The organism is Nonomuraea sp. NPDC003754 (assembly GCF_053605785.1).
This window is the reverse complement of sequence record NZ_JBSGJX010000004.1, coordinates 1-110105: the sequence shown is the minus strand read 5'-3', so window position 1 is coordinate 110105 and position 110105 is coordinate 1. Positions and strand designations below refer to the sequence as shown.

The 110105-nt window shown below is 71.0% G+C and carries 108 protein-coding genes, 2 tRNA genes and 1 pseudogene (1 of these 111 running past the window's edge); 63 read left to right on the top strand and 48 right to left on the bottom strand.

The annotated features are described in order from the left end of the window. A protein-coding gene (locus ACWEVS_RS06845) for a PadR family transcriptional regulator (RefSeq protein ID WP_452550336.1) crosses the window boundary here: on the bottom strand, nt 1-74 show its beginning. The gene continues 274 nt to the left of window position 1, outside the view; 74 of the gene's 348 nt are visible here — the first part of the coding sequence; it begins with the start codon at nt 72-74; the stop codon falls past the left edge of the window. 138 nt (nt 75-212) lie between these two features. Between ACWEVS_RS06845 and ACWEVS_RS06840 the strand changes: the two genes are divergently transcribed. From ACWEVS_RS06840 to ACWEVS_RS06830, 3 genes are all read left to right on the top strand, one after another. Beyond that, nucleotides 213-968, top strand: a complete 756-nt coding sequence (locus tag ACWEVS_RS06840) for a phosphotransferase family protein (protein ID WP_452550335.1) — start codon at nt 213-215, stop codon at nt 966-968. A gap of 72 nt (nt 969-1040) precedes the next feature. Continuing rightward, nucleotides 1041-1901 (top strand): hypothetical protein, encoded by an 861-nt coding sequence (locus ACWEVS_RS06835; RefSeq protein ID WP_452416412.1) that lies wholly within the window; start codon nt 1041-1043, stop codon nt 1899-1901. A 105-nt stretch (nt 1902-2006) separates the two neighbouring features. Further along, nucleotides 2007-2399 carry a hypothetical protein gene (locus tag ACWEVS_RS06830; RefSeq protein ID WP_449915069.1) on the top strand — a complete coding sequence of 131 codons (393 nt, stop codon included), beginning with the start codon at nt 2007-2009 and terminating at the stop codon, nt 2397-2399. On the opposite strand, the gene ACWEVS_RS06825 is transcribed toward ACWEVS_RS06830, so the two are convergent. The 3 genes from ACWEVS_RS06825 to ACWEVS_RS06815 form a co-directional block, all read right to left on the bottom strand. Beyond that, nucleotides 2386-2712 (bottom strand): DUF742 domain-containing protein, encoded by a 327-nt coding sequence (locus tag ACWEVS_RS06825; RefSeq protein WP_449915066.1) that lies wholly within the window; start codon nt 2710-2712, stop codon nt 2386-2388. The two genes, ACWEVS_RS06830 and ACWEVS_RS06825, sit on opposite strands and share 14 nt — an antisense overlap. Nucleotides 2713-2799: 87 nt before the next feature. After that, the gene (locus ACWEVS_RS06820; RefSeq protein WP_452550333.1) at nt 2800-3102 is read right to left on the bottom strand and encodes a barstar family protein; all 303 of its coding nucleotides are present in this window, start codon (nt 3100-3102) and stop codon (nt 2800-2802) included. Next, the gene (locus tag ACWEVS_RS06815) at nt 3099-3476 is read right to left on the bottom strand and encodes a ribonuclease domain-containing protein (protein WP_452416413.1); all 378 of its coding nucleotides are present in this window, start codon (nt 3474-3476) and stop codon (nt 3099-3101) included. The genes ACWEVS_RS06820 and ACWEVS_RS06815 overlap by 4 nt, the downstream gene beginning before the upstream one ends. A gap of 51 nt (nt 3477-3527) precedes the next feature. Here ACWEVS_RS06815 and ACWEVS_RS06810 point away from each other — a divergent pair, with 51 nt between their 5' ends. The 7 genes from ACWEVS_RS06810 (at nt 3528) to rfbD (ending at nt 9868) form a co-directional block, all read left to right on the top strand. After that, on the top strand, nt 3528-4409 hold the full coding sequence (locus tag ACWEVS_RS06810; RefSeq protein WP_452550331.1) for a DMT family transporter: 882 nt from the start codon (nt 3528-3530) through the stop codon (nt 4407-4409). Continuing rightward, nucleotides 4372-4986, top strand: a complete 615-nt coding sequence (locus ACWEVS_RS06805; RefSeq protein ID WP_354907673.1) for a GntR family transcriptional regulator — start codon at nt 4372-4374, stop codon at nt 4984-4986. The genes ACWEVS_RS06810 and ACWEVS_RS06805 overlap by 38 nt, the downstream gene beginning before the upstream one ends. Before the next feature lie 28 nt (nt 4987-5014). Beyond that, nucleotides 5015-5356, top strand: a complete 342-nt coding sequence (locus ACWEVS_RS06800; RefSeq protein ID WP_354907672.1) for a hypothetical protein — start codon at nt 5015-5017, stop codon at nt 5354-5356. A gap of 219 nt (nt 5357-5575) precedes the next feature. After that, on the top strand, nt 5576-7030 hold the full coding sequence (locus ACWEVS_RS06795; RefSeq protein WP_449915056.1) for a sugar transferase: 1455 nt from the start codon (nt 5576-5578) through the stop codon (nt 7028-7030). Between the two features lie 2 nt (nt 7031-7032). Beyond that, nucleotides 7033-8097: a glucose-1-phosphate thymidylyltransferase gene (locus tag ACWEVS_RS06790; protein WP_449915054.1), complete on the top strand. Its 1065-nt coding sequence runs from the start codon at nt 7033-7035 to the stop codon at nt 8095-8097. Next, a complete protein-coding gene (rfbB, locus tag ACWEVS_RS06785; protein ID WP_452416419.1) occupies nt 8094-9020 on the top strand; it encodes a dTDP-glucose 4,6-dehydratase in 927 nt (308 codons plus the stop codon). Before ACWEVS_RS06790 ends, rfbB begins: the two co-directional genes overlap by 4 nt. Then, nucleotides 9017-9868: a dTDP-4-dehydrorhamnose reductase gene (rfbD, locus tag ACWEVS_RS06780; RefSeq protein ID WP_452550329.1), complete on the top strand. Its 852-nt coding sequence runs from the start codon at nt 9017-9019 to the stop codon at nt 9866-9868. Before rfbB ends, rfbD begins: the two co-directional genes overlap by 4 nt. Here rfbD and ACWEVS_RS06775 read toward each other — a convergent pair. Further along, entirely contained in the window at nt 9850-10419 is a 570-nt protein-coding gene (locus ACWEVS_RS06775) for a dTDP-4-dehydrorhamnose 3,5-epimerase family protein (protein ID WP_452550327.1), read from the bottom strand. The genes rfbD and ACWEVS_RS06775 overlap by 19 nt on opposite strands. A 66-nt stretch (nt 10420-10485) precedes the next feature. On the opposite strand from ACWEVS_RS06775, the gene ACWEVS_RS06770 reads away from it, so the two are divergent. Genes ACWEVS_RS06770 through ACWEVS_RS06740 form a run of 7 tightly spaced genes read left to right on the top strand, consistent with a single transcriptional unit; the run spans nt 10486 to nt 17803 of the window. Next, on the top strand, nt 10486-11688 hold the full coding sequence (locus ACWEVS_RS06770; RefSeq protein ID WP_354907663.1) for a class I SAM-dependent methyltransferase: 1203 nt from the start codon (nt 10486-10488) through the stop codon (nt 11686-11688). Then, nucleotides 11685-12494 (top strand): sugar phosphate nucleotidyltransferase, encoded by an 810-nt coding sequence (locus ACWEVS_RS06765; protein WP_452550326.1) that lies wholly within the window; start codon nt 11685-11687, stop codon nt 12492-12494. The genes ACWEVS_RS06770 and ACWEVS_RS06765 overlap by 4 nt, the downstream gene beginning before the upstream one ends. Next, nucleotides 12466-13110: a PIG-L deacetylase family protein gene (locus ACWEVS_RS06760; RefSeq protein ID WP_452550324.1), complete on the top strand. Its 645-nt coding sequence runs from the start codon at nt 12466-12468 to the stop codon at nt 13108-13110. The genes ACWEVS_RS06765 and ACWEVS_RS06760 overlap by 29 nt, the downstream gene beginning before the upstream one ends. A 16-nt stretch (nt 13111-13126) precedes the next feature. After that, complete coding sequence (locus tag ACWEVS_RS06755; protein ID WP_452550322.1) at nt 13127-14146, top strand: NAD-dependent epimerase/dehydratase family protein; 1020 nt, start codon at nt 13127-13129, stop codon at nt 14144-14146. After that, the gene (locus tag ACWEVS_RS06750; protein WP_452550320.1) at nt 14143-15411 is read left to right on the top strand and encodes a DUF4910 domain-containing protein; all 1269 of its coding nucleotides are present in this window, start codon (nt 14143-14145) and stop codon (nt 15409-15411) included. The genes ACWEVS_RS06755 and ACWEVS_RS06750 overlap by 4 nt, the downstream gene beginning before the upstream one ends. Further along, nucleotides 15380-16339, top strand: a complete 960-nt coding sequence (locus ACWEVS_RS06745; RefSeq protein ID WP_452550319.1) for a hypothetical protein — start codon at nt 15380-15382, stop codon at nt 16337-16339. Before ACWEVS_RS06750 ends, ACWEVS_RS06745 begins: the two co-directional genes overlap by 32 nt. Before the next feature lie 15 nt (nt 16340-16354). Continuing rightward, nucleotides 16355-17803, top strand: a complete 1449-nt coding sequence (locus ACWEVS_RS06740) for an oligosaccharide flippase family protein (protein WP_452550317.1) — start codon at nt 16355-16357, stop codon at nt 17801-17803. Nucleotide 17804: 1 nt separating this feature from the next. On the opposite strand, the gene ACWEVS_RS06735 is transcribed toward ACWEVS_RS06740, so the two are convergent. Then, the gene (locus ACWEVS_RS06735) at nt 17805-18725 is read right to left on the bottom strand and encodes a glycosyltransferase (protein ID WP_449915024.1); all 921 of its coding nucleotides are present in this window, start codon (nt 18723-18725) and stop codon (nt 17805-17807) included. Nucleotides 18726-18940: 215 nt separating this feature from the next. On the opposite strand from ACWEVS_RS06735, the gene ACWEVS_RS06730 reads away from it, so the two are divergent. From ACWEVS_RS06730 to ACWEVS_RS06700, 7 genes are read left to right on the top strand one after another with little or no spacing between them, the layout of a single operon-like run. Beyond that, complete coding sequence (locus ACWEVS_RS06730) at nt 18941-19726, top strand: hypothetical protein (protein WP_449915021.1); 786 nt, start codon at nt 18941-18943, stop codon at nt 19724-19726. A gap of 34 nt (nt 19727-19760) precedes the next feature. Further along, on the top strand, nt 19761-20471 hold the full coding sequence (locus ACWEVS_RS06725) for a hypothetical protein (RefSeq protein WP_354907649.1): 711 nt from the start codon (nt 19761-19763) through the stop codon (nt 20469-20471). Then, nucleotides 20468-21877, top strand: coding sequence for an O-antigen ligase family protein (locus tag ACWEVS_RS06720; protein ID WP_449915015.1), 1410 nt, complete (start codon nt 20468-20470; stop codon nt 21875-21877). The genes ACWEVS_RS06725 and ACWEVS_RS06720 overlap by 4 nt, the downstream gene beginning before the upstream one ends. A 44-nt stretch (nt 21878-21921) precedes the next feature. Beyond that, the gene (locus ACWEVS_RS06715) at nt 21922-22656 is read left to right on the top strand and encodes a WecB/TagA/CpsF family glycosyltransferase (protein ID WP_452550314.1); all 735 of its coding nucleotides are present in this window, start codon (nt 21922-21924) and stop codon (nt 22654-22656) included. Nucleotides 22657-22677: 21 nt separating this feature from the next. Continuing rightward, nucleotides 22678-24795 carry a glycosyltransferase gene (locus ACWEVS_RS06710; protein ID WP_452550312.1) on the top strand — a complete coding sequence of 706 codons (2118 nt, stop codon included), beginning with the start codon at nt 22678-22680 and terminating at the stop codon, nt 24793-24795. Then, the gene (locus ACWEVS_RS06705) at nt 24792-26078 is read left to right on the top strand and encodes a hypothetical protein (protein ID WP_452550310.1); all 1287 of its coding nucleotides are present in this window, start codon (nt 24792-24794) and stop codon (nt 26076-26078) included. Before ACWEVS_RS06710 ends, ACWEVS_RS06705 begins: the two co-directional genes overlap by 4 nt. Continuing rightward, a complete protein-coding gene (locus ACWEVS_RS06700) occupies nt 26075-27391 on the top strand; it encodes a hypothetical protein (protein WP_452550308.1) in 1317 nt (438 codons plus the stop codon). The genes ACWEVS_RS06705 and ACWEVS_RS06700 overlap by 4 nt, the downstream gene beginning before the upstream one ends. On the opposite strand, the gene ACWEVS_RS06695 is transcribed toward ACWEVS_RS06700, so the two are convergent. From ACWEVS_RS06695 to ACWEVS_RS06680, 4 genes are all read right to left on the bottom strand, one after another. Next, nucleotides 27375-28028: a hypothetical protein gene (locus tag ACWEVS_RS06695; RefSeq protein WP_452550307.1), complete on the bottom strand. Its 654-nt coding sequence runs from the start codon at nt 28026-28028 to the stop codon at nt 27375-27377. The genes ACWEVS_RS06700 and ACWEVS_RS06695 overlap by 17 nt on opposite strands. Before the next feature lie 95 nt (nt 28029-28123). Then, nucleotides 28124-29167 (bottom strand): 2-oxoacid:ferredoxin oxidoreductase subunit beta, encoded by a 1044-nt coding sequence (locus ACWEVS_RS06690; protein ID WP_449914999.1) that lies wholly within the window; start codon nt 29165-29167, stop codon nt 28124-28126. Next, the gene (locus tag ACWEVS_RS06685; protein WP_354907638.1) at nt 29160-30995 is read right to left on the bottom strand and encodes a 2-oxoacid:acceptor oxidoreductase subunit alpha; all 1836 of its coding nucleotides are present in this window, start codon (nt 30993-30995) and stop codon (nt 29160-29162) included. The genes ACWEVS_RS06690 and ACWEVS_RS06685 overlap by 8 nt, the downstream gene beginning before the upstream one ends. Nucleotides 30996-31230: 235 nt before the next feature. Then, the gene (locus ACWEVS_RS06680) at nt 31231-32670 is read right to left on the bottom strand and encodes a polysaccharide deacetylase family protein (RefSeq protein ID WP_452550305.1); all 1440 of its coding nucleotides are present in this window, start codon (nt 32668-32670) and stop codon (nt 31231-31233) included. A gap of 87 nt (nt 32671-32757) precedes the next feature. On the opposite strand from ACWEVS_RS06680, the gene ACWEVS_RS06675 reads away from it, so the two are divergent. From ACWEVS_RS06675 to ACWEVS_RS06650, 6 genes are all read left to right on the top strand, one after another. Further along, nucleotides 32758-33129: an NADH-quinone oxidoreductase subunit A gene (locus ACWEVS_RS06675; RefSeq protein WP_452550304.1), complete on the top strand. Its 372-nt coding sequence runs from the start codon at nt 32758-32760 to the stop codon at nt 33127-33129. A gap of 302 nt (nt 33130-33431) precedes the next feature. Then, nucleotides 33432-33956: an NADH-quinone oxidoreductase subunit B gene (locus ACWEVS_RS06670; RefSeq protein ID WP_449914990.1), complete on the top strand. Its 525-nt coding sequence runs from the start codon at nt 33432-33434 to the stop codon at nt 33954-33956. Further along, complete coding sequence (locus tag ACWEVS_RS06665) at nt 33953-34549, top strand: NADH-quinone oxidoreductase subunit C (protein WP_452550302.1); 597 nt, start codon at nt 33953-33955, stop codon at nt 34547-34549. The genes ACWEVS_RS06670 and ACWEVS_RS06665 overlap by 4 nt, the downstream gene beginning before the upstream one ends. Next, the gene (nuoH, locus tag ACWEVS_RS06660; protein ID WP_354907632.1) at nt 34542-35495 is read left to right on the top strand and encodes an NADH-quinone oxidoreductase subunit NuoH; all 954 of its coding nucleotides are present in this window, start codon (nt 34542-34544) and stop codon (nt 35493-35495) included. The genes ACWEVS_RS06665 and nuoH overlap by 8 nt, the downstream gene beginning before the upstream one ends. Beyond that, a complete protein-coding gene (locus tag ACWEVS_RS06655; protein ID WP_449914985.1) occupies nt 35492-35638 on the top strand; it encodes a hypothetical protein in 147 nt (48 codons plus the stop codon). The genes nuoH and ACWEVS_RS06655 overlap by 4 nt, the downstream gene beginning before the upstream one ends. Nucleotides 35639-35813: 175 nt before the next feature. Beyond that, nucleotides 35814-36260 carry a DUF4407 domain-containing protein gene (locus tag ACWEVS_RS06650; RefSeq protein ID WP_452550491.1) on the top strand — a complete coding sequence of 149 codons (447 nt, stop codon included), beginning with the start codon at nt 35814-35816 and terminating at the stop codon, nt 36258-36260. Here the strand turns inward: ACWEVS_RS06650 and ACWEVS_RS06645 are convergent. Continuing rightward, nucleotides 36238-37509, bottom strand: a complete 1272-nt coding sequence (locus ACWEVS_RS06645) for a serine/threonine-protein kinase (protein WP_452550300.1) — start codon at nt 37507-37509, stop codon at nt 36238-36240. The genes ACWEVS_RS06650 and ACWEVS_RS06645 overlap by 23 nt on opposite strands. A 211-nt stretch (nt 37510-37720) precedes the next feature. Here ACWEVS_RS06645 and ACWEVS_RS06640 point away from each other — a divergent pair, with 211 nt between their 5' ends. The 7 genes and pseudogenes from ACWEVS_RS06640 (at nt 37721) to htpX (ending at nt 47282) form a co-directional block, all read left to right on the top strand. Further along, nucleotides 37721-39283, top strand: a complete 1563-nt coding sequence (locus ACWEVS_RS06640; RefSeq protein ID WP_452550299.1) for a 4Fe-4S binding protein — start codon at nt 37721-37723, stop codon at nt 39281-39283. Then, a complete protein-coding gene (locus ACWEVS_RS06635; RefSeq protein WP_449914977.1) occupies nt 39283-39852 on the top strand; it encodes an NADH-quinone oxidoreductase subunit J family protein in 570 nt (189 codons plus the stop codon). Before ACWEVS_RS06640 ends, ACWEVS_RS06635 begins: the two co-directional genes overlap by 1 nt. After that, nucleotides 39852-40133, top strand: a pseudogene (nuoK, locus tag ACWEVS_RS06630) (NADH-quinone oxidoreductase subunit NuoK); the annotation flags it as partial. The gene ACWEVS_RS06635 and the pseudogene nuoK, both read left to right, overlap by 1 nt. Nucleotides 40134-40717: 584 nt before the next feature. After that, nucleotides 40718-42718 carry an NADH-quinone oxidoreductase subunit 5 family protein gene (locus ACWEVS_RS06625; RefSeq protein ID WP_452550296.1) on the top strand — a complete coding sequence of 667 codons (2001 nt, stop codon included), beginning with the start codon at nt 40718-40720 and terminating at the stop codon, nt 42716-42718. Next, nucleotides 42715-44442 (top strand): complex I subunit 4 family protein, encoded by a 1728-nt coding sequence (locus ACWEVS_RS06620; RefSeq protein ID WP_452550294.1) that lies wholly within the window; start codon nt 42715-42717, stop codon nt 44440-44442. Before ACWEVS_RS06625 ends, ACWEVS_RS06620 begins: the two co-directional genes overlap by 4 nt. 124 nt (nt 44443-44566) lie before the next feature. Beyond that, nucleotides 44567-46336: an NADH-quinone oxidoreductase subunit N gene (locus ACWEVS_RS06615; RefSeq protein ID WP_452550292.1), complete on the top strand. Its 1770-nt coding sequence runs from the start codon at nt 44567-44569 to the stop codon at nt 46334-46336. Between the two features lie 94 nt (nt 46337-46430). Then, a complete protein-coding gene (gene htpX, locus ACWEVS_RS06610) occupies nt 46431-47282 on the top strand; it encodes a zinc metalloprotease HtpX (RefSeq protein ID WP_452550290.1) in 852 nt (283 codons plus the stop codon). Between the two features lie 26 nt (nt 47283-47308). Here the strand turns inward: htpX and ACWEVS_RS06605 are convergent, their stop codons facing one another. The 3 genes from ACWEVS_RS06605 to ACWEVS_RS06595 all read right to left on the bottom strand — a co-directional run bounded on the left by ACWEVS_RS06605 (nt 47309) and on the right by ACWEVS_RS06595 (nt 50123). After that, a complete protein-coding gene (locus ACWEVS_RS06605; RefSeq protein ID WP_452550289.1) occupies nt 47309-48334 on the bottom strand; it encodes a hypothetical protein in 1026 nt (341 codons plus the stop codon). A 196-nt stretch (nt 48335-48530) separates the two neighbouring features. Then, a complete protein-coding gene (locus ACWEVS_RS06600) occupies nt 48531-49106 on the bottom strand; it encodes a pyridoxamine 5'-phosphate oxidase family protein (RefSeq protein WP_449914962.1) in 576 nt (191 codons plus the stop codon). An 18-nt stretch (nt 49107-49124) separates the two neighbouring features. After that, a complete protein-coding gene (locus ACWEVS_RS06595) occupies nt 49125-50123 on the bottom strand; it encodes a TolB family protein (RefSeq protein ID WP_452550287.1) in 999 nt (332 codons plus the stop codon). A 64-nt stretch (nt 50124-50187) separates the two neighbouring features. Between ACWEVS_RS06595 and ACWEVS_RS06590 the strand changes: the two genes are divergently transcribed. Further along, complete coding sequence (locus ACWEVS_RS06590; protein ID WP_452550285.1) at nt 50188-51675, top strand: hypothetical protein; 1488 nt, start codon at nt 50188-50190, stop codon at nt 51673-51675. 162 nt (nt 51676-51837) lie between these two features. Here ACWEVS_RS06590 and ACWEVS_RS06585 read toward each other — a convergent pair whose 3' ends face one another. The 8 genes from ACWEVS_RS06585 to ACWEVS_RS06550 form a co-directional block, all read right to left on the bottom strand. Then, complete coding sequence (locus ACWEVS_RS06585; RefSeq protein ID WP_354907605.1) at nt 51838-52266, bottom strand: MaoC family dehydratase; 429 nt, start codon at nt 52264-52266, stop codon at nt 51838-51840. 1 nt (nt 52267) lies between these two features. After that, on the bottom strand, nt 52268-52717 hold the full coding sequence (locus tag ACWEVS_RS06580; RefSeq protein ID WP_354907604.1) for a MaoC family dehydratase N-terminal domain-containing protein: 450 nt from the start codon (nt 52715-52717) through the stop codon (nt 52268-52270). A 647-nt stretch (nt 52718-53364) separates the two neighbouring features. Beyond that, a complete protein-coding gene (rpmG, locus tag ACWEVS_RS06575; protein WP_181616146.1) occupies nt 53365-53529 on the bottom strand; it encodes a 50S ribosomal protein L33 in 165 nt (54 codons plus the stop codon). 70 nt (nt 53530-53599) lie between these two features. Continuing rightward, a tRNA-Met gene (locus tag ACWEVS_RS06570) sits at nt 53600-53673 on the bottom strand. Between the two features lie 179 nt (nt 53674-53852). Then, nucleotides 53853-53925, bottom strand: a tRNA-Thr gene (locus ACWEVS_RS06565). Between the two features lie 52 nt (nt 53926-53977). Beyond that, a complete protein-coding gene (locus ACWEVS_RS06560; RefSeq protein WP_449914948.1) occupies nt 53978-54178 on the bottom strand; it encodes a transposase in 201 nt (66 codons plus the stop codon). 111 nt (nt 54179-54289) lie between these two features. After that, nucleotides 54290-54733 (bottom strand): C40 family peptidase, encoded by a 444-nt coding sequence (locus tag ACWEVS_RS06555; RefSeq protein ID WP_449914946.1) that lies wholly within the window; start codon nt 54731-54733, stop codon nt 54290-54292. Nucleotides 54734-54762: 29 nt separating this feature from the next. Beyond that, nucleotides 54763-55776, bottom strand: a complete 1014-nt coding sequence (locus tag ACWEVS_RS06550; RefSeq protein WP_452416466.1) for a GH25 family lysozyme — start codon at nt 55774-55776, stop codon at nt 54763-54765. Between the two features lie 165 nt (nt 55777-55941). On the opposite strand from ACWEVS_RS06550, the gene ACWEVS_RS06545 reads away from it, so the two are divergent. The 4 genes from ACWEVS_RS06545 (at nt 55942) to ACWEVS_RS06530 (ending at nt 61307) form a co-directional block, all read left to right on the top strand. Beyond that, nucleotides 55942-56466 carry a GNAT family N-acetyltransferase gene (locus ACWEVS_RS06545; RefSeq protein ID WP_449914941.1) on the top strand — a complete coding sequence of 175 codons (525 nt, stop codon included), beginning with the start codon at nt 55942-55944 and terminating at the stop codon, nt 56464-56466. A 66-nt stretch (nt 56467-56532) separates the two neighbouring features. Further along, nucleotides 56533-57171 (top strand): maleylpyruvate isomerase family mycothiol-dependent enzyme, encoded by a 639-nt coding sequence (locus tag ACWEVS_RS06540; protein ID WP_452550489.1) that lies wholly within the window; start codon nt 56533-56535, stop codon nt 57169-57171. Between the two features lie 574 nt (nt 57172-57745). Then, nucleotides 57746-59005, top strand: a complete 1260-nt coding sequence (locus ACWEVS_RS06535; protein ID WP_449914935.1) for a glycosyltransferase — start codon at nt 57746-57748, stop codon at nt 59003-59005. A gap of 28 nt (nt 59006-59033) precedes the next feature. Continuing rightward, complete coding sequence (locus tag ACWEVS_RS06530; protein ID WP_452550284.1) at nt 59034-61307, top strand: hypothetical protein; 2274 nt, start codon at nt 59034-59036, stop codon at nt 61305-61307. Between the two features lie 94 nt (nt 61308-61401). Here ACWEVS_RS06530 and ACWEVS_RS06525 read toward each other — a convergent pair whose 3' ends face one another. The 5 genes from ACWEVS_RS06525 to ACWEVS_RS06505 form a co-directional block, all read right to left on the bottom strand. After that, the gene (locus ACWEVS_RS06525) at nt 61402-61830 is read right to left on the bottom strand and encodes a protein-tyrosine phosphatase family protein (protein ID WP_449914929.1); all 429 of its coding nucleotides are present in this window, start codon (nt 61828-61830) and stop codon (nt 61402-61404) included. A gap of 49 nt (nt 61831-61879) precedes the next feature. Next, complete coding sequence (locus tag ACWEVS_RS06520; RefSeq protein ID WP_452550282.1) at nt 61880-62938, bottom strand: hypothetical protein; 1059 nt, start codon at nt 62936-62938, stop codon at nt 61880-61882. After that, a complete protein-coding gene (locus tag ACWEVS_RS06515; protein WP_452416471.1) occupies nt 62935-64548 on the bottom strand; it encodes a hypothetical protein in 1614 nt (537 codons plus the stop codon). The genes ACWEVS_RS06520 and ACWEVS_RS06515 overlap by 4 nt, the downstream gene beginning before the upstream one ends. A gap of 303 nt (nt 64549-64851) precedes the next feature. Then, entirely contained in the window at nt 64852-65541 is a 690-nt protein-coding gene (locus tag ACWEVS_RS06510) for an ABC transporter ATP-binding protein (RefSeq protein WP_449914921.1), read from the bottom strand. Then, a complete protein-coding gene (locus ACWEVS_RS06505; RefSeq protein WP_452550280.1) occupies nt 65538-66557 on the bottom strand; it encodes an FtsX-like permease family protein in 1020 nt (339 codons plus the stop codon). The genes ACWEVS_RS06510 and ACWEVS_RS06505 overlap by 4 nt, the downstream gene beginning before the upstream one ends. 223 nt (nt 66558-66780) lie before the next feature. Between ACWEVS_RS06505 and ACWEVS_RS06500 the strand changes: the two genes are divergently transcribed. Next, entirely contained in the window at nt 66781-67995 is a 1215-nt protein-coding gene (locus ACWEVS_RS06500; protein WP_452550279.1) for a sensor histidine kinase, read from the top strand. Beyond that, the gene (locus tag ACWEVS_RS06495; protein ID WP_354907582.1) at nt 67992-68624 is read left to right on the top strand and encodes a response regulator transcription factor; all 633 of its coding nucleotides are present in this window, start codon (nt 67992-67994) and stop codon (nt 68622-68624) included. The genes ACWEVS_RS06500 and ACWEVS_RS06495 overlap by 4 nt, the downstream gene beginning before the upstream one ends. Nucleotides 68625-68698: 74 nt before the next feature. On the opposite strand, the gene ACWEVS_RS06490 is transcribed toward ACWEVS_RS06495, so the two are convergent. Continuing rightward, the gene (locus tag ACWEVS_RS06490) at nt 68699-69055 is read right to left on the bottom strand and encodes an ArsR/SmtB family transcription factor (RefSeq protein ID WP_449914912.1); all 357 of its coding nucleotides are present in this window, start codon (nt 69053-69055) and stop codon (nt 68699-68701) included. 48 nt (nt 69056-69103) lie between these two features. On the opposite strand from ACWEVS_RS06490, the gene ACWEVS_RS06485 reads away from it, so the two are divergent. Then, nucleotides 69104-70195, top strand: a complete 1092-nt coding sequence (locus ACWEVS_RS06485; protein ID WP_452550277.1) for a cation diffusion facilitator family transporter — start codon at nt 69104-69106, stop codon at nt 70193-70195. Between the two features lie 181 nt (nt 70196-70376). On the opposite strand, the gene ACWEVS_RS06480 is transcribed toward ACWEVS_RS06485, so the two are convergent. Beyond that, the gene (locus ACWEVS_RS06480) at nt 70377-71189 is read right to left on the bottom strand and encodes an NmrA family transcriptional regulator (protein WP_452550275.1); all 813 of its coding nucleotides are present in this window, start codon (nt 71187-71189) and stop codon (nt 70377-70379) included. A gap of 232 nt (nt 71190-71421) precedes the next feature. Here ACWEVS_RS06480 and ACWEVS_RS06475 point away from each other — a divergent pair, with 232 nt between their 5' ends. From ACWEVS_RS06475 to ACWEVS_RS06455, 5 genes are all read left to right on the top strand, one after another. Further along, nucleotides 71422-71886: a MarR family winged helix-turn-helix transcriptional regulator gene (locus ACWEVS_RS06475; RefSeq protein WP_449914880.1), complete on the top strand. Its 465-nt coding sequence runs from the start codon at nt 71422-71424 to the stop codon at nt 71884-71886. Between the two features lie 86 nt (nt 71887-71972). Beyond that, the gene (locus ACWEVS_RS06470; protein ID WP_452550274.1) at nt 71973-73064 is read left to right on the top strand and encodes an NAD(P)/FAD-dependent oxidoreductase; all 1092 of its coding nucleotides are present in this window, start codon (nt 71973-71975) and stop codon (nt 73062-73064) included. A gap of 1 nt (nt 73065) precedes the next feature. Further along, complete coding sequence (locus ACWEVS_RS06465) at nt 73066-74046, top strand: aldo/keto reductase (protein WP_452550272.1); 981 nt, start codon at nt 73066-73068, stop codon at nt 74044-74046. Nucleotides 74047-74075: 29 nt separating this feature from the next. Continuing rightward, a complete protein-coding gene (locus ACWEVS_RS06460; protein ID WP_452550270.1) occupies nt 74076-74981 on the top strand; it encodes an LLM class flavin-dependent oxidoreductase in 906 nt (301 codons plus the stop codon). Nucleotides 74982-75118: 137 nt separating this feature from the next. Then, on the top strand, nt 75119-75565 hold the full coding sequence (locus ACWEVS_RS06455) for a hypothetical protein (RefSeq protein ID WP_452416487.1): 447 nt from the start codon (nt 75119-75121) through the stop codon (nt 75563-75565). A gap of 47 nt (nt 75566-75612) precedes the next feature. On the opposite strand, the gene ACWEVS_RS06450 is transcribed toward ACWEVS_RS06455, so the two are convergent. After that, entirely contained in the window at nt 75613-76569 is a 957-nt protein-coding gene (locus ACWEVS_RS06450) for a TIGR03620 family F420-dependent LLM class oxidoreductase (protein ID WP_452416489.1), read from the bottom strand. A gap of 123 nt (nt 76570-76692) precedes the next feature. On the opposite strand from ACWEVS_RS06450, the gene ACWEVS_RS06445 reads away from it, so the two are divergent. Beyond that, the gene (locus ACWEVS_RS06445) at nt 76693-77244 is read left to right on the top strand and encodes a TetR/AcrR family transcriptional regulator (protein ID WP_449914867.1); all 552 of its coding nucleotides are present in this window, start codon (nt 76693-76695) and stop codon (nt 77242-77244) included. 172 nt (nt 77245-77416) lie between these two features. Next, nucleotides 77417-78001: a hypothetical protein gene (locus tag ACWEVS_RS06440; RefSeq protein WP_452550268.1), complete on the top strand. Its 585-nt coding sequence runs from the start codon at nt 77417-77419 to the stop codon at nt 77999-78001. Nucleotides 78002-78064: 63 nt separating this feature from the next. Here ACWEVS_RS06440 and ACWEVS_RS06435 read toward each other — a convergent pair whose 3' ends face one another. Beyond that, nucleotides 78065-78613 (bottom strand): YceI family protein, encoded by a 549-nt coding sequence (locus tag ACWEVS_RS06435; protein WP_452550266.1) that lies wholly within the window; start codon nt 78611-78613, stop codon nt 78065-78067. Nucleotides 78614-78877: 264 nt separating this feature from the next. Between ACWEVS_RS06435 and sigJ the strand changes: the two genes are divergently transcribed. Further along, entirely contained in the window at nt 78878-79813 is a 936-nt protein-coding gene (gene sigJ, locus ACWEVS_RS06430) for an RNA polymerase sigma factor SigJ (RefSeq protein WP_452550265.1), read from the top strand. An 87-nt stretch (nt 79814-79900) separates the two neighbouring features. Here sigJ and ACWEVS_RS06425 read toward each other — a convergent pair whose 3' ends face one another. After that, nucleotides 79901-80932, bottom strand: coding sequence for a helix-turn-helix transcriptional regulator (locus tag ACWEVS_RS06425; protein WP_452550264.1), 1032 nt, complete (start codon nt 80930-80932; stop codon nt 79901-79903). Between the two features lie 101 nt (nt 80933-81033). Between ACWEVS_RS06425 and ACWEVS_RS06420 the strand changes: the two genes are divergently transcribed. Continuing rightward, entirely contained in the window at nt 81034-81612 is a 579-nt protein-coding gene (locus tag ACWEVS_RS06420) for a DinB family protein (protein ID WP_449914859.1), read from the top strand. A gap of 60 nt (nt 81613-81672) precedes the next feature. On the opposite strand, the gene ACWEVS_RS06415 is transcribed toward ACWEVS_RS06420, so the two are convergent. The 4 genes from ACWEVS_RS06415 to ACWEVS_RS06400 all read right to left on the bottom strand — a co-directional run bounded on the left by ACWEVS_RS06415 (nt 81673) and on the right by ACWEVS_RS06400 (nt 85996). Next, complete coding sequence (locus tag ACWEVS_RS06415; RefSeq protein WP_452550263.1) at nt 81673-82608, bottom strand: aminoglycoside phosphotransferase family protein; 936 nt, start codon at nt 82606-82608, stop codon at nt 81673-81675. 243 nt (nt 82609-82851) lie between these two features. Further along, nucleotides 82852-84312, bottom strand: coding sequence for a multicopper oxidase family protein (locus tag ACWEVS_RS06410; protein ID WP_452550261.1), 1461 nt, complete (start codon nt 84310-84312; stop codon nt 82852-82854). Continuing rightward, complete coding sequence (locus ACWEVS_RS06405) at nt 84309-84656, bottom strand: hypothetical protein (RefSeq protein ID WP_354907540.1); 348 nt, start codon at nt 84654-84656, stop codon at nt 84309-84311. Before ACWEVS_RS06405 ends, ACWEVS_RS06410 begins: the two co-directional genes overlap by 4 nt. A gap of 353 nt (nt 84657-85009) precedes the next feature. Next, complete coding sequence (locus ACWEVS_RS06400) at nt 85010-85996, bottom strand: alpha/beta hydrolase (protein WP_452550259.1); 987 nt, start codon at nt 85994-85996, stop codon at nt 85010-85012. A 75-nt stretch (nt 85997-86071) separates the two neighbouring features. Between ACWEVS_RS06400 and ACWEVS_RS06395 the strand changes: the two genes are divergently transcribed. Next, nucleotides 86072-86644 (top strand): TetR/AcrR family transcriptional regulator, encoded by a 573-nt coding sequence (locus ACWEVS_RS06395; RefSeq protein WP_452550257.1) that lies wholly within the window; start codon nt 86072-86074, stop codon nt 86642-86644. 35 nt (nt 86645-86679) lie between these two features. On the opposite strand, the gene ACWEVS_RS06390 is transcribed toward ACWEVS_RS06395, so the two are convergent. Continuing rightward, complete coding sequence (locus ACWEVS_RS06390) at nt 86680-87240, bottom strand: hypothetical protein (RefSeq protein WP_452550255.1); 561 nt, start codon at nt 87238-87240, stop codon at nt 86680-86682. A gap of 113 nt (nt 87241-87353) precedes the next feature. Between ACWEVS_RS06390 and ACWEVS_RS06385 the strand changes: the two genes are divergently transcribed. Further along, nucleotides 87354-89993, top strand: a complete 2640-nt coding sequence (locus tag ACWEVS_RS06385) for an ATP-binding protein (protein WP_452550253.1) — start codon at nt 87354-87356, stop codon at nt 89991-89993. On the opposite strand, the gene ACWEVS_RS06380 is transcribed toward ACWEVS_RS06385, so the two are convergent. Next, a complete protein-coding gene (locus ACWEVS_RS06380) occupies nt 89980-91146 on the bottom strand; it encodes an MFS transporter (RefSeq protein ID WP_452550251.1) in 1167 nt (388 codons plus the stop codon). The two genes, ACWEVS_RS06385 and ACWEVS_RS06380, sit on opposite strands and share 14 nt — an antisense overlap. A gap of 2 nt (nt 91147-91148) precedes the next feature. Beyond that, nucleotides 91149-92423 (bottom strand): FAD-dependent oxidoreductase, encoded by a 1275-nt coding sequence (locus ACWEVS_RS06375; RefSeq protein ID WP_452550249.1) that lies wholly within the window; start codon nt 92421-92423, stop codon nt 91149-91151. Between the two features lie 193 nt (nt 92424-92616). Between ACWEVS_RS06375 and ACWEVS_RS06370 the strand changes: the two genes are divergently transcribed. Together ACWEVS_RS06370 and ACWEVS_RS06365 are read left to right on the top strand one after the other, a co-directional pair. Then, the gene (locus ACWEVS_RS06370; RefSeq protein ID WP_449914837.1) at nt 92617-92973 is read left to right on the top strand and encodes a BlaI/MecI/CopY family transcriptional regulator; all 357 of its coding nucleotides are present in this window, start codon (nt 92617-92619) and stop codon (nt 92971-92973) included. Then, nucleotides 92970-93911, top strand: a complete 942-nt coding sequence (locus ACWEVS_RS06365; RefSeq protein WP_452550247.1) for a M56 family metallopeptidase — start codon at nt 92970-92972, stop codon at nt 93909-93911. Before ACWEVS_RS06370 ends, ACWEVS_RS06365 begins: the two co-directional genes overlap by 4 nt. A gap of 48 nt (nt 93912-93959) precedes the next feature. On the opposite strand, the gene ACWEVS_RS06360 is transcribed toward ACWEVS_RS06365, so the two are convergent. From ACWEVS_RS06360 to ACWEVS_RS06345, 4 genes are all read right to left on the bottom strand, one after another. Next, a complete protein-coding gene (locus ACWEVS_RS06360) occupies nt 93960-94583 on the bottom strand; it encodes a vitamin K epoxide reductase family protein (RefSeq protein WP_452550246.1) in 624 nt (207 codons plus the stop codon). Further along, the gene (locus ACWEVS_RS06355) at nt 94564-95244 is read right to left on the bottom strand and encodes a DsbA family protein (RefSeq protein ID WP_452550244.1); all 681 of its coding nucleotides are present in this window, start codon (nt 95242-95244) and stop codon (nt 94564-94566) included. The genes ACWEVS_RS06360 and ACWEVS_RS06355 overlap by 20 nt, the downstream gene beginning before the upstream one ends. 267 nt (nt 95245-95511) lie before the next feature. Further along, nucleotides 95512-96759, bottom strand: a complete 1248-nt coding sequence (locus ACWEVS_RS06350) for an MFS transporter (RefSeq protein WP_452550242.1) — start codon at nt 96757-96759, stop codon at nt 95512-95514. Beyond that, entirely contained in the window at nt 96756-97823 is a 1068-nt protein-coding gene (locus tag ACWEVS_RS06345) for a PLP-dependent cysteine synthase family protein (RefSeq protein WP_452550240.1), read from the bottom strand. The genes ACWEVS_RS06350 and ACWEVS_RS06345 overlap by 4 nt, the downstream gene beginning before the upstream one ends. Nucleotides 97824-98540: 717 nt before the next feature. Here ACWEVS_RS06345 and ACWEVS_RS06340 point away from each other — a divergent pair. Then, the gene (locus ACWEVS_RS06340; protein WP_452416511.1) at nt 98541-99830 is read left to right on the top strand and encodes an aminotransferase class V-fold PLP-dependent enzyme; all 1290 of its coding nucleotides are present in this window, start codon (nt 98541-98543) and stop codon (nt 99828-99830) included. Nucleotides 99831-99841: 11 nt separating this feature from the next. Here the strand turns inward: ACWEVS_RS06340 and ACWEVS_RS06335 are convergent, their stop codons facing one another. From ACWEVS_RS06335 to ACWEVS_RS06325, 3 genes are all read right to left on the bottom strand, one after another. Further along, nucleotides 99842-100672, bottom strand: coding sequence for a MerR family transcriptional regulator (locus tag ACWEVS_RS06335; RefSeq protein WP_452550238.1), 831 nt, complete (start codon nt 100670-100672; stop codon nt 99842-99844). A gap of 32 nt (nt 100673-100704) precedes the next feature. Next, the gene (locus tag ACWEVS_RS06330) at nt 100705-102129 is read right to left on the bottom strand and encodes a serine hydrolase domain-containing protein (protein ID WP_452550236.1); all 1425 of its coding nucleotides are present in this window, start codon (nt 102127-102129) and stop codon (nt 100705-100707) included. A 96-nt stretch (nt 102130-102225) separates the two neighbouring features. Continuing rightward, complete coding sequence (locus tag ACWEVS_RS06325; RefSeq protein ID WP_452550234.1) at nt 102226-102654, bottom strand: hypothetical protein; 429 nt, start codon at nt 102652-102654, stop codon at nt 102226-102228. Nucleotides 102655-102897: 243 nt separating this feature from the next. Here ACWEVS_RS06325 and ACWEVS_RS06320 point away from each other — a divergent pair, with 243 nt between their 5' ends. From ACWEVS_RS06320 to ACWEVS_RS06305, 4 genes are all read left to right on the top strand, one after another. Further along, on the top strand, nt 102898-104058 hold the full coding sequence (locus ACWEVS_RS06320) for a serine hydrolase domain-containing protein (protein ID WP_452550232.1): 1161 nt from the start codon (nt 102898-102900) through the stop codon (nt 104056-104058). 596 nt (nt 104059-104654) lie between these two features. Next, on the top strand, nt 104655-107417 hold the full coding sequence (locus ACWEVS_RS06315) for a DNRLRE domain-containing protein (RefSeq protein WP_452550230.1): 2763 nt from the start codon (nt 104655-104657) through the stop codon (nt 107415-107417). Nucleotides 107418-107984: 567 nt separating this feature from the next. Then, a complete protein-coding gene (locus ACWEVS_RS06310) occupies nt 107985-108161 on the top strand; it encodes a hypothetical protein (protein ID WP_449914811.1) in 177 nt (58 codons plus the stop codon). Nucleotides 108162-108308: 147 nt separating this feature from the next. After that, entirely contained in the window at nt 108309-108641 is a 333-nt protein-coding gene (locus ACWEVS_RS06305) for a YnfA family protein (RefSeq protein WP_452550228.1), read from the top strand. 360 nt (nt 108642-109001) lie between these two features. Here the strand turns inward: ACWEVS_RS06305 and ACWEVS_RS06300 are convergent, their stop codons facing one another. Next, nucleotides 109002-109391, bottom strand: a complete 390-nt coding sequence (locus ACWEVS_RS06300) for a DUF6223 family protein (protein ID WP_452550226.1) — start codon at nt 109389-109391, stop codon at nt 109002-109004. 265 nt (nt 109392-109656) lie between these two features. Further along, nucleotides 109657-109797 (bottom strand): hypothetical protein, encoded by a 141-nt coding sequence (locus ACWEVS_RS06295; protein ID WP_452550224.1) that lies wholly within the window; start codon nt 109795-109797, stop codon nt 109657-109659. Nucleotides 109798-110105: the final 308 nt, after the last annotated feature.

The following is a 110105-nucleotide window of genomic DNA, read 5'->3' as shown; positions in this document are numbered from 1 at the left end:
GCGAGCAGGGCCAGCACGGCGAGGTCGAGCACCCCGCGCAGCCACTGCGTCCGCCTGGACGTCACGTCCGCCATGAAAGGACGGTAACACCAACTAGTAGGCGTCGCCTAGTAGTAGGCGTGACAGACTCAGGCGCGGCGGGACGGCCGGCGTCGGCGGGGCAGGGGGCGGGCGTGCGAGCGATCGGCGAGATCATGGTTTACTTCGCCCCCGTGAACGTGACTCAGGGGTGGGACAGCGTGGCGACGCTGGTCGACGGCCGATGGATCGAACGGCGCCCGCGCCGGCCCGAGGTGGCCGGGCTGCTGATGATGGAGACCACGGTGATGCCATGGCTGGCGCCCCAGCTACCGATGCGGGTCCCCGTGCCGCACGTGGCCGGCGACGACCCGCTGGTCGTCCGGCATGAGGCCGTTCCGGGCGACCCGGTGCGGGAGCTGACGGCCGCCCACGGCCGCCAGGTCGGCGCCTTCCTCGGGGCGCTCCACCGGGCGGACGTCGGGGAGGCGGTAGCGCGGGGCCTGCCCGACGACGCCGTGAAGGAACGCGAAGCCCTCGTCGAACGGCTGCGTGACGTGGTCGTGCCGCTGCTGCCCGACCCGCGTCCCGCGCATGCGCTGCTCGACAGGGTCGCGGGATTGCCCGCCGACACGGTCGTCCACGCGGACCTCGGCCCCGAGCACCTGCTGTCCGAGGGCGGCGAGCTGACCGGCGTGATCGACTTCTCCGACGCCCATGTGGGCGACCGGGCGCTGGATCTGTCCTGGATCCTGTACGGCACGTCGCGCCCCTTCGCCGACGCCGTGGCCGCCGAGTACGGCGTGAGCGAGCAGGAGCGGGACCGCGCCCTGGTCTGGCACCGCCTGGGCCCCTGGCACGAGGTCCTGCACGGGCTCGACACCGATGACCCGTCCAGCGTCGAGTCCGGCCTGGCCGGGGTCGTGACGCGCCTCGACACCGAGGGCTGAAGGGGAGAAGCCGCGGGCTGAAGGGGAGAAATCGGAATGCCCCCGCCGCGGCGGGGCCGCTAGCCTCGCGTCGTGACGGTTGCTCACGACGAGGTCTTCGCACGGTTCGGCATCCCACCCCAGGAGTCGATCTACCCTTACGCGCCGGTCTTCAGGGGCGAGGTCGACGGCCGTCCCGTGGCGGTGAAGCGCACCCATGACGCCGAGGCGATGGGCCGGTGGGTGCGCGGGCTCGCGGAGCTGGGCCTGCCCGTGGTGACGCCGGTCGCGGGGCCGTACGACATCGGCGGCGAGACATGGGTCGCCTATCCGTGGGTGGAGGGCCGCGGCTACGCCGGGACGCCGGCGGACCTGGTGGCGGCCGGCGACCTGCTGGGCAGGCTGCACGCGGCGGGCACCGAGGAGGGGCTGAAGGACTTCACGTGGCCCGACCACGACGCCGCCTCGGTCCAGGAGGACATCGACGGGCTCGCACCGTACTCGGGCCGGTTCGAGCAGGGCCTGCGCGACTTCATGACGTCGACGCTGCCGGCGATCCGCGACGCGGGCCTGCCGGTGGCCGAGGTCAGCATGGACTTCAAGGCGGTCAACCTCGTCTACACCGGTGCGGGCCCGGTGCTGGTCGACCCGGACAACGGGGAGCGGGCGCCGCGGCTGCTCGACCTGGCGCTGGCGGCGCTGCTGTTCCACAACGACCTGGACGGCGAGCCCGCCCGGCTGTTCACGGGGGAGGAGTGGGCGGCCTTCCGCGACGCCTACCTGGCCAGGGTCGAGCTCACCGAGCGGGAGCGCGCGCTGTGGCCGACGGCGCTGCTGTACATGATGCTGGAATGGGGTGTCTGGACGGCCGTCAACGGCGAGTGGCACGTCGACAGGCACGCGCGGTTCCTCACCGACCTGCTGGCCGCCGACCTGGAGAGGTTCGCGCTGTGAGCCTGCGCGCGTGGACGGCCGAGCTCGTCCACGACGGGGTTCGGTGCGCCCTCGAACGGCACGCGCGGCTGGTCACCGACTGATCCGCTCCTCTACCCTCGGGCTGTGGACAGCGAGAGCCGGGCGGCGGCCGGCCTGCTGACGGCCATGAGCCGGGCGGCGGCCGCGTTCGACGAGCTGCGCCATCCGTACGCCAGGCGCGAGCCGCTGACCTACTTCCAGCCGGACGGGTGGACGACCGGGGTGCTGTTCACCCTACCCGACGGGCGGCTGGTGCGCTTCTCGGTGTCCTTGACCCACACCAGGACGGCCTTCCGCGTCAGCGGCGCGGCGCTGGTGGAGGAGCGGGCGCTGATCGAGCCGGTGGACCGGAGTTCCGGGAGCGTCCACGAGGTGGTGTCGATCCTGGAGGACGCCGTGGGGGAGGTCGTCTCGCCCGCGAGGTGGCTGCTCGACCGGCTGGTGGAGGAGATCGCGGAAGAGGTCACAGAGATCTGAGGCCCTGCAGCACCTCGCGCAGCACGCCCACGTCCTCGGCGGCGTGCCGTACGGTGACCAGCTGGCGTTCGCGCAGGTCGCCCAGCAGCACGCGGACCACGCCGATCGACAGCCCGGTGGTGGAGGCGACCTCGGCGACGGAGACGGGGTGGCGGCAGGCGGCGAGCACCTTGAGGTACTCGGGGGTGAGCCCGGCGGTGGGCGACGGCACGCCGGTGGCGGCCACGATGGCGATGAGGTCGAAGTCATCGCCGGTCGGGCGGGTGCGGCCGCGCGTCATCATGTACGGCCGGACTAACCAGTCTTCACTCATTCCTCGCCTCCGGGAAGCGGCCACGCACTGGCACCCGCGGCCCCGTCGGTGACAGTATCCGCGGGGCCCTTGCGGCGACAAGGAAGGCTAGTCGGGCCGCAGCAGGACCGAGAGGGCGGCCGCACCGCCGGTGCCGTCGGCGACGGCGTCGGCCAGCACGCTGGTGATGGCGTCGTAGGCGTCGGGGTCGACCGCGCGCAACGCGCCCGGGTTCGACCAGACGAGCAGGTGCTCGCCGGGTGGCAGCCACGACAGGTCGGTGAGGCTGTCGTAGAGCGCGTCGAGGTTGTGCCCGAAGTAGCAGGGGAACCTCAGCGTGGCCGCGATCGCGGTCATCACGCCGTCGGGCGTGTGGAGCGCGGCTCCGTGGATGTGGTGCTCGAATCTCATCGTTTCACGTCTACCGCGACGAAGGACCGGTAGTGGTCTCCGGTGTAGTAGAGCTCCCCGGTCCGCTCTCCGGTCACGAGCCGTCGCGGGCCCCTGTCGCGTGCGCCTGGGGTGGGCACGGTGTACTCGTGGTAGTACCCGCGTTTGCGCTGTGGCAGGAGGCGTTCGCGGTTCTGGAAGACGACGCCGTCGCGCCGGTAGGGGAAGGGCCCGCCGTCCTGGATGAGGTGCCAGGTCGCCGCCGCCTCGGGCGGAAGCGTGGACAGCTCGCGTACCGGCAGGTCGGGTGGGGCGGCGGCTCCGGCGCTCCCGATGAAGGTTCCGATGGCCAGCGGGATCGCCGCGACGCCCCTGAGATTCACCTCACGTGACATACCCGGGCAAATGTGTAGACGAACGTTGTCTAGTTGTCAGACAATGTGCCCATGAAGAACGTCCTCGCCGCCGCGGTCCTCTGGGGTACGGCGGGCACGGCAGGCTTGCTGATCACCGCCGACCCCGTCTCCGTCGCGGCCGCCCGCCTCGTCATCGGCGGCCTCGCGCTCGCCTTCATGGCCAGAGGGGTGCGGATCACGCCCGCCCTGCTGCTGGGCGCGGTCGCCGTGGCCGCCTACCAGCTGTGCTTCTTCGCCGCGGTCAGCCGTACCGGGGTGGCCATCGGCACCGTCGTCGCCATCGGCAGCGGTCCGGTCTTCACCGGGCTGCTCTCCCGGCAGTTCTCGCCGCGCTGGGCCGCGGCGACCGCGGCGGCCATCGCGGGCTGCGCGGCGCTGACCGCCGGCGGCGAGGCCCAGGCGGGCGACCGGGTCCTCGAAGGGGTGCTCCTGGCCCTGCTCGGCGGCCTCATCTACGCCTTCTACGCGGTCACGGCGGCCCGCGCCATCAACGCGGGCGCGCCGTCCGACGGCGTGATGGGCGTCATGTTCGGCGGCGCCGCCGCCATCATGCTGCCGGTCCTGATCGCGACAGGCCCCGGCTGGCTCGCCGAGCCGCGCGGCCTGCCGGCCGCCCTCTACCTCGGCCTCGGCACCACCGCCCTGGCCTACTTCCTGTACGGCAGGGGCCTGCGCACCACCCCGGTCGCCACGGCGGCCACCCTCGCCCTCGCCGAACCGGCGGTGGCGGCGTTGCTCGGCGTCGTGGTGCTGCACGAGACTCTGAGCCCGGTCTCATGGGGCGGGCTGGTGCTGCTGGGCGCTAGCCTCGTGGCGGTGGCCGTCCCCGGAAGGGCCCGGGGGCGAGGGCCGATCCCAGAAAGGGAGTCGATCAGTGCTGAGACCGGTGTCGACGGTCAGCGCGCTGGCTGACGCGCTGCGGCAGCGGGTGCTGTCGGGTGAGATCGATCCGGGCACGTCGCTGCCCGAGCAGGAGCTCGCCGCGCTCTACGGCGTCGCCCGCCCCACGGTCAGGGAGGCGCTGGCCGTACTCGTGCACGAGGGGCTGCTCAGGCGCGAGCGCAACCGCAGCGCCTACGTCCCCGAGGTGACGATCGAGGATCTCGACGACCTGATGTTCGTGCGCAGGCCGCTGGAGGACCTGATGGCCCGCTCGCTGGCGGGCCGCCGGGTCGCCGAGGCCGACGCGGCGCTGGAACGGATGGCGGCGCTGCCGGACGAGGCGCCCTGGTCGGACGTGGTGGCCGAGCACATGGCGCTGCACCAGGCGCTGGTCGACGCCGTGGGCAGCCCGCGGCTGGTCAGGCTGTACGGCGTGCTGGCCGCCGAGACCCGGCTGGGCCTCGTCCGGCTGCGCCGGGTGTACGAGGACCGCGATCGGCTGGTGTCCGAACACCGCGCGCTTCTTGACGCGATCGCTCACGGCGACGCACAAGCGGCTGTCAAGGAACATCTCAGTCATTCCTGGGGCTCCGATCCCTTGCGGTAACCGGGCAGAAGTCGCAAGAATCGCGGCCATGCACGTGCCGGACTCCTACGTGTATGTCACCGAGGAGGGCGTGACCCGTCACTACGCTGACGGCAGCGTCGAGGCCCTCGCCTGGGAAGATGTCGTCGAGGTCCGAGTCGCGGCCGAGACGGAAGCCGAGATCCTCTACATCCTCCTCGACCGTGACGGGGAGGGCTGCGTCGTACCGAAGTCGGCCACCGACGCCACGTTCCTCGCCCGGTTGCGCTACCTGCCCGACTTCGATCTCGACCGGTTGCACCTGGCGGCGCAGACCGCCCGGGACAAGGTGATCGTCGTGTGGCGCAGCCCGGAGCCGCCTTCCTCGCTCCCGGACCTCGAGTACGACTGATCACCCTGGGTGATCGATTGTGCACCTGGCATCATTGGACCGTTCCCGTCAAGCGCGACGCGCGTCCGATGTTGGTCATCTGCTGTTATTTCCGGATTCCGCATTGATCTTTAGTCTTTAGTGGGAATTGCCGCCCCTGGTGACGAAGCGAAAGGCGTTATCAATGGGGCGGAATGGGGCGTCTTGCGGTGTCGTAGCAGATTTCCAGGGTGGGGTGCTATGAGCGTGGGAGCGGGGGAGCCCGGTGTCGTGTTCCTTCAGGCGGCGCCACAACGGGCGCCGAGCATCTGGACTCGGAAGTATGTCCGCTTTCTCCGGGCGGGTGATGTCGCGTGCGCTTTTGCCGCCTGCATGGTGGTTCTCGGGACGAAACTGCTGTTCGGGGCGTACATCCCGGTCGAGGATGTCGTGGCCGGTGTCGCCCTGATGGCGTCCTGGCCCGTCACCATGCAGCTGAGCGCGGCCTACCGGGAGAGAGGGCACGGCGAGGGAAGTGAGGAATTTCGGGCGGTATTTAATGGCGGCGTGGGATTGATGGCAACCGTGGCAATTGGCGCATATGCCACGCAAACCAGCATCGCGCGCAGTCTGGTGATGGCCGCCCTTCCCCTCGCGCTCGTCCTGACGCTGGCATTCCGGTTTCGGGTCCGCAAAAAACTGCATTTAGCCAGGGCCCACGGAAAGTACATGCGTCATGTCATCGCCGTGGGCCATCGCGCCGCCGTCCTCGATCTGATCATGCAGTTCCGCAGGGAGCCGCATCACGGGATGCGGGTCGTGGGGGTGTGCCTGCCCCGGACGCAGGGCGACCTCGACGTGGACGGCCTGCCGGTGCTCGGCGGGCTGCAGGACGTGGCCGCGGCCGTGTCCCTGACCCAGGCCGACGCCGTCGCCGTCGCGGCCTGCCCCGAGCTCGACGGCGACACGCTGCGCAGGCTCGCCTGGAGCCTGGAGGAGCAGCGCACCGACCTGTTCGTGGCGCCCGCGCTCATGGACGTGGCGGGTCCGCGCATCAGCATCCGCCCGGTCGCCGGGATGCCGCTGCTGCACGTGGACCACCCCGAGTTCGACGGGGCCAAGCAGATCGTCAAGAACGTCTTCGACCGCGTGCTGGCCGGCATCGCGATCGTCGTCCTGCTGCCGGCGTTCGCGTTGATCGTCATGCTGATCCGGCTCACCAGCCCGGGGCCGGCGTTCTTCCGGCAGGTCAGGGTGGGCAAGGGCGGCGAAGAGTTCACGGTGTGGAAGTTCAGGACCATGATCGTGGACGCCGAGCGGCTCAAGCGCGCGCTGGAGCACGCCAACGACGGTGACGGCGTGCTGTTCAAGATTCGGAACGATCCAAGGATCACCAGGATCGGCGGATTCCTGCGCCGCTACTCCCTGGACGAGATCCCGCAGCTCTTCAACGTCATCAGCGGCCGGATGTCCCTGGTGGGCCCCCGGCCGCCGCTGCCGGAGGAAGTCGCCAAGTACGGCGCGGACGTACGGCGCAGGCTCGTCGTCAAGCCGGGCATGACCGGCCTGTGGCAGGTCAGCGGCCGGTCCGATCTCAGCTGGGAGGAGTCGGTCAGGCTCGACCTGCGTTACGTGGAGCGGTGGTCGCTCATCCTCGACCTCCAGATCCTGTGGAAGACCTGGAAGGCCGTGACCCGTGGAGAAGGGGCTTACTAGCGGTGAAAGCACTCGTGCTGGCGGGAGGCTCGGGCACCAGGCTACGGCCGATCACCCACACCTCCGCCAAGCAGCTCGTGCCCGTGGCCAACAAGCCCGTGCTCTTCTACGGCCTGGAGTCGATCGCGGCGGCGGGCGTCACCGAGATCGGCATGGTGGTGGGCGACACCCACGCCGAGATCGAGGCCGCGGTCGGCGACGGCTCCGCCTTCGGCACGCAGGTCACCTACCTGCGCCAGACCGCTCCGCTCGGCCTCGCGCACGCCGTCCTCGTCGCCCGCGACTACCTGGGCGACGACGACTTCGTCATGTACCTCGGCGACAACTTCGTCGTCGGCGGGATCGGCGAGATCGTCTCCTCGTTCGCCGCCGAGCGGCCCGACGCGCAGATCATGCTGACCAGGGTGGGCGACCCGCGCCAGTTCGGCGTGGCCGAGCTCGACCGCGACGGGCGGGTGGTCGGGCTGGAGGAGAAGCCCGCCGTGCCCAAGAGCGACCTCGCCCTCGTGGGGGTCTACCTGTTCAGCCCGGCCGTCCACGAGGCGGTTGCCGAGCTGAAGCCGTCGTGGCGGGGCGAGCTGGAGATCACCGACGCCATCCAGTGGCTGATCGACAACGGCCGCAGGGTGGAGTCGACCCGGATCACCGGCTACTGGAAGGACACCGGCAACGTCGAGGACATGCTCGAGGTGAACCGCCTGGTCCTGGAGTCGCTCGAACCGCGCCTGCTGGGCACCTCCACCGGCAGCGAGCTGATCGGCAGGGTCGTGGTGGAGCCAGGAGCGACGGTCGAGAACTCCCGTATCGTCGGTCCGGCGATCATCGGCGCGGGCGCGCGCGTCACCGACAGCTACGTCGGCCCCTTCACCTCCATCGGCGCCGACTGCGTCATCACCCGCAGCGAGATCGAGTACTCGATCGTGCTGCCCCGATCCTCCATCGAAGGGGTGCGCAGGATCGAGTCCTCCCTCATCGGCCACGACGTGCAGGTCACGCCCGCGCCCGACACACCAAGAGCCCACCGCCTCGTGCTGGGCGATCACAGCAAGGTGCAGATCAGTTCATGAAGAGAATCCTGGTCACAGGGGGTGCGGGCTTCATCGGCTCGCACTTCGCCCAGCTCGTCGCGGGCGAGGCCGAGGTGACCGTGCTGGACAGGCTGACGTACGCGGGGAACCGGCGCAACCTCGAGGAGGTCCCGCACACCTTCGTCCACGGCGACATCTGCGACCCCGGCCTGCTGGGCGAGGTCGTCCCCGGGCACGACCTCGTCGTCAACTTCGCCGCCGAGTCGCACGTGGACCGCTCGATCGAGGGCGCGGCCGAGTTCGTGCGCACCAACGTGCTCGGCACCCAGGCGCTGATGGAGGCGTGCCTCGCGGCGGCCGTACCGCGGGTGGTGCAGGTCTCGACCGACGAGGTCTACGGCTCGATCGACACCGGGTCGTGGACGGAGGACGCGCCGCTGGCGCCGCGCTCGCCGTACGCGGCCTCGAAGGCGAGCGGCGACCTGATCGCCCGCGCCTACGCGATCACGCACGGGCTGAACGTGTCGATCACCAGGTGCGGCAACAACTACGGGCCGCGGCAGTACCCGGAGAAGGTCATCCCGCTGTTCGTGACCAACCTGCTCCAGGGCAGGAAGGTCCCGCTGTACGGCGACGGCGGCAACGTGCGCGACTGGATCCACGTCGCCGACCACTGCGCCGGCATCCGGCTGGTGGCCGAGCGGGGCGCCCCCGGCGAGGTCTACCACATCGCCGGCACCGCCGAGCTGACCAACAGGGAGCTGACCGGCCACCTCCTGGAGGCGTTCGGCAAGGGGTGGGACCAGGTCGAGCCGGTGGCCGACCGCAAGGGCCACGACCGCCGCTACTCCCTCGACGACAGCAGGCTGCGCGCGCTGGGCTACCGCGCGGCGATCCCCTTCGACCAGGGACTGAAGGAAACCGTCCGCTGGTACGCCGACCACCGGGACTGGTGGGCGTGAGCTGGCTGATCACCGGCGGCGGGAGCATGCTCGCCGCCGACCTGCTCGCGCTGCTGGCCCGTTCGGGAGAGCAGGTCGTGGCGCCGACGCGTGCCGAGCTCGATCTGCGTGACGAGCGGGCGGTGCGCGAGCTGGTCAGCGGCTACCGGCCGCGCGTGGTGGTCAACTGCGCGGCGTGGACCGCCGTGGACGCGGCGGAGACCAGGGAGGCCGAGGCGCTGGCCATCAACGGGCGGGCGGTCGGGGTGCTGGCCGACGCGTGCTCGTGGGCGGGGGCGCGGCTGATCCACCTGTCGACCGACTACGTCTTCGACGGGCGCTCGCGCGTGCCGTACCGGGAGGACGACCAGCCGTCGCCGGTCAACGCCTACGGCAGGACGAAGCTGGCGGGCGAGCTCGCCGCCGCCGGGCACTACGTGGTGCGCACGGCCTGGCTCTACGGCGCGCACGGCCCCAACTTCGTCAGCACCATGATCAGGCTGGCCGCCGCCCGCGAGACCGTGGACGTCGTCGACGACCAGCGCGGCCAGCCGACCTGGACGGCCGACCTGGCCGCCTTCCTCGTCCGGCTGGCCACGTCCGACCTGATGCCGGGCGTCTACCACGGCACGAGCTCGGGCGAGACCACCTGGTACGGCCTGGCCAGGGAGGTCTTCACCCTGCTCGGCGCGGATCCAGGCCGGGTGCGGCCGGTGCCGGGCGCTGCCTGTCCCCGACCCGCGTCCCGCCCCGCCAACAGCGTGCTGGCCAACACCAGGTGCGAGCCGATCAGGCACTGGCGGACGGCGCTGCACGCGGCCTGGCCGGCGCTGGCGACGGAGGAGGCCCGTCAGTGCCGTCCCGCGTAGAAGCGCCGGCAGGCGGCGTAGTCGGGCAGCAGCCCCTCCTCCAGGGCCGCCTCGAGGGTGGGCGCCGCGGCGTCCTTCTCCGACAGCAGCGGTTCCAGGTCCGGCCACGCGATGCCCAGGCTGAGCGGGTGCACGCCGTGCTCGCGGGACGGGGCGTACGGCGTGGAACACAGGTAGACGATCGTGGCCTCCGCGCTCAGCGCCATGAACCCGTGCCCGAGACCCTCGGCCACGTAGACGGCGGTCCGCTCGCGGTCGTCGAGCGTGACGGCCTCCCACCTGCCGAAGGTGGGGGAGCCGGCCCGGAGGTCGACCACGACGTCCAGGACGCTGCCGGCCGCGCACATCACGTACTTGGCCTGCCCCGGCGGCACGTCGGCGAAGTGGATCCCGCGCAGCACGCCCGCCTTGGACACCGAGACGTTGACCTGGGCGAGCTCGAAGGGAGCCGGCAGGTCGGCGGCCCTGAAGGCCTCCAGGAAGCTGCCGCGGGGATCGGCGTGGACCCGAGGGGTGAACGCCCACGCGCCGTCGATGCTGAGGGGCTTCATGATCCGAAGAGTAGCTGTAACACCCGCGCCTCCCACCCGAAGAACCCGTGTGTCTGGAGATGATGCATGACCATATGCCGGTTATGTGGTTCGCCTGATCTGGCGGACGTCGTCGACCTCGGCGCCACCCCGCCGTGCGAGCTGTTCCTCACCGCCGACCGCCTCGACCAGCCGGAGGCCACCTATCCGCTGCACCTGCGGGTGTGCACCTCCTGCTGGCTGGCGCAGCTGCCGCCGCTGATCACGCCGGAGGAGACGTTCACCGAGTACGCCTACTTCTCCTCCTACTCCTCCTCCTGGGTCGAGCACGCCAGGCGCTTCGTGGACGGGCTGGCGTTGCGGCCGGGGGCGTTCGTGGTCGAGGTGGCCAGCAACGACGGTTACCTGCTCCAGCACGTGGCCGCCCGCGGGGTGCGCTGCCTGGGCATCGAGCCGTCGGCCAACGTGGGCGCGGCGGCGGTGGAGAAGGGCGTGCCGACGCTGACGGCCTTCCTGACGCCCGAGACGGGGCGGCGGGTGCGCGAGGAGCACGGCCCCGCCGACGTCGTCGTGGCCAACAACGTCTACGCCCACATCCCCGACGTGGTGGGCTTCACCCAGGGCCTGCGCAGCCTGGTGGCCGACGACGGCGTCGTCTCCGTCGAGGTGCAGCACCTGCTGACGCTCGTGGAGCTCAACCAGTACGACACGATCTACCACGAGCACTTCCAGTACTACACGGTCGCCGCCGCGCAGCGGGCGCTGGCAAGCGGGGGTCTGACGCTCGTCGACGTCGACCTGCTGCCCACCCACGGCGGGTCGATCAGGCTCTGGGCCAAGCCGTACGGCACGCCGTCCCCGCGCGTGCACGACGTGATCGCCCGCGAGAAGGCCGCCGGGCTGCTGGAGCTGTCCGGATACGCCGACTTCGCCGGCCGGGTCGCCAAGGTCCGCCGCGACCTGCTGCGCTTCCTCATCGACGCGGCCGACGAGGGCAGGACCGTCGTGGGCTACGGCGCGCCGGGCAAGGGCAACACGCTGCTCAACCACTGCGGCGTCCGCCCCGACCTGCTGGCCTACACCGTCGACCGCAACCCCTACAAGCACGGCCGCTTCACTCCCGGCACGCGCATCCCCGTCCTGCCGCCCGAGCGGATCGCCGAGGACCGCCCCGACTACGTGCTCGTCCTGCCGTGGAACCTGCGGGACGAGCTGGTCGGGCAGCTCTCCTACGTCCACGAGTGGGGCGGCAGGCTGGTCTTCCCCATCCCGCGACTGGAGGTCGTGTGAAGGTCGTCCTCTTCTGCGGCGGTCGCGGCACCCGGATGCGCGACGGCGTCACCGACCTGCCCAAGCCGATGCAGCCGGTCGGCCCGCGCCCGCTCATCTGGCACGTGATGCGCTACTACGCCCACTACGGGCACAAGGAGTTCGTGCTGTGCCTGGGATACGGGGCCGAGCACATCAAGAGCTTCTTCCTGGACTACCAGGAGACCGCCTCCAACGACTTCGTCCTGCGTGACGGCAAGATCGAGCTGCTGTCGACGGACATCTCGGACTGGTCGATCTCCTTCGTCCACACCGGCACGGACTCGCCCATCGGCGAGCGGCTGCGCCGGGTGCGCGGCCACCTCGACGGGCAGGAGATGTTCCTGGCCAACTACGCCGACGTGCTCACCGACGCCCCGCTCGACGAGATGATCGACAACTTCCGGGCGTCGGACGCGGGCGCGTCGATGATGGTCGTGCCCCCGCCCGGCACCTTCCACTGCGTCGAGCTGGGGGCCGACGGCAGGGTCGGCGGCATCACGCCGGTCACCGAGATGCCGTTGTGGATCAACGGCGGCTACTTCGTCCTGCGCCCCGAAGTCTTCGACCGGATCCCGCCCGGCGGTGACCTGGTGGCCGACGCGTGCGCGGCGATGGCCAAGGAAGGCCGGCTGCTGGCCTACCCCTACCGGGGCTTCTGGCGGCCCACCGACACGGTCAAGGAGCGGGCCGCGCTGGACGAGGAGTACTCCAGGGGCGAGCGGCCCTGGGCGCTGTGGGAGGGAAGGCGGATCGCCAGTGTTTCGGCTCTCTCCCGGGCGGTCTGACGAGATCGTGCTGCTCGGCGCCCACTGCGACGACGTGGCCATCGGGGCGGGCGGCACCCTGCTCGGCCTGTGCAGGGCCCGGCCGGGCCTGCGGGTCACGGCGCTGGTGCTGTCGGGCGGGGGCACCGTACGGGAGGCGGAGGAGCGCGCCGCCCTGGCCGCCTTCTGCCCCAAGGCCGAGCTCGACGTGCGCGTCCTCGACCTGCCCGACGGCCGCCTGCCCGCGCACTGGGAACGCGCCAAGCGGGCCCTGCACGAGCTGCGGCAGGGCTGCGACCCTTCGCTGATCCTCGCGCCCGCGCCGCACGACGCCCACCAGGACCATCGCGGCCTCGCCGCGCTGGTGCCCACCGTCTTCCGCGACCACCACGTGCTCGGCTACGAGATCCTCAAATGGGAGTCCGACCTGGCCCAGCCCAGCGTCTTCGTGCCGCTGACCGACGACCTGATGGCCGAGAAGATCGGCCTGCTGCACGAGCACTATCCCTCGCAACACGGCCGGAGCTGGTTCGACGCCGAGGCCTTCGGCGCCCTGGCCCGGGTGCGCGGCGTGCAGTGCCAGCGCAGGTACGCCGAGGCGTTCCACGCCACCAAGCTCGTCATGGACCCCCGCTGATGACCAAGGAGCAGTTGTGCGCGTTCTGTTGACCGGCCACCAGGGCTATCTGGGCACCGTGATGGCACCCATCCTCACCGCGGCGGGCCACGAGGTGGTCGGCCTCGACTCCGGGCTGTTCGCCGACTGCGTGCTCGGCCCGGCACCCGCCGACCCGCCCGGCCATCCGGTGGACCTGCGCGACGTGCGGCCCGAGCACGTCGAGGGCTGTGACGCGGTGATCCACCTGGCGGCCCTGTCCAACGACCCGCTCGGCGCCCTCGCACCCGAGCTGACCTACGACATCAACCACCATGCCGCCGTCCGGCTGGCCAGGCTCGCCCGCGACGCGGGCGCGCGGCGCTTCCTCTACGCCTCCACCTGCTCGGTCTACGGCGCGTCGGGAGGAGACGAGCTGGTCGCCGAGGACGCGCCGCTGCGGCCGGTCACCCCCTACGCCGAGTCCAAGGTGCGGGTCGAGGACGACCTCGCCGAACTGGCCGACGCCGACTTCTCGCCGGTGTTCCTGCGCAACGCCACCGCGTTCGGGTTCTCGCCGCGGCTGCGCGCCGACATCGTGCTGAACAACCTGGTCGGCCACGCGCTGCTGACCGGCACCGTACGGGTCCTGTCGGACGGCACGCCGTGGCGGCCGCTCGTCCACGCCCGCGACATCGCCCGCGCCTTCGAGCTGGCGCTGGCCGCGCCGCGCGAGGCCGTCCACGCCAGGGCCTTCAACGTCGGCACGGAGCAGAACAACGTGACCGTCGCGGAGATCGCGGCCGAGGTCGTCGCGGCCGTACCGGGATCGCGGCTGCTCATCACCGGCGAGGCGGGCAACGACCCCCGCTCCTACCGGGTGGACTTCGCCCGCATCCGCGCCGCGCTGCCCGGCTACGAGGCGGGCTGGTCGGTCAAGGCGGGCGCCCACGAGCTGGTCGACGCCTACCGGGAGCACGGCCTGACCCAGGACGCCTTCGACCACCGCTTCACCCGCCTGGCCAGGATCGCCGCCCGGCGCGCCGACGGCACGGTCGACGAGACGCTGCGCCCATGAAGGAGCTGGTCGAGCGGCTGCACCCGATCTGCCGCAGCATGACGGGCGACGGCGTGCGGCGCACGCTGGCGATCATCGCCGAGACGATCCCGCTGGACCTGCACGAGGTGCCCACGGGAACCCGGGTCCTCGACTGGGTCGTGCCCCAGGAGTGGAACATCACCGACGCCTACGTCAAGGACGCGACGGGGCGCAGGGTGATCGACTTCGCCCGGTCGCCGCTGCACGTCGTCGGCAACAGCGTGCCGGTCGCGGCCACGATGACGCTGGAGGAGCTGCGCCCGCGCCTGCACACGCTGCCCGAGCAGCCTGACCTGGTGCCGTACCGGACCGGCTACTTCAAGCGGGACTGGGGTTTCTGCCTCAGCGAGAACGCGCTGAAGGAGCTGCCCGAGGGCGAGTACGAGGTACGCATCGACGCCACGCTGGCCGACGGGCACCTGACCTACGGCGAGCACGTGGTGCGCGGCCGTACCGCCGACGAGGTGCTCATCTCGTGCCACACCTGCCATCCCGCGCTGGCCAACGAGACGCTCGCGGGCATCGCGGTGGCCGTCGAGCTGGCGGCCAGGCTGGCGCGCCGGCGGCCCCGCCTCACCTACCGGTTCCTGTTCGCGCCCGCGGCGCTGGGCGCGATCGCCTGGCTGGCCCGCAACAGGGACGCGGCGCACCGGATCAGGCACGGCCTCGTGCTGGCCTGCGCCGGAGATCCGGGACGGCTGACCTACAAGCGCAGCCGCAGGGGCGACGCGCTGATCGACAGGGCGGCGGCGCACGTGCTGTCCACCCGCGAGCACGAGCTGCGCGACTTCGTCCCGTTCGGCTACGACGAGCGCCACTTCTGCTCGCCGGGCTTCGACCTGCCGGTCGGTCGGCTCACCAGAACGCCCAACGGCGAGTTCCCCGAATACCACACCTCGGCCGACGACCCCTCGTTCGTCACCGAGGAGGCGATGGCGGACACCCTCGCCGCCGTCGAGGAGATCGTGCACGTCCTGGAGGAGGAAGGCACCTACATCAATCTCGAGCCGTACGGCGAGCCGTGGCTCGGACCACGAGGGCTGTACGGACGTCCCGACATCGACCAGATGGCGATCCTGTGGGTGCTCAACCTCTCCGACGGGGAGCACGGCCTGCTGGACATCGCGATTCGTTCGGGGCTCCCTTTCACCGCGGTGAGCGCTGCCGCGAGCGCACTAGCACGAGCCGGTCTGCTGAAAGAGGAGGAACACGATGATCGAGTACAGGGTCGGGGACCTGGTTGAGGTCCTCAGCGCCGAGGAGATCATGGCCACGCTCGACGAGAACGGCGAGCTCGACGGCTTGCCGTTCATGCCGGAGATGCTGGCCTTCTGCGGCCGGCGGATGACGGTCGCCAAGGTCGCGCACAAGCTGTGCGACACCGTCGAGCGCACCGGCATCCGGCGGATGCGCGACGCCGTCCACCTGGCCGAAGCGCGATGCGACGGCCAGGCGCACGGCGGCTGCCAGGCCGCCTGCCTCACCTACTGGAAGACGGCCTGGCTGAGGAGGGCCGACGGCCGGGAGCGGCCGCGGGCGGTCGGACCCGTCGACGTCACCGTCCTGGAGCGCGCCACCAGGAAGGCGCCGTTCGAGGACGGCGCCCCCCGCTACTCCTGCCAGTCGACGGAGATCCTGCGGGCGGCCCCGGAGCGCCTGCCGCTCAAGGATCTGCGCCAGTTCCTGTGGGACTACCGCTCGGGCAACACCGGCGCGCTCGAGACCCTGCGCGGTTTCCTGATCGCCCTGTTCGGCCGGCTGCAGGTGTGGAGCACCAGGATCCTGCCCCGGCGGCTGTGGTTCAGGGACGGGTTGCCGTGGGGGTTCCTCAAGGGCCGGGTCGCGGGGCCCACACCCGTTGCCACGCTCGACCTCGAACCCGGAGAGTTGGTGCGTGTCAGGTCCAAGGACGAGATCGCCGGCACCCTCGACGCCAAGCTCCGCAACAGGGGCATGGGCTTCGACAACGACCTGGCCATGTACTGCGGCAAGACCGGCGTCGTCACCGGGCGGGTCGAGCGCTGCCTCGACGAGACGACCGGGCGGATGCTCGAGATGAAGACGCCCAGCGTCCTCATCGAGGGGTTCGTCTGCCCCGGCAGGCACAACTTCAACTGCCCCCGCGGCCACTTCGGCTACTGGCGGGAGATCTGGCTCGAACGAGTCGAGTGAAGGAGCGGAAGGCACATGCCGGAGACTGAGATCACCGACAGGGCGGGGTCGGCGGGCAAGGGCCTGAGGTGGGGGCTGGTGGCGAGGGTGGCCACCCGGCTCGCCTCCTTCGGCATGGGGCTGGTCCTCGCGCGCCTGCTGGCGCCCGCCGACTTCGGCATCTACGCGGTCGCGCTGGCCGCCCAGCAGTTTCTCTGGCACATCAACGACGCCGGCATCGTGGCCGCGATCGTCCAGTGGCGCGGCAGGATCGAGGAGGTGCTGCCCACCGCGACCACGATGGTGCTCACCTTCAGCCTCACCGTCTACGCCGCCTTATGGTTCGGCGCCCCCGCCTTCGCCGGGTTCGCGGGCAACGCCGAGGCCGCCGGCATGGTCAGGGTCATGGCGCTGCTGATCGTCATCGACGGATTCGTCGGGGTGCGCAGCGCGGTCCTGCTGCGCAGGTTCCAGCAGGGCAAGATCGCCCTGGCCACCATGATCGGCGTGGGCGTGCAGGTGCCGGTCGCGATCGGCGGCGCGCTGGCGGGCGCCGGGCCGTACAGCTTCGCCTTCGGGGCCGTCGCCTCCACCGGGGTGAGCGGCATCCTGATGATCATTTGGTCCGGGGCGCCGATCAGGTTCGGGCTGCGCCGCGAGCCGATGCTCAGGCTGCTGCGCTTCGGCATGCCGCTGGCCCTCGGCCTGGGCGTGGAGGCCCTGCTGCTGAACGCCGACTCCATCATCGTCGGCAAGGTGTTCGGCGCCACCGTGCTCGGCTACTACCTGCTGGCGCTCAACGTCTCCAACTGGGTCCCCGGGCTGATCGGGGAGGCGTTGCGGCACGTCACGCTGCCCGGCTTCTCCAGAGTCGCCGACGAGCGTCCCGAGGACCTGTCGGCCAAGGTGCAGCAGATCGTGCCCATGCTGCTGATCGTGGTGACGCCGGTCGCGGTGCTGGTCGGCGTGCTGGCGCCGGTCGTGGTGCCGTTCCTGTACGGCGAGCGGTGGCTGCCCTCGGCCGCGGCCCTGTCGTTCCTCATGGTGCTCATGGCCGTGCGGATGGTCATGAACACCTGCTCCGACGTGCTCACCTCGGTGGGCGCGGTCGGCTCCATCGCGATGCTCAAGGTCGTGTGGGCGGTGACGCTCATCCCGTCCCTGTACGCGGGCGCGCTCCTCGGCGGCATCCGCGGCGTGGCGATCGCGCACGCCGTCGTCGGCGTGCTGGTCACCCTGCCGCTGACCGGGGTGCTGCTACGCCGGGCGGGCGTCGCGCTCGGGCCGATCGGCCCCGCGGCGGTCCGGCCGCTGCTCGGCGGGCTGGCGGCGGGCGGGACCGCCTGGCTGGTGATGACGGCGACCGACGGCGCCTTCTCCCTGGTACGGCTCGCGCTCGCGGGCGCCGCCGGCCTGGTCGCCTACGTTCTGGTGGGGATCTCCCGCGCCAGGTTCAGGGAGATCCGCACCCTCGTCGCCGGCTGACTCAGCCGGACCTGCCGCGCACCAGCCCCACGCCCACGTGGGCGAGGTTGCGGGCCATCGGCACCGCGTTGCGCCGCAGCCACGGGCGCATCGCGGCGTAGGCCCGCAGTCGCGCGCCGGGACGCATCGGCGTGTGGTTGATGACGCGCACCAGGCAGCGGCCCTCCTCCACGTTCGGCAGGAACCAGCGCGGGTTCTCCCGCGGCGCCTCGCGCCTGCGGAAGGTCCGCGCGTGGTTGGCCCTGCTGACGCTGCCGGCGTGGTTGCGGTGCCACAGCAGCGGCTCGTCGACCGCGACCATGGGGCCGAGCAGCGCGAGCTGCGCCAGGAGCACCCTGTCGCAGGCCACGACCGGCTGCAGCGGCATCGCCCGCTCCAGGACCTCGCGCCGCATCAGGCCGTAGAACTGCAGCGTCTCGTCGTAGAAGTCGAGCTTGGCGCGCAGCCGTACGATCGGGTCGGGATGGTCGGTGGCCGCCGTGGTGCGCCAGACCTCGATCAGCGTGCCCTCGCCGTCGACCTCCTCGGCGCCGGAGAAGGCCATCGAGGCCTCCGGGCGGTCGCGCAGCGCGGCCGCCAGCAGCGACAGGCGGTCCTTGCGGTACTCGTCGTCGGAGGTCACCCAGGCGAAGAAGGCGCCGCGCGTCTCCCTGACGATCCGGTTGTGCGTGGCGATGACGCCGATGTTACGGTCACGCCGCAGGTAGCGGACGCGTGGATCGTTCCTGGCCGCCTCCCGGCAGATCTCCTCGGTCGCGTCGGTCGAGCAGTTGTCGGCGATGACGAGCTCGAAGTCGGCGTCCTCCTGGGCGAGGATCGAGGCCAGCGATCCGCTCAGGTACGGCTCGCCGTTGTAGACGCATAGACCGAGCCCGATCTCCGGTGCCGCGCGCCCCACGAACGAGGGTGAATTTTCGGCCATTTGTCAGCCTCCATTACGGCGAAGCAAAAAGGCATGTCTGGATTTATCCGGGCTGGACTCGCTAGTCGGATAACCGTAACGTTGAAGGGCGATCTTCAGATAGAGGGCTGTAGGACCTGGTGGCGGATCGCCAGGAATATGTACCAATGCCAGAGGCGTGGGGGGTACATGTGGGCTTCTGGGAAAGTATTTTTGCGCTGTTACGTCGGAAATGGGTGACCTTACCGGTCCTCCTCGTCTCCACAGGTCTGGCCACCGTGGCCTTCTTCCAGGTCCCGGCCCGCTACGCGGCCAGCTCGTCCATGATCCTCGTCGCCCCTCCTTCGGGCGGCACCCTGTCCCTCGACAAGACCAAGCCGGTCGGCCTGACCAACCCGCTGCTGCAGTACAGCGACAGCATGCGGACGGTCGCCGGCATCCTCATCCTGACCATGAACAACCCCGCGATCCAGAAGGAACTGGGCATCGTGGAGGGCGGCGAGATCAAGCTCACCGTCGACGACGGCCGCTCCAACGCCGAGCTCATGGGCATCACCACGGCGGGCCCGTTCGTCCACGTCGCGGTGGAGGCGCCCGCCGGCGTGACCGTCCTGGACACCATCGCCAGGACGGAGAAGCGCATCCGCGCCGAGCTGCTCAACCAGCAGCGCATCCTGGGCGCTCCGCACAGCACCTACATCGCGCTCAACGACGTGACCACCCTCGCCCCCAAGGCGGTGTGGAGCAACACGATCATGGCGACGGCCGGGGCCTTCGGCTTGGGGGTGGCGCTGGGGCTCGGGTTGGCGTACCTGGTGATCCTCCGCCGTGGCCGGGCCGTACCGGTGGCCGAGAACCGGCCCGAGCCGGCGGAAAAGAAGATCACACCGCCGCGCAAGATCAATGGCAGGGTCCTGGTCTTCGCCGAAGGCAGGGAAAAGGCCAGGAACGTGGAATCCACCGTCGACCGAACGACGCCGATCCCGGTCGTGAAAGACGATGACGAACCGGAAAAGAGCTGATTTATCGTGCTTTATCGGTTAGTGGGGAGATGAGTTGGATTTCTGGGCGGCGATCGGGGTCGTGCTGCGGCGATGGTACGTCGCCGTCCCCGCCCTGCTGGTGACGCTCGCCGGCTCCTACGGGATCTACACGAGCATCCCGCCGATGTACCAGTCGTCGGCCGTGCTGTCGCTGACCGTGCCGATCACCGGGCCGTCCACGCTGGGCGACCGGCGCGACCAGATCATGGAAGCCAACCCGCTGCTGAACTACAACTACGGGCTGAACATGACCGCGGAGGTCCTCGTCCAGATCCTGGGCGCCGAGGACACGATGACCAAGCTCGGCGCCCGGCCGCACGGCGAGACCACCTACGAGGTCAACAACGGCAGCCCCAACCCCGAACTGCTCTTCAGCCAGCCGTTCGTCCTCATCGAGGGGATGAGCTCCGACCCGCGGGCCGCCAAGGAGATCGTCTCGCGGGTGACCCAGCGGGCCAGGGCCGAGCTCGACAAGCGGCAGGTCCAGCTCAAGGCCCCGCCCACGACGTTCATCGTGCTCACCGAGATCCTGCCGCCCACCGACGCCGTGGCGCTGCGCAACGACCGCCTGCGCTACACCGCGGCCGTCCTGCTCCTCGGCCTGCTGGCCAGCCTGGCCGCCGCCTTCGCCACCGAGAGCGCGACGGCGGCGCTGCGCCGCCGGTCGGAACGTGCCAAACCGGCTCCCGCCGTGCCCGAGCGGGAAGAGGTGCTCCAGCCGTGACCGCGGTGCTCGCGCCGCCGGTCACGGACCGGCCCGCGCGCCGGCGAGCCGACGGCGCCACGTTCGCCGCGCTCTTCGTCGTCATCCTCATGATCGTGCCCGCGCGGCTCATCCTCAGAGGCCTGCCGTTCGCACTCACCCCCGCCGAGGCGGTCGGCCTGTTCGCGGCGCTGTGGTGGATGTGCGCCCACTTCACGCTCACGCTCGGCGCGGCCAAGGGCGCCAACCCGGTGCGCACGGCCGTCTACCTCTACGCGGTCGCCTACCTGGCCAGCTACGCCCAGGCCGCCGTCGCCTACCTCGAGCCGCGCCAGCTCGACCTGGCCGACCACATCGGCGTCATCGCGCTCGCCCTGGTCGGCGTGGCGCTGGTGGCCTGCGACGGGGTCCACGGCCGCGACCGCGTCGACCTGGTGCTGAAGACGGCGGTCGTGGCAGGGGCGATCCTCGGCGTGATCGGCGGCATCCAGTTCCTCCTCTCCTACGACCCCACGATGGACATCGTCGTGCCGGGCACGCGCGTCAGGGGCGAGGCGCCCGCGATCCTCGAACGCAACGGCCTGAACAGGGCCGCGGCCACCACCAGCCATCCCATCGAGTTCGGCGTGGTGTGCTCGATGATCCTGCCCATCGCGCTGCACTACGCCTTCGCCGCACGCGAGCGGGGCCTGCCCGCGCTGCGCTGGTGGGTGTGCTGCGCGCTCGTCGCCGCCGGGCTGGTGTTCTCCGCGTCGCGCTCGCCCGTGCTCGGGCTGCTCGCCGCCGGACTGCTGCTGCTGTCGCACTGGCCCGCCAGGCGGCGCGTCCAGGCGATCATCGCGCTCGTCTTCTTCCTCGCCGTCGTACGGCTGGCCGCCCCCGGCCTCGTCGGCGCCATCGCGGGACTGTTCGACAACATCGGCAACGACTCCAGCATCCGCTACCGGACGGCCGACTACGCGATCGCGCTCAACGCGATCGAGCAGCACCCGCTGCTCGGCAGGGGCCACGGCACCTGGTACCCGCCCTACGACATCGTCTTCGACAACCAGTACCTGCTGACGGCCGTCGAGGGCGGCCTGCTCGGCGTGGCGACGCTGGTGGGCCTGTTCGGCACCGCCATCTGGGCCGCGCTGCGGGCCCGCTACCTGTCGAGCGACCCGACCACCCGCGACCTGGGCCTGAGCCTGGCCGCCTCGCTCCTGGTCACCCTGGTGGGCTGCGCGACCTTCGACCTCAACTCCTTCGAGACGACCAGCGGCATCGCCTTCCTGTTCGTCGGCCTGTCGGGCGCGCTGCTGCGCTCGGTGCGGGCCGTACCGGACGGGGCGCGCGCGCCGGGTGAGCCGGCGGGTGGCGGTGCGCCGGGCGGGCCGGCGGGTGGGCGGGCGCCGGGCGGGCCGGCGGGCGATCGGGCGGCGCGGTGAGGGCTCCCGTCCCGGGGCGTGTCCGCGTCGGCGCGGTCGCGGTCATGGCACTCAGCGAAGCCGACGTCGCCGACCACGTCGCCGCCGGCTGGGCGCGTGGCGCCGGCGGCTCGATCGTCACCGCCAACATCGACATCGTCCGCAAGGCCAGCCGCGACCCCGCGCTCGCCGCGCTGGTGGCAGGGGCGGAGCTGGTCGTCGCCGACGGCATGCCGGTGGTCTGGGCGGCGAGGCTCGCCGGGCTCGGCGTGCCCGAGCGCGTCACGGGCGCCTCGCTGGTCTGGAGCCTCAGCGAGCGCGCCGCCGCGGAGGGCCGCTCGGTCTTCCTGTTCGGCGGCGAGCCGGGCGTCGCCGAGCGCGCGGGAGAGGAACTGGCCAAGCGCTGCCCCGGCCTGCGCGTGGCGGGCTGCCACGCGCCGCCCTTCGGCTTCGACGCCACCGACCGCGGCATGCGGGCGGCCGTGGCCGAGGTCGTGGCCGCCGCCCCCGACCTCGTGCTGGTCGGGCTGGGCTTCCCCAAGCAGGAGAAGACCATCGCCGCCCTCCGCCCCCTGCTGCCGCACGCCTGGCACCTCGGCTGCGGCGCGGGCATCCCGATGGCCGCGGGGCAGTTCAGCCGCGCTCCCGCTCTCCTGCAGCGGGCCGGCGGCGAGTGGCTGCACCGGCTGTGGCTGGAGCCCGGCCGGCTGGCCCGCCGCTACCTGCGGGAGGACGCCCCCTTCGCTGTCAAGGTGCTCACCGTCGCCGCCGCCCGGCGGCTCACCGGACGCAGGCCCTGAGCTCGCGAGAATGGTTGGTTCATGCCCCTTGCCGTGGTGATCGTCACCTATGCCGCCGCCGAGATCATCGAGGACTGCCTGCGGTCGCTCGGTCCAGGGCTCGACGGCGTGCCCGACGCCCGGATCATCGTGGTGGACAACGCCTCACCCGATGACACCGTCGAGCGGGTCCGCGCCTACGGCCAGGGCGTCGAGCTGATCGAGACCGGCCGCAACGGCGGCTTCGCCTTCGGGGTGAACGCCGGCCTGGCCGCCGCCGCGGGCCGCGACGTCCTGGTGCTCAACGCCGACATCAGGCTGCGGCCGCGCGCGGTCGCCCTGCTGCTGCGGGCGCTGGACCGGCCCGGCGTGGGCATCGCCGTACCGCGGCTGCTGGACGAGCGCGGAGCTCTACAGCTCTCGCTGCGCCGGCGGCCCACCGTGCTCAGGGCGCTGGGAGAGGCCGCGCTCGGCGGGTTCCGCGCGGGCCGGATCGCGCCGCTGGGCGAGCTGGTGGCCGACCCGCGCGACTACCTGCGGGCGCGCACCGTCGACTGGGCGACCGGCGCGGCGTGGCTGGTCTCGCGCGCCTGCGCCGAGGCGCTGGGCCCGCTCGACGAGCGCTACTTCCTGTACTCGGAGGAGACGGAGTACATGCTGCGCGCGGGCCGGCACGGCTTCGCCGTACGGTACGAGCCCGAGGCCGTCGCCGTGCACCTCGGCGGCGACCAGGTGGCCTCCGACCGGCTCTGGGCGCTGGCCGCCGCCAACCGGGTGCGCCTGCACCGCAGCCTGTACGGCAGGCCGCGCGGCGCGCTGATGCGCGCGGCCGTCACCCTCAACGAGGCCGGCAGGGCGCCGGCCAGGGCCAGGCACCGGGCGGCGCTGCGCGAGCTGCTCACCATGGCCGAGTGGCCGTCCGCGCCAGGCGCCACCCCGGTCCCGCCGGTCGCCACCCCGGTCCCGCCAGGCGCGACCGCGCCCCCGCCGGGTGCCGCCTCGCCCCCGCCGGGCTACGTCTGCTTCTCCGCGCAGGACTGGTGGTACCACAACCGGGCGCACTCCGACTTCCAGCTGATGCGCCACCTGTCGGCCCAGCGCAGGGTGCTGGTCGTCAACAGCATCGGCCTGCGCATGCCGGTGCCCGGCAGGTCCACGAACACGCTGCGGCGCATCGGCCGCAAGCTGCGCAGCGTCGCCAAGTTCGTCCGGCGGCCCGCGCCGGACTTCTACGTCATGTCGCCGCTCCCGCTGCCGCTGTACGGCTCCTCCTTAGGCAGGAAGGCGAGCGCGCTCCTGGTCAGAGCCCAGGTGGCGGCGGTGTGCGCGGCGCTCGGCCTGCGCCGCCCGGTGGTCGTCGTCACCCTGCCGACGGCCTGGGACGTGGTGCGGCCGATGCCGCGCAGGGCGCTGGTCTTCAACCGTTCCGACCGGCACTCCGCCTTCCCCGAGGGCGGCGGGCAGGCCGTCAAGGACATGGAGACCCGGCTCCTGCGCCACGCCGACAGCGTCGTCTACGTCAGCAGGACCCTCATGGCCGAGGACGCCGCGCTGGCCGGCGACCGGGCGCACTTCCTCGACCACGGCGTGGACCTGGCGCATTTCACCCGCGTGCCCGCCGAGCGGTGGCCGGCGGACGTGCGCCGCCTCCCCGGGCCGCGCGTCGGCTTCTTCGGCGCGCTCGACGACTTCGTCGTCGACTTCGACCTGCTGGAGCGGGTGGCGCTGGAGCTGCCCGAGGTCTCGCTGGTGCTCATCGGTGACGCCAACGGGCCCATCGAGCGGCTGACCAGGCATCCCAACGTCCACTGGCTGGGCTTCCGTCCCTACGAGCTGATCCCCGCCTACGGCTCGGCCTTCGACGTCGCCCTCATGCCGTGGCTGGACAACGACTGGATCAGGCACGCCAACCCGATCAAGCTGAAGGAGTACCTGGCGCTGGGCCTGCCCGTCGTCAGCACCGACTACGGCGAGCTGTCCCGCTACACCGACAGGGTCCGCGTGGCGGCCGGCGCCGACCTGTTCGTCAAGGCGATCAGGGTCTCGCTGGCCGAGGGCCCGCCGCGGCCACCCGACGCGCTGCGCGCCTCGGTGCTCGGCGACGACTGGTCGGTTCGCGCCGCCGAGCTGCGGGCGCTGGCCGAGAGGCCGCCCGGGTGAGGAGGCGGTACGCGCTCACGGCGATCCTGTTGGCGCTGACCGCCTGCACGGCGCCCGCCGGTGACGATCTCTCGCCGGTCAGGGTCGAGCTGGAACCGGTCGCGTGGGAGGGCGGCCCGCGCTACTACGAACGCTTCCCCGCGGCGGTGCGGGCCGGCTGGACCAAGCCCTCCTTCTTCCCCGTCGGGGTGTGGTTCGCCGCCGTGCGCACGCGCGAGGACGTGACCACCGACCGGGCGGCGGGCATCAACACCTACTTCGAGCTGACCGGGGACAGCGACCCGCGCCTGCTGCGCCGGTACGGCATGTCCGCGCTGACGAGCCGGCCGCTGCCCGGCCACGGCGCCGAGACCGTGGGCTGGCTCGTCGGCACCGAGGCCGACATGTGGGGCGGTCCGGGGAACGCCCGCTGGTCGGGCGTGGCGGGTTTCGGCGCGCCCGCCTGCGTGCCCGCGAAGGCCGGCTGCGGCCACACCGCCATGCGCGCCCTCTCCCGCCGCCTGCCCGACGACGGCCGCCTGCGCTACGCCACCTACGGCAAGGGCGTCATGTACTGGCTCACCAGCGACCAGGCCGCCAGGTTCGTCAACGGCTACACCGACGCCGTCTCCACAAGCCTCTACTGGTACACCGACCGGGCCGCCTGCGAGGAGGGCGGGCGCTTCATGAACCTGGCGAGCGCCCACTGCCGCCTGGCGGCCAACTACGGCGAGACCATCGACAGGCAGCGCACGCTCGACGCCAAGGACGCGCGCCGGCAACCGGTCTACGCCATCGTCGAGCTCGGCCGGCCGCGCGAGGGGGACGGCGCCATCACGCCCCGGCAGGTCGGCGGCGCGGTGCTGAGCTCGCTGATCCACGGCGCGCGCGGGATCATCTACCTGGGCCACAGCGTGGGGCGGGCGTGCCGTACCACCGGCCTGCTGCGGGCGCCGTGCGGCGCCCGGGTCAGGGCCGCCGTGACCGAGCTCAACCGGCGGATCGCGCGCCTCGCGCCCGTCCTGAACAGCCCGTCCTTCAGGTACGGCTACGCGCCCGGCCTCGACACGATGCTGAAGCGGCACGACGGTTTTCTCTACCTCTTCGCGATGCTCGAGCGAGGTGGGAGCATGGGGCCGCGCACGATCACCATCCCCAGCGAGCTGTCGACGGCCCGCGAGGCGGAGGTGCTGTTCGAGAACAGGACCGTCGCCATCGGCGCGGACGGCAGGTTCGCCGACTCGTTCGACTCCGAGGACACCTACCACATCTACAAGATCAGGATCGGGGAGGCGCGACCGTGAGAAGGAGCTACGTGCTCGGCGGGGTGGCGGCCGTAGCGGTGCTGGCGGCCGTCCTGTTCGCCGTGGTCCCTGGCGCGCTGCCGCGCCGACCGGCGGCCGTGACCCTGGACCTGCCGCGGGTGCCGTGGGAGGGCGGCCCCGCCTACTACGGGCGCTTCCCCGTGGCCGCGGCCCGGGGGTGGACGGATCCGTCGTTCTTCCCCATCGGCGTCTGGTACGAGTCGGTGCTGGCCGACAAGGACGTGCTGGCCGACAAGGAGGCCGGGATCAACCTCTACGTCGAGCTCACCGGCGACAGCGACCTGAAGCTGGTCGACAAGCACGGGATGTCGGCGATGACGACCAGGCCGCTGCCCGGGTCGGGGCCGGAGACGGTGGGCTGGGTGATCGCCGACGAGGCCGACATGTTCCCGCGGCCGGGCAACGCCCGGTGGGACGGCAGGTTCGCCGGGGCGGGCGATCCCTGCGTCCCGCCCAAGGGTGAGGGGTGCGGCTTCACCGCGATGAGGACGCAGAAGGACAAGCTGCCCAAGGGCGACGGCCGCATGTTCTACGCCAACTTCGGCAAGGGCGTCGGCATGTGGTGGAGCGACAAGGACAACAGCCAGTTCGTCAACGGCTACACCGATCTGGTCTCGGCCGACATGTACTGGTACACCGACGCGGGGATCTGCGTCGAAGCCAAAACGATCCTGAAATTTCCGGACAATGAGTGCCCGCGGGCGGCCGGCTACGGCTGGCTCATGGACAAGCAGCGCCGGCTCGACGCCATGGACGGCAAGCTCCAGCCCGTCTACAACTTCGTCGAGGTCGGCTGGCCCTTCAGCGACCGGAACAGGACCGGACTGCGGGCCGTCGAACCGGAGCAGGTGAAGGGCGCGGTGATGAGCTCGATCATCCACGAGGCCCGCGGCATCCTCTACTTCAACCACAGCTTCGGCGGCCCCTGCGTCAGCCACCACGCGTTGCGCGAGCCGTGCTACCGGCCGGTCAGGGCCGCCGTCACCGAGGTCAACCGGCAGATCAAGGAGCTGGCGCCGGTCCTCAACACCCAGTCCTACGCCTACGACTTCGGCGAGGGCCTGGAGACCATGCTGAAGGGCCAGGGCGGCTCCTTCTACGTCTTCGCCATGATCGAGCGGGGCAGCGAACCCGGCAGCCGCTCGCTGACCCTGCCCGCCGAGCTGGCCGCGACCGCCGAGGTGGAGGTGCTCTTCGAGAACCGCACGATCCCTGTCGAGCACGGGCGCTTCACCGACACGTTCGCCTCCGAGCGCGGCTACCACATCTACAAGATCAGCCAATCGCGATGATCGACTTGACCAGGCCGCCCATCCGCTCGAAGGCGATCGTGGAGGTGGGGAAGTAGTAGCGCATCTCCGTCACACTCAGCAGCTCCACCTCCATGGCGTCGCGCAGCGCGTGCAGCCGGTCCCGCGGCGCGGTGTGCACCAGCGGCCAGTGGCTGATGATCATCCGCCGGGCGGCGACGGGCAGGAACTGGAAGCCGGGGAAGAGCACGTGCGGCTCGACGGGGAAGTAGCGGTAGGGGACCTGCACCCAGTGGCGGCGGGCCAGCGCCCGGACGTTGTCGGCGAAGCGCTCGCGCCGGATGTGTCCGCCGACGTGCTCGATGACGGCGTTGGAGTAGACGAGGTCGTAGTCGCCGCCCAGGATCGCCTTCGGCAGCTCGGTGGCGTCGGCGCGGTCGGCCCTGGCCCAGGAGGGCAGGTCGGTGGGCGGGTCCATCAGGTTGACCAGGTGCAGGCGGGCCGGCCGTACCGGGGCCCGCTCCCACGCGGAGAACGTGCCGCCGAGGTCGATCACCGACATCTCGGAGATGTTCGGGAAGGCGGCCGCGAACCGGTCCCAGCGCCGCTGCCTGGCCCGGGCGCCCACGGAGTTCGGAGCGTCCACGAACCGGTTGCGTAACGCCTGCAGCGTGCCCATGACCATCCCCCTCTGATCGCGAACTCAGCGTGGGGTGTATCGGTCCAAACGGGACCACCGTTACGGGGCGGGCGCCTGCCGCCCGCCCCGTCAGGTCAGCTGATGCGCCAGGTGTCGCCGCCCATGAGCAGGTCGCTGAGGTCGCCGGGGCCCTTCTGCGCCACGGCCTCCTCCAGCTGGCCGGCCATCAGGGTGTCGTAGGCCGGCCGGTCGACCTGCCGGAAGATGCCGATCGGCACGTGCTCGAAGGCCGGATCGTCCAGGCGCGACAGCGCGAACGCCACCGACGGGTCGGGGTTGTGCGCGTCGTGCACCAGCACGCGGTCGCCCGCCTCGGCCAGCGGCACCACCTCGATGCCGCCGCCGTCGTTCCTGACGACGGCCTTGGTGGCGCTGACGATCGGCTGGCCGTGCTCCAGGCGCAGCGTGATGTCGTCGCGGACCTCGGGGTCCTTGAGCGGCTCGAAGGCGTTGTCGTTGAAGATGTTGCAGTTCTGGTAGATCTCCACCAGCGACGTGCCCCGGTGGGCGGTGGCCTCGCGCAGCACCGACTGCAGGTGCTTGCGGTCGGAGTCGATCGTGCGGGCCACGAACGACGCCTCGGCGCCCAGCGCCAGCGAGATCGGGTTGAACGGCTTGTCCAGCGAGCCCATGGGCGTCGACTTGGTGATCTTGCCGATCTCGGAGGTGGGGGAGTACTGGCCCTTGGTCAGACCGTAGATCCTGTTGTTGAACAGCAGGATGTTGAGGTTGACGTTACGGCGCAGCGCGTGGATGAGATGGTTGCCGCCGATCGACAGCGCGTCGCCGTCACCCGTGACCACCCACACGCTCAGGTCGGGCCTGCTGGCCGCGAGCCCCGTCGCGATCGCCGGCGCCCGGCCGTGGATGGAGTGGAAGCCGTAGGTGTTGAGGTAGTACGGGAAGCGGCTGGAGCAGCCGATGCCGGAGACGAACACGATGTTCTCGCGCCGCAGCCCCAGCTCGGGCAGGAAGCTCTGCACCGCGGCCAGGATGGCGTAGTCGCCGCAGCCGGGGCACCAGCGGACCTCCTGGTCGGACTTGAAGTCCTTCAGGGTCTGCTTCCCCTCCGCCTTGGGGATCAGGGCCAGCCCCTTGCCGTTGACGAGTTCACTCACTGTCGATCACGTCCTGGATGACTCCGGCCAGCTCCTCGGCCTTGAACGGGAGCCCGCGCACGCGGTTGTAGCTGATGATGTCGACAAGGAAGCGCGCGCGCAGCAGCAGCGCCAGCTGGCCGAGGTTGATCTCCGGCAGGAGCACCTTGTCGTAGCTCTTGAGCACGTCGCCGGTGTTGGCGGGCAGCGGGTTGAGGTGCCGCAGGTGCGCCTGCGCGACCTTGCCGCCGTCCTTCCTGATCCGGCGCACGGCCGCGGCGATGGGCCCGTAGGTCGAGCCCCAGCCGATGACCAGCACCTTGGCGTCGCCCGTCGGGTCGTCGACCTCGAGGTCGGGCACGTCGATGCCGTCGATCTTGGCCTGGCGGAGCCTGACCATGCGGTCGTGGTTGTTGGGGTCGTAGGAGATGTTGCCCGAGCCGTCGGACTTCTCGATGCCGCCGATGCGGTGCTCGAGGCCGGCCGTGCCGGGAATCGCCCACGGGCGGGCCAGCGTCTCGCTGTCGCGCCGGTAGGGCTGGAACTCCTCGTCCGTCGCCGTGGCGAACGTCGTGGAGATGTCCGGCAGGTCGGCGATGTCGGGCAGCCGCCACGGCTCCGAGCCGTTGGCCAGGTAGCCGTCGGACAGCAGGTAGACGGGCGTGCGGTACTTCAGCGCGATCCGCGCCGCCTCGATCGCGGCGTCGAAGCAGTCGCTCGGCGAGGAGGGCGCCACGATCGGCACCGGCGACTCGCCGTTGCGGCCGAACATGGCCATCAGCAGGTCGGTCTGCTCGGTCTTGGTCGGCATGCCCGTCGAGGGGCCCGCGCGCTGCACGTCGACGAGGATCAGCGGCAGCTCGGTCATGACCGCCAGGCCGACCGTCTCGGCCTTCAGCGCCACGCCGGGACCGCTGGTGGTCGTCACGCCGAGCGCACCGCCGAAGGCGGCGCCGAGCGCGGCGCCGACACCGGCGATCTCGTCCTCCGCCTGGAAGGTGCGCACGCCGAAACGCTTGTGCTTGGACAGCTCGTGGAGGATGTCGCTGGCCGGGGTGATCGGGTAGGAGCCGAGGAACAGCGGCAGCTTCGCCTGCACGCCGGCCGCGATCAGGCCGTAGGCCAGCGCCTGGTTGCCCGAGATGTTGCGGTAGACGCCCGGCTCCAGCTTGGCGGGCTTGACCTCGTAGGAGACCGAGAACGACTCGGTGGTCTCCCCGTAGTTCCAGCCGGCCTGGAAGGCCGCGATGTTGGCCTTGGCGATCTCGGGCTTCTTGGCGAACTTCTGCTCGAGGAAGGTGATCGTGTGCTCGGTGGGCCGGTGGTAGAGCCAGCTCAGCAGCCCGAGCGCGAACATGTTCTTGGAACGCTCGGCGTCCTTCTTCGACAGGTCGAAGTTCTCGAGCGCCTTCACCGTGAGCGAGGTCAGCGGCATCGCGTGGACGCGCCACTCGCTGAGCGAGCCGTCCTCGAGCGGGTTGGCGTCGTAGCCGACCTTCTGCAGGTTGCGCTTGGTGAACTCGTCGGTGTTGGCGATGATGTCGGCGCCCCTGGGCAGGTCGCCCAGGTTGGCCTTCAGCGCCGCCGGGTTCATGGCAACGAGGACGTTCGGCGCGTCACCCGGCGTCAGGATGTCGTGGTCCGCGAAGTGGAGCTGGAAGCTCGACACGCCGGGGAGCGTTCCTGCGGGTGCCCGGATCTCGGCGGGGAAGTTGGGCAGAGTGGACAGGTCGTTGCCGAACTCCGCCGTTCCGGCCGTGAAACGGTCGCCGGTGAGCTGCATCCCGTCGCCGGAGTCGCCGGCGAACCGGATGATCACTCTGTCGAGTTGCTGAACCTGCTTGGTCACAGCGAAGTCCTCCTCGACTGCGCTCGTGGCACGTTCTCAAATTCCATGCTAAGTCCTCGGGGGTCACACGTTTCCGTGAGGAGCATCACGGGTAAACGCGGTGAAATCAGGCAGACGCGAGAGAACGACTAGGACGACACAGCCCTGCCGCGAGCCGGCACAGGTCGATGTGCAGGCGGGCGAAGAGGACGGTTCGGTTCACGCTGCCTAACTATATGCGCCCACGAAGGCTTACCTACGTCAGGGGCTGCTTACCCGAGGAGTAGACGCGGCCAGGCGCCATTCCGGGCGCGTCGTACAGCTCGGGGACCGTGACGAACGCGTAGCCCTGCGCGGTCAGCTGCCGCAGGATCTCCGGCAGGGCCTGGACCGCCGTGTCCTGGCCGTCGTGCATGAGGACGATCGCCCCGGGATGCGCGCCTGAGACGGCGTGCCGTACCACCTGCGCGGCGTCGGCGCCGTTCGCGTCATTCGTGTCGACGTCCCAGGAGACCAGCGAGAGGCCCATCCGGCGGGCGGCGTTCTTGACCTCCTCGCTCACCGCCCCGTACGGCGCGCGGGCGAGGGTGGGCGTCTGCCCCATCTGGACGCTGATCGCGCTCTGCGCCCTGGCGAAGGCGTTGGTGACCTTGCTGCTCGACAGCTTGGTCAGGTCGTGGTGCGACCACGTGTGGTTGCCGACCAGGTGGCCCTTCTCGCGCATGAGGCCGACCAGCCCCGGGTTGGCCGCGACGTTGGTGCCCACCGTGAAGAACGTGGCTCTCGCGCCGTACCTGTCCAGCGTCTCCAGCAGCTGCCGCGTGGCGGGCCCCGGCCCGTCGTCGAACGTCAGGGCGACGCACTTGGTCTTGGCGCAGTCGACGCTGTCGGCCTTCGAGCTCACGGCAGGCGGGCTCTTGACGGAGGCCCCGCTGACCGCGGGTGACGGAACGGCGTCCTTCGCGGCCGCCAGCGCCCGCCAGCCGGTCGGCGACAGCAGCGGTTCCACCCGCTTCTTCGGTAGGGCCACGGCCACCCGGCCCAGCGCGCCCGGCCCCACCTGGTAGTCGTCGAACTCGACGACGAGATCGCCCTGGCTGTTGAAGGCCATCGAGTCGAACAGCTCCCGGTCGGCGCCCACCGCGTCGTAGTCGAGTTCGGCGGCGCGTTTCTTCAGCTCGGCCCGGACGAGCGTCGCCAGCGGGGGCAGCGCCGTCACCAGGTCGGGAGACTCGACGACCTTGTCGCTGACCCTGTCGTACCAAACCGTTCGGAGCGAGTTGGCCCAGCTGGCCCCGGCGAACTCGCCGGTGCGCAGGCGCACGCCGACGACGTCGCGGGTGGCGGCGGTCAGCTGCCAGTCGGTGTTGAGCTCGGCGCGCGGCTGCGGGGGCGCGGCGGCCGAGACCCGCGCGAAGCGGCTCATCCGGCTCTCGGCCAGCGAGCGGAGTCTGGCGTTGAGGCCGGGCGTGTCCTTGAGCTCGGGATAGGCGATGTACACATCCCGGTCACCCGCGTCGCCGTGGGTGAGTGTCCTGGTTGTCAGACCTGGGACCTCGGAAGGGTCGACAAAGCTGATCATGGTGGGTTCGGCGGGGACGCGCAGTTCCCGCTCGGGGGAGGCGGTGGCCATTCCGCAGCCGCTGGCGGCGACCGCGATAAGCGCGATTCCTCCGAAGAATCGCCTTTTATGCATGCAGGTCAGGCTAAGGGGGCATATACCCCTTTTGCCCCGATTTGATAGTAAGAGGACAGAGGCTTTGGCCGGGGTTACGATCGGCACATGGGTGGCTACTTCGGCTCCTACGCGCTGGTCTTCGCGCTGTTCGTCATCGGCGTGGCCATCGTGGCCGGCGCCCTCATGGCCAACCGCCTGCTGCGCTCCTCCCGGCCGACGGCCGACAAGCTCACCACCTACGAGTGCGGCGTCGACCCCGTCGGCGAGGGGTGGGCGCAGTCGCAGGTCCGCTACTACGTCTTCACCTACCTGTATGTGGTGTTCGCCGTCGACGCGGTGTTCCTCTTCCCGTGGGCGACGGTCTTCGCCGCTCCCGGCTACGGGATGACCACGCTGGTCGAGATGTTCGTGTTCCTGGGGTTCATCGCGCTCGGCATCGTCTACGCCTGGCGCAAGCGCGTGCTCACCTGGACGTGACCTCCTTGCGGGCGCGCCGGTGTCGGCCTCCCGGGAGATCGGCCCGTCGCCGGCGGGCCCGTGACGATCAAGGGACACCCCGCCGCGGCGGTCGCGACGGAGCGTGGTGTCGGCGGCCTCATATTTGGCGCTCCCTTGGCATTTCGATGGGCGAGTATCCAAACCATTGAGCCGGGTGATCGCCGACGTGTCCTTTCGATGGTCGGCCCGCCGAACAATCGGACAGCGTGTCCGGCCGGGTCCGGCCGAGATGTGGCGGTGCCCCTCTACTCCTCCGGCACCAGGCGTTGGAGAATGGCGACATGGCCGATCTTCCGATGCCGACTGTGGGGCCGGTCTCCCGGCTGGCGCCGAAGCCGATGCGCTTCGTGCTCAACTGGGGACGGCGCTACTCCCTGTGGGTCTTCAACTTCGGGCTGGCGTGCTGCGCGATCGAGTTCATCGCCACCTCGATGAGCAGGCACGACTTCATCCGCTTCGGCGTGATCCCGTTCGCGAACGGCCCCCGGCAGGCGGACCTCATGATCGTCTCCGGGACCGTCACCGACAAGATGGCCCCCGCCGTCAAGCGCCTCTACGAGCAGATGCCCGACCCCAAGTACGTCATCTCCTTCGGCGCCTGCTCCAACACCGGCGGCCCGTACTGGGACTCCTACTGCGTGACCAAGGGAGTCGACCAGATCATTCCCGTCGACGTCTACGTCCCCGGCTGCCCGCCCAGGCCGGAGGCGCTGCTGCACGGCATCATGAAGCTCCAGGAGAAGATCGCGGCGGAACGGCTCGGCGACCGTTACGTCCTGTCCCTTCCCGGCCAGGAGGACGCGTGACGCTCAGCGCGCATTTCGGGGACCGGGCGCGGCTCAGCGAGTCGTGGGGCGAGCGCACCGTCGACGTGGCCCCGGCCGACTGGATCGAGCTGCTGACCTTCTGCCGGGACACCGGCTACGAGTTCTTCGACTGGCTGACCGGCGTGGACGAACCGCCGGACGCGTTCGGGATCGTCGCGCACGTCTACAACCCGTCCACGCGCGACCGGCTGCTGTTGCGGACGACGGTCTCCCGTGCCGACCCGCGCCTGCCGTCCGCTGTCGGCGTGTACCGGGGAGCCAACTGGCACGAGCGGGAGACGTTCGAGATGTTCGGGGTGGTCTTCGAGGAGCACCCCTACCTGGTGCCGCTGCTGCTGCCCGACGGCTTCGAAGGGCATCCGCTGCGGAAGGACTTCGTGCTGGCGGCGAGGGTCGCCAAGTCCTGGCCAGGGGCCAAGGAGCCGGGCGAGTCCGGCCACGGCGCACCGAGCCGCCGCAAGACGCTCCCGCCCGGCGTACCCGCCGACTGGGCGGGCACCGCCCCCGCCGCCCAGCCACCCCGACCGTCGTCTCCCGCACCACCCGCGCCCGTGGAGGAGCCTGATGGGTGAAGTCCTCGACATCGTCCTGAGCTTCGTCGTCATCCTGCTCGTCTTCCTGCTCCTGCCGCTGATCGTCGGCCAGACCGAGCACAAGGTCATGGCCCACATGCAGTCACGCCTCGGCCCCATGTACGCCGGCGGCTTCCACGGCTGGGCCCAGCTCATCGCCGACGGCGTCAAGTTCGCCCAGAAAGAGGACGTCATCCCCGCCGCCGCCGACCGGCGCGTCTTCCAGATCGCGCCGGGCGTCGCGCTCGTCCCCTACCTGCTCGTCCTGATCGTCATCCCCATCGGCCCCGGCCTCGTCGCCGTGGACCTCGACCTCGGCCTGTTCTACGTCCTCGCGGTCATGGGCATCGGCGTGCTCGGCGCGATCATGGCCGGGTGGGCCTCGGCCAACAAGTACTCGGTGCTCGGCGGGATGCGCGCGGCCGCCCAGCTCATGTCCTACGAGCTCCCCCTGGTCCTGTCGGCGTCGTCCGTGGCCATGGCGGCGGGCACGCTTTCCCTGCACGGCATCGTCGAGGCATGGCAGTGGTGGTGGCTGCCCTGGCAGGCGATCGGCGGGGTGGTCTTCTTCCTCGCCGGACTCGCCGAGCTGCGCCGCCCGCCGTTCGACATGCCCATCGCCGAGTCCGAGATCATCATGGGTCCGATGACCGAGTACACAGGCATGCGGTTCGCCCTGTTCATGCTGTCCGAGTACGTCGGCATCGTGGTCCTGTGCCTCCTCACGACGGTGCTGTTCCTGGGCGGCTGGCACGGCCCGCTGCTGCCCGGCGTGGTGTGGACCTTCCTCAAGGTGTTCGCGCTGGCGTTCCTGGTGATCTGGCTGCGGGTCAGCTTCCCCCGGCTCCGGGAGGACCAGTTGCAGCGCCTCGCCTGGGTGGGACTGGTCCCGCTCGCCCTGCTGCAGCTGGCGATCACGGGTGTCGTCAAGGTCGCCGCGGGATGACCGTGTGGCCGTCGGGCACGCTGATGGATCGGCTGGCCGTCGACGTGGGCGCCGAACTCCTCGCGCTGGCCCCGGCGAGAATGCGCCGGCCGGGGGACGTGCTCATCCACCAGGGCGTGCCGGATCCGGGCTGGGACCATTAGCTCCACCGGCTGCGACGAGTTCAAGCTCGATGTCCCGTGGGCCGACACCCGGACGCTCGAAGCCACCATCGCGCAGCGGGACCAGCGGCAGAAGGAAGTGGCCGGGCTCAGGAAGCTGGAAACCTCGTAGGCGCGCTGGAGGGCAAGGAGTGCCTCAGCACGGGCGCCGGCCAGGATTTCACCGGCCGGCTGGGCAACGGTTACTGGCGCGGACGACGGGCTGCTGGAGCAGTTCCGCGCGCTGAGCAGCCTGACCGCCGCCAACTGGGCGGTCTTCTGGGCGCACCTGGTGCTGGCCGGCCTGCTGATCGTCATCGACTGCTTTCCGGTGCTCACCAAGCTGATCAGCAAGCCCAGCGCCTACGATCGGCGGCTCGCCGCCCAGCGCGAGAGCAAGGAGCGCCTCCACGACAACGACCTGCGGCTCAACGAACGGCTGCGAACGGGAGACGGCGAGATCCGGCTGCACAAGGAAGAACTGCGGGTACGGCACGCGATCGAGGACAGCGACCACGAGGTGCGGCTCTCGGCCGCGCGCAGGGAGGCCGAGCTCAGGGCACGCATGGACCAGTTGGCCAAGCAGGCGAAGCAGGCCAGGGTCACTGGACGATGGCCAGCATGATCTCGGCGGCGGTGGGGCGCTCCGAGGGCGACTTGGCCAGCGCGGGCCCCACCACGCCGCGTAACGACGGCGGGAGCGGCGACAGGTCGGGGTGCAGGTTGAGCACCCGGTTGAAGACGGCCGGCACGGTGTCCTCGCCGAACGCGGGACGCCCCGTCGCCGCGAAGGTCATCGTCACCGCCCAGCTGAAGACGTCGGACGGCGGGCCGACGGGCGTGCCGGACAGCTGCTCGGGCGACATGTACGGCGGAGTGCCCGCCATCTTGCCGGTCATCGTGGAGTGGTCGAGCGAGCGCGCGATCCCGAAGTCGATCACGCGGGGGCCGTCGGAGCCGATCAGGACGTTGCTGGGCTTGAAGTCGCGGTGGACGACCCCCGCCTTGTGGATGGCCGCCAGCGCCCCGGACGTGGCCAGCGCGAGCCTGGTCAGGCTGTCCTCGTCGCGCGGCCCCCGGTCGCGGACGAGCTGCTCGAGCGAGGGCCCCGCCACGTACTCGCTCACTGTGTAGGCCAGGTCAGGGGCGATGCTGACGTCGAGCAGCCTGGCTGTGGAGAACGTGGCGACCCTGCGGGCGGCGTCGACCTCGCGGGCGAACCGGCTGCGCGCGTGCTCGTCGCCCAGATCGTGGAGCACCTTGACGGCCACCCGGGTGCCGTTGGGCGCGGCGGCGAGGTAGACCGCGCCCTGGCCGCCGCGGCCGAGGAGGCGCAGCACGCGATAGTGGCCGATCCACTCGGGCTCGCCCGTGCGCCGCGCGTGGCCTGTGGGGTGGGTGGCGCGGTCGTGCACGGGCAGCGGCCGAGGACGCATGGTGCCGGGCATGGAGCCGGGCGGGGGGCCGGGGATGGAGCCGGGCATGCGGCTGGGCAGGTGGCCGGGCATGGTGCCGGCCGGGGGCGTGGGCGCAGGGGCGGATCCGGACCGCCCTCTCGCCATCAGGGGGACGAGGATGCCGCTGTGGATAACTCCGCCGATCCAGCTCGCCATCAGGCACAGCCCGACGAGCCCGAACAGCCAGTCGGGCGCGTGCGAGATGTCGTCGTAGCTCCACACGACGATCATGAACGCGCTGACGCAGGCGCCGTACAGGGCGGCGGAGATGACGAGCCACTTGCTCTGCAGCCAGAACGCCGCGAACCCGATGGTGAACGGCGTGGCCAGGCCGCACGTGAGCAACGGGACCACGGCCCAGGCGACGGCGGCCGTCCAGGCTCCGGCGCTGGGTTGGTGGGGGCGGGGGTGCGGCATGGGCGAGAGAGTATCGGGTAGCGGCGACATAAGCAGGGGTGTGGACGGCGGCTGTGGATAACCCGCACGTATCCTGTGGATGACTGTGGAAAACCTTGGGGACAACAGGCTGATGGATTCACCTGCGACGCATAGTGCGTCATGATGTTGAATCATGGCACGGATACCTGGAGTAGGGCTGGTGAAGGGGCTTTCGGTCACCCTTCGCCACATGCTGCGCAGGTCCGTGACCCAGCAGTATCCCGAGGTCCGGCCGGAGCTGCCCGCCCGTAGCCGCGGTGTCATCGCGCTGGTGGAGGAGAACTGCACCTCCTGCATGCTGTGCGCCCGCGAGTGTCCCGACTGGTGCATCTACATCGATTCGCACAAGGAGACACTGCCCGCGCCCGAGGGCGGCAGGCCCAGGCAGCGCAACGTGCTCGACAGGTTCGCGATCGACTTCGCGCTGTGCATGTACTGCGGGATCTGCATCGAGGTGTGCCCGTTCGACGCGCTGTTCTGGGCGCCGGAGTTCGAGTACGCCGAGGGGGACATCAGGAACCTCCTGCACGAGAAGGACAGGCTGCGGGAGTGGACGCAGGCCGTGCCGCCGCCTCCCGCACACGAGGTGGGAGCCGAGCCGCCCAAGGAGCTCGCGGCGACCGTCCGGCCGACCCGTACGGCGGGCGGCGCGCCCGGCCGTACGGGGGAGGGCGCTGCTCCAGCCCGTGGCGAGGGAGCCGGTCGGGCTCCGGCTCGTGGCGAGGGAGCCGGGCGGGCTGCGGCCGGCCGTACGGGGGAGAGGGCGACGGCGCGCGGCCGTGCGGAAGGAACGGCACCGGCCGAGACGCCTGCCGAACGCGCGGCGACGGCCCGAGCCGAGACGACGCCGGGCGAGACCTCCGCACACCGACCCGGAGGACCAGCGGAAGTGACCGGTGCCGCCGGGCGCACGGCTGGAGGAGCGGCCGGCGTCGCACCGGAAGCATCGGGCCCGCGAGAGGCCGCACCAGCAACATCCGGCACGTCGGAGGCCGCACCGGGAGTCCAGCTCGGGGAGACCGGCATCACGCCGGAGACCGGAGAAGACAGGCCCGGCACGTCGGAGGCCGCACCGGAAACGTCCGGCGCGCCCGGGCGTGCGTCGGACGCATCAGACGTGGGCGAGACCGCCCGGGACAGGTCAGGCGAGCCAGAAGCTGCGCCGGGTTCCGGCACGCCCGAAACCGCGCCACCGCGCAGGTTGGGCGCGCCCGAGGCCGCGGAGAGCGGGACGAGCACGTTCGAGGCCGAGAAGAGCGCGGCGAGTACGCCCGAGACCGCGGAGAGCGGGACGAGCACGTTCGAGGCCGAGGAGAGCGCGGCGCGCACGTCCGAGACCGCGGCAGGCGGGACGCGCGGCGCCGAACAGACGGGGCAAGACGCCACGGACCGGGCCCAGGGCCGGACCGGCGAGGACAGGAGCGGTGAGAGCCAGCAGCCCGGGGCGGCGCCCGCAGCCGGACAGACCCAGCGCGAGGCACGTCCCCGTTCCGCCCGGATGAGCAACGTGCGCGGCATCCGCCCGCCCGGAGCGCTGCCCGCCCCGCCGCAGCCCCCGCAAACAGGTTCATCCACAGGCCGCTCGCCGGACGAAGAGTTTTCCACAGGTTCCGGCGCGTCGTCGTCGCCGCCGGAATCGGCGGAGCAGACTGCTGCCACCGAGCCGCGCAGGCGACGGATGGTCGATCCGCGTTCCATCCGTCCGCCGGGCGGGCTGAAGCGTCACGAGACACAGGAGCCCGAGGAGGACTAGTGACCGCGGCGGTGCCTTCCTACCTGTCCCCCACAGGGCAAGAAATCGTCTTCCTGCTCCTGGGTGCGGTGGCGGTCGGATCCGCACTGCTCGTCGTGACCACCAGGCAACTCGTCCATGCCGCCCTCTGGCTCGTGGTCTCCTTCGGCGCGCTCGCCGGGTGCTACCTCGTGCTGACCGCCGAGTTCGTCGCGTGGGTGCAGGTGCTCATCTACGTCGGCGCGGTCGTGGTGCTGCTGCTGTTCGGCATCATGCTCACTCGTGCACCCATCGGCAGGTCGGCCGATCTCGACAGCGGCAACAGAATCGTGGCCGCCGTGGTCGCGCTGGCGACGGCGGGCGTGCTGGTCGCGGTGGTCATCGACGGCTTCCGCCACGCCTACACCCCGCTCGAGCCCGGCGGCGGTGCGGCGGGAGAGCTCGGCGCGAGCGTCTTCCGCACGTGGGTGCTGCCGTTCGAGGCGCTCTCGGTCCTGCTGCTCGCCGCGTTGGTCGGCGCCATCGTGATCTCGCGCACCGACATCAGACCGGACGACACGCCCCCGACCGCCGAGAGCAGGGGGAAGTAGTGCACATCGTCTACCCGGCCGTCGTCTCCGCGCTGCTCTTCTCCATCGGTGTGTACGGCGTGCTCGCCCGCCGCAACACCATCCTGGTGCTGATGTCGGTCGAGCTGATGCTCAACGCGGTCAACCTCAACCTGGTCGCCTTCGACGTCTGGCTGCGCGACCGGCTCCATGGCGGACAGGTGCTCACACTGTTCGTCATCGTGATCGCCGCCGCCGAGCTCGGCGTCGGGCTGGCCATCGTCCTGGCGGTCTACCGTAACCGCAAGACCGTCGACCTCGACCGGCTCCGCGACCTGTCCGAACTCGACGCCGTCGCGAGCCTCACCACCCCGAGTCCGTCCCCACCGCACCCGGTCCAGGAGGGCCAGGACCAGGTGAGCTCGCGTCAGGTGAGCTCGGGTCAGGTGAGTTCGCGTCAGGCGAGTTCGGGTCAGCAGGGCCCGGGTCAGGAGGGCCCGGGCGAGGAGGGCCCAGGCCAGGAGGGCCCAGGTCAGGTGAGCTTGAGCCAGGAGGCCCCGAGCCAGGTGGCGCAGAACCAGGAGGCCCCGAGCCAGACGGCGCAGAGCCAGGAGGCGCCGAGCCAGGAGGCCCCGAGCCAGGCGGCGCAGAGCCAGGAGGCGCCGAGCCAGGAGGCCCCGAGCCAGGCGGCGCAGAGCCAGGAAAACCCGGCACGGGAGGGCCGCGCGGCGCCTCCGGAGGGCGGCGAAGGTGTCCCGCCGGGTGGCGAAGGGGTCCCGTCGCGTGACGAAGGGGTCCCGGAAAGCGGCGAAGGTGTCCCGGAGGGTGGCGAAGGCGCGCCGGCCACAGGCGACGGTGCACCAGGTGCCCCCAGGCCAGGAGAGCGTGCGAGCCGAGGGAGAGCCCAGTGAGCCGCAGCTACGTCGACTCCTTCCCGGCGATCATCATTGTCCTGCCGTTCCTGGCGGCCGCCGCCGGCCTGCTGCTGTCCCGCTGGCCGCGGGGCCACATCCCGCGCACCGGCGCGCCACAGGCGGTGTCCGGCCATGATCTGCCGTACGGCTCGGCCGTCCACCCCGCGCTGGAAAGCGCCGACGCCAAGGCCAACCGCAGGGCCGCGCGGTTCGCGGTGGTCCCGGCCACCGCCGCCGCGGTGCTGGCGTTCTGGCTGGCGGCAGGCCAGGGGTTCGCCTTCTTCCACCGCCTGGCCGCCGAGCCGGCCCAGGGCCAGACCGCCCGCGCGGGCGCCACGTACGGCACGATCGAGACCGGCGGGGTCCCCATCGCGCTGACCCTGCAGGCCGACCAGCTCTCCTCGATCGTCGCCGTCCTGGTCACGATCGTCGCGCTCGCCGTCCAGATCTACTCGATCGGCTACCTGAAGGACGACCCCCGCTACCCGTCCTACAGCGCGTTCATCAGCCTGTTCACCAGCGCCATGCTGCTGGTCGTCTACGCTGGCGACCTGCTCGTCCTCTACGTCGGCTGGGAGATCATGGGGCTCTGCTCCTACCTGCTGATCGGCCACTGGTGGGAGGAGCGCGCCAACTCCAGAGCCGCGGTCAAGGCCTTCCTGGTCACCCGGCTCGGCGACGTGGGTTTCCTGTTCGGCATCTTCGTCCTCGGCCTGTCGGCGGGCAGCTTCAGGATCGACGACGTGATCGCGAAGGTGCCCGAGTTGCCGACCGCCACCGTCGTCACCGCGACGATGCTGCTGCTGGCGGGGGTCGCGGGCAAGAGCGCGCAGGTGCCGCTGCACACCTGGCTGCCCGACGCGATGGCGGGCCCGACGCCGATCAGCGCGCTCATCCACGCCGCCACGATGGTCGCGGCCGGGATCTTCCTGGTCGCCCGGCTCTTCCCGGTGTTCCTCGCCGCGCCGCCAACGCTCGACGTCCTGGCCGTGCTCGCCGCGCTCGGCATGCTCGGAGCGGCGCTGGCCGCCCTCGCCCATGACGACCTCAAACGCGTGCTGGCCTACTCCACCATCAGCCAGCTCGCCTTCATGGCCGCCGCGCTCGCCGCGGGGTCCGACACCGCGGCGATCTTCCACCTGCTCACTCACGGAGCGTTCAAGGCGCTGTTGTTCCTGTGCGCGGGCGCGGTCATCCACCACGTCGGCTCCAACCTGATGAGCCAGATGGGCGGCCTCCGGCGCGAGCTGCGCGTCACGTTCGTCGCCATGACGATCGGCTTCGCCGCGCTCATGGGCCTGCCGCCGACCAGCGGTTTCTTCAGCAAGGACGGCGTGCTGGCCGCCGTCGAGCACGCGGTCGGCGCCGGCACGCTCACCGACGCCGCCGGCCTGCTCCTCTACGCGTGCGCGCTGGCGACGGTCGCCGTCACCGGCGCCTACGCCACCCGCGCATGGCTGCGCACCTTCTTCGGCCGGGAACGGTCGCTGGCCCTGCCCGAACCGCAGCCCGGCACCGCCCACGTCGTCGACACCCGCGAGGCGCCGCCCTCCATGCTCGGCCCTGTGGTGGTGCTCGCCGTCCCCGCCCTGGGGCTTGGTTTCCTCGGCGCCGGCCACCTCAGCTGGGGCACCGCGGCCATCAGCGTCGCGCTCGCGCTGCTGGGCGCCGGCATCGTCTACGCGGTGTGGCGCGGCGACCCGCTGGCCGATCCCGCCAAGATCCTCGGCCCGCTCCGGGTGCCGGCCGAACGGGCCTTCTACCTCGACACCGTCTACAACGCGCTGTTCGTCCGGCCTGTCCTGGCGCTGGCCGGGCTGGTGGTGCGGACCGACGACAGGGTGGTCGACGGCGCGGTGCGCGGCTCGGGCCGTACCACGCAGGGAGCCTCCGGCCTGCTGCGCCTGGCGCAGAACGGCAACGTGCAGCTCTACGTCAGCGGCGTCCTCGCGGGCGTCCTGCTGATCGCGGTGGGGGCGGTGGTGCTCGGATGACCTGGCTGCCCGTCGCGCTGCTCGCGGTGCCGCTGCTCGGCGCCGGCGTCCTGCTCGTGCCCGCCGCGGCGGGCCGTCTCCGGCCCATCGGCCTCGCCGTCTCGGGTCTCACTCTCGCGCTCGCGGTCATGCTCGCGGCGACCTTCGCGTACGGCCAGGCGGCGCGGCCCCAGTTCACCGTCGACCTGCCCTGGATCCCCGGCCTCGGCCTGCGCTTCCACCTGGGAGTCGACGGCATCTCCCTGTCACTCGTCGTCCTCACCGCGCTCCTGACGTTCCTCTGCTTCGTCTACCTGTGCTGGAGCCCCGGCCACCTGCCCGCGCGCCCCAGGGCCCTGCTGTTCACCCTGCTCGTCCTCGAAGTCGGCATGCTCGGCACGTTCCTCGCGCTCGACCTGCTGCTGTTCTTCGTGTTCTTCGAGGTCGTGCTCATCCCGATGTACTTCGTGATCGCCATCTGGGGCGGTCAGGGGCGCCGCGCCGCAGCGATCAAGTTCATCCTCTACACCCTGCTCGGGTCGGTCGTGCTGCTGCTCGGCCTGCTGCTGATCTGGACGCAGACCGGCACGCTCGACATCGTGGCCCTGACCCAGGCGCACGGCGCCGGACTGTCGCGCTCGGTACAGGTGCTCGCCTTCGTCGCGATCGGCCTCGGCCTGGCGGTCAAGACCCCGATGTGGCCCCTGCACACCTGGCTCCCCGACGCGCACACCGAGGCGCCGACCGTCGGCTCGGTGTTGCTGGCGGGTGTGCTGCTCAAGATGGGCACGTACGGCTTCGCCAGGATCGCCATCCCCGTCCTGCCCGAGGGCGCCGCCACCGTCGCCCCGTGGCTGGGCGCCTTCGCCGTCGTCGGCATCGTCTACGGCGCGCTGGCCTGTCTCGCCCAGAGCGACCTCAAACGGATGATCGCCTACTCCTCCATCGGCCACATGGGCTTCGTCCTGCTCGGCTTCGCCACGCTGACCACCGTCGGCATCAACGGCGCCCTGTTCGCCAACGTCGCCCACGGCCTGATCACCGGCCTGCTGTTCTTCCTGGCCGGTGCCGTCAAGGAAAGGTACGGCACGGCCGACATGCCCACCCTCGGCGGCGGCATGCTGGCCCGCTACCGCCACCTGGGCTCGCTGCTCACCTTCGCGTCCATCGCCTCGCTCGGGCTGCCGGGGCTGGCCGGGTTCTGGGGCGAGATGCTGGCGCTCCTGGGTGCCTTCCAACCGGCACCCGGGCTGCCCAGGCCGCTCTTCCTGGCGTACATGGCGATCGGCGGGATCGGCGCGGTGCTGACCGCCGCGTACTTCCTCACCATGCTGTCCCGGGTCACGCACGGGCAGCCGGCGGAGGTGCGCCCACAGGGTGACCAGGCACTCGCCGCCGCCCCGTTCGACCAGGGCGGCCCTGACGTCGCGCGAGACGACCACGGCGAACTGGTCGCGGCGCAAGGCGAGCGGGGCGGCCCCGACATGGCACGACTCGCCAGGGGCGGGCCCGGCGGCGAAGACACGGCTGTCTCCGCGCCGGACCGGAGCGGGGCCGAGGCACGGGAAGGCGACCAGGGCGCGGCCGTCGCCACGCTCGACCGCAGCGGGCTCGACGTGCGGGGATACGAGTTCGTGGCGTGGGTGCCGCTCGTCGTGCTGACTCTTGTCTTCGGGCTCTGGCCGAAGGCGCTCCTGGCGCTGACCACGCCCGCCGTCCAGATGCTGCTGGGAGGCACGCCATGACCGCCCTGTCTCCTCCTGCCGGCCAGGCGGCTGCGATCTCCTCTGCTCGCCAGGCGCTCGTGCTTCCCACGCTTGCACGGGTGAGCAGGTTCCGCTGGGCTCGGCAGCGGAGGGCGGTGGCGTCATGATCCAGACGATCGACTACTTCGCCATCGCGCCGCCGCTGGTCCTGACCGTGGTCGCGGGGTTGGTGCTGCTGCTCGACGCTTTCCTGCCGCACTCGGCGGCGGTCCGGACGGCGCTCGGAGTCGTGTCCCTCACCGGTGTCGCGGTCGCGCTCGGGTTCGTCGTGGCGCAGGCGGTGGGGGGCCGAACCCTGCGGACGTTCTGCGTCCCACCGGACCTGGCGGGCCAGGGTCCTCCGGCCTGCTCGTTCGTGGTCGACACGTTCACGCTCGTCCTGGCGGGGCTGGCGCTCGTCGCCGGAGCGGTGGTCGTGCTGCTGTCGATGACCGAGCTGGCGGGTGGCCGCATCCCGGTCGGGGAGTGGTACTTCCTGCTGCTCTGCACGCTCGTCGGCGCCGCCACCCTGCCCGCCTCGCGTGATCTGATCATGCTGGTCGTCGCCCTCGAGCTGGTCTCGCTGCCGGTCTTCGCGCTGACAGCGCTCAAACGCTACGACGGCAGGGCCTCCGAGGCCGCGGTCAAGCTCTTCCTGGTCTCCGTGGTGTCCACGGCGATCATGCTGTTCGGCGTCTCCTTGCTCTACGGCATGAGCGGCACCGTCCACCTGTCGCGCCTGGGCGAGGCGTTGGGCGCATCCGCCCTGAGGGCGGCGTCGGGCGGGTCCGCCCCGGGCGGGGCGTTGGGCGGGTCCGGCTTGTGGGCGGTGTCGGGCGGGTCCGGCCTGAGGCCAGTGTCGGGCGGGTCCGGCTTGTGGGCGGTGTCGGGCGGGTCCGGCCCGAATGGGGCGTTGGGCGGGGCAGGTCTGGGCGGGGCTCTGGACGGCGTGCACATGTCAGCCGTCGTGGGCGGCGCGGTGCCCGCCGCACAGCAGGGATCCGCCGCCGGCTACGCCTCGGCGCTGGAGATCACCACGGGCCTGCCCATGGTGGTGACCGTCGGAGTGGTGCTCGTGGTGGCGGGGTTCGCCTTCAAGATCGCCGCTGTGCCGTTCCACTCCTGGGCGGGCGACGTCTACCAGGGCGCGCCGATCCCCGTGGCCGCGCTGCTCTCGGTCGTCTCCAAGGCGGCGGGGTTCGCGGGGCTCATCCTCGTCCTGACGAGCGCGCTGCACGGGCAGACGCGGACCTGGGCGCCCATCGTCGCCATCGTCTCGGCGCTCACGATGACGGTGGGCAACCTCCTGGCGATGCGGCAGCGCTCCGCCGTACGGCTGCTGGCGTGGTCCTCCGTCGCGCAGTCCGGTTACATCCTCGCGCCGCTCGCGGTGATCACGGTGGCGAGGAACGGCGGGCTGGCGGCCGGGGCGTCGGTGGCGTACCTGGTGTTCTACGCGGCCATGAACCTCGGGGCGTTCGCGGTGGTCATGCTGGTGTCCAGGACCAGCCCCGGCAACGAGATCGACGACTACCGCGGGCTGGTGTTCAGGCGCCCGGCGGCCGCGCTGGCGCTGGCGTTCAGCCTGATCTGCCTGGCCGGCCTGCCCCCTGGCCTCGCGGGCCTGTTCGCCAAGGTCGTCGTCTTCCGTGAGATCGTCAACGGCGGTCTCGGCTGGCTGGCCGTGGTCATGGCCGTCAACACGGTCATCGGCCTCTACTACTACATCGTGTGGACCGCGCGTCTGTTCGCCCCCGCGGCCGAGCCGACCGGCGACGCCCAGCGCCGTACGGGTCAGCCGGCGGCCGTGTGGGTGGCGATCGGCGTGACGTTCGCGGTGGCGGTGCTGTTCTCCGTCGCGCCCCAGCTGGTCCTCGATGTAGCCGCACTGTAACCACTCCATTCCCACAGGTCACGGCGATCGGGAACGCTCGGCGTGGGCATCGACGTTGGTACAGGTGAGCCCACACCTCGGAAGGGGGGAACCCTTGCATCACAACGGTCTGCGTACGGCCCTCCTGCTGGGGCTGCTCTCCGCGTCGATGATCGCGGTGGGGGCATGGCTGGGCGGCGGCACAGGCGTCCAGCTGGCGGTCCTGCTCGCGCTGGCCGGTAGCGGGGTCGCCTACTTCTTCTCGGACCGGATCGCACTGTCGGCCATGCGGGCCAGACCGTTGAGCGAGGTCGAGCAGCCGACCCTGTACCGGATCGTGCGCGAGCTGTCCACCGAGGCCAGGCAACCGATGCCGCGGCTGTACATCTCGCCGACGCTCCAGCCCAACGCCTTCGCGACCGGACGCAATCCGCGTAACGCGGTGGTGTGCGTGACCTACGGGTTGACACAGTTGCTCGACGAGCGCGAGTTGCGCGGGGTGATCGGGCACGAGCTGTCACACGTCTACAACCGGGACATCCTGATCTCGTCCGTGGCCGGAGCGCTGGCCACGATGATCACCTGGCTGAGCTACGTGGCGGTGTTCTTCGGCGGGTCGGACGACGACGAGGGGCCGGGCTTCCTCGGGGCGCTGCTCATGATGCTGCTCGGGCCCGTGGCGGCGGGCATGGTGCACATGGCGGTCGCGCGGACGCGAGAGTTCCACGCCGACGAGTCGGGGGCGCGGCTGACCGGCGACCCGCTCGCGCTGGCGTCAGCCCTGCGCAAGATCGAGATGGGGGTCAGGCGGTTGCCGCTGCCGGAGAACAGCCGGTTGACGTCGGCGTCGCACATGATGATCGCCAACCCGTTCAGCGGGAGCGGGCTGGGGCGGATGTTCTCCACTCACCCGTCCACGGCCGAGCGGGTCGCCCGGCTGGAGCGGATGGCGGGCTACCGCCGCTGAACCTCGGCGTGCGGCGGCCTCGTGGGTCAGTCGCCGGCCAGGTGGACGTCCCAGGTGTCCCGGCTGAGCGTGAAGCGGTCCACCAGGCGTGCCGACGCGTCCCGCAGGTCGATCGACCGCGCGACGTAGGTGCGTGGCTCGGCGAAGGTCAGCAGGGTGAGCCGCGTCGAGGAGTCCCAGGTCAGCATCCGGGGCTGCTCCGCGGCGGGAACCTTCACTCGCACCGGCGTTCGCGGCTCCGTCGTGCCGGCGGGGCCGTCGTGCCGTACCGGGTCGTGGAACCGTACCGAGACGTGTGAGCCCTCGCGGGCGGCTGCGGCGAGCGTCGCGCCGCCGGGAGCCAGGGCGCCCCATCCCTTCAACGGAACGCCCGCCGACGGAACGGCAGCGCCCGGACGGTAGACGGCGGTCTCCTTCATGTCGAGCACCAGCCGCAGCAGTCGCCCGTCGGGGCTGAATCCCTGGACGCGGGCGGGTGGGGGAAGGGGCCACGTCTTTCCGGTGGCCACCTCGATGACGGTGGGAGGGCGCTGGGTGCTGCTGAGGACGGGGTCGACGACCAGGAAGCGACCATGCGGGCCGAGCCGAAGGGTGACGTCCGACATGCGCAGGCCGTACGGCAGGCGGCCGGCCTGGCCGGGGACGGGGGTGCGCTTGCCTGACGGGACGTTCCTGACCACCAGGCGGTGATTGGTGGTGGCGAAATAGGCGACATGTCGGCCGTAGGGGTCGACGGAGATGGGAGCCCGGAGGGCCTGTTCGCGTCCCCTGGCGTCGAGGGAGCGGACCTGCGCGTCGGGCAGGTCGAGCGTCTTGCCGCCGCGCAACCACAGCCGCCAGGGGCTGCAGACGCGCCGCTTGCCGTTCGCACCGGGACAGGAGGCGAGCCCGGCATAGCGGACGGCCGCCCGCTGAGCTCGCGCAGGTGCCAGGCTCGGCGTCGCCGGCGATCCGGACATCGCAGGCTCCCGGACCCTCCAGGCCGCGGCTTCCGGGGCGGCGGGTGTGCCGCCGAGGATGAGGGAGCCTGCGGCCAGGAGGGGGACGAGCATGGCAGCCACCCTAACGACCGGACCAGTCCAGGGATGACCTTATCGGCCACGTCGAACAGCGTTCTGCCTGTCAGACGGGAGATGGGGGGAGGCGTACAGGAGCGGGTGGACAGCGAGAGGCGGGGGCGCGGGATGGAGTCTGGCGGGTGGAAGCGCCCCAGCGCGTGGCCGGCCGCCGGCCAGGGGCCGAAGAAGGTCAGGAGCGAGTGGTGACGGGGTCGGTTTCCGCGGGATTCAGGGCGGGCAGCCCGTCGATGCTCTCCCTGTTGTTCTTGGCGCGGTAGGCGCGCTTCTGCTGCACGTCCTTGCGTTCCGACCACTGGTCGAGCAGTGCGCGGTCGTCCTCGAAGGCCATGAAGGGTACGGCGTAGCCGCACGAGTCGGAGATGCGGTCACAGCTGATCACGATGATCGACCGCACGCCCGGATGCGGCCCGAAGCGTGTGAGCAGGCCGGGGAACTCCGGGTCGGTGTGGGTGACGACGCGGCCGGTGCCGTACAGGCGGACAATCTTGGGCGGCCCCTGGAAGGCGCAGAACATGACCGTGACGCGGCCGTTCTCGCGCAGGTGGGCGATGGTCTCGACACCGGAGCCGTCGAGGTCGAGGTAGGCGACGGTCAGGTCGTCGAGGATGGCGAAGGTGTCGGCGTAGCCCTTGGGTGAGACGTTGACGTGGCCGCCGGACTCGGGGGCGGTGGCCACGAAGTAGACCGGCTGCGCGGAGATGAACTCACGCAGCCGGTCTGTCAGCTTCTCGTAGATTTTCCCCATAAGGCACGATAACTGGGGTCAGTCGCCGGGCAACCACCACGTCCAGACACCGGACTTGATGCGGAACGAGTCGCGAACGGAGGTCGCCCCCGTCTCCGGGTTGAGCGCGCGCTTGATCGCCTTGGAGGTGTTGCCCTCGGCGTCCGACGTGACGGTCCAGAGCGTGACGTCGCCCGAGGTGTTCCAGACCAGCCGGCTCGGCGACTCGCCCGCGGGCAGGCGGAGGGTGACGGCGTCGGAGACCGCGTCCGCGGACAGGTCGTAGGTGCGCAGCCGCGTCTTGCCGTTCGTCTGCGGGCTGACGATCACCAATCCGACCGTGACGCCGTCGTCGGCCAGCCCGATCGGCGCGTTGTTCGCCACGACCTGCGGCACGACCCTGCTCTGCACCTCGGTGCCCGACTCGTCGTAGACGGCCAGCTCCGTGGTGTTGTCGTCGGTGCCGCGGGTGGTCAGCAGGTGCGAGCCGTCGGGGCTGAACCCCTGGACGGTCTCGCTGCCGGGGATCTTGTGGATCGCGTTCGTCTTGAGGTCGACCAGGAGCGAGGGCAGCTTGCCGGGGTCGTCGTAGTAGTCGATGACGAGGCGGCGGCCGTCGGGGGAGAAGGTGGGGTCCACGCCCAGCATGCCGGTGCTCTTGGGCGCCAGTGCCGCCGTGCCGGGCAGCGCCTTGACCGAGCCGGACGCCAGGTCCCGGATGACGAGCTTGCGGTCGGCGGCGCGGAAGTAGCCGACGAGCCGGCCGTCGCCGCTGATCGCGACCGGCGCGCTCGCCTCCTTGTCGATCTTCCCGCCCGCTACGGTGGGATGCACGACCGCGTCCTTGAGCTGGACGTCCTTGCCGTTGCCCAGCGCCAGATGCCACGGGCCGCACGGGACGGTGTAGTCCTTCTTGGCACAGGCGGCGACCCACCCGTACCTGACCTCGCTCTTCGCCGCCGCCTGGGCGGGCGTGACCATGAGTACCGAGGCGGCGGTGGCCACGGCGAGCAGTGCGAACCCGCGGGTACGGTTCATCCTTCTTCCTTTCGTCACAAGGTAGATGCGGCTGGTCGGCGAAAGGTTGCGTAACAATCAGGCCATGGTCGTTCAGAACGGATTACGCCTGCGCATGACCCAGGCGGAACGCAGGTTGTGGCGGGCGTTCCACTCGGGCACGCAGGTTCAGCTGGGGGACAATCCGGTCGGCATCGGCCGTACCGCAGGGGAGAACGCGCCCGCCGACGGCGCGACGTGGGGCCCCGAGCGCACGGTCAGGGCACAGGTGATCGTGGCGCTGCTGCTCGGCGCGCGCGAGCCCGGGGTGGGCACGGTGCCCGCCGTACGGCTGCGCGGCGCGAGGATCACCGGACGCCTGGAGCTGCGCGGCGGCACCGTGGACCACGAGCTCTCGCTCAGCGGCTGCTACCTCGACGAGGCGCCCGACTTCGGCGGCAGCGTCACCAGGACCATGCGCTTCACCGACTGCCACATGCCCGGCTTCAACGGCGGCGGCCTGCGCGTCGCCGGGCACCTCAGCCTGTCGGGGGCGCACGTCACCGGCACGGTACGGCTGGCCCGCGCCACGTTCGAGAACGGCCTGTGGATGGGCGGGACCAAGATCGACGGTGGCGTGTACACCGGCGCGCTGACCGTCGACGCCGGCTACTACCTGGAGAACGCCGAGGTCTCCGGCGGGCTCAGGCTGGTCGGCGCGCGGTTGAACGGCGGGCTCTTCCTGAACGGCGCGACGCTCCGCAATCCCGGCGCCGACGCGCTGACCGGCGACAGCATGGTCGTCGAGGACGTCCTGCAGTGCGGGAAGGGGTTCACCGCCGTGGGCTGCCTGAGGCTGCGCGGGGCCCGCATCAACGGCAACCTGTCGATCAGCGGCGTCCTGCGCAGCCCCGACACCCCCTACGCGCTGCACGCCAGCCACATCGAGGCGCGCGAGGTCTACCTGAAGTACGCCGAACCCGTCGAGGGCGTGGTCAGCCTCGCCCACTCCCGCATCGGCACGCTGCATGACGACCCCGCCACGTGGCCCGCCGAGCTGCGGCTGAACGGCCTGGTCTACGACACCCTGCGCGGCGGCGGGGTGGGACGTCGGGTCGAGTGGGTCTCGCGCGACCCGCGCGGGTTCCTGCCGCAGCCGTACGAGCAGCTGGCCGCCTGGTACCTGCGCGACGGCAACGACACCCTCGCCCGCCGTACCCTGCTCGCCAAGCAGCGGGCCCGCCGCCGCACGTTCGGCGCCGGCGGGCGGCTGTGGGGCCGGCTGCTCGACGCCACCGTCGGGTACGGCTACCGCCCCTGGCTGGCGGCGCTGTGGTTCGCGCTTCTGCTGGCGGTGGGGACCGTGGTGTTCGGCATGGAGCCGCCCAGGGCGCTGAAACCGGCCGAGAGCCCGGGGTTCGACTCCTTCGCCTACACCTTCGACCTGCTGCTGCCGTTGCCCACTTTCGGGCAGCGCGAGCTGTTCGACCCGGCGGGGTGGACGCAGGGGCTGGCGTACGCGCTGATCACGTCCGGCTGGATCCTGGCCACGGCGCTGATCGCGGGCGCCACCCGGGTGCTGCGACCCTCCTGAGCCACCGCCCGACCAGCGAGCCGCACCCGACCCCACTCGCCGCCCGCCCGCCCGCACGGCCGGCCGCGCTCATCCGGCCCGTCTTCCTCGTCGAGTGCGCCGGGCCGGGGCCGGTCGGGCGGGTGAAGCGCGCGTCAGACGAGTTGGACGACCGCCCAGGCCTTAGACGAGTTGGACGACCGCCCGGGCCTTGGACAGCACCCGCGCGTCACCAGCCATGGCGGTCAGCCCGATGACCACCCGCTTGTCCTCCAGCTTCTCCTCGACGACCCCGCTGACAGTGATCGTCGCGCCGGTGTCGTCGTCCGGGACGACCACCATCGAGGAGAAACGCACGCCGTAGTCGACGACCGCGGCCGGATCGCCGGCCCAGTCGGTGAGGAAGCGGCCGCCCTGCGCCATGGTGAACATGCCGTGGGCGATGACGTCGGGCAGGCCGACCGTCTTGGCGAAGCGCTCGTTCCAGTGGATCGGGTTGAAGTCGCCGGACGCGCCCGCGTACATCACGAGGTTGACCCGGCGCACCTGGTAGTCGGCGGCCGGAAGCTCCTGGCCGACCTCGACCTCGTCGTACTTCACCGTGGCCGCCATCTCAGCCCGCCCCTCCGCGCTCGACGATCGTGTTGTAGGTGGTGCAGACCGGCTCCCCGGCCACCGTCGTGACGTCGCTCCTGATCGTCAGCAGCTCGTTACGGCCCGCGCTGCGGATCTCGGTGATCGTCGAGGTGGTGACGAGCTCGTCGCCGGGGTAGATCGGGCGGGTGTACTCGAAACGCTGCTCCCCGTGGACGACCATGGCCAGGTTGAGGCCCAGGTCGGGGTCGCCGAGCGCGTCGCCGCCGCTCTGCAGGCTGAACACGATGGGGAAGGTCGGCGGGGCGACCACGTCGGGATGCCCGGCGGCCTGCGCGGCCTCCCGGTCCCGGTAGATGGGGTTGCTGTCACCGATAGCCGCGGCGAACTCCTTGATCTTCACCCGGCTGACCTCGTACGAGGTGGTGGACGTGTAGGTCCGACCCACGAAATCACGGTTCAAGGCCATCAGTGCCCGTGCTCCTTAGGTGCGTTCTGGGCTGTTGAGCCGACGGTAACAGAACAACATTCGGCTGTCGCTGGTCCGCGACCCAAGGAAGGGTGCACGACCCAAGGAAGGGTGCACGACCCAAGGAAGGCGCACGACCCAAGGAAGGGTGTGTCCCGGAGGGCGCGGGTCCAGGAGGGTGCGGGGTCCAGGAGCGTGTGGGATCCGGGAGGGCGCGGAGTCCAGGAAGGTGCAGGACCCGGGTAGGAGTGCGAATCCATGGAGGGTGCGGGACCCGGGGAGGTGCGGGACCTGAAGGGAAGCCGGGGCGCGGGATCCAGGGAGACGCGGGACCTGGGACGAGCCGGGGAAGGGTGCGGGACCTGGGAGACGCGGGACCTGGCGGCGAGTACCGGGGAAGGGCGCGAGATCCAGGGAGACGCCAGATCTGGCGAGAACCAGGAAAGGCTGCGGGATCCAGGGAACGACAAACGGCGCCCCCCGTAGAGGACGCCGTTTGTGCTGAATGCGTCAGGAGCGCCGAGCGGCAGCCCGGTCGCCGTCTGCCGTGCCGTACACCTGGCTCGGTGGCTGGACTTGCAGCCACCGGCGCGGACCTCGGCCGGTCTCGCGGTGGGACGCCGTGTGTGGCGCCCACGGGCGCGGACCTAGCGGGTCTCGCGGTGCGCCTGGTGGGTGCGGCAGTTGGGGCAGTACTTCTTCAGCTCAAGCCGATCCGGGTCGTTGCGCCGGTTCTTCCGCGTGATGTAGTTGCGGTGCTTGCACTCCTGGCAGGCCAGCGTGATCTTCGGCCTAACGTCGGTGGCAGCCACGTGGGAGTGCCTTTCTACGTTTGGGACTGGGACACACCCGTGCCCGAGCGATGCACTCGGGTTCGGGTAGTAGCGGAGGCCGGACTTGAACCGGCGACACAACGATTATGAGCCGTTTGCTCTGCCTGACTGAGCTACTCCGCCTTGCTGCCGGTCGAAACTCCCGGCCAGTGAAGGATACCCGACCCTCGGAGTAGTCACGAACATGCCACGACTTCACCGGGTCGAGCGAGGTGCTTCCCAGTATGCCTCAGGAACCCCCCGCACCTGAAATCCATACAAGAAACGCCCGACCTCAAGGAAGGGCGGGCGTTCGAGCTGGGAGCCCCCAAACGGAATCGAACCGTTGACCTTCTCCTTACCATGGAGACGCTCTGCCGACTGAGCTATAGGGGCCTGTCCGCCGGGCCTTGCGGCGCTGTCGGACAGGTGTAACCATACACGGCCCCTAGCGATGATGCGAACTGGTGCGGCCCGCGAGCTCGACCACCTCGCACAGGTCCGCGAGGTCCACGTGCATCGCGACGGCTTCGACCGAAAGGCAGTCGGCCACGAGCCGGCCGTATCTCCGGACGCGGAGGACCTGCTGTCCCGCGCGCTCCGCGGGAACGATCTCCAGCCCTCTCGGGCCTACCCAGCGCCTGTTCATAGCGGCACAGAGTAGACCTCAGGTCTCTCATTTTTCGGAAGTCGTCACGGGTTACAGCCATCCCAAAACGGTTCATGTGCCACGCGAGTCGCAAAAACCGTGACGCGGGTCTCAGAAGCGGTAGTAGCCGACGAGGTTCTTGCGCCGGTCGACGCGGTCCACGCGCACGACGGCCCCCGTCTCCGGAGCGTTCATCATCCGGCCGCCGCCGAGATAGATCCCCACGTGCTTGGTCCTCGGCCTGCCGAAGAACACCAGATCGCCCGGCTCCGGCTGGTCGACGCGGCGCATCCTGCGCAGGTGCTCGTCGGTGTTGCCGGGCCCCAGCACGTCCGCCCCGTACGCGCGGGCGTAGACCACCCGGGTCAGCCCCGAGCAGTCCAGCCCCCGCGTCCGGGTCGCGGGACACGGCTTGATCTTGCCGGTGTACCCCTGGCACGTTCCAGTCGACGGCCCCGGATCCTCCTTGTGCCCGCCGCCCCAGGAGTAGGGAATCCCCTGGTACTGGTAGGCCAGGCGGACGATGGACGGCATGGCGAGCTGGCGGAGCGGCATCGACGCCGGCACCGCCAGGAGGAGGACGGCTAACGCGCCGAGAGCGAGAGCTCGACCGAGCCCACCGTCACGTCGACGCCGACTCTGCCCGTGGCCTTCGAGGGCTTGGTCGCGATGGTGATCCGCAACGAGTGTCCTGGATTGACCTTGGGGATGAGGCATCGCACCGCCGTACCGCTGAACGAGCAACCGGGACCCGCCTTGACCACCTTCTGCCCGCCGAACGTGCGGCCCTCGAGCCTGACGTCGGTGACAGGGTGGACACCGGTGTTCTTCAGCGTGATCGTGTAGAGCTTCCTGCTTCTGGCCGCCCCGGTCACCGTCACCTCGGCGGGCGGGTTGGCCAGCGCCTTGAGCTGCGACTCCGAGCCGTTGAACGAGTTCTGGCCGCCGACCAGGGGGCCTTTGTCGGCCGACTGCCAGAAGGTGTGCTTCTTCCATCCTGAGGGGAGTTCGCCGGGTTCGGTGCCCCAGCGGGCCAGCCACAGCGGATTCTTCGCGAACTTCTTGGAGTCGCCCGTGCAGGTCTTCCACCAGCTGGTGGTGGTGTAGATGGCCGCATGGCGCCTCGTGCGCTCGCGGTAACGCCTGGTGAAGTCGCCGATCCAGGTGACCATGTCCTCGGGGGACAGGTCGTAGCAGGAGTTCTTGCCGTTCTTGTCCTTGTAGGGGTTGTCCTCGACGTCGAGTACGCCGGGCAGGGTCAGGCCGTCGGAGGTCCACGCGCCGCCGTTGTCGACGAAGAAGTCCGCCTGGGCGGCCCCGTCCGTCTCGTGCGGCTGGGCGAAGTGGTAGGCGCCCCTGAGCAGCCCCGCCGCCGCGGCTCCGCCGTGCTGCGCGGCGAAGCGCGGGTTGCGGTAGTCGGCGCCCTCGGTGGCCTGGACGAACGCGAACCGGCCGCCGCCGTCGCGTACCTTGGCCCAGTCGACGTCGCCGGTCCAGTTGCTCACGTCCACGCCTTGCACCTCGTCCGCCGCGTGGGCGGTCGCGGGGGCTAACAGTCCGGCCACCGAGATCGCGGCCGCCAGCGTCAGGCGTCTCATACGCGTCCTTCCGGGGGGTGACAGAGGCATGATCTTCTCGAAGGACGGCGGAACGCCGCAACCTCTGGAGAACTGGACGCCATGGACCACACCGGCACACCCTCGCCCGCACGCCCGCCCGCGAAGCGGACCGCGTCAAGCGGGAACGATCCTCTCGTCGTACCCGTGCTGGACGCCGGCGGGCGGTTCGTGCTGCGCCGCTGGGAGCTGGGTGACGTCGAGGCCGTGCGGGAGGCGGCGCGGGACCCGTACATCCCGCTGATCACCAGCGTGCCGCCGGTCTACAGCGAGGCGGAGGGCGCCGCCTTCGTCCGGCGGCAGTGGGACAGGGCCGAGACCGGGGCCGGCTACTCCTTCGCGATCGCGGACGCCCGCTCCGGCCGCGCGGTGGGCCAGATCGGCCTGTGGCCGGGCGCCAACGGCCGGGCGTCGGTGGGGTACTGGGTGGCCGGGTCGGCCCGCGGGCAGGGCGTCGCGTCCGCCGCCCTGCTGGCGATCTCGGCCTGGGGGCTGGACGAGCTGCGCATCCCGCGGCTGGAGCTGCACGTCGAGCCGTGGAACGCGGGTTCGTGGAAGGCCGCCGAGCGGGCCGGGTTCGAGCGGGAGGGTCTGCTGCGCAGCTGGATGGAGGTGGGCGGCGCGCGCAGGGACATGTACGTCTACGCGAAGATCACTGGTACGGATCGGTGATCTCGCGCAGGCGGGTCAGCGCGCGGCGGAGGTGGGCGGCGTCGCGACTGCCGAGGTGCCGCGTCCATTCCGCGGCACGCCATCGACCACGAGCGGTCCGGCCTCGCGGACCTCCTCGACGAGCTGTCCGAGCGGGAGTGGGAGACCCCGTCCCTGTGCGAGGGCTGGCGGGTGCGCGACGTGGCGGCCCACCTGACGCTCACCCACACCGGCCCGGGACGCGCGGCCTACGAGCTGCTGCGGGCCCGCGGAGACCTGAACCGCATGATCCACGACACCGCCGTACGGCAGGCCGCGCTGCCCGTCCAGCGGTACGGCGCGCTGCTCAGGGACATGGTGGGCTCGCGCAGGAAGGCGCCCGTCATCAGCCACTTCGAGCCGCTCATCGACGTTCTCGTGCACGGACAGGACATCGCGCTCCCGCTGGGGCGGGAACGGCCCATGCCGGTGCGGCCCACGGCGGCCGCCGCGACCCGGGTGTGGGGCATGGGGTGGCCGTTCCGGGCGCGACACCGGCTGGCGGGTCTCCAACTGGTCGCCACCGACTGCACGTGGTCGGCGGGGCAGGGCGCGCGGGTCGAGGGCGATATCGGGGCGATCCTGCTGCTGCTGCTGGCCGGCCGAGGGGCCGCCGCCCTGCCCCGGCTGTCCGGAGCAGGCCACGCCGACCTGCGCACCCGCCTTACCCCGGCCACCCGCTCGTAGACCGGCAAGTGTCTCGGCCCGGAGGGGGATGGGCGCGGGTCCGGCCGTCGGATGGCGCCGACCGTCCGTGGGCCGGCGGGGTCTGTCATCTGAAAGCCGACCGTCCGTGGGCCGGCGGGGGTCTGTCATCTGAAAGCCGACCGTCCGTGGACCGGCGGCGGTCTGTCATCTGAGAGTCGATCGTCCGTAGGCCGGCGGGGTCTGTCATTTGAGAGTCGATCGTCCGTGAACGGGGGACGCCGGACCGGCCGCCTGGTCTCCTGGCCGTCCGGCGTGGGGCCGGTCCCGGATGCCGTGGGCCAGAGACGCCATATCGGCCGTCGAAGGGTTGGCAAAGCCGGATCGGCCCTTTCCGGCCCGCCCGGTCTGCCTGCGGTAAAGGCTCGGCAACAGCACGGTACTCGAACCATGAATCGCAGGGGTTCGTCCCGACCGGGGCAAGACGATCGTCACTGGGCTGCGGGACCACCCGCGCCGGCATGGTCACGCGCGGCGAACGAACGGATGCATTCATGCGCGATGTGAAGATCGGGCGGCCGATGGGCGATGGCGGAGCGGACCGGGAGGGGCGCGGATGAACGCGCCTGTCGCCACCCGGACGAAGACGGCGTTCCGGCCCGAGCTCGCACCGGACGGCACGGCTGAGCCGGTCGTCGACGTCGTCATCCCGGTGCTGAACGAGGAACTGGCGCTCCCCGGGTGCGTCAAGACGCTGCACGCCTTCCTATCGGAGTCGTTCCCGCTGCCGTGGCGCATCACGATCGCCGACAACGGCAGCACCGACCGGACCTGGCCCATCGCGCAGGAGCTCAGCCGTACCTACGAGAACGTGTACGCGCGGCGGCTGGACATCAGGGGCCGCGGGGCGGCGCTGAAGCAGACCTGGCGGGAGAGCCCGGCCGCGATCGTCGCCTACATGGACGTCGACCTGTCCACCGACCTGGACGCGTTCCTGCCGCTGGTGGCCCCGCTGATCAGCGGCCACTCCGAGGTGGCCATCGGGACGCGGCTCGCGCGTACGGCCCGGGTGCACCGCAGCGTCAAGCGGGAGATCGTCTCCCGCGCCTACAACATGATCATCAGGATGGGCTTCGGGGCCGGGTTCAGCGACGCGCAGTGCGGTTTCAAGGCTGTCCGGGCCGACCGGGTCCGGCCGCTCCTGGACAAGATCGCCGACGACAAGTGGTTCTTCGACACGGAGCTGCTGCTGCTGGCCGAGTACAACGGGCTGCGCATCCACGAGACACCCGTCGACTGGTACGAGGACGTCGACACCCGCGTCAAGGTCTGCCGCACCGCCTATGACGATCTCCGCGGCCTGTGGCGCATGGCCTGGGCGATGTCGACGGGCGCGGCGCGGGTGCCGGTGCCCAGGCGCTCGGAGCTCGCGCCGCTCCACCCGCAGGCCACGATCGCCGAGCCGCGCAACCCGCTGCTGGCCAAGCTGTTGTCGTTCGCGCTGGTCGGAGTGGTCAGCACGGTGCTGCACACGCTCCTGTACCTGCTGCTGCGCACCGCCTGGTCTCCCGCGATGGCCAACCTGGCCGCGCTCTGCGTGGCCACGCTGTTCAACACCGAGGCCAACCGGCGCTGGACCTTCCGCCGCCACGGCGGCCCCCGGCTGCGCGCCCACTTCCGTGCCGGGTTGCTGTTCGCGCTGAACTACCTGGTGACCACGGTCGTCGTCACGGCAGTCGTCCAGTCCCTGCCCGAACACGGGCGGGGCCTGGAGGTCGCCACCCTCGTCGTCTCCTATCTGGCGATCACGGTCTTCCGCTTCGTCGCCCTGGACCGCTGGGTGTTCCGCTCGGCGCGCCCGACATTCACGGCATAGGCCCGGTACGCCGCAGGAGGGTGACGCGATGACCACGGCGATCATCGAGCGCGCGGGAGCCGCCGAAGCGGCCGCGCCGAGGCCGGGGCGGCGGTTGGCGGGCGCGCTTCCCGGCGCCGTCGCCGTCCTGGTGGCGGCCGGAACGCTGCTGGTCCACGGCACGCCACCCAAGGACGTCGCGGTCTTCGCGGCGTATGTCGCGCTCGCCCTCACCCTGCCGGGAACCCTCCTCTGGCGGGCGCTCACCCGCCTGCGGCTGCCCACGGCCGTCGACCTGGCCGCGGGAACCGCCCTCGGGTACACGCTGGAGATCTTCACCTACATGGCGGCCAGGGCGGCCGGCCAGCCCCGCCTGGCCGTCCTCGGCCCGGCGGCGGTCCTCGTGGCCTTCGTCGCGGTCCCGCGCCTGCGCCGGCACTGGCTGCCCGGCGCGCGGCCGCGCATCCCCCTCGGGTACGGCGCGGCGCTCAGCGCGGTGTTCTGCTTCCTGACCGTCTCCAGCGGGCTCACCTTCTTCACCGGCCACGGCCTGCGGTGGCCGGCGAACGCGACGCCGTACGTGGACATGCCGTTCCACCTGTCGCTCGTCGGGGAGCTGCGGCACCACATGCCGCCGACCGTGCCCCACGTCATGGGCGAGCCGCTGTCCTACCACTGGTTCGTCTACGCGGACATGGCCGCCACGAGCTGGGCGACCGGCATCGAGGCCCAGACGATCCTGTACCGCCTCGCCATGCTGCCGATGCTGGCGATCTTCGTCGTGCTCGTCCCTGCCGTCGCGTATTTGATCACCCGCTCCTGGCTGCCCGGCGTGCTGGCGCTCGCCGCGACCTACCTGCTGGCCCCGCCGAACCCCTACGCCTGGTTGCCCGGCCCCTTCACCTCAGGTCCGCTGGACGCTTCGCTGGCCTGGCTGAGCCCCACGCAGACCTTCGGCGCGGCCCTCTTCGGCGCTCTCGCGCTGCTGGTGGTCGGCCTGCTGCGCGGGGACGGGCGGCGGAAGGCGACGTTCGTTCCGGTGGTCGTGCTGCTGGTCGCCCTGTCAGGGGCGAAGGCGACCTATCTGCCCCTGCTGCTGGCCGGGATCTGCCTGCTGGTCGTGGTGGACTGGGTGAGGTCGCGGCGGGTGGACCGCGGCGTCCTCCTGCTCGGCGCTGTCACGCTCGCCACGCTGGCGTTCGCCCAGCTCGTCCTCTTCGGCGGGGCGTCGCAGGGGATGCGGCTGTGGCCGTACTCGACGACCTTCCGGATGGTCGCGACGTGGACGACGACGGCCCGCATCGACGAGGTCCCGCTCGCGCCCGTCGTCATCTCGGTGACCTTCCTGCTGGCGTGGGCCGCGCTCTGGGTGGGGGCGTTCGGGCCCCGGCGCAAGCCTGGATCGGCCGAGGACCGGGGGCTGACCCTGTTCCTCGGGGTCGGCCTCGGCTCGCTCGGGGCGGTGCTGCTCCTGGGGCATCCGGGGATGAGCCAGCTCTACTTCCTCACCGCGGCCCGGCCGTACCTGTGGATCGTCGCCGCCGCGGGCGCGCTCGCCGCGCTCGACACGCTTCCCCCGCGGCGCCGCCCTGTGCTCGCCGGCGCGGCCGTCGCCGCGGGGACGGCCGTCGTGCTCCTGTTCCGGGCGGTGGGGCACGCCTTCCCGCCCCAGCTCGCCGTCCTCGGCGACACGGGGTTCAGCGCGGCCTTCCTCCTGCCCTTCGCCGCGCTGGCCGTGATCGTGCTCGCCGTGGCGGTGTCGCTGCGGCGCGTCCCGTGGCGGCGGGCGGCGGTGTTGTTCGTCGTCGTCGGGTTGTCGGCGCCCTCGGCGGTGCCGCCGGTGCGCAACGCGCTGACATCGCGCGGCAGCCCCTCGGAACGGGAGATCCCGGTGGGGGGCATCGCGGCCGCGCGCTGGGTGCGCGACCACTCCGACCCCGGCGACGTCCTGGCGACCAACGCGCACTGCCGCGTCACCGTGCGGCTGTGCGACAGCAGGCACTTCTGGATGTCGGCGTACGCCGAGCGGCGCGTCCTGGTCGAGAGCTGGTCCTACACCGCGACGAACCTGGCGGCGTTGCAGGACGTCAACCGGCAGTCCATGGCCGCCCAGCCGTTCTGGGACGGCGCGCTGCTGGCGGCCAACGACGCCGTCTTCACCGCACCCACCGCGGAGGCGGCGCGCCTGCTCAGGGAGCGGTACGGCGTGCGCTGGCTGCTGGCCCATCACTGGCGAAGGACACCGGTCGCCCCCGAGCTCGCCGCCTTCGCCACGCTTCGCTTCGCCAAGGGCCGGTTCGCCGTGTACGAGCTGACCGGCTGAGCAGCGGGCTTCCGGCTGGGCGCCCCGACGGTCGCCGCGCCGTCCGAGGAACGCGTGCGCCCGGAAACAACGCGTGCGCCGGGAACCGGAGCCGCTACCGGAAGCGCCGGACGAAGCGGCGCTGCCACGGCGTCTCGACGGCGCGCCGGGCGTAGTGCGCCCTGACGTAGCCGACCGCCTCGCCGCTCGGCACGCCGTCCAGCACGGCGAGGCAGGCCAGTGCCGTACCGGTGCGCCCCATCCCGCCCCCGCAGGCGACCTCGACCCGCTCGCTCTCGGCGCGCGCCCATGCCTCGCGCAGCGCGTCGGCGGTCGCCGTACGGTCGGACGGCAGCCAGAAGTCGGGCCAGCGGAGCCAGCGGGCCTCCCAGGCGACGGCCGGCGGCTCGTGGCCCAGCAGGTGGAGCGCGAAGGACGGCTCCGGCCCGGCGGGGAGCGGTCGCCGCAGCCCCCGGCCGCGCACCAGCCGGCCCGACGGCAGCCGCAGCACGCCGTCCGCCTCGGGATCCCATGGTGTGATCATTCGCCGGAGCGTAGCCGGTCGCCGGGCGGGAGCGGGCGCGGAACGGACCTCAGCCGGTCCAGTTCGCTGAGAGCAGGGCGGGCACGGCGCCCTGCCTCGCGGAGAGGAAGACCAGCAGGGGCGCGGCAGGAGCGGGCAGCTCCAGCTCGAGGATGTTGCCCGCCGTCGTGGCCCTGACGGGACCGGCCAGAGCCCCGTCCCTGACGCTCACGATCTGGTCCACGGACGGCGCCGCCGTACCGAGGGCCTCGCGGGTGCGGTGGCGCAGCCGCCGCGCCTCGACGCCCGCCCGGCGGAGGACCCGGCGCGCCGGCGCGCGGTCCCTCGCCGTGGTGGCCCGGCCGGCGGTGTCCGCCATGCTGCCGAGCCGGAAGGTCAGCCTGCCGCCCGAGCCGGCGACGCCCGGCGGGACGGGGTTGACCACGAAGAAGCCGGAACGCAGCGAGCGGCTGCCGCGCCGGTGCAGGTGGGCCAGGCCGCCCCCGCTGACCAGCGACAGGGCCTCGCAGCCGGCGCCGTCCGCTCGCTCGCTTCGCGGGACCGCCTTCCCCTCCGGCGCCTCCTCGATCACGACGCCGTCGACGCGCAGACCCGCCGCGCCACCGCCCATGACGCGGCCCGCCACCGCCTCGCGCGCCTCCCGGGACAGCCCGTGCCCTTCGGTGATGTCCAGGGCCTCCACGCAGATCAGGCCGTCGTCGGGCACCTCGTCGGGCAGCAGGTCGAAGACGGCGCGCGCGCTCGTGATGCCCTTGCCGCCCTTCAACAGGACGCACTGCCGCAGCTGCCCCTGGGCGCGCACCTGCACCAGGCGCGGCGGCAGCTGATGCGCCTTGACCAGGTCCGAGGACCCCGGCAGGTGCCAGCCGGGCACCGAGACGGCGTCCAGGGCCAGCGTCACCGTGACGCGCAGGCGGCGGCCCCCGGCCGCGACCTTGAACCCCATGAGCCCCGAGCGCTCGAACCGGCCCACGATCCGCCTGCCTCGGTGGAACTGGTCGGTCACCGTCAGCGCCGCCGCCTGCCCGTCGAACACCTCGACCGGTGGCCGCAGCTCGGCGACCGCCTCGTCGAGCCAGGTGGCGAAGCCGTTCAGGAGTATGGTCATGATGCGCTCCTCGATGCGGTGAGGGCCGCGGCGAGCCCTGCTGGATCCCGGAAGTCGAACCGGCTGAGCAGCGGCTCGCGCCGCCCCCACATGCGGCGCACCGCGCAGTGCAGCGGGTCGCCGTCGCGCTCCACGTGCTGCAGGCCGACGGTGAGCGCGCGCAGGTACTCCTCGCCCTCGCCCATCTCCGCGTGCGGCAGCACCGGCGAGGACACGTCGGCCCCGCTACGGGACAGCCACAGCCACAGCCGGGCCCGCTCCCGCTGCTCAGGGCCCAGGACCGGGCCGCCCTTGACCAGATCGGCGACGGACTCGCCCAGCAGGGCCCAGTAGTCGTCCCGCGTCTCGGCGACGTGCGTGAGGCCGCAGCCGCTCCACTCCGCCCAGCCCGCCTGGATCACCGGGACGCCGAACGCGGGCAGCTCGCCGCAGACGCCGCCGCGTACCGTGACGCCCACGTCGGTCATGCTCCACAGCATGTTCCTCGACAGCTCCAGGCTCGTCGCGAAGGCCAGGTGCGAGCGTCCGGAACAGCGTGCGGCGACGGAGGCGAAGTGACCGGTGGTGTCGTACCGGTCCTGGCCGGGGTGGTCGAGGAAGAGCCAGTTCACCGACTCCTCGGCCACGGCGTACGCGGCGGTCTCCTCCAGCCACTCCGCCAGGTCGTCGAACAGCTCGCGGTTCGTCCCGACGGCGTCCGACACGGCCTGGTTGAACACGGTGACGAGGGGGCGCTCCGGCCCGAGGCCGAGCCGGTGGCAGCCGTGCTCGCGCAGCTGGCGGCGCTCGGTCTCGGTGCGTACCTCGAAGGGGCCGCCCCCGCCTGGACCGGTCTTCACGCGCCACGCCACCTGCTCGGCGTTCGGCCTGACGAGGTCCCTGTACGGCCAGACGTGCCAGTCGAAGTAGCGGGCGATCTCGCCGGTGAGCTCCTCGCGGAAGGTACCCGTCCCCTGGCGCGCCTCGGGGAAGAGCGTGTACGCCTTCAGCGACCCGGTGCTCTGCACGTGCACGACCGGGACGTCCATCCGCATCGCCGTGTCGACCGCCAGCCCCCACTGGTCGTAGTCGACCTGGCTGGTGACCAGCGCGGTGGGCGACAGGTCGGAGAAGATCCGCTCGTAGACCGCCGACAGCGCCCTGGCGCGGGCGCGGCGCGCGCGGTACCGCTCGTCCTCGGTACGGGGCAGCCGCGGCACCCGGTTGAGCCGGAGCAGGCTCGCCTTCTCCAGCGCGTCCAGCGTGGCCTGCTCGACCCCGGCCGCGGGAGCGTCACCCTCCCTCGCCAGCCGGCGCTCGGTGAGATCGTGCACGTCGATGATGTCGTCCGCGCCGAACGCCTCCGCCAGCCTGCGTACCCGCGCCACGTCGAAGTCCTCGCACAGCAGCCGGCTCCACTCCCGGTCGAGACCGGTGAGCACGACCAGCCGTGCGGAGGTCAGATCGCAGATCGCGTTGGCCAGCATCAGGTTGCGGACGATCACCCGGATGTCCTGGTGCATGGCCTCGGCCACCACGCAGGTCCCGGGCTGGGAAGGACGCCTGCCCCAGTAGGCCCTCGCAGCGGAGAGCAGGCGGTCGAACTGCTCTCCTCCCCCGACAAGACGCATCTGCCCCTCCATCGTTCATCGGCGTGGCGGCCGCGTTGACCTTGCCAGGAGGGGCGGAGATCGGGCCCGCCAACACGCGATCCTTTGCCATGGCCGCCGGGCGGTTTTACCTGGCGGGGCTCGCGCCGGAGGGCATTACCACGATCTCGCACGGGCTTCAAGTCACGAGAATTCGTGACCTGACGGGGCGGACGCGCTCTGGCGTACTGGAGGCATGACCTGAGCCCGGGACCGGTAGCGGCGACCGGGCTCCCGACCGGGCGGTCCTGTTCTGCGTGGTGGCATTCACGGGGGTCACCACGCTCACCCGGTCGGCGACCACCCGCCGCTGGTGAGGATGCCGTCGGTCATGGTCACGACGGTGTCGACCATCGCGAGGGTGGAGGTGTCGTGGGTGACCATCACGGTCGCCAGGTTGTTCTTCCTGGTGAGTGTGGCCAGCAGGGCGACGATCAGCTCGCCGCGGCGGTGGTCGAGGGCGCTGGTGGGTTCGTCCACCAGCAGGATCTCGGGCTCGTTCATCAGGGCGCGGGCGATGTTGACCCGCTGACGCTCGCCGCCGGACAGCTGATGGGGCAGCTTGCCGTGCTTGTCGGCCAGGTCGACGGCGCCCAGGAGCTCGCGGGCGCGCGCGGACGCGGCGGCGGGTCTGGTGCCCGCGATGTGGGCCATGACCAGGAGCTGGTCGAGCGCGGTCAGCGAGGGCAGCAGGTTGGACTGCTGGAAGATGATCCCGATGTGGTCGCGGCGTATCCGGGTTCTGGCCGCCTGACCGGCGTCGGTGACGTCGGTCCCGGCCACCGACACGGTGCCGGAGGTGGGGCGGATGAGCGTGGCGGCGACGGCCAGCAGGCTGGACTTGCCCGACCCGGACGGGCCGACGACAGCGGTGAACTCGCCGGGCGCGACCGCCAGGTCGACATGGTTCAGGGCGGTGAGGGTGCGCTCGCCGTCGGGGTAGGTCAGGACGACGTCGGTGAGCTTGAGGGTCATCGGGAGGCTCCCAGAGCGGTCAGCGGGTCAACCGAGGTGATCTTGTGGATGGCCAGGGCGGCGCCGCCGGCGCCCAGGGCGATCATCACGACCACGGGGACGATCGTGGTGGCGGGCGACAGCACGAACGGGACGGTGCCTTCGACCAGCGCGCCGAAGCCGGCGCCGAGCGCGCCGCCGATGCCGGCGCCCAGCAGCAGCACCACGACGGCCTGGGCGAGCGCGTCGCGCAGCAGGTAGCCGGTGCCGGCGCCCAGCGCCTTGAGCACGGCGACGTCGCCGCGCCGCTGGATGGTCCACACGGTGAAGAAGGCGCCGATGACCAGGGCGGAGATCGCGAACAGGAAGCCGCGCATCAGCTGCAGCGAGCCGTTCTCCGAGGTGTAGGAGCCGACCGCGGCCGGGGCGTCGGCCAGCGGGACGGTGGTGGTGCCCAGCCGGGCGTCGGCGGCGGTCAGGCCGGTCAGGTCGGCCTGGTCGCCGGTGCGCAGGGCCAGGACGGTCGCCGTCGTGTCGGGTTCGCCCTGGCGGGCCAGCGGGGTCCAGTCCTCGACACTGATCCAGGCGACCGGGGTGTGGCTGTAGGAGGCCGTGCCGTCGCCGACGACGACGGTGAAGTCGCGGCCCAACAGCTGCACCGTGTCCCCGGCCGACAGGTCGCTGTCGCCGGCCAGGGCCGCCGGCAGCACCACGGTGCCGGCGCGCAGCGACGCCGGGGCGAGCCGGCCGCCGGGCTGGGCGGCGAAGACGGCGACGGCCTCGCTGTCGTCGCCGCGGGTCAGGCGGGCCATGGACACGCCGAGGCGTTCGGCCTGGACGTGGTCGACGGCCTGCCACGCCTTCCAGGCGCTCTCGCTGATCCGGCTGTCGGCGAAGGCGGGTTTGTCCCCGCCGGAGAAGACGATGTGGTCGGCCGCCAGGTTCTCGACCGCGGAGATGTTCTCGCGGGCCAGGCCGGCGGTCAGGCCGGACAGCATGGTCACCAGCAGCGTGATGAGCACGACGACGACACCCATGAGGGCGAAGCGTCCTTTGGCGAAGCGTAGGTCTCTGAGCGCCACGAACACGGCGCGTCCTCCTGGGTGGCGGTGGGTGAGGGGGTGCGCCTCCCAGCGTGCGTGGTCCGGCCGCGGTGGCGCATCGTGCCCGCGGACCGGCGGGGCTCCCTCATCCGGTCAGCCGGAATACACCTTTTGAACGATGCGGCAGCTGATCCACCGGGCCTACGCTGAGTGAGAGATGATGAACCATCCGTTTCCGCCCGCGTTGCGGCTGCTGCGGTGGACCGTCCACGGCACCTTCGCGACCCTGCTGGTCATCGCGCTGACCAGCCTGCTCCGCCACGGTCATGGCCTGCTGGCCGCCGCGGGCGCGCTGCTGGGCGTGGTGTACATGGCGGGCATCGTCATCGAGCGGCGGCTGCCGCACTTCGGCGGTCGCACCCACCTGCTGCTGGGCCGGATCTGGCTCGCCCTGATCACCATGGGCTGGGCCGCGCTCGCGCTGGCCGCCCCGCAGTACATCTGGCTGGCCTTTCCGCTGTTCTTCGCCTACCTGCACCTGCTGCCGCTGCCGATCGCCCTGCCAGGGGTGGCCCTGCTGACCGCCGCCGCCATCGCCGCCACCGGCTGGCACACCAGGGGCCTGACCGCGGCGCAGGTGATCGGCCCGGTCGTCGGCGCGGTCGTCGCCACGCTCATGGCCATGGTCTACAAGGCCCTGTACGCCGAGAGCGAGCAGCGCCGCCGGCTGATCGACGACCTGGTGCACACCCAGGACAAGCTGGTCGAGGCCGAACGCGAAGGCGCCCGCCTGGCCGAGCGGGAACGCCTGGCCAGGGAGATCCACGACACCCTGGCCCAGGGCATGTCCAGCATCATCCTGCTGCTGCGCGCCGCCCGCCGCGACCTGGCCCACGATCCCGGGCAGGCCGAGGCGCGCATCGGCGAGGCGGAACGCGCCGCCCAGGACAACCTGGAGGAGGCGCGCAACTTCGTGCGCGCCCTGGCGCCGCCCGCGCTGCAGCAGTCCTCGCTCGTCGCGGCGCTGCGCCGCGTCAGCGACACGGCGCTGGCCGGCACCGGCATCCAGGCGCGCTTCGAGGTGTCGGGGAGCCCCCTGCCGCTGCCCACCGACTACGACCCCGTACTGCTGCGCATCGCGCAAGGCGCCCTGGGCAACGTCAGCCGGCACTCCGGCGCCCGGCACGCCGCGGTCACGCTCACCTACCTCGACGACATGGTGGTGCTCGACGTCGTCGACGACGGCCGCGGCTTCGATCCGGACCGGTCCGCCCACCCCGGCGCGGGCGCCGGCCACGGGACCGGTTTCGGCCTGCGCGCGATGCGTGACCGGGTCGGGGCGCTGGGCGGCGCCTTGACGGTGGAGTCCGTCCCCGGCGAGGGCACCGCGATCGTGGCCGCCCTGCCGCTGCCGGCCGGGAGGGCGTCATGACGGCGGCGATCCGGATCCTGCTGGTGGACGACCATCCGGTGGTCCGCTCGGGGCTGCGCGCCATGCTGGCCGACCAGGACGACTTCGAGCTGGTCGGCCAGGCCGCCACCGGGGAGGAGGCCGTCGAGCTGGCCGGTCGCCTGTCACCGGACGTCGTCCTGATGGACCTGCAGCTCGGGCCCGGCATGCACGGCAGCGAGGCCACCCGCCACATCGTCGCCCTGGGGGGCCCGCGCGTGCTGGTGCTCACCACCTTCGACACCGACGCCGACATCCTGACCGCCGTCGACGCCGGCGCCACCGGCTACCTGCTCAAGGACGCGCCCCCGCACGAGCTGCACGCGGCCATCCGCTCGGCGGCCGCCGGCAGCAGCGCCCTGGCCCCCAGCGTCGCCTCCCGGCTGCTGGACCGGATGCGCACCCCGGACGTCACCCTGAGCCCCCGCGAGCTCGAGGTGCTCGTCCACGTCGCCGCCGGCCTGTCCAACCGGGAGATCAGCAAGCAGCTGTTCCTCAGCGAGACCACGGTCAAGACGCACCTGGTGCACATCTACGCCAAGCTCGGCGTCGACTCGCGCACCGCCGCGGTGGCCGCCGCCGTCAAGCGCGGCCTCATCCGCCGCTCCTGAAGCCCGGTCCGGGCTCAGCCGGTCCGGGCTCAGTCGTGCCGGGCTCAGTCGTGCCGGGCTCAGTCGTGCCGGGCTCAGTCGTGCCGGGGGATGCCCGAGACCTCGTGGTCGGCGTGGAACAGCGCCTCGTGGATGAGCGCCCGGACGTGGGCGTCACGGGCCCGGTAGACCACGCGCCGGCCGTCGCGCCGGGTCTCGACGAGGCCGGCCAGGCGCAGCTTGGCCAGGTGCTGCGAGACGGAGGGGCGCGCGACGCCGAGGGCCTGCGCCAGCGAGCTGACGTCGTAGTCGCCGGAGGAGAGCAGCCACATCAGCCGCAGGCGTGTCGCGTCGCTGAGCATCCGGAAGGCGTCGACGGCGGCTTCGACCTGCGCGCTGGTGGGTTGTTCCTGCGACTGTGTGGCACCTGATTCGTTGTCGCGTGCGTACATGACTACATATGATGCCGACAAACGGGTCATGCGCAAGTGAGGTGGGTCATGCCTGAGCAGAACGAGACAGGGTCTTTGCCGGCGCACGGCCACGGGCACGGGCACGCCGGTCATGGGCACGGGCACGGGCACGCCGGTCATGGGCGTGCCAGGGGGCGGCTCGGGCGGCTGCTGTCCGGCCTCGGGCACGCCTTCACCCCCCACAGCCACGACAGCGCGGACAAGACCGACCCGGCCCTGGAGTCGAGCAGCCGGGGCATACGCGTCGTCGCCGTCTCCTTCGCCGTGTTGATGGTCACCGCCGCCGTCCAGGCGGTCATCGTCGCCTTCTCCGGCTCGGTGGCGCTGCTCGGCGACACGCTGCACAACGTCGCCGACGCCCTGACGGCGATCCCGCTGGCCATCGCGTTCTCGGTGGGGCGGCGGACGGCCACGCGGCGATTCACCTACGGGTACGGCAGGGCCGAGGACCTGGCGGGCATCGTCATCGTCCTGCTCATCGCGACCTCGGCGGGCCTGGCGGGCTACGAGGCGGTCACACGGCTGCTCGATCCGCGGGACGTCCAGGCGCTCGGGCTGGTGGCCGCCGCCGGGATCGTCGGGTTCGCCGGCAACGAGTGGGTGGCCCGCTATCGCATCAAGGTCGGCCGCGAGATCGGTTCGGCGGCGCTGGTGGCCGACGGCCTGCACGCCCGCACCGACGGCTTCACCTCGCTCGCCGTGCTCCTCGGCGCAGGCGGTGCCGCGCTCGGGTTCCCGGTCGCCGACCCGATCGTCGGCCTGCTGATCACCGCGGCCATCCTGTTCGTGTTGCGTGACGCGGCCCGCGAGATCTACCACCGGCTGATGGACGCGGTGGATCCCACGCTGGTCGCCGCGGCCGAGCGCATCCTGGCCGCCGTCCCCGGCGTCGTCCGGGCCGGTTCGGTACGGCTGCGCTGGGTCGGCCACGCCCTGCGCGCCGAGGTCGACATCGTGGTGAGCCACGAGCTGTCGCTGGTCGAGGCGCACGCCGTGGCGGTGGCGGCCGAGCACCGGCTCATCCACGAGTTGCCACGCCTGCGGGCCGCCACGGTGCACGCCGACCCCGACGGGCCGGACGGCACCGACCACCACGCCGTCCTGGTCGCCCACCGGTAGCCACGCGGGCCCTCGGTGGCGCCGGTCATCCGGTGCCACCGGCGGGTTCGAAGCCGGCGGTGACCCGCAGGCCGCCGTCCGGCGACGGGCGCACGGCGAGCGTCGCGTCGTGGGCGGTGGCGATGGCCTGCACGATGGACAGGCCCAGGCCGAGCCCGCGTTCGCTGGTCGCCGGTGCGGGTCAGGCGCGCCAGGCGGTGGCCGCTTCCTTGGCGTACTCGGTGAAGTCGCGGGCGGGCCGGCCCAGCGCCTGCCGTACGCCGTCGGCGAGGCTCTCGTTGCGGCCGTCGAGCACCTCGGCGAACAGCGCGTTGAGGCCGGCGATCTCGTCCTCGGGGACGCCCGCCGCGCGTGCCCCCTCGGCGAACTCCTCCGGGGTGACCGGCGCGTAGCCGACCTCGCGCCCGGCGGCGGCGGAGATCTCCGCGGCGGCCTCGGCGAAGGAGAGCAGGCGCGGGCCCGTGAGCTCGTAGACCTTCCCTGCGTGCCCGTCCTCGACGAGGGCGGCGGTGGCCACGTCGGCGATGTCCTCGACGTCCACGAAGGGCTCGGTCACGTCGCCGGCGGGCAGCGCGATCGTGCCGCTCAGCACCGGGTCGAGCAGCCAGCCCTCGCTGAAGTTCTGCATGAACCAGCTGCAGCGCACGACCGTGGCCTCGACGCCGGAGCCCAGCACGACCTGCTCGGCCTGCTGGGCCAGCTCCTCGTTACGGCCCGACAGCAGCACCAGGCGGCGCACGCCGGACCGTACGGCCAGCGCGGTGAACTCGCGGACGCGGTCGAGGGCGCCGGGGAAGGCCAGGTCGGGGTAGTAGGTGATGTAGACGGCGTGGACGTCGCGCACGATCGGCGCCCAGGTGCCGGCGTCCTCCCAGTCGAAGGCGGGGCGGGAGCCGGCGCGCACGTCGTGGCCCGCCGCCTTCAGCCGGTCCACCACGCGGCGGCCCGTCTTGCCGGTAGCTCCGAGAACCAGGATGGTGTTGTTCGTCGTCATGCCTGTAGTCAATCGGCCCGCGACGAGACTGGACATGGCTGAGGCGCGCACCCGCATAAGCGGGCGTCTCAGGCGGGACCGGCGTGCGCGGCCCGTACATCGTCGAACGCGGCGCGGCCGCCGTGCGCGACTTCGCCGAGTCGGGCCGACAGGCGGGCTTCCCACGCGCGGGTTCTCGTGAGGCCATGCCGGGAAACGGTAGTTCGTTCCGCGAATTTGTTAGTCTGGGCCGGTGAGTAAGCATGTTGACGGCCAGATCGGAGCGGTGGCCGCACTGGTGCGGTCCACGTTCCTGGTGAATGCCGTGTACGCAGATTCCGCCCGCGAGTACGGCCTCACCCAGCAGCAGGGCCAGCTGTTGTGCGTCCTGATGGCGCAGCCGTACGGCATGACCGAGCTGGGCGCGGTCCTCGGCCTGGCCAAGTCGAGCCTGACCGGCCTGGTGGATCGCAGCGAGCGCAACGGCCTGGTCCAGCGCAACCCCGACCCTCAGGACTCCCGTGCGGTGAGGGTGGCGCTCACCAGGCGGGGCGCCCAGCTGGCCGATGAGTTCTACACCGAGACGTGCCGCCGCGTCGAGGAGCTGACCTCGGGGTTCGCCCCGGCGGAGCGCGACACGCTCGCCGCCCTGCTCGGTCGCATCGTGGCGGACAACAAGGTTCCCACCGTCTTCATGGAACCGGATCACACCCGCTGAACGAGAGAGGGAGTTGCAGTTCGTGCCACGAACTAATATTGTTCGTGCCACGAACTCAACCCCTTTTTCGTGTTGGAGTGTGAATCATGAGCCGTACAGTCGTGATCATCGGTGGAGGTTACGGTGGTTCCGCGGTCGCCAAGGCGCTGGACGCGGAGGCCGACGTCGTCCTCATCGACCCCCGCGACGCGTTCATCAACTCGGCCGGCTCGCTGCGCGCGCTGACCCAGCCCGACTGGGCGCACAACATGTTCTTCCCCTACGACCAGTGGCTCAGGCGCGGCACGGTGATCCGCGACCGGGCGGTCTCGGCGGACCCCGGCGGTGTCACCCTGGCCTCGGGCCGGCGAATCGAGGCCGACTATCTGGTCCTGGCCACTGGCTCCAGCTACACCTATCCGGCCAAGCCCAACGCCGACTCCACCGGCGAGGTCCTGGACGACCTGCTCCGGACCCACAAGGAGCTGGCGGGTTCCGAGCGGGTGCTGATCCTCGGCGCCGGGCCGGTCGGCCTGGAGCTGGCCGGCGAGATCAAGGAGGTCTGGCCGCACAAGCACGTGACCATCCTCGACCCGGCCGAGCAACTGCTGCCCGCCTTCCCCGCGGAGATGCGCGCGGAGCTGCGCCGCCAGCTCGACGAGCTGGCGGTCCACCTGCGGCTGGGCACCGGCCTGACCGCGCCTCCGGCGACCGAGCCAGGCCAGGCGGCGACGTTCACCGTCGCCACGACGGGCGGGGAGGAGATCACCGCCGACATCTGGTTCCGCGCGCACGGCGCGCGCGTCAACAGCGACTACCTCGCCGACGGCGAGCTGACGACACGTTCGCCGCAGGGTCAGGTGCCGGTCACCGAGACCCTCAACGTCCGCGGGTACGACCGCGTCTACGCGATCGGCGACATCACCGACGTCGCCGAGGCCAAGATGGCCGGATACGCGATGCAGCACGCCGAGGTGGTGGCCCAGAACATCATCGCCCAGCTGCGCGGCGAGCAGCCGGCGGCCACCTACCGGCCGCTGCCCCACCCCATGATCCTGCTGCCCCTCGGCCCGCGCCAGGGTGTCGGCCAGTTGCCCAGCCCCGACGGGCCGGTCGTCGTCCCGGCCGAGACCGTCTCGGCGTACAAGGGGGCCGATCTGTTCACCGGCCGCTTCACCGAGCAGTTCGGCGCCGCCTGACATGGACTACACCCAGCTGGGCCGCAGCGGCCTGTCCGTGTCCCGGCTCATCCTGGGCACGATGAACTTCGGGACGGAAACCTCCGAACAGGACAGTCACACGATCATGGACCGTGCGCATGAGCACGGCATCAACTTCTTCGACACCGCCGACGTGTACAGCGGAGGTCGCACCGAGGAGATCATCGGCCGCTGGTTCGCCACGGGAGGCGGCAGGCGCGACAGGACCGTCCTGGCCACCAAGCTCTACCTCCCGACAGGCGAGTGGCCCAACGACAGCCGCCTGTCCGCGCTGCACATCAAGCGCGCGTGCGAGGCCTCGCTCCAGCGGCTGGGCACCGACCACATCGACATGTACCAGATGCACCACATCGATAGGAACACGCCGTGGGAGGAGATCTGGGAGGCCTTCAGCGTCCTGCGCCAGCAGGGCAAGGTGCTCTACTTCGGCTCCTCCAACTTCGCCGGCTGGCACCTCGCCCTGGCACAGGAGACGGCGCGCGCCCGGCACCTGCTCGGCCTGGTCGCCGAGCAGTCCATCTACAACCTGCTGAACCGCTGGGCCGAGCTGGAAGTACTGCCCGCGGCGCGGCACTACGGGCTCGGCCTGATCCCGTGGTCGCCTCTGCACGGCGGAGTGCTCGGCGGCGTCCTGCGCAAGCGGAAGGAGGGCGTCGCCTCCCGCGGCGACTCCGGGCGATCGGTCCAGACCCTGGCCAAGCACAGGGAAACGATCGAGGCGTACGAGAAGATGTGCGCCGGCCTCGGTGAGGACCCCGCCGACGTCGCTCTGGCATGGTTGCTGGCGCAGGACGGCGTGACCGGGCCGATCGTCGGGCCGCGCACGGTCGAGCAGCTCAACGGCTCGCTCAGGGCCCTGATGATCACTCTCGACCAGGCCACGCTCGCCAGGCTGGACGAGCTGTTCCCGCCACCCGGGCCGAACGGCGCCAAACCCGCGCCGGAAGCGTACGCCTGGTGAACATCTCCATCCGCACGAAAGGCAGAACCTTGTCCGCACACAACGTCGTCTTCGGCTTCGGCACGCATCCGGGCATCGACGACATTCCCGAGCTGTTGCGCGTCGTCCAGCAGGCCGACCGGGACGGGCTCGACATCTTCACCCTGTCGGACCATCCCTACATCGGCGGGCGCCTGGACGCCTACGCCGCGCTCGGCTTCATCCTCGGGCGTACGCGGCACATCGCCGGCTTCGCCAACGTCACCAATCTGCCGACCCGGCCTCCTGCCATGCTGGCCAGGACGGTGACGTCGCTGTCGGCGCTGTCCGGTGGCCGGATCGTGCTCGGCATGGGCGCCGGCGGGCTGTGGGATCGCATCGCCGACATGGGAGTGCCGCGGCTGACGGCCGGCGACGCCGTGGACGCCTTCGAGGAGGCGATCGTCCTGGTCAAGCTGCTGTCGGGCGGCGGCCCTCCGGTCACCTACCAGGGCGATCACTACCAGGTGAACCAGATCGAGCCCGCTCCCGTCGCCGCGCCTCCCGTGTGGACCGGATCGGTTGGCCCGAAATCCCTGGCCGCCACCGGCCGCGTGGCCGACGGCTGGATCCCCGGCCACGCGGCCGACTGGCTCAGCGAACGCTACCGGGCCTCCCGGCCGATCATTGACGAGGCGGCGGCGTCCGCCGGCCGCGATCCGAGCGAGATCCGCACGGTCTTCAACTTCCCCGGACGCATCACCGACCGGCCGCTGCCCGCCACCCGCGACGGCGACGGCCGCTGGATCGGCGGCTCCGTCGCCCAATGGGTCGAGGAACTGACCGGAGCCGTGCTGGAGCACGGCGCGTCGGGCTTCACGCTCTTCTCCGCCGGCCACGGCGCCCCGGACCCCATCCAGCTGGCCCGCTGGGCCCAGGAGATCGTCCCCTCCGTACGCGAGGCGATCGCGAAGTAGGGCGGTTTCCGGGGCCGGGCGCCCGCGCTCGTGGGTCGGACGGTTTCGAGGCGCGGGAGATCGCGCTCAGGACGTCGGTCGGCGGGCCCCAGCCGCTTGCAAGATCTCTCCAAGTGGCGTGGTCTACCGTCCTCGCCATGAGAAAGACACATGTCATCGGTGGACTGCTGGCCTTCGTGATCGGCGCGGGCGTCCCGGCCTCGGCGCAGGCCGCCGCGACCTCCCCCATCCACTGGGGCCCCGTCAGGTCGGCGGCGGGACACTCGGGCCACGCCGAGGCCGATGTCTGGATCACCGACTTCAGCGCCGAGACGTTCGCCGTGTACGGCAAGCTTGACGACCGCGACCCGCACCGCGGCCACTGCGCCTCCATTCGTGCCCGCTTCCACTACGTGGGCGGTGGCACCGGATGGAGCCTGCCCCGCTCGACCTGCTCGGCCAAGAGCTCCTTCCGGCTCACGTCGGACGGAGAGATCAACCGGGTGGACGTGCGGGTCTGCCTCCACGACCTGGGCCTGCGCAAGACCTTCCGGTGCCACGTCGACGTCATCAAGCCCGAGATCATCGCGAACTGGCCGCAGTGACCCTTGGCCATCTGGCCGAAGCCGGCCTCGTGGCGGGATGAAAGCGGTCAAGCATGCCGTTCGGCATGGCTCGCCCCGGATCGCCCGCGTTCGAGAGATGGCAGGAGGTGGGCGAGGTTCCGCCACTGGTCCAGTGTGGCGGTGCGCGGGTCGGAGGGGAGCGCCTGGAGGCAGACGTGGTCGGCGCCCGCCGCCAGGTGGGCGTCGATCCTCTCGGCGATCATGTCTTCGCCGGTGGCCACGAGGGAGTCGACGAGGCGGTCGCTGCCACCGTCGGCGAAGTCGGTGTCGTCGAACCCGAGCCGCCGCCAGCTGGCCCGGTACGGCTCGGCGGCGAGGTAAGCCGCGATGTGGCCGCGCGCCCTCGCCCGTGCCTCGTCGGCGGGCAACCCCGCGACGACCGCCTGTTCGACGATCAACGTTCGATCGGGCCCGAGCACGGTACGGGCGTCGGCGGTGTGTTCCGGCGTCACGAGATAGGAGAACGCGCCCGCGGCCCGGTCTCTGGCCAGGGTGAGGGCTTTGGGGCCCAGTGCGGCGAGAACCCGGGGTGCCGCGGGTGCCGTGGCACCGCCGATCCCGGCCAGGTCGAGGATGGGATCGGGCTCGTCCAGGCGGTCGAGGTGCTCGCGCAGCGCCGACAGGGGGCGTTCGTAACGCAGGCCCAGCACGCCCTCGACCAGGCGCGCGTGCGAGGTGCCCAGGCCGAGGACGAACCGGCCGGGATGGGTGTCGAGCAGGGAACGCGTCTGCATCCGGACGTTGCGGGGGTGGCGGCCCCAGATCACCGCGATGCCTGTGCCCACCACCAATGACCTGGTGGCCGCCAGCAGCGTGGACACCTCCATGAACGGGTCGCGAACGAGTCCTTCACTGAGCCATAGCGCGCCGTAGCCGAGCGTTTCGATCTCCGCCGCGATCGCGGCGGACTCGGCTGCCGGGCGCAGATCGATTCCGGAAACCCACAGTCCTACCGTGCCGATCGCGGGCATGGGTGACGTCAAGGGAGACCTCCCTCATAGAATTCGGAGTGGCGCTCCAGATGATACGGAGTGCCGCTCCGGTACGACCAGGGAGGGTGCGAGATGAGTGGCGAAGCCGCTGAGGGGGGCAGGCCGCATGCGGCTGTGCGCACGGACGCACGCCGTAACCGGGCGCGGCTGATCGAGGCGGCGAGCGCGCTGTTCGACGAGGTGGGGGCGGACGCGGCGGCGATGAACGACGTGGCCAGGCGGGCGGGAGTCGGGCCTGGCACGCTGTGGCGTCACTTCCCGAACAAGGACGCCCTGATCGCGGAGATCGTCGGCGAGAGCCTGGACGGGCTGGCGAACCTGGCCGCCGACCTGCTGGACACCAGCCCCCCCGAACCGGACTTCCTCCGGCGATGGGTCGCCGCGCTCGTGCGGCACATCACCCGGCACCAAGGGCTCGCCGCTCGGTTCGCGCGCGCCTCCGAGCACGTGGGCAGCCCGCTGGGCGCGCGCTGTCAGGCCGTCGAGCAGGTGGCCGCGGACCTCGTCGCACGCTCGCGAGAGCTCGGCCAGGTACGCGGCGATCTCACCGGGGCCGAGCTCATCCGCCTGGCGACGGCCGTCGCCTGGCTCGACGAGGCAGCCACGGAACCTGACACCGCCGCACGCCTCCTCGACCTGGTCTTCGACGGCATTCGCGCCCGCTGAGCGATGTCAGGAGCTCGCGTCTCCTGGGGCCTCGTGGGCGCCTCCCGCCGGGGCTGCCTGTCCTGCTCGCGCGGCGCTGACGGCGCGGCCGAGTGGCTGCGCCGCGAGCGTCGCAAGCGCGAGGCGCGTACCCATGAGATCATCACGCCCACACAGTGGTGAACTAGGTCGAATGAGACTCCAGAAGACGCTGGTGGACGAGATGCTCGTCTACAGCTTCATGATCGTCCTGCTCACCGGCGCCTTCCTCGCGTTCTTCTACACCCCCGGCGAGCGGGTGATCTACGACGGCTCCTTCGCGCCGCTGCTCGGCATCGAGATGAGCGGAGCCTATGCCTCGACGCTGCGGCTCAGTTTCGACGTCCGGGGCGGCCTGTTCATGCGGCACCTCCACCAGTGGGCGTCGTTGATCTTCCTGGTGGGGATCGTCCTGCGCGCGCTGCTCAGCCGTACGCTCCGCCAGATGCCGCCCGGGGTGGCGCTGCTGGGGCTGGCCGCGCTCAACCTGGTCGTCGGCTACGCCCTGACCGACGACCTGTACGCCGGGAGGATCGTGGGAGGGCTGCCGATCGCCTGGTGGTACGGCGCGCACCTGCTGCTGGCGCTCGTCGTGGCGTCCGCCCTGGTGCTCGCCTGGCGGCGAACGGGTGTTCAGCGGCCCAGGGTGCTCTCCTTCGTGGTGATCTGTCTGAACCTCGCGCTGCTGGCGTTCTTCTTCCCGCTCAACCAGATCTGGTTGAGCGGGCCGTCCCGGTGACGCGTCCCGGCTGGGGCATCGCTCGCCGCGCGATCGGAACGCTGGTCGACGGGGCCGGCCTCGTCAGGAGGACCGCCGGATCGCGGTGACGTCGAACTCCAGCGTCACCTTGTCGCTGATCAGGACCCCTGTCGCGGCGTTCCAGTTCACCCCCCAGTCCTTGCGGTTGATCGTGGCGCTCCCCGTGAAGGCGATCCGGACGTCGCCCCGCGGGTCGTGCTCGGCGCCGGCCAGCTCGACGTCCACGGTGACCGGCCTGGTCACGCCACGGATGGTCAGGTCACCGGTGACCTGGAAGGTGGTCCCGTCCACCTGCTTCACCCTGGTCGAGACGAAGGCGATGGTCGGGTGGCCGTCCACGTCGAGGAACTTGCCGCGCAGCTGATCGTCGCGCTGCCGGTTGCGGGTCTGGATGCTCCTCGCCCCTATCGTCAGCGCGACTCCGGACTTCGACGGGTCGTCGCCGTCCAGGCGCGCGCTGCCCTCGAACTCGTCGAACCGCCCGCGCACCCTGGTGGACATCGCGTGCCGGGCGACGAAGCCCAGCCGCGTGCGGGCGGTGTCGAGGGCGTAATCGCCGGTCAGCTCGCCGAGCTTGGTCATGGTTGTCATGCCTGGTCGCTCCTCAGGGGGAAAGATGGTCGATCCGTCGGCGCCGGCCTCATGGCCGCGGGTGGGCGCCGGTGAGGCGATATCGCGGGACAGGGAGGCCGGCCCTGCCGCCGCCGCGCTTTTCTGCTTGCGGGATGGTGTTCGTTTCACCAGTACGACGACACAACCCCGCGGAATGTGAGGCGACGCGCCGACCTCACATTCCGGGGTGATGCCTCGTCGTACTGGTGAGGGCAGATGCGACGAAGGAAAGTCGGGGACACCATGACCACCCCATCCGATCCGGCGGACGGCGGGCTCGATCCGAGCCTGAGTGCGATCACGAGGGAGCGGCGTCAGCTGATCAATCTCGCCTACCGGCTCCTCGGCTCGCTGGCCGATGCCGAGGACGTCGTCCAGGAGACCTACGCCCGCTGGTACGCCATGTCCCGGCAGCAGCAGGAGGCCATCGAGTCCCCCGGCGCCTGGCTGACGAGGGTCGCCAGCCGCGTCTGCCTGGACCTGCTCGGCTCGGCACGGGCCCGGCGGGAGAGCTACGTGGGCGAATGGATCCCCGAGCCGCTGCCCGACCGTACGGAGTGGATCGACGGGCGGTCGGGCGGCAGCACGGCCGACCCCGCCGACCGGGTCACGCTCGACGAGTCGGTCAACATGGCCTTCCTCGTCGTGCTCGAGGCGATGACCCCGGCCGAGCGCGTCGCGTTCATCCTGCACGACGTCTTCCGCTACTCCTTCGCCGAGGTGGCCGAGATCGTCGGCCGTACGCCGGCGGCCTGCCGCCAGCTGGCCTCCTCGGCCCGCCGCCGCATCCGCGTCTCGCAGGCGCCCGCGGCTCCGGCGGCCCGGCAGGCCGGCATCGTCAGGGACTTCAAGCACGCATGGGAGGCCAAGGACATCGGCGCTCTCGTCGGCCTCCTCGCGCCCGACGCGACGGGGATCGCCGACGGCGGCGGCCTGGTCAGCGCCGTTCTCCACCCGGTCGAAGGCAGTGAGCGGATCGCCCGCACGTTGGTCGACATCGCCGACCTGGTACCCGGCCTGACGATCCTGGAGCGTACGGTCAACGGTCAGCCCGGCCTGGTGGCCCAGCACGACGGCGTCACCGTGGTGGTGATGGCGTTCGACGTCGTGGGCGACCGCATCAAGCGCTTCTGGGCGGTTCGGAACCCCGAGAAGCTTCGGCCCTGGACGGCCGCCTGACGCCCGCTGCCCGATGGACGTGCCGGCCGGCCCGGACGCGCCGCCGCTGCCGCCCGCCGTCCCGAACCGTGGTCGAGGGCGCTCGGCTCATGGGCTCGGGTACGGCCCGTCGGTCGAGTCGGTCGCGTCGGCCACGTCGGCCACGTCGGTCGCGGCGTTGGCGTAGCGGCGGGCCAGGTGCGCGAAGGCGTCCTTGAGCTCGGCCGGGCCGACCACCTCGATGTCGGCGTCGAACCTGCCGATGGCGGCGGCCAGGCCAGGCCACGACCACGAGCCCAGGACGAGCCGGCAGCGGTCCGGGCCGAGCTCCTCGACGACGCCGTCGCGGGTGTAGCGGGACACGGCGGCGGCGGGGAGGTCGAGGATCACCTCGCCGCGGCACGGCCAGTCGCCCGAGCCGTCGGAGCCCCGGAACCTGCCGGCCACGAAGGCCGCCACATCACCTCCGGGCAGCTCGCGCGGGGTGAATCGGGGCCCAGTAGGGGTGCGCGGGGTGATCCGGTCGGCGCGGAAGATGCGCCAGTCCTCGCGGTCGAGGTCCCAGGCGACGAGGTACCAGCACCCGTCCCAGGTGACGAGGTGATGGGGCTGCGCCCGGCGCGGCGGGGTCTGGTCGCCGGTGTCGTCCGGCCCGTGCCGGTAGTCGAAGCGCAGCACCTCGCGGGCGTGGACGGCGGCACTGAGCGCCACGAGCACGCTGCTGTCGACCTGTCGGTACGGCAGGCCCGCGGGCCGTTCGACGGCGGTGACCCGCAGGGTGTCGATCCGGCGGCGCAGCCGTACGGGCATGACCTGCCGGACGGTGTTCAGCGCGCGCGCCGCGGCTTCCTCGATGCCGGCGCCGGCGGTGGTGGCGATCTGGAGCGCGACGGCCAGGGCGACGGCCTGCTCGTCGTCGAACAGCAGGGGAGGCAGCTCCGTGCCGGCGTCGAGCCGGTACCCGCCGTCGGGGCCCTTGGTCGCCACGATGGGGTAGCCCAGCTCGCGCAGGCGGTCGACATCACGGCGGACGGTGCGCGGGCTGATGTCCAGCCGCTCGGCCAGCAGCGCACCCGGCCAGTCCCTGCGCACCTGGAGCAGCGAGAGCAACGCCAGCAGCCGCGCTGAAGTCTTCGGCATGAACCCCATGGTGCCGCGAGAAGCGGCCACTCTCTGTCCGCTTCCTCTGCGACTGTTGTCGCGTGCCACTCAACGACAACCATCCGAAAGGTCCGAACGCCGTGAACGCCACCACCACGCCCCCCTCGACCCTCGACGCCGAGCGGGGCGACCTGCTCGCCGCGCTCGCGACCGCGCGAGCCGCCCTGACCAACACCGTCCGCGGGCTCAGCGACGAGCAACTGGGCCGGCGCCCGACGGTCAGCGAGCTGTGCCTGGGCGGGCTGATCAAGCACGTCGCCTCCATGGAGGAGAACTGGATGCGCTTCGCGACCGAGGGCCCGTCGGCGATGCCCTACGACCTGCCCGACGGTGTCACCTGGGCTGACCTCGCGTCCGGCACCGCACGCGAGGTCCCGCAGTGGGCGATCGACCACCAGAACGACTTCCGGATGCTGCCCGGCGAGACGCTGGCGGGGATCCTCGCGCGTTACGAGCGGGTCGCCGCCCGCAGCGCGGAGATCGTCGCCGCCCTCCCCGACCTGTCGGCGACGCACCCGCTGCCGGAGGCGCCCTGGAACGAGCCGGGAGCGGTGCGCAGCGTGCGCGGGGTGCTGATGCACGTCATCGCCGAGACCGCCCAGCACGCCGGGCACGCCGACATCCTGCGCGAGACGCTCGACGGGCAGAAAACGACCTGAGCGGTGACGGGCTCCTGCTGATCGGGGGGCCGAGTCATGGCAGCGCCGCCCTCGGCCCCCTCATGGCGCGCGGTCCGTGAGCAACTCCGCCATACGGTCCGCGAACTCGGTGAGCCGGTCCAGCCATGATCCACCGCGGGCGACACGGAATCCGTGCCGGCGGCCCCAGAACGCGGCCTGGACGGCATGGAACTGGGCCCACCGCCGAACGCGTTCGCGATCGAGCTCGGCGGCCTCGGCGAAGACGTCCAGGGTACGGTCGACAGCCTTGCGCACGTCGTCCGCGTCGAGGAACGTCAGCGCGCGCGACTTGAGCAGCGTGCCGCCGTCGTAGGCGGGATCTCCCACGTACCCCTTGGGGTCGACGGCCAGCCAGGGCTCGCGGTCGGCGCGCAGGATGTTCCCGGCGTGGAGATCGCCGTGGATGAGGACGTCCGGCTGGACCCGGCCCAGCTCGCGGACGGTCGCCACGGCGGTGTCCACCACGCGACGCGACAGTGTGTGCGTCAGCTCCTCGGCGTCCTTGCCCAGCTGCTCCTCCCAGGCGTCGGCCTGCTCCCTCAGCCGGGGCAGGCCAGGCGGCGCGGGGACGGCCAGCCGGCGACTGAGCCGCCCGGCGACCGTCACGACCTCGTCACCGTCGTCGACCTCCGCCAGCGTCGAGGTCCGGACCCGCTCGAGCAGCATGGCGAAACGCTCGTCGTCGCGCTCGTGCAGCAGAACGGCTCCACGCCCGCCCCACGCCGCGAACGCGTCCGGCTCATGGACGTTGCCGGGATGCGGAAACGACACCTTCAGCACAGCGGTCCGCTCGTCCCGCCGCCGCACCGGGACGACGACCCCGACGCCCCCGTGCAGGACCTGGCCGTCAGGCACGCACCCCCAGCGTTCCAGGAGCCTGTCCACGATGCTGGGCAGTTCGGCGAGCCACGCCGCGCCGGCCTCTCCTTCACGCTCGACGGTGCTCCGCGCGAACGCCTCCGGTATCCCGATCATTCGGGCACCTTACGCGCCGGCCTGCCGCCCCTGCCAGGCCCGAGCCCGGGCCGACCCCGACCGCCGCCGGCCGCCGCGAGCGCGTGATCTCCCGCGGGTCAGGTCACGGTCCTGGTGATCGAGTCGACGCGACGGACCCGCCCGTCGGAGGCGAGCCGGGCGAACAGGTGGACCTCGATCCGCAAGGTCCTGTCCTTCCTGGTCACGACGGTCATGGTGTAGCGGGCGGCGGCCAGCCGGGCATCAGACCACCTCGAACGTGCTCATCATGGCCATGTCCTCGTGCTCGAGGTTGTGGCAGTGCATGACGTACCGGCCCCGGTAGCCGGTGAAGCGGGTGATGATCTCCACGGTCTGCGCCTCCCGCAGCTCGACGGTGTCCTTCCATTCCGGCGGCCCGCTCGGGCGCTCGCCGCCGGCCGACAGCACCTGGAACGGCGACAGGTGCAGGTGCACCGGGTGGGCGACGTCGCTGGTCAGCCGCCAGATCTCCACCTGGCCGAGCTTCGGCCTGGCATCGACGCGGCGGGCGTCGAAGGGCTTGCCGTTGATCAGCCAGCCGGTGTGGCCGTGCATGTCGCCGCTGGTGAACTCGAAGTCGCGGGTCACCGTTGCCTTGGCCGGGTCGAGCGGCTCGACCCGTGACAGCGTCGTCGGGATGGCCGAGTCGTCGCGGGCGTTCCGCTCGACGGTGAAGCGCATCACCCGGGCCTGGGCCCCCTCGTCGGCGAGGTTGCGCAGTTCGACCTGGTCGCCCACCCGGTAGGCGGCGAAGTCGACGATCACGTCCGCGCGCTCGCCCGGCGCGAGCCGTACCCGGTCGACGGGCCGTGGCACGGCCAGCAGGCCGCCGTCGCTGCCGATGCGCACCAGGCTGCCGCCGGGCGAGAGTGCCAGCTCGTAGGTGCGGGCGTTGGAGCCGTTGAGCAGCCGCAGCCGGTAGCGGGCGCGGTCCACCCCGAGCTGTGGCCAGGGCGCGCTGTTGACCAGGACGACATCGCCGAGCACGCCGCCCATGAACGCCTCCCGGGCTCCGGGCCCGTCGGGCCGGGCCGGGTAGGGCATGGTGCCGTCGGCGGCGAAGGACCGGTCGCAGATCAGCAGCGGGACGTCCCGGTCGCCCGACGGCAGCGGCAGCGCCTCCTCCTGGTCGTCGCCGACCAGGAAGAACCCGGCCAAGCCGCGCCAGACCTGCGGCCCGGTGTGGTCCATGCGGTGGTCGTGGTACCAGAGCGTGGCCGCGCGCTGCTCCAGCGGGAAGACGTGGTCGCGGTGGGTGCCCGGCTGGACCAGGTCGGTGGGGTAGCCGTCGGACTCCGGCGGGGTGTGGCCCCCGTGCAGGTGCGTGACGGTCGGCGCGCCCAGGCGGTTGGTGACGCGCACCACGGTCCTGCGGCCGCTGCGCGCCCGGATGGTCGGTCCGGGGAACTGCCCGTCGTACCCCCAGATCGGGGTGCGCAGGCCGGGCAGGATCTCCACCTCGGCCTGCTGCTGCACGAGCTCGTAGTAGTCGGTGCTCGCGTCGGTCCGGTACGGCTTGGCGACCGCGGGCAGCGGCAGCGGCACCGTGTACGGCCTGGGCAGCGGCGCGCCGCTGGTCAGGAGCCTCGGCAGCGGGGTCCGGCCGAGCAGCGAGCAGCCCGGCACGCTCAGCGCCGCGCCCACGCCGAGCAGCCGCAGCGCCTGCCGTCTGGTCATCGTCATGCCGAGGCCGTCCCCGTGCGGCGGACGGACCAGGTCTGGCTCAGCCGGAACATGCTCACGCCGAACATCAGCACGCCGAGCGGCACATGCAGGGTCTTCATGTGCGCCATGCCCAGCGCCATCTGTGCCAGGGTCGCCGCGAGCATGCCGACGGCCGGAACGATGTCGCTCGACCGCCGCGTCACCAGTGCGGCGACCAGATGGAGCAGCACGGTGACCGCCACGACGACGGCCGTGGCGCCGTGCGCCGTCCGGCCGCCGGGCGAGGCCAGCAGCAGCCCGGCGGTGACCGCCTGGAGGAGCAGGGCGACGGTCTGCGCGGTGAGCGCGATACGCAGGAACATGATTCTCCTCAGCGGGTGGCGAGTCGGGCACCGACGCCAGCAATCGTCGTCCGGTCAGTGCCGGGGGGCGTCCCCCGAGGGAAGGCATCTGCCGCTACCGCCCCGGGATCAACGCCCGACCCGAACTACTACGCCGGGATTAGCCCCGCCGCCCGGGGCGACCGGACGAGCGGGAATCACGCCCTCGCGAGATCGCCCGGTTCGTGGTGCCCTGGCCTCGGTCGGCGCCCGTGTCCCCGGTTCGCGCCCGTCTCCCCGGTTCGCGGCGGTGGAGCGGCGGTGGAGCGGCGGGGGAGCGGCGGTGGAGCGGCGGGGGAGCGGCGGTGATGTGGAACGCGGCAGGCCGGGACCCGTCACCCCGCGAGGTGGCCCCGGAGGAACTCGAGGATCTCCGCCCGCGCGGCCTTCGCCTGCGGCACCGCGCCCGGCATGCTGAGGAACGCGTGCGTCGCGCCGGGGTATTCGGTGAGCCGCGCGGGCGTTCCGGCCGCTCGCAGCCGTTCGGCGTAACGGCGGCCGTGGTCGGCCAGCGGGTCCAGGGTCGGCACGACCACGAGTGCCGGGGCCAGCCCGCCCAGGTCGTCGGCGTACAGCGGCGACATCGCGCGAGGATCGGTTCCCGGCGGAACGGCGAAGCGGTGCAACAGCCGCATCTGCGGCAGGGTGAGGGTCGGGCTGTCGGCGTGCTGGGTGACCGAGGCGTGGTCGAACATCGTCGAGGTCAGGTCGACAGCGGGGTTGACCAGCGCCTGCGCCCGCAGCGGCAGCCCGGACTCCCTGGCCCGGAGCGCGGCCAGCGCGCTGATCAACGAGCCGGTGCTCTCCCCGAAGACGGCGGTCCGCGCCGGGTCGATTCCCCACTGGGCGGCGTGCCGCACCACGTGCCGGAGCGCGTCCCAGCCGTCGTCGACGGCCGCCGACAGCGGAGTGTCCGGGTCCAGGAGGCGGTGCTCGACCGAGACGACGACCGCGGGCAGCCGAGTCGCGAGGCGGCTGTTCACCCAGTCGCTCTGCACCGCCGTACCCACGAACCCGCCGCCGTGCACGTGGAGCACGAGCGGCAGGTCGCCGCGCCCGTCGCGGCGTCCGGGCGACGGCCGGTACACCCGGACCGGGAGCCGGCGGTCGGCCAGCGCCAGTTCCTCCCACTGGATCGTGGCGCCGCGGTCGGGAAGCCCGGTGATCACCCGTGCCAGACGGGATGCCCGCTTGCGGTTCTCCGCGTCGCGGTAGGCGACGAGCTCCTCGGTCGTCATCGCCGGCCAGTCCGGCTGCTTCCCCAGGGCGTGCAGCAGCCGGATGCCCAGCGGCGGTCGCTCCGTACCGGTGACCTCGCTCATGTGTCCTCCTCGGCCCACAGTTTCGCTACTACAAGTATCGATACCGATAGTAGCGCAATAGGTTATCGTGTGGGCATGACCCGAGCGACCACATCCGCCAGACCACCCGGTCGCCCGCGCTCCGGCGTCAACGCCGTGGTCTTCGCCGCGACGCTGAGCACGGTTCACGAGCTCGGCTACGCGCGTGCCACCGTCGACCGCATCGCCGCCGCGGCCGGCGTCGCCAAGACGACGATCTACCGTCGCTGGCCCTCGAAGGGCGCGCTGATCGTGGACTGCCTCCTCGACGCGTTCGGCCCGGTGCCGCTGGAGGGCGCCGGCCGAGCCGACCTCATGGCCTCGGCCATCCGCTGGATCGCGGCGAAGATCGGCGAGCCCGGGGTGGGCGACGCGTTCGCGGGCGTGTTCAGCGACGCCGTCAGCGACCCGGCCCTGCGCGAGGTCCTGTCCGCGCGGTTGCAGGACCCCTACCGGCTCGCGCTCCAGGAGGCGCTCGGCGAGCCGGAGAACCGGGTCCTGTTCTTCATCGACGTCGTCGTCGGAACCTTGCTCCACCGGCTGGGCATGACCGGCGAGCCGATGGCCGACGCCGACGTCGCCGCGCTGGCCGAGATGGTTCTGTCGCACTTCGCCGACGGTGCCGCATGACCGTGCCAGGGGAGGCGCTTGGTCGGCTTCCTGCCTCACGCGAGGGTGAGGGCATCGGTTCCCCCGGCGATGAGGATGTCGTAGCGGTCCTCGCTCTCCTCGAACCCGGTGTCGGTGAACACGTAGGTGGGCTGGGCCGTGGCGAAGTGCCGCTCGCCGATGGTCAGGCGGGTCGAGCCGCCGGCCACGGCCAGCCGTACCGGAACACCGGCGGGACGCCGGATGGTGAGGTCGGCCGCGCCGCCGGCGACGCGGACGGGCACCCGGCCGTGCGGCTCGGGAAGGTCGAGGCGCACGTGCTCGACCCCGCCCTGGAGGTCGATCCCGGCCAGCCGGAGCTCGCGCAGGTCGGCGTCCACCCGCGAGGTCCGGCCCTGTACTTCCACCGCCCACGGATCGGCGGCGTTGAGCACGATCTGGCCGCCATGCCGCCGGTCACCGGTGTGGAAGCTGCGCGGGAAGTCGACCACGACCCCGTCGGTGACCGGCCGAACCTCCGGCAGCACACCGTCGAAGCTGAGCTTGTACGGCTCGGCCATGGCCGGGTCCACCTGGAGCGTGAGGTCGGCGGCGCCCGGGACGAACGCGATCTTCATGGTTGCTCTCCTGTCGTGTTGTCGCTGGTCACGACCGTACGGAGCAGCAAGATCCGGGTAATCAGTCATATAGCGGTCGCCGTGACTTAAGTCGGTCTAAGTAGCATCTTGGGATGCTCTACGGCAGGACCCGCGAACAAGAGGCACTCGACCGGCTGCTGCGCGACGCCGCCGACGGCGTCAGCGGCGTCCTGGTCCTCGGCGGTGACCCGGGCGTCGGCAAATCCGCGCTGCTCGATCACGCGGTGGAGCGAGCCGGGGCCGAGTTCACCGTGTTGCGCGGCGGGGGCGTGGAGTCGGAGGCCGAGCTGCCGTACGCGGGGCTGCATCTGCTGCTGATGCCCGTCCTGGAGCAGCTGGAGGCGCTGCCGGAGGTGCAGGCGACGGCGTTGCGCGGCGCGCTGGGCATGACCGCGGCGCGGGCCGGTGACCGGTTCCTCGTCGGGGTCGCGGTGCTGAGCCTGCTGGCGGCGGTGTCGGCCGAGCGGCCCCTGCTGTGCGTGGTGGACGACACGCAGTGGCTGGACCGGGCCTCGGCCGACGCCTTGCTGTTCGCCGCGCGCCGGCTGCGCAGCGAGCGGGTGGCCCTGCTGCTCGCCGCGCGCGAGGAGTTCCACGCCCCCGGTCTGCCCGAGCTGCGGGTGCCGCCGCTGGACGCGTCGGCGTCGGCTGAGCTGGTGGACGCGATCGCCCCGGGCCTGGCCGTGGACGTGCGCGAGCGCGTGCTGGCGGAGGCGGGCGGCAACCCGCTGGGGCTCATCGAACTGCCCCGCAGCGCCCCCGGCGGCGGCGATCTGGGCGAGCTGCCGCTCACGCGGCGGCTGCTGGACGCCTTCGGGCAACGCCTCACCGCGCTGAGCGAACCGGCCGGGACATTGCTGCTGGTGGCCGCGGCCGAAGACACGGGCGACCCGGCGCTGATCCTGCGTGCCGCGGCCCGCCTGGGCGCCGATGAGCGGGCGCTGGAGGAGTGCGAACGCTCCGGGCTCGTCGAGGTGGCCGGAGCGCGGGTGCGCTTCCGCCATCCGCTGGTCCGGTCGGCGGTCTATCAGGCGGCGGGCTTCGCCAGGCGCGGGGCGGTCCACCGGGCGCTGGCGGAGGTCAGCGAGCCCGAGCGGCGGATCTGGCACCTGGCCGCGGCGGTGACCGAACCGGATGAACGGCTGGCCGCCGAGCTGGAGCGGTCAGCCGAGACGTTCCTGCGGCGCAGCGGGCACTCGGCCGCGGCGGCGTGGGAGCGGGCCGCGCTCCTCACCCCCGAAGCCGATGCCAGAGCCGTACGGCTGGCCAAAGCCGCCGAGGCGGCCATCTCGGCCGGGCGGCTGCGCCGGGCCGCCCAGCTCACCGACCAGGCGGCGCGCCTGACCGGCGACGAGCTCGTCCTGGCCCACCTGGCCAACCTCAGGGCCGACGTCGACTTCGAGCACGGCGCCGTCGAGGCCGCGAGCCTCCCCCTGTTGGAGGCGGCCAGGCCGCTGGCCGCCGCGCATCCCGACCGGGCCACCTCGCTGCTGATCCAGGTCGTGCGCAACGCCTGGTACGCCCATGACGTCAAGCTCGCGCGCCGGGCCACCGACCTGCTGATGTCCCTCGACAGCGGCACCGACCCCGCGCGTCCGGCGTCGGCCATGGCCACGGGGATCACGGCGCTGCTCGAGGACGATCCGGCGCGGGCCCTGCCGCTGCTGCGCGAGGTGGTGGAAGGCGCCAGGCACGTCGATCACGGCGAGCACGGCCTGCGCAACAACGCTCTGTCGGTCGCCCTGCTCGTCGGCGACCACGCCACGGCCCTCAGCATGGCTCGCGCGCTGGCCACCGAATGCGCCGCGCTCGGCATGGTGGCCTGGCTGCCGCACACCCACCTGGCGCTGGCCGGCGTCGAGCTCCTGCGCGGCCGTCATCTGGACGCGGCCGCCGACGCCGATCACGCCGAACAGGTGGCGGCACAGACCGGCCAGACGCATCTGGAGGCGCAGGCGTGCGGGGTGCGGGCCTGGCTCGCCGCGGTCCGCGGCGTCGAGGAGGACTGCCGGCCGCTCGCCGAGCGGGCGGCGGCGATGCCTTCGGGCCAGGTGTGGGCGCAGTGGGCGCTGGGCCTGCTGGAGCTGGTCCGAGGCCGTTACGAGCAAGCGGCCGACCACCTGGCGCGCGCTGCCCGCCAGCAGCCCGCCGCCGCACCCGACCTGGTCGAGGCCCTGGTCAGGCTGCAGGAGCCGGAGCGTGCCCGCGCGGCCCACGACCGGTTCGCCCGCTGGACGGCGGCCGCCGGCCAGCCATGGGCGCAGGGCCTGCTGGCCCGCTGCCGGGCACTGCTGGACGGCGACGAGCAGGACTTCGCCACGGCGATCGACCTGCACCGGGCCGCCGACCGCCCCTTCGACGCCGCGCGCACACGGCTGCTGCTGGGTGAGCGGTTGCGGCGCGAGCGGCGCAAGCAGGAGGCCCGTACGGTCCTGCGGGAGGCGGTGCACACCTTCGAACGGCTGGGCGCCCTTCCCTGGCTGGAGCGGGCCTCGTCGGAGCTGCGCGCCACCGGTGAGTCCCTGACCAGGAGCGCCGACGCCGCGTTGCTGTCGCGGCTCACGCCGCAGGAGCTCCAGGTGGTACGGCTGGCCGCGACGGGAGCCAGTAACAAGGAGATCGCCGCCCAGCTGTTCCTCAGCCCCCGGACCGTCGGGCACCACCTGTACAAGGCGTATCCGAAGCTGGGCGTCACCACCCGGACCGAGCTGGCCGGCCTCATCCTGTCGTGACGCGCAGCGGGAGCTCCACGATCAGCGCGGCGACCACGACGGCCGCCACCGCGACGACCGTCAGCGCGGTGAAGGCGGTGTGGACGGAGCCCATCTCGTACAGTGCCCCGGTCATCGTCACCCCGGCCACGCCGCCGAGCTGGCGCAGGAAGGGACCGGCGCCGCCGGCCACCCCGGCGTCCGCGGCCGGCACGCTGTTCTGCGCGACGAGAGTGACCAGTTGCATGAGCATGCCGGCCCCGAGACCCTGCACGGCCATCACGGCCCAGCCGGCACCGGTCAGCGCTATGCCTGCCGTACCGGCCGCGGTCAGAGCTGTGCCCGCCACCAGGACCGGTTTGTAGCGACCGGTGGCGGCGATCACCCGTCCGGACAGGAAGGCAGCGACGACCGCCCCGGCCGGCAACGGCAGCAGCAGGACGCCGCTGGCGGTCGCGGAGTCGCCACCGGCCTGCAAGTGGAGAGGGAGATAGGTGACCGAGGAGAGCATCACCGCCCCCTGGAGCGGTGCGAGGATCGCGGCGAGGGCGAAGTTCCGCACGGCCAGCAGACGTGGCGGCAACACCGCCAGGTAGTCGGCCAGGCGCCGGGCCCGGCCCTGCCGTGCCGGTGGCGGGAGCCGTACCAGGAGGGTCAGCGTCGCGAAGGCGACGGCGCCCAGCGGAAGGTTGATCAGGTAGGCCCAGCGCCAGGACAGCGCGTCGGTGAGCAGCCCGCCCGCCAGCGGGCCGCCGATCATGGCCACGGCCGTCACCGCGGTGACATACCCCTGGTAGCGGGCCCGTTCGCGGGGCGGGAGCAGTGCGGCGATCACGGTGACGACGCCGACCATCAGCCCGCCCGCTCCGACGCCCTGGACCGCTCTGGCGGCCACCAGCTGGGTCATGTCCTGCGCCGCCGCGCAGGCCGCCGACCCGATCTCGAACAGGACCAGCGCGGTCAGCAGCACCCGCTTGTGACCCAGCAGGTCCGCCGCTCTGCCCCACAGCGGCAGCGTAAGGGTGGAGGCCGCCGCGTAGCCGGCGACCACCAGTTCGACCTGCTCCCGTCCGCCGAGCTCGGCGACCAGGGCGGGGGCGATGACACCGGTGAGCGTGGTGTCGAGCGTGGCCAGCAGCAGCAGGATCAGCAGGGCCGTGAAGACGATCCGCATGGCTACTTCATCATCGAGGCGGACATCTGCTTCTTCAGCGGCGGCACCGCGTTGAAGAAGCGGAACATGCTCTTGGTGAAGAAGCGCTGCACCGGGTTGGCGCTGACGCCCATCTTCAGGTTCCGCATGGCCAGCGCGACCGCCTTGAACGCGTAGTCGATCATCTCGACCTCGTAGGCGTGCACCGCCTCCAGCAGCGTCCGCCGTCCCTTGACGTGGTCGACCAGGTTCGCGCACAGCAGCCTGGCGTCGAGGATCGCGGTGTTGGCGCCGACGCCCGCGGTGGGTGGCATGTTGTGGATCGCGTCGCCGATCAGCGTGACGTTGGTCGTCTGCCACGGCTTGACCGGGGTGGAGCTCTTCAGCGGGAAGATCGAGATGCTGCCGAGGTCGCTGCGGGCGATCAGCTTGTGCAGCCGCGGGCTCCAGCCCCGCAGCGCCTGGAAGGCGACCTGCTGCAGTTCGGCGCCGTCCATGCGCTCCAGCTCGGCCCGGTCGCCCAGCTTGTCCCAGGTGGTGACGATGTTCCACATGATGTAGTCGGCGCTGTTGTCCAGCAACAGGCCCTCGCCGGGGGCCTCGGCCACCGGGCCGCGGGTGCGGAACTCGTGCGCGGCCAGGAAGACCGCCTTGCCCTGCGGCCCGAACAGGAATCCCGAACCGGCGAACAGCTGCCTCGGCAGCAGCTTGCGGGTCTCGTCGTCCAGCGGGACCTTCGCCGAGACCGACAGCGCGCCGGTGTCGACACGCTCGGCGTGCGGCAGCAGCTGATGGCGGACCCGCGAGTTGACTCCCTCCGCGCCCACCAGCAGGTCGCCGTCGGCGTGGGTGCCGTCGTCGAAGTGGGCGCGCACCCTGCCGTCCGGGCGCGGCTCGTACCGCGTGAACGTCTTGCCGTACTGGACGACTCCTTCCAGACCGCTCAGCAGCACCTCCCGCAGCGAGATGCGGCTGACGGACTTGAAGCTGTCGATGTAGTGCTCGGGCGCGTCAGGGTCCCCGATGGCCAACAGCTCGGAGAAATCGGAGTCGTAGAAGCCGAGCGTGGTGTTGGGCTTGCCCGACGTCGCCACGAACCGGTCGTACAGCTCCTTCGGCAGGCACTCGTGCAACGCGGCGGACCCCTTGGGGGAGATGTGGATCCGGTAGCCCTGCAGCCGGTCGTCCTTGGCCCGGTCACGCTCGTAGACCGCCACCGAGATGCCGGCCCTGCGCAGCCCCTGGGCGAGCGTGAGCCCGCCGATGCCGCCACCGACGATCAGAACATGGAACGACATGGTGCCCTCCGAAACAGGTAAGGGTCGATCAGGAATCGATGCCTGAACGGTACGAATCCATCCGCTGCCGAGGCATCAGGCATCCGACTTAGGCGGCCGACCCATCCTGCTGTTCGCCGCGGTCGCGTGGCGGGCTGCGAGCTGTAGCCTTCGACTGTCAGGAGAACGAACGCGGCAACGGGAGGCATCGCGGATGCACCTGGGCAGTCTCGAGCGGGCGATCATGGAGTCCCTCTGGCAGCGGCCCGACGGTATGTTCGCTCAGGACCTCGCGGCCGGGCTTCCCTCGCAGCCGGCCATCACCACCGTGCTGACCGTGCTCGTCAGGCTTTCGCGCAAAGGCATGGTTTCGAGAGAACGCGTGGGACGGGCCCACCTGTACAAGGCCGCCGTGGAGAAGGACGCCGTCGTCGCGGAGGCCATGCGCGCCGCGCTCGACGAGGCGACCGACATCGAGGCGGCGGTTCAGCGCTTCGTCGGAACGGTGAGTCCCGAGGTGGCGGCGGCTCTGCGCGAGGCGCTCGGCGCCCGGGAGGGAACGTCGTCATGACGGTCTGGCTGATCGCCGCCGGTGCCGCGTTGCTTCCCGTGGTCGTGGGAGGCCGTACGGCCCGGCGGCTCGCCTCGGCTGCCTGGGCTTACCGCCATCCGCGCGCCGCCCTGGTGCTCTGGCAGGCCGTCGGGCTGGCCGGAGGCCTGGGCGCGGTGGGCGTCGGCCTGGTCGCGGCGGTGTGGCCCCTCGAGGCCGTCTTTCCACACGGCATGCACACGCTCGCGGGTCAGATCGCCGCCGGAGACGGGCTCGACGGGCTCGGACCCGTGCAGGTGGTGGCGCTGGCCTGGTCGGCGGGGCTGTCCATCTGGCTGCTGGCCCACACGATCCGGGTCACCGCCAGGACGGTGCTCGACCAACGGCGTCAGCGGTTCCTGGTCGACGTCGTCGCGGACCATCTGCCGATGCACGACGTGTACGTTCTGCCCAGTGAGCGGCGAGTGGCCTACTGCGTGCCTGGCCGGCACGGGCGCGTCGTTCTCAGCCGCGGGACATTGGAACTGCTGGGTTCCCAGGAGCTGGACGCGGTTCTCGCGCACGAGCGCGCCCATGCTCGGGGCCGCCATGACCTGGTGCTGCTTCCCTTTCTCGCGCTGAGGCACGCCTTTCCCCGGCTGCCGCTGGTGGCGAGGGCGGAGCAGGCCGTCGCCGTCCTGCTCGAGATGATCGCCGACGACCACGCACGTCACGTTCACGGCGAGCTGCCGCTGGCCCGTGCGCTGGTGCAGATGGCGACGCCGGCGGGCGGCCAGGGGGCTGCCGCGTTCGCTCTCGCCGACGCCGGGCTCACCGAACGGCTGGAACGCCTGCTCGATCACCGGCCGGAGTCGAGCTGGGTGCCGGCGGCCGCCTATTCGGCGGCCAGCCTGCTGCTGAGCGGGCCGGTCGCCGTTCTCGTCGCTCCTCTGCTGTGCATCGCCGTCTGGAAGGTGTGACGACCCGCACGAACGCGGCTGTGGGTCGAGAGAGCCGCGGCAGGGACATCAGATGAGGGTGCTCCAGTAGGACCAGAACCTTATGCCGATCATGGTGATGACGGCGATGAACCAGACGGTCAGCACGGTGGTGTGGTAACCGGCCAGCGCTCTGGCCGCCTTGTGCCGGCGGAGGTTGTGGAGGGTGACGTACCAGAAGAGCGGGATCGTCACCGCCCAGACGACCATGCAGTAGGGACAGAGCGCGCCGATCACGTAGAGGCTCTGGTAGACGAGCCAGTGGACGAACACCACCCCGAAGGTGACCCCGGCCTGCAGCCCGAGCCAGAACCAGCGCCGGAACCGCGCGCCGGCGAGGAGGGCCGCGCCGGCGGTGGTCACACAGGCGAAGGCGGCGACGCCGAGGAGCGGATTGGGAAAGCCGAACGCCTCGGCCTGCGGCGTGTTCATGACGGAGCCGCAGGACAGGACCGGGTTGATGCTGCAGCTGGGCACGTAGGCGGGATTCTTCAGCAGCGCGATCTTCTCGACGGCCAGGACGAAGGCCGCGACGAGACCGAGCGCGCCGCCTACCAGCAGAAGTCGCGGCAGCAGCAGGGGATACGGATCGTCGTGCTCCGCAGGGGTGCGGGCGGCCGGGGCGGCCGCGGTGTCAGCCGGCGAGCGCCGCATCGATGGCCGCCTTGAACTCGTCGGACGAGCGGGGTTCGATCTTCTTGCCGTTCAGGAAGAACGTCGGGGTGCCCTGCACGCCCAGCGCCTCGCCGTCCTTCGCGTCCTTCCTCACCCGTTCCAGAGTGGCGGGATCGTCGTACGCCTTGTCCCATGCGGCCAGATCCAGTCCGAGGTCCTTGGCGAAGCCACGGAAGACGGCATCCGCCGGGACCCGCTTTTCCGCCCACTGCTTCTGGGTCTCGTACATCCGCTGGTACATCGCCTCGAACTTGCCCTGCCTGGCGGCGGCCTCGACCGCGCGGGCCGCCCGCTCGGCGTTGAAGTGGCTGCTGATCGGGAAGTACCTCGTGACGAAGGTCACCTTGCCCGCGTACTGCTTGCGCAGTTCTTCGACGACGGGGAAGTACGCGCCGCAGCCCTCGCACTCGAAGTCGAGGAACTCCACCAAGGTGACCTTGCCGTCCGCGGCCGTCTGCAGGCGGTGGCTGTCGGCGCGGACGAGCTGGGACTCGCCGGCCGCGACGGCGTTCGTCCGGCCCGAACCGAGGCGGTTGACGGCGAACATGGCGGCGACCACCACCAGGAAGACACCGACGACGGAGAGCGACACGGCGAGGTTCTTCGTGCGCGCCTCCTTGCGCCGGTCCTCGGCTCGCATCGCTTCGACCTTCGCCCTGCGGGCTTCCACTCGATCTTCAGAGTCCGGCATGCCGCTCCCTCCGCCATCGGTGCCCGACCTCGGCTCGGACCTGATGGCGCCGAACACGTCCCAGGCACGCCGTCTCCAGGGCATGCCGAAGGGACCCAGCCTTGTGCTGCAGGGGCAGTCGAGCTCGCTCAGTGTTACTTCTACCTAATGTAGAAGATGGCGGGACTCGTTGGGTCCACCGTTCCCTGTGAGGCTGGGGCGGCCACGCTCCCGACGTCAGGTCGCGGTCGCCGCCGCTCGTCCGGCGGCCAGCCGGTCGCGGTTCGCCAGGCGCCTGACGGCGGCCGCCGAGGCGAGGCCGACGACGGTCAGCGCCGTCCACGGCAGGCTCGCCCAGACGGTGGACGCCGTCACGTCGACCATGGCCCCGAAGAGCAGGTAGCCGGCCAGGATGCCGGCACCGGACAGCAGGTTGTACAGCCCGTAGTAGGTGCCGACCAGGTGGTCACCCGCCATGTCGGCGATCGTGGCCATCTCGAAGGGGTAGGCGACCAACGTGCCCGCCGTGAGCACCAGCGTGCAGGCGATGGCGGGCAGGACGGCCCAGGGCCACGGCAGCGACAGGTGCGCGGCCACCGCCATCGGGACGAACGACACGCTCATGAGGACGAGCCCTGTGCTCATCGCCCGTCCTCGGGTCCAGCGGCGGGAACACCAGGCGGTCAGCCGTACCTGGCCGGCGATCCCGAGCAGGGCCGACAGCGCGTACAGCACCGCCACCGAGCCGTCGCCACCACCGGTGCGCTGCACCTCCAGGGGCAGGCCCAGGTACATCTGGAACGACAGGCCGTAGGAGGCGATCATCGCCGCGGCGAACGCCAGGAACGCCCGGTCGCCGAACGCCTGTCGCCACTCACGAGAGACCGGGGGCCTGGCCGGCGAGGCCGTGTCCCGCCGTTCCGGGAGGTAGATCCCCTGCAGGACCGTCAGCACCGCGAAGATCGCCGCCGCGGACAGGCACACCACGGTGAAGCCGCCCTTCAGCAGAACGATGCCGAGGAGCGGGCCGAGCAGGATGCCGCCCTGGTAGAAGACATTGAACACGGCGAACGCCGCCACCTTGCGGTCACCCGCCTCCCGGGCCAGGTAGGCCCGGGCCGCCGGGTTGAACAGCGCGCCCGCCAAGCCCGTCACGGCGGCGGCTGCGAGCAGCACCGGCAGCGCGGTCGACAGGCCGAACAGCGCGAACCCGAGCGTGCGCAGCGCGCAGCCGGCCATGATGACGCGCTTGCAGCCGAGCCGGTCGGCCAGCGTGCCGCCGATCAGGAACAGGCCCTGCTGGCTCAGGTTCCGCAGGCCCAGGACCAGCCCGATCGTCCAGGCGGCCAGCCCCACGCCGGTCGCCAGATGCTGGGCCAGATACGGCATGAGCATGTAGAAGCCGAGGTTGATGCCGGCCTGGTTGACCTGCACCAGCTTGATCGGCGTCTCGAAGGAGCGGAACTGCCGCAGCGTCTCGATCACCGTGCGCCTCCGCTGGAGGACGGCAGCGGGTCTGTCACGCCGGCGCATCGCGTCCAGCGGTGGACTTCGCGCTCCGACGGCGCCCCGATCACGTCGGGCTCGTCCGCGGGGACGACGTCGAGCAGCCCGTTGGCGTGGCAGTAGCTGTCGTCGAAGATGGTGTCCCAGTAGCGCCACGGACCGTCGGGAAAGATCGCGACGATGGTCTGGCCTGCGGAGGTGCCGGCCAGCCAGCGGGCCACCAGCGCGACCGCGCCGGTGCTCCAGCCGCCGGAGATGTAGTGCTGGACGGCGAGAGTACGGCAGGCCCACACCGCCTCGGGGGCGCTGACCCAGTGCACCTCGCTGAAGGAGTCGTAGGCGACGTTGCGCGGATGGATGCTGGAGCCGAGCCCGCGCATCAACCGCGGCCTGGCCGGCTGGCCGAAGATGGTGGAGCCCACGGTGTCGACTCCCACGAGCCTGAGGTCGGGGAAGTGGTGGCGCAGCACCTTGGAGATGCCGGCGCTGTGCCCGCCGGTGCCGACCGAGCACACCAGCACGTCGATGTGCGGGAGGCGGGCCAGCAGCTCATGCGCCAGCCCGGCGTAGGACTCGACATTGTCCGGGTTGTTGTACTGGTCGGGACAGTAGGCGCCGGGTGTGTCCCGCAGCAGGGAGCGCACCCGCGCGCGGCGGGCCTCCTGCCAGCCGCCCACGGGATGCGGCTCGGTGACGAGTTCCAGGCGCACGCCGTAGGAGGTCAACAGCCGCCGCATGAGCGGCTCCATGCCGGGATCGCCCACCAGCACGACGGAGTGGCCGAAGACGATTCCCGCCAGGGCCAGACCGAGGCCCAGGGTGCCGCTGGTCGACTCGATGATCGTGGCCCCTGGAGCGAGGTCTCCCCTGGCGCGGGCCTGGCGCACCATGTGCAGCGCGGGCCGGTCCTTGATCCCGCCGGGATTGAAGCTCTCCAGCTTCGCCCAGAAGCCGCCGCCGCCCGGTACGAAGGGTTCGGAAACGAAGGTGATCGGCGTGTTGCCGACCGCGACAGAAAGCGAGGAATAGGGACTCGACGGCATGGTGAGGAGTGGCGCGAAAGAAAGTGGAGACGGCATTTATCCCTCAGGTGATCGGCTTTTGTTCGGGCATGGCGAAGCGACCGCCCTGCCCTGATCAGGAATGACGAAATGAGAAATCGTCGTCCTATGCGCGCATCACGCAGAGGTCGGCCAGGGCCGTCCTGGAGAACTGTGTCGTGCCTGAATTCGGCGCGTGGAGAACGCGGGCCGCCTGCGTCGGCGAAGGTGGCGCGCCCGTCGGGCAGAAGGACGTCAAGGGGGCGGCCGGAACCGAGAGGTCCTGCTCCGTGCCGTGATGGTGCCGCGCGGGGAGTTCGTCGTGGGCACATGCCGTGACCTGCGAGATCGCCGTCGCGGTCGGAGCACTCGCGTGCGAGTGACCGTGCACGTCATGCGCGGCCGCCTCCGACAACACCAGCGCTGCACATGCTCCGCCATGGGCGAAGACGACTCCGACGATCATGGCGAGGACAACCAACGCCTGCGCCATTATCCGGCCGGCGCTTGTGGCGGCGGGTCGGCCTGAGCGGGTTGATCGTGTCGCAGTCATCACTGTCGATGATGCCCGGGGTCGGGCAGGACGCGCCCTGCGAAGACAAACAGTTTCGCAAAACGTGAGCGCTTTGTGTCGCCCCGTCCGCGAGTGAAAGGAATGCTGTCCTCGGGGGCTTCGGCCGCCCTGCGGTTGATTCTTGGGACGTATACGGAGATGCTTTCATGACGCTGTCCAGACGACATGTGATCGCCGGATTGGGTGCGCTGCCGGTCTGCGGGACAGCGGCTTCCGCGCTGCCTGCCGTACCGGACGAGGTGACTCCCGAGGCGCTCGCCCGTGATGATCGATTCTGGGGCGCCGTCGCGCGGCAGTTCAGGGTGGATCCGGATTACGTCAATCTGGAGAACGGCTACTACGGGATCATGCCGGAGCCGGTACGGCGGGCCTACCACAGCAACGTCGACCACCTCAACGAGCACAACTCCCACCTGCTGCGCACCGAGTACAAGCCGCGCGCCGACCTGGTCCGCGACCGCATCGCCGCCCTGCTCGGCGCCTCCCGGGAGGAGATCGCGCTCACCAGGGGAGGCACCGAAGCGCTCCAGAACCTCGTCTCGGGGTACAACCGCCTGCGCCCCGGCGACACCGTCATGTACGCCGACCTGGACTACCACAGCGGGCAGTACGCGATGAACTGGCTGCGCGAGCGGCGCAGGGTGTCCCTGGCGAAGATCGTCATCCCCGAGCCCGCCACCCGGCAGGCGGTGCTCGACACCTACGAACGGGCCCTGCGCGACCACCCCGGCCTGAAGCTGCTCCTGCTCAGCCACATGAACAACCGCACCGGGCTCGTCACACCCGTGCGGGAGATCGTCACCATGGCCCGCCAGGCGGGCGTGGACGTCATCGTCGACGCCGCCCACTCCTGGGGACAGCTCGACTTCACCATCGCCGACCTCGACGCCGACTTCGCCGTGTTCTCCCTGCACAAGTGGATGAGCGCACCCCTCGGATCAGGCTTCCTCTACATCAGGAAGCATCGCCTGCCCGATATGGACCGTCTCTACGCCGACGAGACCTTCCCCGCGACCGACATCCGCTCCCGCGTCCACTCCGGCACCATGAACGTCGCGCCCATCCTCACCGTCGACGCCGCACTGGACTTTCATGAGTCCCTCGGCGCCGCGGTCAAGCAGGCCCGGCTCCGCCACCTGCGCGAGCGGTGGGTCAACCAGGTGAAAGACATCGCCAACCTGGAGATCCTCACCCCGGAGGAGCCGGAGATGTACGGCACCATCACCGCCTTCCGCATCTCCGGCCGCACCTCGCAGGCCGACAACGTGGCCATCACCGACACGCTGATGAAGACCTATCGCATCTTCACGGTCCAGCGCGGGGGAGTGACACGCGGCGACTGCGTGCGGGTCACCCCCGCACTGTTCACCTCGACGGACGACGTGGATCGCCTCGCGGCCGCCCTGCGGGACATCGCCTGGCGCATGCGGGTGTGATCAGCGGGCGCTCACACCTCGCTCGACCCGGCCTCGCAGGACCAGGAACGGACCCGGGACGAGGCGGCGATCCGACCTTCGCCCGGGTCGTCGTGGCCTCGTCCCGGCGAACCGGGCGAGGGCGAGCCCTCCATGAGCCGGGCGAGGCGGTCCCACGCCGGGGATGAGGCTCCGGGCTGGGACTGCGCGGCCAGCCGCGCGATGGTCGCGTTGTGCACGGGGCGGGTCTCGGAGGGGCTGTGGTGCCCGGCGAACCAGTTCCGGGTACGGTCCGCGAGGGCGGGCAGGCGGGGATCGCTCGGCGACCAGTCGTAGGCGGCGTCATGTTCGAGGTAGAGGGCGCGGAACTCGGGATCGCTCATGAGCTCGCGTTTCTCGGTGATCCACACGCAGGCGTCCTCGGGCGAGGCTGTTTGCATGAGGATCCAGCCGTCGCGTTCCAGGTGCACCTGGCGCTCGCTGACGCCGAGTTCGCGTAGATCGTCGAGGTAATCGGCGACTTCGGGGGAGACGAAGAGCCGGTCGCCGCCGCTCAGCTGGGCGAGCTGATCGCGGGTTCGCCGCAGCTGCGCGATGCGGTCGTGGAGGTTGTGGTCGATCTCCGCGATGGCTGCCGTGAGCGTGTCCGGGTCGGCGTCGACAAGGTCTTTGACACGGGCCAGCGGCACGCCCGCGTGCGCCAGCGTCCTGATCTTGACGAGCTTGACGGCGTGCTCGGCGGTGTAGCGCCGGTAGCCGGACGAGTCGCGGTCGGGCTCGGTGAGCAGACCGCGCTCGTGATAATGGCGGATGGCTTTGATGGTCACTCCGGCGTAGTCCGCGAGCTGGCCAATCGTGAGCATGCCGGACATCCTTCCACCCCGGCGGGGAGCGGTCAGGCCCGGCGGGTCAGGCGGCCGCCGCCGTTGCGGAAGCGCGCCTGGCCGTCGCGGACGTCGTGGTAGGAGACGAGCAGCAGCCGCAGGTATCCGTCGAACGCCTCCAGCGGGTAGCCGGCGGGTGCGAAGAGGCCCGGCCGGATCGGCACGTAGCGCTGCGGCGGGCCCGAGGTCATGCCGCCGGCGAACTCGGTGAAGATCCGCTCCTGCGACTCGTCCGCCGGCTCGTAGGTCGTGCGCTCCTCGAGCTGGCCGTCGACGATGCTGACGTCGATGCGGAGCTGGTTGGAGCGGTAGGTGCCCACGTAGGGGGTCAGGTCGACGTCCTCCCGCAGTTCGGTGACCAGCTTGGGGATCCGGACGCCGAGGTGCTCGCTCAGCAGCCATTGCAGGAGCTGGTCCTGCAGCATGATCGCGCCCGGGCTGTTGCCGTAGGCGGCGAAGACCAGGTCGTGCTCGGGCAGGACGCACAGGAGGGAGACACCGCCGGGCGAGGCGCCCGACATGGCCAGGACGGTCGTGTCGCCGAACGGGTACAGCACCCAGCCCAGGCCCATCGGCGGGGTGTTCGGGCTGTCCATGTCGTACGAGACCTGCTGCATCAGGGCGGTCGACCCGGCCGACAGGACGCGGGTGCCGGAGGGGGAGACGCCACCCGCGAGGTGGGTGCGGCCGAAGGCCAGCAGGTCGGCGATGGTGCCGATCGGCGTGCCGCCGGCCGGTCCCCAGGTGTCGGGCAGCGTGAACATGGTCGTGGGCTTGGCCGTCATGGTCTCGGGGTCCAGGAAGTGGCCGACCGCCGTGCCGCGCAGGATGGCCTGCTCGGCGGAGGTGCTGGAGTCCTTCATGCCGACCGGGGCGTAGACCTCGCGGGCGAGCAGGTCGTGGAAGGGCAGGCCGGTCACCACTTCCAGCAGGCGGCCCGCGACGATCATGCCGCCGTTGGAGTAGCTGAGCTGCTCACCGGGCTCGAACAGGGTGCCGCACCTGCTCGCGAGGCCCTCGACGTAGGCCTTCAGAGCGTCGCGGCCCTTGTCGTCGGGGAAGTACAGGTCCGCGTCGATGCCGTTGGTGTGGCCGATCAGGTGACGGACCAGGATCCTGTCCGCCGCGCCCGGCGCGGCCAGGGCGAAGTCGGGCAGGTACTTCACCACCGGCGTGTCGAGGTCCAGCAGTCCACGATCGACCTGCTGGAGGACCAGCGTGGTGGTCAGGACCTTGGTGACGGAGCCGAAGAGGAATCCGGTGTCGTCGAGCATCGGTGCGCCGGTGGCGACGTTCGCGGTGCCGTGGGCGACGACGATCTGCTCACCGGCGTGGTAGACGCCGGCGACGAACCCGGGGACGCCGTTGGACTCGCAGTAGGCGGCGGCCTGGTCGTGGATCTGGGCTTCGACGGTGTGCAGCGCGTTGTTGTTCATGCGGAGTATCGTCGAACCTTGACCCTGGGGCAAGGTCAAGCCGGAACACGAAAATCCGAAAGCGCCTGATGAGACACCTCGCGGGCGGCCGGCCCGTCAGCAGGCCGGCCCGCGCGGGCGTCGCCTGTCCACGCGCGCCTCGAACCTGTCGAGCTCCTTCTCCAGAGCCGAGCGCAGGATCGGCATGAGCACCCGCTTCAGGCCCGGCCTGCGGGTGGAGCCCGCGCGGGCCAGCAGGGTTCCGCCGCTGACCGGGACCGCGGCCAGGCCGAAGGTGACGGACCTGCTCTGCATCCAGCACCAGCCAGGCCGCAGGACGGCGTCGAAGCGCTCGCGGATCGGCAGCCAGCCGTACGCCATGGCCGGGAGCCGGTCGCCGTCGCCTGGAGCGACCCTGAACCTCCTGACGACGGGCTGGTAGCGGGGCAGCTCGTCCTCCAGGTCGGCGGCCACCGCCCACACCACCTCGAACGGCGCGGGGATCACCCGCTCCAGCAGCACACAGCCGGGTGTCGCCGCCGCCATCACGCGGAGCCACTGGTGCGGGGTGTGCTGGGCGTCGTGTGGCTGTTCACCGCCGACAGCTGGACGCCGTTCTACTGGCTGAACGCCTTCCTCTACACGCTGTCGCGAATGAGGGGGCGTCGAAGCTTGACGACGGTAGGGCTAGCCATAACCGACAATTCGGGTATGCGGGATCGATCGTGACGTACGTCCGCCGACATGCTGGGCAGCGTCACATGTCGTCATCCAGCAGGGAGTCCCTTGATGAGTCTTTTTCCCGCCATGTCACCAGCGTCCACCCGTCTGCTGGCCCTGGTCACCGTAGGAGCCGTAGCCGCCGGCACCCTCGGTCTGGGTACGGCTGCCGCCGGCGCCACTACGCGGACCAGTCCCGACGACGTCGTACAGACGAGCCTGAACAAGCTGGTCAGCACCGGCGACTTCCCCGGTGTCGTCGCCGCGGTGCGGGGACGCGACGGGCGGGTGCGTGACTACACCGCCGGAGTGGGGGACCTGGAGACGAAGGCCAAGGTGCCCGTCAACGGGATGGTACGCATCGGCAGCCACACCAAGACATTCACCGCCACAGTCGTCCTGCAACTGGCCGGTGAGGGCAAGATCGACCTGGATGCGCCGGTCGAGAAGTACCTGCCCGGCGTGGTCCGTGACAACGGCAACGACGGCCGCGAGATCACACCCCGCCAGCTGCTGCAGCACACCTCCGGCCTGCCGGAGTACACGGGGTTCCCGACGGTGACGGGCGCCCGGCACACCTATTTCGAGCCACGGGACCTGATCGACAAAGCCCTTGGGCAGAAGCCGCAGTTCGCCCCCGGCAAGACCTGGCAGTACAACAACACGGGATACGTCCTGCTCGGCCTGATCGTGCAGAAGGTCACGGGCCGGCCCATGGGAGAAGAGGTCACCAACCGGATCATCAAGCCGCTCGGCCTGCGGGACACCTACTGGCCCGGCGTCGGCGAGCAGACCATCCGCGGCGACCACCCGAACGGCTACCACGCCGACAAGAGCGGAGAGCTCGTGGAATACACCCGGATGGACCCCTCCTGGGGGTGGACGGCCGGCAACCTCATCAGCACCCCACGCGACATCACCCGTTTCCTGAACGCGCTGATGGGCGGCAAGCTCCTCAAGCCGGCCCAGCTAAAGGAGATGAAGCGAACGATCGAGGCCAAGGCGCTCCCGCCGGGTTGGGAGTACGGGCTCGGCGTGATGAAGATCAAGCTGAGTTGCGGCGGTCACGCGTGGGGCCACGGCGGCGACATCCCCGGCTACGAGACCCGCAACGGCATCACCGAGGACGGCCGGACAGCGACGCTCACCGTGACCGCACTCCCGACCTCGGACGCCGCCGCCCAGCGCGTCGACGACACCCTCGACGCCCTGCTCTGCGCCCAGAAGTAGGGCCCGCACCGGCTTCTCCACGGGCTACCGGCTCGTTCGCATGACTCCTCCCGCGAACGAGCCGGCCGCTGGGCGACAACACTTCGGTCATTCGACACGACCTCCGGCATGCGGCTGTCCCCATGTGGCTTGACGCCGGCGTTCCGCTCCCTGGCCGCCAGTGGCCGGGCCGGTGCAGACCCTGTGGGTCTACACCAAATGCGTCCATGGCCAGGAAACGGCGGCGACGGGAACGCATCCGGGATGCGACTCGATGCCGATTCCCTGAGGGAACATATGGGGAACGATCAGCGGTAGAGAGCCGTAGACGCCGTAACCAACCGGATCGAACAAGGAAGGCCGGTCATCACGTTTCCGCTGGTAACGGGCAAGTCGGGCCGCCATGTGGCTCACGACACGAAAGTAGCGCGTCTACGGAGAACAACCCGGCGTCCCTATCATCAACCTCACGCTGACACAACTCTTGATGACTTGTCGTCAGACAAAGTAACGTGACCGCGCCTACTTGATCATGTCGAGAGGACGGTTACGTGCAAAGCTTCTTATCGGGACGTCAAAGTCGGCGGTTACGAATTGCTACAGGATCCGCACTCATCGTGAGCGGGTTCATTGCGGTTCAGCCCCCAGTGGCGTCCGCAGAGCCTCCGAAAACCACCAATCTCGTCGATGAAAACCCCGATCATCCTGTGGAGATGCTCGGCGCCGCAACCGAAACAATGCGCGCCACGAAGCACCCCGATGGACGTATGACCATCGAGACATGGTCCCAACCCGTTCGGATCAAGCAGGCGACCGGCTCATGGGCGTGGGTCGACCCCACCCTTGTGAAGAGGAACGGCGTTCTCCAACCGAAGGTCGCGAAAGCTGGTCTCGAAATTTCTCCAGGGGGCACCGAGAAGCCCCTGGCCAAGTTCAGCCCGAACAAGAACCAGTCGATCAGCCTGAACTGGCCGAACGCTCTCCCCGCTCCTGAAATCACCGGCAACAGGGCCACGTACCGGGATGCTGCCGGCCCCGGCGCGGACCTCGTCCTCACAGCCCTCGCCACCGGTTATCGCCAGGAAGTCGTGCTCCGGGAGAGAATGTCGCACCCCGTGAAACTGGCCTTGCCGGTACAGGCCAGTGGCCTGAGACTCGAATCGGAAAAGGACGGGCGCATTCAACTCGTCGATTCGTCACGGCACAAGGTCGCGGGCGCCTTCAAGGCCGGCATCACCACCAGACCTTCCGACGGCAAAAAGGCTGGAATCGCCGCCAGGAAGCCCGGCCGGGTCAAGACCACAGTGAACGACGCCCAAGGTCAGCAAGAACTCGTCATCACGCCCGACCAGGATTTCCTCGACGATCCCGCGACCGCGTACCCTGTCATCATCAGTTCGGCGTTCACGCTGTCCTTGGACGCCGACGTGGACGTGGCCGACGATGGTCAGCTTGCCGACCCCGCCCGTCCCTTCCTCACCGCCGGATCCATCTTCGGCATCCTCAACCGGACCTACCTCCGATTCAACGCCACAGCCATCACCAGCCAAGACGTGGTGGACGCCAAGCTGTCGATGTTGAACACCGAGGCTCCGGGCTGCGGCGACATCGTGGGGGATGGCATCCAGGTTCGTCGGGTGACCAGCGCGTGGGACAAGGACAATCTCACCTGGGACAACACTCCCTCGTCCACCCTCGAAGGCGCAGTGACGGTGAGGAAGGCCTACTCGACTGAATGCGGTGAGGGTCGGCTGGAGTGGCCGATCACCGACATCGTCCGCAGCTGGGCCAACCACTCGCCCAACTACGGGCTCGAACTGCGCACGCCGGACGAGAGCAGTCCTGACGACAACTACCGTGGGTTCGCATCCTCCGAGTACGGCACAGCGGAGGCGACGCCCAAGCTCACGGTCACGTACCAGAGCTTCGGCGGTCCGACGATCGTGAACCCCGCCGGAAGCGACGGGGTCGAGGTCTTCACCGCCCCCGACCGGTGGCAACGCGATTCCCTGCCGATGGCTGAGGCGCAAGCTCATGCCCTGGACGTGGCTGACACCCGCGTGGCCGCTCATTCGTCAGCGCTGGCGACGCCTCTCGTCGACATGGTGACAGGAGCGGTGCACATACCGGCTGTGACTGCGGAAGGTCAGAGCATCGCCGCGGAGGCGGTTTCGGGAACGGCCTACCTCAGCAACGGTGATTCTGACTGGACTGTCTCCGGCGAGTTCGAGGGCAGCGCCGAATCCGATGCGGATGGCGACGGTGTCCCAGGCGTAACCGAAGGTTTCACCTTCAGCCCGAACGTCCAAATGGTGCCCCATAGTGCCGCCAAGCTGGGGTCCATCATGGCTGAAGTGCTCAATCTCGATGCCGAACTCCCCGGCGGAGACAAGATCCTGGCCGCCAGCCTCTGGCCGGAACGGAACCAGGTCATGCTGCAGGCCACGGAAGTGAGCCCGCAGCTGCGGCTGGCGTTGGCGCAACGCTACGGAGTCACCGCGGTCTCCATCTGGCTGCGGTCCGGCCTGGAGCGTCCGATCCCCCTGGTCCAGCATGCTGCGGCCGAGGACAAGTGCCCCCTGGACGCGCAAGGTAAGGAGCGTGAGTGCCGCCTGAAAGACGGGGTCGTCGGCGAGACGATCGGTGATCTCGACCTGTACATCAACGGTGGGAGCCGATACCTGACGTCAGCCGGTGGCTGCTCGACAGGGTTCGCCTGGGGCACGGCGTCCCAGAACTACTACATCACTGCCGGGCATTGCCTCCCGGACGGTACGGCCCCCGCCGGGGCGGCAAGGCTGACCGACAATTCCGGTACGCTCGGCGACCTGGCAGGGACCAACTATCGCAACAACGTAGGCACCATCCCCTACCCGGCGAACGCCGGCAAGTATGGGGACCTGGCGCGCATGAAGCTGACAACACGTGTGCACACCGCCTCCATTTTCTCCGGTGGTCCCACGTCCACGACCAAACGAGAGGTCGTCGGTAAATGGACCCGCAGCCCTCGCAAGGGCGACCGCTACTGCACCGGCGGCTACAAGAAGGGCGAACTGTGCGGCTGGGTCGTCCAGAACGCCAGGACGTCGGCCGAGTACCGGAGTTCCCCCACTGATCCGACGGTCGAGCGGGTCGAGAACGTCTTCGAGGGATCCAAGGACGGGGTATGCAGCCAGCAAGGCGACTCCGGCGGACCCGTCTACACCATCATCCAGCCCGGCTATCCGAGCGTAGGGGATGTGGTGGCCAAGGGCATCATCAGCGGCGGACGCGATCAGGCGAACAGTAATATCCTCTTGAGCTGCAAGAACTACTCCACGGATATATGGTATGCATATGCCGCATTCGGTGGCGATATCAAGAAGCGGAAACTCGACTAGACCGAGGTAGCCCCGTGACGAAATCCCGCTACGGCTTGCGAGGCATCGCGCTCGTTCCAGCAGCCCTTCTATTGAGCGCATGCGGAGGCCAGGCGGATTGGCACAGCATCGACTCCGTCGCGGTTGCCCCCGACGGACGCACACTGACTGCCACGCTCACGTTCGGGGCCCCCGCGGAAGATGGCACATTCTGCGAGAAGATCACGGACACGGTCGTATCCGAGTCGGCAACGAAGGTGACCATAGGAATCAAGGTCAGTGACACCTGTGAGCCATTGTTTCCATGGCAGGAACGAATGAGCTCCAACCTTATGGCGTACTACTACAAGTATGACCTGCACCTGAAGCGGCCTCTTTCGGAGCGGCCCGTGATAGACCGAGCAGACCAGCGGGAGATCGCCAGGCGATAACAGGTGATGGTACGGCCGCGGGTGCGTTCGCGCATCCGCGGCCGTACCATACCGGAACGGCTGAGCGCCGTATTCGGATTGCGTATGACAGGCTCGAGAACGGTCAGAGAGTTTCGAAGGCTGAGGCCATGGCGGTTCGAGGCTGAAACCGGTACCGGTGCTGAGGCCATCGGCCAGTCGGGTCCAGCGGGCGGGGTTCGCGGGCAGCACCATCAGGCTCACCCCCGACCACGGCGACGTCCTCGGCCGGGTCGCCGCCCCGCCGGTGTATGGAACGCCGGAGCGCGGCGACTGGTGCGGAGGGCGCGTCCACCTGACGTTCACCCCCTGCTGATATTCATGGCCGTCAATATTCGGCTGTACACGCCCATCCCGCCCCCGACACCGGAGCCTCCCAGGCAGCGGTCCCCGCGGGCAGTGCTCGTCTCCGCCGGTGGCCCCGCCGCCGCGCGCCATGGCCCGGCCTGGTGCAATGACGGCCATGACGATCGCCCGTTCTCTCCTGTTGTTCGCCCTGGCTGCGCTGTTCGAGATCGGCGGCGCCTGGCTGATCTGGCAGGGCGTGCGCGAGCAGCGCGGCCTGATCTGGATCGGCGCCGGTGTGATCGCCCTCGGGTTGTACGGGTTCGTCGCCACCTTCCAGCCCGACCCGAACTTCGGCCGCATCCTGGCCGCCTACGGCGGCGTGTTCGTCGTCGGCTCCCTGCTGTGGGGCATGATCGCCGACGGCTTCCGCCCCGACCGCTGGGACGTCATCGGCTCGCTGATCTGCCTGGCCGGTGTCCTGGTCATCATGTACGCGCCGCGCAGCTGATGCGCGGAGGCACCCGGAGGCGGTTCCTCGGCCCGAGGACCGCGGCAGCGGGCGGGTGAAGGTGGCGCCGCCATCGCGGTGCAGGTAGCGGGGCCGCCATCGGCCGCACCCGCCGGGTGGCCGCCTGCCTGTTCAAGGGCCCGCTGGCAGTCACCACCCTGTATCTGAAGATTGACCGCCGTATCAACGCGCTGATCAACGTGATCTGCCTGACCCCCCTCGGACACGCCATTACCCCATGAGACAGGGGACTTCAGCGCCTGGTGCGGGATCGATCCTCCGAGCAGGGCGCTTGTTCGTGTGCTGATGTGACGGCGTATGACGCTGCGGTGCAGGTCATCGCGTGGTTGTTCGCTGCGGTCAACCGCTCAGCTCGGTGCGGCGGGAGCGAGCCAGAGCCAGCCCGCCGAGGACCGCACCGACCAGCCCAAGCACCAGGGCCAAGGCGCCTCCGAACACTCCATTGCCGGTGCCGAGACCACCGTCGGCGACAGCCAGCTTCACCGCGCCGTTGACCGCGCCGGTCAGGCCCCCGACCAGCGCCACGATGGCTCCCTTCCGCCAACCGTCGCCGATGCCACGGCCGGAGCGCAGCGCCAGCCAGCCGATGACAACGGCGCCCAGCGCCACCAGTGCGGCCACACTGGCCCAGATTCGCTCAGGGGTCCCGAGGAAGGTATCTACACCCTGGCCCGCGCATTCTGTCGGCGTCGTACAGATCGGCGCGGCAAGCATGAACAAGACGGACATGAGGTGCTCCTCTTCCTACGACTGGACGCCAGAACTATGTCCGCTGAACCCGCCGCCGGTCATCCTGCTGACGGAGGCACTTCTCCCTGCCGCAGATGTCGCACGAACTGCGAATCTACTGCGTCCGCGGTAGGCGCGGGCCCGTGCCAGTTGGTGATGGCCTGGCGCCCCACTGCGCGCGCTGTTTCACCGGCCGGGTCACACCGCGACGACGATCACCACAGCAACCCAGGGATCTGCAAATTCACCGCATAGGCTCGGCGGTTCAGGCGGTCTCTCTGGTGTATTGGCGGCATTCACCGGTGAAGATGGCGGTGAGTTCGGTATCGATGATCGATGCTACGAGATCGGCCGCTGGAACTCCGTTCACGCCGGCGGGGACGGGCGCGCTGCCCTCGATCGGCATGGTTCAGCTTGTCGAGTTGCGCCAGCTGATGAGCTGGGTGCCCGATTCCTTCATCGCCTTGTGCGTCGCGGCAACCGCCGGCGCCGTGACCATTGCCCTTCGCCTTGCGCTTGCTGTCCGTGCCATGAGGCTGAACCAGACCCGCACCGACGGTGATCGCGGGCGTCCGGATGCGCCGCCTGAGCGGCCGGCAGATGCGCTCACCGAGCTTCCTGGTCGAGGTTGCCGTGCGCTTCCGCCGAAAGGTCCTGCCAGTCGGCCCAGGTCTTGAGCCGGTCGGCGTAGACCTGCTGGAGCATCGGGTAGAA

Coding starts and splice junctions, on each gene's coding strand:
- ACWEVS_RS06825 (WP_449915066.1), bottom strand. CDS start 2,712: ATGAGTGAAGACTGGTTAGTCCGGCCGTACATGATGACGCGCGGCCGC.
- ACWEVS_RS06820 (WP_452550333.1), bottom strand. CDS start 3,102: ATGAGATTCGAGCACCACATCCACGGAGCCGCGCTCCACACGCCCGAC.
- ACWEVS_RS06815 (WP_452416413.1), bottom strand. CDS start 3,476: ATGTCACGTGAGGTGAATCTCAGGGGCGTCGCGGCGATCCCGCTGGCC.
- ACWEVS_RS06810 (WP_452550331.1), top strand. CDS start 3,528: ATGAAGAACGTCCTCGCCGCCGCGGTCCTCTGGGGTACGGCGGGCACG.
- ACWEVS_RS06800 (WP_354907672.1), top strand. CDS start 5,015: ATGCACGTGCCGGACTCCTACGTGTATGTCACCGAGGAGGGCGTGACC.
- ACWEVS_RS06795 (WP_449915056.1), top strand. CDS start 5,576: ATGAGCGTGGGAGCGGGGGAGCCCGGTGTCGTGTTCCTTCAGGCGGCG.
- rfbB (WP_452416419.1), top strand. CDS start 8,094: ATGAAGAGAATCCTGGTCACAGGGGGTGCGGGCTTCATCGGCTCGCAC.
- ACWEVS_RS06775 (WP_452550327.1), bottom strand. CDS start 10,419: ATGAAGCCCCTCAGCATCGACGGCGCGTGGGCGTTCACCCCTCGGGTC.
- ACWEVS_RS06770 (WP_354907663.1), top strand. CDS start 10,486: ATGACCATATGCCGGTTATGTGGTTCGCCTGATCTGGCGGACGTCGTC.
- ACWEVS_RS06750 (WP_452550320.1), top strand. CDS start 14,143: ATGAAGGAGCTGGTCGAGCGGCTGCACCCGATCTGCCGCAGCATGACG.
- ACWEVS_RS06745 (WP_452550319.1), top strand. CDS start 15,380: ATGATCGAGTACAGGGTCGGGGACCTGGTTGAGGTCCTCAGCGCCGAG.
- ACWEVS_RS06740 (WP_452550317.1), top strand. CDS start 16,355: ATGCCGGAGACTGAGATCACCGACAGGGCGGGGTCGGCGGGCAAGGGC.
- ACWEVS_RS06735 (WP_449915024.1), bottom strand. CDS start 18,725: ATGGCCGAAAATTCACCCTCGTTCGTGGGGCGCGCGGCACCGGAGATC.
- ACWEVS_RS06715 (WP_452550314.1), top strand. CDS start 21,922: ATGGCACTCAGCGAAGCCGACGTCGCCGACCACGTCGCCGCCGGCTGG.
- ACWEVS_RS06710 (WP_452550312.1), top strand. CDS start 22,678: ATGCCCCTTGCCGTGGTGATCGTCACCTATGCCGCCGCCGAGATCATC.
- ACWEVS_RS06695 (WP_452550307.1), bottom strand. CDS start 28,028: ATGGGCACGCTGCAGGCGTTACGCAACCGGTTCGTGGACGCTCCGAAC.
- ACWEVS_RS06680 (WP_452550305.1), bottom strand. CDS start 32,670: ATGCATAAAAGGCGATTCTTCGGAGGAATCGCGCTTATCGCGGTCGCC.
- ACWEVS_RS06675 (WP_452550304.1), top strand. CDS start 32,758: ATGGGTGGCTACTTCGGCTCCTACGCGCTGGTCTTCGCGCTGTTCGTC.
- ACWEVS_RS06670 (WP_449914990.1), top strand. CDS start 33,432: ATGGCCGATCTTCCGATGCCGACTGTGGGGCCGGTCTCCCGGCTGGCG.
- nuoH (WP_354907632.1), top strand. CDS start 34,542: ATGGGTGAAGTCCTCGACATCGTCCTGAGCTTCGTCGTCATCCTGCTC.
- ACWEVS_RS06655 (WP_449914985.1), top strand. CDS start 35,492: ATGACCGTGTGGCCGTCGGGCACGCTGATGGATCGGCTGGCCGTCGAC.
- ACWEVS_RS06645 (WP_452550300.1), bottom strand. CDS start 37,509: ATGCCGCACCCCCGCCCCCACCAACCCAGCGCCGGAGCCTGGACGGCC.
- ACWEVS_RS06640 (WP_452550299.1), top strand. CDS start 37,721: ATGCTGCGCAGGTCCGTGACCCAGCAGTATCCCGAGGTCCGGCCGGAG.
- ACWEVS_RS06620 (WP_452550294.1), top strand. CDS start 42,715: ATGACCTGGCTGCCCGTCGCGCTGCTCGCGGTGCCGCTGCTCGGCGCC.
- ACWEVS_RS06615 (WP_452550292.1), top strand. CDS start 44,567: ATGATCCAGACGATCGACTACTTCGCCATCGCGCCGCCGCTGGTCCTG.
- ACWEVS_RS06605 (WP_452550289.1), bottom strand. CDS start 48,334: ATGCTCGTCCCCCTCCTGGCCGCAGGCTCCCTCATCCTCGGCGGCACA.
- ACWEVS_RS06600 (WP_449914962.1), bottom strand. CDS start 49,106: ATGGGGAAAATCTACGAGAAGCTGACAGACCGGCTGCGTGAGTTCATC.
- ACWEVS_RS06595 (WP_452550287.1), bottom strand. CDS start 50,123: ATGAACCGTACCCGCGGGTTCGCACTGCTCGCCGTGGCCACCGCCGCC.
- ACWEVS_RS06590 (WP_452550285.1), top strand. CDS start 50,188: ATGGTCGTTCAGAACGGATTACGCCTGCGCATGACCCAGGCGGAACGC.
- ACWEVS_RS06585 (WP_354907605.1), bottom strand. CDS start 52,266: ATGGCGGCCACGGTGAAGTACGACGAGGTCGAGGTCGGCCAGGAGCTT.
- ACWEVS_RS06580 (WP_354907604.1), bottom strand. CDS start 52,717: ATGGCCTTGAACCGTGATTTCGTGGGTCGGACCTACACGTCCACCACC.
- ACWEVS_RS06560 (WP_449914948.1), bottom strand. CDS start 54,178: ATGAACAGGCGCTGGGTAGGCCCGAGAGGGCTGGAGATCGTTCCCGCG.
- ACWEVS_RS06555 (WP_449914946.1), bottom strand. CDS start 54,733: ATGCCGCTCCGCCAGCTCGCCATGCCGTCCATCGTCCGCCTGGCCTAC.
- ACWEVS_RS06550 (WP_452416466.1), bottom strand. CDS start 55,776: ATGAGACGCCTGACGCTGGCGGCCGCGATCTCGGTGGCCGGACTGTTA.
- ACWEVS_RS06535 (WP_449914935.1), top strand. CDS start 57,746: ATGAACGCGCCTGTCGCCACCCGGACGAAGACGGCGTTCCGGCCCGAG.
- ACWEVS_RS06530 (WP_452550284.1), top strand. CDS start 59,034: ATGACCACGGCGATCATCGAGCGCGCGGGAGCCGCCGAAGCGGCCGCG.
- ACWEVS_RS06525 (WP_449914929.1), bottom strand. CDS start 61,830: ATGATCACACCATGGGATCCCGAGGCGGACGGCGTGCTGCGGCTGCCG.
- ACWEVS_RS06520 (WP_452550282.1), bottom strand. CDS start 62,938: ATGACCATACTCCTGAACGGCTTCGCCACCTGGCTCGACGAGGCGGTC.
- ACWEVS_RS06515 (WP_452416471.1), bottom strand. CDS start 64,548: ATGCGTCTTGTCGGGGGAGGAGAGCAGTTCGACCGCCTGCTCTCCGCT.
- ACWEVS_RS06510 (WP_449914921.1), bottom strand. CDS start 65,541: ATGACCCTCAAGCTCACCGACGTCGTCCTGACCTACCCCGACGGCGAG.
- ACWEVS_RS06505 (WP_452550280.1), bottom strand. CDS start 66,557: ATGGGTGTCGTCGTCGTGCTCATCACGCTGCTGGTGACCATGCTGTCC.
- ACWEVS_RS06500 (WP_452550279.1), top strand. CDS start 66,781: ATGATGAACCATCCGTTTCCGCCCGCGTTGCGGCTGCTGCGGTGGACC.
- ACWEVS_RS06495 (WP_354907582.1), top strand. CDS start 67,992: ATGACGGCGGCGATCCGGATCCTGCTGGTGGACGACCATCCGGTGGTC.
- ACWEVS_RS06490 (WP_449914912.1), bottom strand. CDS start 69,055: ATGTACGCACGCGACAACGAATCAGGTGCCACACAGTCGCAGGAACAA.
- ACWEVS_RS06485 (WP_452550277.1), top strand. CDS start 69,104: ATGCCTGAGCAGAACGAGACAGGGTCTTTGCCGGCGCACGGCCACGGG.
- ACWEVS_RS06480 (WP_452550275.1), bottom strand. CDS start 71,189: ATGACGACGAACAACACCATCCTGGTTCTCGGAGCTACCGGCAAGACG.
- ACWEVS_RS06470 (WP_452550274.1), top strand. CDS start 71,973: ATGAGCCGTACAGTCGTGATCATCGGTGGAGGTTACGGTGGTTCCGCG.
- ACWEVS_RS06465 (WP_452550272.1), top strand. CDS start 73,066: ATGGACTACACCCAGCTGGGCCGCAGCGGCCTGTCCGTGTCCCGGCTC.
- ACWEVS_RS06455 (WP_452416487.1), top strand. CDS start 75,119: ATGAGAAAGACACATGTCATCGGTGGACTGCTGGCCTTCGTGATCGGC.
- ACWEVS_RS06440 (WP_452550268.1), top strand. CDS start 77,417: ATGAGACTCCAGAAGACGCTGGTGGACGAGATGCTCGTCTACAGCTTC.
- ACWEVS_RS06435 (WP_452550266.1), bottom strand. CDS start 78,613: ATGACAACCATGACCAAGCTCGGCGAGCTGACCGGCGATTACGCCCTC.
- sigJ (WP_452550265.1), top strand. CDS start 78,878: ATGACCACCCCATCCGATCCGGCGGACGGCGGGCTCGATCCGAGCCTG.
- ACWEVS_RS06425 (WP_452550264.1), bottom strand. CDS start 80,932: ATGCCGAAGACTTCAGCGCGGCTGCTGGCGTTGCTCTCGCTGCTCCAG.
- ACWEVS_RS06415 (WP_452550263.1), bottom strand. CDS start 82,608: ATGATCGGGATACCGGAGGCGTTCGCGCGGAGCACCGTCGAGCGTGAA.
- ACWEVS_RS06410 (WP_452550261.1), bottom strand. CDS start 84,312: ATGACGATGACCAGACGGCAGGCGCTGCGGCTGCTCGGCGTGGGCGCG.
- ACWEVS_RS06405 (WP_354907540.1), bottom strand. CDS start 84,656: ATGTTCCTGCGTATCGCGCTCACCGCGCAGACCGTCGCCCTGCTCCTC.
- ACWEVS_RS06400 (WP_452550259.1), bottom strand. CDS start 85,996: ATGAGCGAGGTCACCGGTACGGAGCGACCGCCGCTGGGCATCCGGCTG.
- ACWEVS_RS06395 (WP_452550257.1), top strand. CDS start 86,072: ATGACCCGAGCGACCACATCCGCCAGACCACCCGGTCGCCCGCGCTCC.
- ACWEVS_RS06390 (WP_452550255.1), bottom strand. CDS start 87,240: ATGAAGATCGCGTTCGTCCCGGGCGCCGCCGACCTCACGCTCCAGGTG.
- ACWEVS_RS06385 (WP_452550253.1), top strand. CDS start 87,354: ATGCTCTACGGCAGGACCCGCGAACAAGAGGCACTCGACCGGCTGCTG.
- ACWEVS_RS06380 (WP_452550251.1), bottom strand. CDS start 91,146: ATGCGGATCGTCTTCACGGCCCTGCTGATCCTGCTGCTGCTGGCCACG.
- ACWEVS_RS06375 (WP_452550249.1), bottom strand. CDS start 92,423: ATGTCGTTCCATGTTCTGATCGTCGGTGGCGGCATCGGCGGGCTCACG.
- ACWEVS_RS06370 (WP_449914837.1), top strand. CDS start 92,617: ATGCACCTGGGCAGTCTCGAGCGGGCGATCATGGAGTCCCTCTGGCAG.
- ACWEVS_RS06365 (WP_452550247.1), top strand. CDS start 92,970: ATGACGGTCTGGCTGATCGCCGCCGGTGCCGCGTTGCTTCCCGTGGTC.
- ACWEVS_RS06360 (WP_452550246.1), bottom strand. CDS start 94,583: ATGCGGCGCTCGCCGGCTGACACCGCGGCCGCCCCGGCCGCCCGCACC.
- ACWEVS_RS06355 (WP_452550244.1), bottom strand. CDS start 95,244: ATGCGAGCCGAGGACCGGCGCAAGGAGGCGCGCACGAAGAACCTCGCC.
- ACWEVS_RS06345 (WP_452550240.1), bottom strand. CDS start 97,823: ATGCCGTCGAGTCCCTATTCCTCGCTTTCTGTCGCGGTCGGCAACACG.
- ACWEVS_RS06340 (WP_452416511.1), top strand. CDS start 98,541: ATGACGCTGTCCAGACGACATGTGATCGCCGGATTGGGTGCGCTGCCG.
- ACWEVS_RS06335 (WP_452550238.1), bottom strand. CDS start 100,672: ATGCTCACGATTGGCCAGCTCGCGGACTACGCCGGAGTGACCATCAAA.
- ACWEVS_RS06330 (WP_452550236.1), bottom strand. CDS start 102,129: ATGAACAACAACGCGCTGCACACCGTCGAAGCCCAGATCCACGACCAG.
- ACWEVS_RS06325 (WP_452550234.1), bottom strand. CDS start 102,654: ATGGCGGCGGCGACACCCGGCTGTGTGCTGCTGGAGCGGGTGATCCCC.
- ACWEVS_RS06320 (WP_452550232.1), top strand. CDS start 102,898: ATGAGTCTTTTTCCCGCCATGTCACCAGCGTCCACCCGTCTGCTGGCC.
- ACWEVS_RS06305 (WP_452550228.1), top strand. CDS start 108,309: ATGACGATCGCCCGTTCTCTCCTGTTGTTCGCCCTGGCTGCGCTGTTC.
- ACWEVS_RS06300 (WP_452550226.1), bottom strand. CDS start 109,391: ATGTCCGTCTTGTTCATGCTTGCCGCGCCGATCTGTACGACGCCGACA.
- ACWEVS_RS06295 (WP_452550224.1), bottom strand. CDS start 109,797: ATGCCGATCGAGGGCAGCGCGCCCGTCCCCGCCGGCGTGAACGGAGTT.